The organism is Tsukamurella sp. 8F (assembly GCF_029167375.1).
Lineage (GTDB): Bacteria > Actinomycetota > Actinomycetes > Mycobacteriales > Mycobacteriaceae > Tsukamurella.
This window is the reverse complement of the sequence record NZ_JARFTP010000016.1, coordinates 1-99,739: the sequence shown is the minus strand read 5'-3', so window position 1 is coordinate 99,739 and position 99,739 is coordinate 1. Positions and strand designations below refer to the sequence as shown.

The 99,739-nt window shown below is 68.4% G+C and carries 91 protein-coding genes; 39 read left to right on the top strand and 52 right to left on the bottom strand.

Going from position 1 to position 99,739, the window contains the following annotated elements; all coding sequences use genetic code 11:
- Positions 1-107: 107 nt before the first annotated feature.
- The 7 genes from P0W64_RS13970 to P0W64_RS13940 are packed head-to-tail and all read right to left on the bottom strand — an operon-like array spanning position 108 to position 8,182.
- Positions 108-1,211, bottom strand: coding sequence for a glycosyltransferase family 4 protein (locus tag P0W64_RS13970; RefSeq protein ID WP_275480733.1), 1,104 nt, complete (start codon positions 1,209-1,211; stop codon positions 108-110).
- 2 nt (positions 1,212-1,213) lie between these two features.
- Positions 1,214-2,335 carry a hypothetical protein gene (locus P0W64_RS13965; RefSeq protein ID WP_275480732.1) on the bottom strand — a complete coding sequence of 374 codons (1,122 nt, stop codon included), beginning with the start codon at positions 2,333-2,335 and terminating at the stop codon, positions 1,214-1,216.
- A 5-nt stretch (positions 2,336-2,340) separates the two neighbouring features.
- On the bottom strand, positions 2,341-3,426 hold the full coding sequence (locus P0W64_RS13960; protein WP_275480731.1) for a glycosyltransferase: 1,086 nt from the start codon (positions 3,424-3,426) through the stop codon (positions 2,341-2,343).
- A complete protein-coding gene (locus tag P0W64_RS13955) occupies positions 3,404-4,699 on the bottom strand; it encodes an O-antigen ligase family protein (RefSeq protein ID WP_275480730.1) in 1,296 nt (431 codons plus the stop codon). The genes P0W64_RS13960 and P0W64_RS13955 overlap by 23 nt, the downstream gene beginning before the upstream one ends.
- The gene (locus P0W64_RS13950) at positions 4,696-5,808 is read right to left on the bottom strand and encodes a glycosyltransferase (protein WP_275480729.1); all 1,113 of its coding nucleotides are present in this window, start codon (positions 5,806-5,808) and stop codon (positions 4,696-4,698) included. Before P0W64_RS13950 ends, P0W64_RS13955 begins: the two co-directional genes overlap by 4 nt.
- Positions 5,805-7,256, bottom strand: a complete 1,452-nt coding sequence (locus tag P0W64_RS13945) for an oligosaccharide flippase family protein (protein ID WP_275480728.1) — start codon at positions 7,254-7,256, stop codon at positions 5,805-5,807. The genes P0W64_RS13950 and P0W64_RS13945 overlap by 4 nt, the downstream gene beginning before the upstream one ends.
- Entirely contained in the window at positions 7,253-8,182 is a 930-nt protein-coding gene (locus tag P0W64_RS13940) for a hypothetical protein (RefSeq protein ID WP_275480727.1), read from the bottom strand. The genes P0W64_RS13945 and P0W64_RS13940 overlap by 4 nt, the downstream gene beginning before the upstream one ends.
- Before the next feature lie 204 nt (positions 8,183-8,386).
- On the opposite strand from P0W64_RS13940, the gene P0W64_RS13935 reads away from it, so the two are divergent.
- Positions 8,387-8,950, top strand: a complete 564-nt coding sequence (locus tag P0W64_RS13935) for a YdcF family protein (RefSeq protein ID WP_343232861.1) — start codon at positions 8,387-8,389, stop codon at positions 8,948-8,950.
- A gap of 93 nt (positions 8,951-9,043) precedes the next feature.
- On the opposite strand, the gene P0W64_RS13930 is transcribed toward P0W64_RS13935, so the two are convergent.
- From P0W64_RS13930 to P0W64_RS13920, 3 genes are read right to left on the bottom strand one after another with little or no spacing between them, the layout of a single operon-like run.
- Entirely contained in the window at positions 9,044-9,427 is a 384-nt protein-coding gene (locus tag P0W64_RS13930) for a hypothetical protein (RefSeq protein WP_275480726.1), read from the bottom strand.
- Positions 9,424-9,798, bottom strand: coding sequence for a hypothetical protein (locus P0W64_RS13925; protein WP_275480725.1), 375 nt, complete (start codon positions 9,796-9,798; stop codon positions 9,424-9,426). The genes P0W64_RS13930 and P0W64_RS13925 overlap by 4 nt, the downstream gene beginning before the upstream one ends.
- The gene (locus P0W64_RS13920) at positions 9,795-11,246 is read right to left on the bottom strand and encodes a sugar transferase (protein WP_275480724.1); all 1,452 of its coding nucleotides are present in this window, start codon (positions 11,244-11,246) and stop codon (positions 9,795-9,797) included. The genes P0W64_RS13925 and P0W64_RS13920 overlap by 4 nt, the downstream gene beginning before the upstream one ends.
- 207 nt (positions 11,247-11,453) lie before the next feature.
- Here P0W64_RS13920 and P0W64_RS13915 point away from each other — a divergent pair, with 207 nt between their 5' ends.
- Genes P0W64_RS13915 through P0W64_RS13900 form a run of 4 tightly spaced genes read left to right on the top strand, consistent with a single transcriptional unit; the run spans position 11,454 to position 15,179 of the window.
- Positions 11,454-12,722 carry a class I SAM-dependent methyltransferase gene (locus P0W64_RS13915; protein ID WP_275480723.1) on the top strand — a complete coding sequence of 423 codons (1,269 nt, stop codon included), beginning with the start codon at positions 11,454-11,456 and terminating at the stop codon, positions 12,720-12,722.
- Positions 12,719-13,495, top strand: a complete 777-nt coding sequence (locus P0W64_RS13910) for a glucose-1-phosphate cytidylyltransferase (RefSeq protein WP_275480722.1) — start codon at positions 12,719-12,721, stop codon at positions 13,493-13,495. Before P0W64_RS13915 ends, P0W64_RS13910 begins: the two co-directional genes overlap by 4 nt.
- Complete coding sequence (locus P0W64_RS13905) at positions 13,492-14,166, top strand: PIG-L family deacetylase (RefSeq protein WP_275480740.1); 675 nt, start codon at positions 13,492-13,494, stop codon at positions 14,164-14,166. Before P0W64_RS13910 ends, P0W64_RS13905 begins: the two co-directional genes overlap by 4 nt.
- On the top strand, positions 14,163-15,179 hold the full coding sequence (locus tag P0W64_RS13900; protein WP_275480721.1) for an SDR family oxidoreductase: 1,017 nt from the start codon (positions 14,163-14,165) through the stop codon (positions 15,177-15,179). Before P0W64_RS13905 ends, P0W64_RS13900 begins: the two co-directional genes overlap by 4 nt.
- A 16-nt stretch (positions 15,180-15,195) precedes the next feature.
- Here the strand turns inward: P0W64_RS13900 and rfbC (P0W64_RS13895) are convergent, their stop codons facing one another.
- Positions 15,196-15,747, bottom strand: coding sequence for a dTDP-4-dehydrorhamnose 3,5-epimerase (gene rfbC / locus P0W64_RS13895; RefSeq protein ID WP_275480720.1), 552 nt, complete (start codon positions 15,745-15,747; stop codon positions 15,196-15,198).
- A gap of 14 nt (positions 15,748-15,761) precedes the next feature.
- Here rfbC (P0W64_RS13895) and P0W64_RS13890 point away from each other — a divergent pair, with 14 nt between their 5' ends.
- The 8 genes from P0W64_RS13890 to P0W64_RS13855 all read left to right on the top strand — a co-directional run bounded on the left by P0W64_RS13890 (position 15,762) and on the right by P0W64_RS13855 (position 27,068).
- Positions 15,762-16,934: a class I SAM-dependent methyltransferase gene (locus P0W64_RS13890; RefSeq protein ID WP_275480719.1), complete on the top strand. Its 1,173-nt coding sequence runs from the start codon at positions 15,762-15,764 to the stop codon at positions 16,932-16,934.
- A complete protein-coding gene (locus P0W64_RS13885; RefSeq protein WP_275480718.1) occupies positions 16,927-18,255 on the top strand; it encodes a glutamate-1-semialdehyde 2,1-aminomutase in 1,329 nt (442 codons plus the stop codon). The genes P0W64_RS13890 and P0W64_RS13885 overlap by 8 nt, the downstream gene beginning before the upstream one ends.
- Before the next feature lie 63 nt (positions 18,256-18,318).
- Positions 18,319-19,317 carry a dTDP-glucose 4,6-dehydratase gene (gene rfbB, locus P0W64_RS13880; protein ID WP_275480717.1) on the top strand — a complete coding sequence of 333 codons (999 nt, stop codon included), beginning with the start codon at positions 18,319-18,321 and terminating at the stop codon, positions 19,315-19,317.
- A gap of 7 nt (positions 19,318-19,324) precedes the next feature.
- A complete protein-coding gene (locus P0W64_RS13875) occupies positions 19,325-20,527 on the top strand; it encodes a putative glycoside hydrolase (RefSeq protein WP_275480716.1) in 1,203 nt (400 codons plus the stop codon).
- Between the two features lie 162 nt (positions 20,528-20,689).
- The gene (locus tag P0W64_RS13870; RefSeq protein WP_275480715.1) at positions 20,690-22,672 is read left to right on the top strand and encodes a carbohydrate-binding domain-containing protein; all 1,983 of its coding nucleotides are present in this window, start codon (positions 20,690-20,692) and stop codon (positions 22,670-22,672) included.
- A gap of 607 nt (positions 22,673-23,279) precedes the next feature.
- Positions 23,280-24,281: a hypothetical protein gene (locus tag P0W64_RS13865; RefSeq protein WP_275480714.1), complete on the top strand. Its 1,002-nt coding sequence runs from the start codon at positions 23,280-23,282 to the stop codon at positions 24,279-24,281.
- A 37-nt stretch (positions 24,282-24,318) separates the two neighbouring features.
- On the top strand, positions 24,319-25,710 hold the full coding sequence (locus P0W64_RS13860; protein ID WP_275480713.1) for a polysaccharide biosynthesis tyrosine autokinase: 1,392 nt from the start codon (positions 24,319-24,321) through the stop codon (positions 25,708-25,710).
- Positions 25,707-27,068: an O-antigen ligase family protein gene (locus P0W64_RS13855; protein ID WP_275480712.1), complete on the top strand. Its 1,362-nt coding sequence runs from the start codon at positions 25,707-25,709 to the stop codon at positions 27,066-27,068. The genes P0W64_RS13860 and P0W64_RS13855 overlap by 4 nt, the downstream gene beginning before the upstream one ends.
- Here the strand turns inward: P0W64_RS13855 and P0W64_RS13850 are convergent.
- The 5 genes from P0W64_RS13850 to P0W64_RS13830 all read right to left on the bottom strand — a co-directional run bounded on the left by P0W64_RS13850 (position 26,979) and on the right by P0W64_RS13830 (position 33,062).
- On the bottom strand, positions 26,979-27,953 hold the full coding sequence (locus P0W64_RS13850) for a hypothetical protein (protein WP_275480711.1): 975 nt from the start codon (positions 27,951-27,953) through the stop codon (positions 26,979-26,981). The two genes, P0W64_RS13855 and P0W64_RS13850, sit on opposite strands and share 90 nt — an antisense overlap.
- Positions 27,950-28,813, bottom strand: a complete 864-nt coding sequence (locus P0W64_RS13845) for a glycosyltransferase family 2 protein (protein WP_275480710.1) — start codon at positions 28,811-28,813, stop codon at positions 27,950-27,952. Before P0W64_RS13845 ends, P0W64_RS13850 begins: the two co-directional genes overlap by 4 nt.
- 16 nt (positions 28,814-28,829) lie before the next feature.
- On the bottom strand, positions 28,830-30,341 hold the full coding sequence (locus tag P0W64_RS13840; protein WP_275480709.1) for a hypothetical protein: 1,512 nt from the start codon (positions 30,339-30,341) through the stop codon (positions 28,830-28,832).
- A complete protein-coding gene (locus tag P0W64_RS13835) occupies positions 30,338-31,450 on the bottom strand; it encodes a DUF1972 domain-containing protein (protein WP_275480708.1) in 1,113 nt (370 codons plus the stop codon). Before P0W64_RS13835 ends, P0W64_RS13840 begins: the two co-directional genes overlap by 4 nt.
- Before the next feature lie 76 nt (positions 31,451-31,526).
- A complete protein-coding gene (locus P0W64_RS13830) occupies positions 31,527-33,062 on the bottom strand; it encodes an oligosaccharide flippase family protein (protein WP_275480707.1) in 1,536 nt (511 codons plus the stop codon).
- 109 nt (positions 33,063-33,171) lie between these two features.
- On the opposite strand from P0W64_RS13830, the gene P0W64_RS13825 reads away from it, so the two are divergent.
- The gene (locus P0W64_RS13825) at positions 33,172-34,107 is read left to right on the top strand and encodes a glycosyltransferase family 2 protein (RefSeq protein WP_275480706.1); all 936 of its coding nucleotides are present in this window, start codon (positions 33,172-33,174) and stop codon (positions 34,105-34,107) included.
- A 123-nt stretch (positions 34,108-34,230) separates the two neighbouring features.
- On the opposite strand, the gene rfbC (P0W64_RS13820) is transcribed toward P0W64_RS13825, so the two are convergent.
- Together rfbC (P0W64_RS13820) and rfbA are read right to left on the bottom strand one after the other, a co-directional pair.
- On the bottom strand, positions 34,231-34,809 hold the full coding sequence (rfbC, locus tag P0W64_RS13820; protein WP_275480739.1) for a dTDP-4-dehydrorhamnose 3,5-epimerase: 579 nt from the start codon (positions 34,807-34,809) through the stop codon (positions 34,231-34,233).
- Between the two features lie 2 nt (positions 34,810-34,811).
- Complete coding sequence (rfbA, locus tag P0W64_RS13815) at positions 34,812-35,687, bottom strand: glucose-1-phosphate thymidylyltransferase RfbA (protein WP_275480705.1); 876 nt, start codon at positions 35,685-35,687, stop codon at positions 34,812-34,814.
- A 668-nt stretch (positions 35,688-36,355) separates the two neighbouring features.
- Between rfbA and rfbD the strand changes: the two genes are divergently transcribed.
- A complete protein-coding gene (rfbD, locus tag P0W64_RS13810) occupies positions 36,356-37,213 on the top strand; it encodes a dTDP-4-dehydrorhamnose reductase (protein ID WP_275480704.1) in 858 nt (285 codons plus the stop codon).
- Between the two features lie 18 nt (positions 37,214-37,231).
- Here rfbD and P0W64_RS13805 read toward each other — a convergent pair whose 3' ends face one another.
- Positions 37,232-37,789, bottom strand: coding sequence for a hypothetical protein (locus P0W64_RS13805; RefSeq protein WP_275480703.1), 558 nt, complete (start codon positions 37,787-37,789; stop codon positions 37,232-37,234).
- Positions 37,786-39,255: an O-antigen ligase family protein gene (locus P0W64_RS13800; RefSeq protein WP_275480702.1), complete on the bottom strand. Its 1,470-nt coding sequence runs from the start codon at positions 39,253-39,255 to the stop codon at positions 37,786-37,788. The genes P0W64_RS13805 and P0W64_RS13800 overlap by 4 nt, the downstream gene beginning before the upstream one ends.
- A gap of 73 nt (positions 39,256-39,328) precedes the next feature.
- On the opposite strand from P0W64_RS13800, the gene P0W64_RS13795 reads away from it, so the two are divergent.
- Positions 39,329-40,654 (top strand): hypothetical protein, encoded by a 1,326-nt coding sequence (locus P0W64_RS13795; protein ID WP_275480701.1) that lies wholly within the window; start codon positions 39,329-39,331, stop codon positions 40,652-40,654.
- A 49-nt stretch (positions 40,655-40,703) separates the two neighbouring features.
- Here P0W64_RS13795 and P0W64_RS13790 read toward each other — a convergent pair whose 3' ends face one another.
- Genes P0W64_RS13790 through P0W64_RS13770 form a run of 5 tightly spaced genes read right to left on the bottom strand, consistent with a single transcriptional unit; the run spans position 40,704 to position 45,816 of the window.
- Positions 40,704-41,561 carry a glycosyltransferase gene (locus P0W64_RS13790; RefSeq protein ID WP_275480700.1) on the bottom strand — a complete coding sequence of 286 codons (858 nt, stop codon included), beginning with the start codon at positions 41,559-41,561 and terminating at the stop codon, positions 40,704-40,706.
- Between the two features lie 24 nt (positions 41,562-41,585).
- Positions 41,586-42,830 carry a Wzz/FepE/Etk N-terminal domain-containing protein gene (locus tag P0W64_RS13785; RefSeq protein ID WP_275480699.1) on the bottom strand — a complete coding sequence of 415 codons (1,245 nt, stop codon included), beginning with the start codon at positions 42,828-42,830 and terminating at the stop codon, positions 41,586-41,588.
- A gap of 31 nt (positions 42,831-42,861) precedes the next feature.
- Positions 42,862-44,145: a lipopolysaccharide biosynthesis protein gene (locus P0W64_RS13780; protein ID WP_275480698.1), complete on the bottom strand. Its 1,284-nt coding sequence runs from the start codon at positions 44,143-44,145 to the stop codon at positions 42,862-42,864.
- A 41-nt stretch (positions 44,146-44,186) separates the two neighbouring features.
- Positions 44,187-45,092, bottom strand: coding sequence for a glycosyltransferase (locus P0W64_RS13775; protein WP_275480697.1), 906 nt, complete (start codon positions 45,090-45,092; stop codon positions 44,187-44,189).
- A gap of 28 nt (positions 45,093-45,120) precedes the next feature.
- Positions 45,121-45,816, bottom strand: a complete 696-nt coding sequence (locus P0W64_RS13770) for a WecB/TagA/CpsF family glycosyltransferase (protein ID WP_275480696.1) — start codon at positions 45,814-45,816, stop codon at positions 45,121-45,123.
- Between the two features lie 302 nt (positions 45,817-46,118).
- Here P0W64_RS13770 and gmd point away from each other — a divergent pair, with 302 nt between their 5' ends.
- Genes gmd through P0W64_RS13755 form a run of 3 tightly spaced genes read left to right on the top strand, consistent with a single transcriptional unit; the run spans position 46,119 to position 48,957 of the window.
- Positions 46,119-47,156: a GDP-mannose 4,6-dehydratase gene (gene gmd, locus P0W64_RS13765; RefSeq protein WP_275480695.1), complete on the top strand. Its 1,038-nt coding sequence runs from the start codon at positions 46,119-46,121 to the stop codon at positions 47,154-47,156.
- Positions 47,153-48,109: a GDP-L-fucose synthase gene (locus P0W64_RS13760; protein WP_275480694.1), complete on the top strand. Its 957-nt coding sequence runs from the start codon at positions 47,153-47,155 to the stop codon at positions 48,107-48,109. The genes gmd and P0W64_RS13760 overlap by 4 nt, the downstream gene beginning before the upstream one ends.
- A gap of 56 nt (positions 48,110-48,165) precedes the next feature.
- A complete protein-coding gene (locus P0W64_RS13755) occupies positions 48,166-48,957 on the top strand; it encodes an AraC family transcriptional regulator (RefSeq protein WP_275480693.1) in 792 nt (263 codons plus the stop codon).
- Here P0W64_RS13755 and P0W64_RS13750 read toward each other — a convergent pair whose 3' ends face one another.
- The gene (locus P0W64_RS13750) at positions 48,958-50,133 is read right to left on the bottom strand and encodes an MFS transporter (protein WP_275480692.1); all 1,176 of its coding nucleotides are present in this window, start codon (positions 50,131-50,133) and stop codon (positions 48,958-48,960) included.
- Positions 50,134-50,352: 219 nt separating this feature from the next.
- Here P0W64_RS13750 and P0W64_RS13745 point away from each other — a divergent pair, with 219 nt between their 5' ends.
- Entirely contained in the window at positions 50,353-52,341 is a 1,989-nt protein-coding gene (locus P0W64_RS13745; protein WP_275480691.1) for a cytochrome c oxidase assembly protein, read from the top strand.
- Between the two features lie 37 nt (positions 52,342-52,378).
- Here the strand turns inward: P0W64_RS13745 and P0W64_RS13740 are convergent, their stop codons facing one another.
- From P0W64_RS13740 to P0W64_RS13720, 5 genes are all read right to left on the bottom strand, one after another.
- Positions 52,379-53,299 carry a diguanylate cyclase gene (locus P0W64_RS13740; protein WP_275480690.1) on the bottom strand — a complete coding sequence of 307 codons (921 nt, stop codon included), beginning with the start codon at positions 53,297-53,299 and terminating at the stop codon, positions 52,379-52,381.
- 167 nt (positions 53,300-53,466) lie between these two features.
- Entirely contained in the window at positions 53,467-55,713 is a 2,247-nt protein-coding gene (locus tag P0W64_RS13735; protein WP_275480689.1) for a cation-translocating P-type ATPase, read from the bottom strand.
- Complete coding sequence (locus P0W64_RS13730; protein WP_275480688.1) at positions 55,710-56,252, bottom strand: sigma-70 family RNA polymerase sigma factor; 543 nt, start codon at positions 56,250-56,252, stop codon at positions 55,710-55,712. The genes P0W64_RS13735 and P0W64_RS13730 overlap by 4 nt, the downstream gene beginning before the upstream one ends.
- Before the next feature lie 318 nt (positions 56,253-56,570).
- Positions 56,571-57,662 (bottom strand): alpha/beta hydrolase, encoded by a 1,092-nt coding sequence (locus P0W64_RS13725; RefSeq protein WP_275480687.1) that lies wholly within the window; start codon positions 57,660-57,662, stop codon positions 56,571-56,573.
- A gap of 40 nt (positions 57,663-57,702) precedes the next feature.
- Positions 57,703-58,335: an FMN-binding negative transcriptional regulator gene (locus tag P0W64_RS13720; RefSeq protein ID WP_275480686.1), complete on the bottom strand. Its 633-nt coding sequence runs from the start codon at positions 58,333-58,335 to the stop codon at positions 57,703-57,705.
- Between the two features lie 123 nt (positions 58,336-58,458).
- Here P0W64_RS13720 and P0W64_RS13715 point away from each other — a divergent pair, with 123 nt between their 5' ends.
- The 5 genes from P0W64_RS13715 to P0W64_RS13695 are packed head-to-tail and all read left to right on the top strand — an operon-like array spanning position 58,459 to position 62,268.
- Positions 58,459-59,064: a TetR/AcrR family transcriptional regulator gene (locus P0W64_RS13715; RefSeq protein WP_275480685.1), complete on the top strand. Its 606-nt coding sequence runs from the start codon at positions 58,459-58,461 to the stop codon at positions 59,062-59,064.
- A gap of 25 nt (positions 59,065-59,089) precedes the next feature.
- Entirely contained in the window at positions 59,090-59,584 is a 495-nt protein-coding gene (locus P0W64_RS13710) for a GNAT family N-acetyltransferase (protein WP_275480684.1), read from the top strand.
- Positions 59,584-60,219 (top strand): 5,6-dimethylbenzimidazole synthase, encoded by a 636-nt coding sequence (gene bluB / locus P0W64_RS13705; protein WP_275480738.1) that lies wholly within the window; start codon positions 59,584-59,586, stop codon positions 60,217-60,219. Before P0W64_RS13710 ends, bluB begins: the two co-directional genes overlap by 1 nt.
- 58 nt (positions 60,220-60,277) lie before the next feature.
- Complete coding sequence (locus P0W64_RS13700) at positions 60,278-61,522, top strand: Ig-like domain-containing protein (RefSeq protein ID WP_275480683.1); 1,245 nt, start codon at positions 60,278-60,280, stop codon at positions 61,520-61,522.
- 44 nt (positions 61,523-61,566) lie between these two features.
- Positions 61,567-62,268: a helix-turn-helix domain-containing protein gene (locus P0W64_RS13695; RefSeq protein ID WP_275480682.1), complete on the top strand. Its 702-nt coding sequence runs from the start codon at positions 61,567-61,569 to the stop codon at positions 62,266-62,268.
- Here the strand turns inward: P0W64_RS13695 and P0W64_RS13690 are convergent.
- On the bottom strand, positions 62,250-62,648 hold the full coding sequence (locus P0W64_RS13690; RefSeq protein ID WP_275480681.1) for a VOC family protein: 399 nt from the start codon (positions 62,646-62,648) through the stop codon (positions 62,250-62,252). The genes P0W64_RS13695 and P0W64_RS13690 overlap by 19 nt on opposite strands.
- Before the next feature lie 94 nt (positions 62,649-62,742).
- Positions 62,743-63,987, bottom strand: a complete 1,245-nt coding sequence (locus P0W64_RS13685) for an MFS transporter (protein WP_275480680.1) — start codon at positions 63,985-63,987, stop codon at positions 62,743-62,745.
- 81 nt (positions 63,988-64,068) lie between these two features.
- Between P0W64_RS13685 and P0W64_RS13680 the strand changes: the two genes are divergently transcribed.
- Complete coding sequence (locus tag P0W64_RS13680) at positions 64,069-64,380, top strand: helix-turn-helix domain-containing protein (protein WP_275480679.1); 312 nt, start codon at positions 64,069-64,071, stop codon at positions 64,378-64,380.
- A 51-nt stretch (positions 64,381-64,431) separates the two neighbouring features.
- The gene (locus P0W64_RS13675; RefSeq protein ID WP_275480678.1) at positions 64,432-65,265 is read left to right on the top strand and encodes an aspartate/glutamate racemase family protein; all 834 of its coding nucleotides are present in this window, start codon (positions 64,432-64,434) and stop codon (positions 65,263-65,265) included.
- A 114-nt stretch (positions 65,266-65,379) separates the two neighbouring features.
- Here P0W64_RS13675 and P0W64_RS13670 read toward each other — a convergent pair whose 3' ends face one another.
- From P0W64_RS13670 to P0W64_RS13660, 3 genes are read right to left on the bottom strand one after another with little or no spacing between them, the layout of a single operon-like run.
- Positions 65,380-66,129 (bottom strand): ankyrin repeat domain-containing protein, encoded by a 750-nt coding sequence (locus P0W64_RS13670; protein ID WP_275480677.1) that lies wholly within the window; start codon positions 66,127-66,129, stop codon positions 65,380-65,382.
- Between the two features lie 59 nt (positions 66,130-66,188).
- Positions 66,189-67,766 carry a hypothetical protein gene (locus P0W64_RS13665; protein WP_275480676.1) on the bottom strand — a complete coding sequence of 526 codons (1,578 nt, stop codon included), beginning with the start codon at positions 67,764-67,766 and terminating at the stop codon, positions 66,189-66,191.
- Positions 67,763-68,683, bottom strand: coding sequence for an ABC transporter ATP-binding protein (locus P0W64_RS13660; RefSeq protein ID WP_275480675.1), 921 nt, complete (start codon positions 68,681-68,683; stop codon positions 67,763-67,765). Before P0W64_RS13660 ends, P0W64_RS13665 begins: the two co-directional genes overlap by 4 nt.
- A 64-nt stretch (positions 68,684-68,747) precedes the next feature.
- Between P0W64_RS13660 and P0W64_RS13655 the strand changes: the two genes are divergently transcribed.
- Positions 68,748-69,209 carry a MarR family transcriptional regulator gene (locus P0W64_RS13655; protein WP_275480674.1) on the top strand — a complete coding sequence of 154 codons (462 nt, stop codon included), beginning with the start codon at positions 68,748-68,750 and terminating at the stop codon, positions 69,207-69,209.
- Here P0W64_RS13655 and P0W64_RS13650 read toward each other — a convergent pair.
- The 6 genes from P0W64_RS13650 to P0W64_RS13625 form a co-directional block, all read right to left on the bottom strand.
- On the bottom strand, positions 69,206-70,261 hold the full coding sequence (locus P0W64_RS13650; RefSeq protein ID WP_275480673.1) for an MlaD family protein: 1,056 nt from the start codon (positions 70,259-70,261) through the stop codon (positions 69,206-69,208). The genes P0W64_RS13655 and P0W64_RS13650 overlap by 4 nt on opposite strands.
- A 155-nt stretch (positions 70,262-70,416) precedes the next feature.
- Positions 70,417-71,403: a hypothetical protein gene (locus P0W64_RS13645; protein ID WP_275480672.1), complete on the bottom strand. Its 987-nt coding sequence runs from the start codon at positions 71,401-71,403 to the stop codon at positions 70,417-70,419.
- Positions 71,404-71,408: 5 nt separating this feature from the next.
- The gene (locus P0W64_RS13640) at positions 71,409-73,154 is read right to left on the bottom strand and encodes a sulfite reductase subunit alpha (RefSeq protein WP_275480671.1); all 1,746 of its coding nucleotides are present in this window, start codon (positions 73,152-73,154) and stop codon (positions 71,409-71,411) included.
- Entirely contained in the window at positions 73,151-78,754 is a 5,604-nt protein-coding gene (locus tag P0W64_RS13635) for a glutamate synthase-related protein (RefSeq protein WP_275480670.1), read from the bottom strand. Before P0W64_RS13635 ends, P0W64_RS13640 begins: the two co-directional genes overlap by 4 nt.
- 265 nt (positions 78,755-79,019) lie before the next feature.
- Complete coding sequence (locus tag P0W64_RS13630) at positions 79,020-80,213, bottom strand: sulfite reductase subunit alpha (RefSeq protein ID WP_275480737.1); 1,194 nt, start codon at positions 80,211-80,213, stop codon at positions 79,020-79,022.
- Between the two features lie 74 nt (positions 80,214-80,287).
- The gene (locus tag P0W64_RS13625) at positions 80,288-81,055 is read right to left on the bottom strand and encodes an ABC transporter permease (protein ID WP_275480669.1); all 768 of its coding nucleotides are present in this window, start codon (positions 81,053-81,055) and stop codon (positions 80,288-80,290) included.
- A gap of 202 nt (positions 81,056-81,257) precedes the next feature.
- On the opposite strand from P0W64_RS13625, the gene gltB reads away from it, so the two are divergent.
- Together gltB and P0W64_RS13615 are read left to right on the top strand one after the other, a co-directional pair.
- Positions 81,258-85,868 carry a glutamate synthase large subunit gene (gene gltB, locus P0W64_RS13620; protein ID WP_275480668.1) on the top strand — a complete coding sequence of 1,537 codons (4,611 nt, stop codon included), beginning with the start codon at positions 81,258-81,260 and terminating at the stop codon, positions 85,866-85,868.
- Positions 85,861-87,327 carry a glutamate synthase subunit beta gene (locus tag P0W64_RS13615; RefSeq protein ID WP_275480667.1) on the top strand — a complete coding sequence of 489 codons (1,467 nt, stop codon included), beginning with the start codon at positions 85,861-85,863 and terminating at the stop codon, positions 87,325-87,327. The genes gltB and P0W64_RS13615 overlap by 8 nt, the downstream gene beginning before the upstream one ends.
- A gap of 75 nt (positions 87,328-87,402) precedes the next feature.
- Here the strand turns inward: P0W64_RS13615 and P0W64_RS13610 are convergent, their stop codons facing one another.
- Both P0W64_RS13610 and P0W64_RS13605 read right to left on the bottom strand, forming a co-directional pair.
- On the bottom strand, positions 87,403-87,804 hold the full coding sequence (locus P0W64_RS13610; protein WP_275480666.1) for a PaaI family thioesterase: 402 nt from the start codon (positions 87,802-87,804) through the stop codon (positions 87,403-87,405).
- Entirely contained in the window at positions 87,801-88,166 is a 366-nt protein-coding gene (locus P0W64_RS13605; protein WP_275480665.1) for a nuclear transport factor 2 family protein, read from the bottom strand. The genes P0W64_RS13610 and P0W64_RS13605 overlap by 4 nt, the downstream gene beginning before the upstream one ends.
- 116 nt (positions 88,167-88,282) lie before the next feature.
- On the opposite strand from P0W64_RS13605, the gene P0W64_RS13600 reads away from it, so the two are divergent.
- The 3 genes from P0W64_RS13600 (at position 88,283) to P0W64_RS13590 (ending at position 89,729) form a co-directional block, all read left to right on the top strand.
- Positions 88,283-89,053, top strand: coding sequence for a helix-turn-helix transcriptional regulator (locus P0W64_RS13600; protein ID WP_275480664.1), 771 nt, complete (start codon positions 88,283-88,285; stop codon positions 89,051-89,053).
- A 207-nt stretch (positions 89,054-89,260) separates the two neighbouring features.
- Positions 89,261-89,407 carry a hypothetical protein gene (locus P0W64_RS13595; RefSeq protein ID WP_275480663.1) on the top strand — a complete coding sequence of 49 codons (147 nt, stop codon included), beginning with the start codon at positions 89,261-89,263 and terminating at the stop codon, positions 89,405-89,407.
- Positions 89,408-89,423: 16 nt separating this feature from the next.
- Positions 89,424-89,729: an RNA-binding S4 domain-containing protein gene (locus tag P0W64_RS13590; protein ID WP_343232860.1), complete on the top strand. Its 306-nt coding sequence runs from the start codon at positions 89,424-89,426 to the stop codon at positions 89,727-89,729.
- 29 nt (positions 89,730-89,758) lie between these two features.
- On the opposite strand, the gene rraA is transcribed toward P0W64_RS13590, so the two are convergent.
- Entirely contained in the window at positions 89,759-90,253 is a 495-nt protein-coding gene (gene rraA, locus P0W64_RS13585; protein WP_275480662.1) for a ribonuclease E activity regulator RraA, read from the bottom strand.
- Positions 90,254-90,313: 60 nt separating this feature from the next.
- Between rraA and P0W64_RS13580 the strand changes: the two genes are divergently transcribed.
- Positions 90,314-91,864, top strand: a complete 1,551-nt coding sequence (locus P0W64_RS13580) for a succinic semialdehyde dehydrogenase (RefSeq protein ID WP_275480661.1) — start codon at positions 90,314-90,316, stop codon at positions 91,862-91,864.
- A 24-nt stretch (positions 91,865-91,888) separates the two neighbouring features.
- Here the strand turns inward: P0W64_RS13580 and P0W64_RS13575 are convergent, their stop codons facing one another.
- Both P0W64_RS13575 and P0W64_RS13570 read right to left on the bottom strand, forming a co-directional pair.
- Entirely contained in the window at positions 91,889-92,182 is a 294-nt protein-coding gene (locus P0W64_RS13575) for a MerR family transcriptional regulator (protein WP_275480660.1), read from the bottom strand.
- A gap of 114 nt (positions 92,183-92,296) precedes the next feature.
- Positions 92,297-92,611 (bottom strand): hypothetical protein, encoded by a 315-nt coding sequence (locus P0W64_RS13570; protein WP_275480659.1) that lies wholly within the window; start codon positions 92,609-92,611, stop codon positions 92,297-92,299.
- Between the two features lie 300 nt (positions 92,612-92,911).
- On the opposite strand from P0W64_RS13570, the gene P0W64_RS13565 reads away from it, so the two are divergent.
- The 4 genes from P0W64_RS13565 to P0W64_RS13550 all read left to right on the top strand — a co-directional run bounded on the left by P0W64_RS13565 (position 92,912) and on the right by P0W64_RS13550 (position 94,560).
- Positions 92,912-93,067, top strand: coding sequence for a DUF6131 family protein (locus tag P0W64_RS13565; protein ID WP_275480658.1), 156 nt, complete (start codon positions 92,912-92,914; stop codon positions 93,065-93,067).
- A gap of 61 nt (positions 93,068-93,128) precedes the next feature.
- Positions 93,129-93,329 carry a hypothetical protein gene (locus tag P0W64_RS13560; RefSeq protein ID WP_275480735.1) on the top strand — a complete coding sequence of 67 codons (201 nt, stop codon included), beginning with the start codon at positions 93,129-93,131 and terminating at the stop codon, positions 93,327-93,329.
- Positions 93,330-93,440: 111 nt separating this feature from the next.
- Positions 93,441-93,653 (top strand): CsbD family protein, encoded by a 213-nt coding sequence (locus P0W64_RS13555; protein WP_275480657.1) that lies wholly within the window; start codon positions 93,441-93,443, stop codon positions 93,651-93,653.
- A gap of 130 nt (positions 93,654-93,783) precedes the next feature.
- Positions 93,784-94,560: a DoxX family membrane protein gene (locus P0W64_RS13550; RefSeq protein ID WP_275480656.1), complete on the top strand. Its 777-nt coding sequence runs from the start codon at positions 93,784-93,786 to the stop codon at positions 94,558-94,560.
- Positions 94,561-94,598: 38 nt separating this feature from the next.
- Here the strand turns inward: P0W64_RS13550 and P0W64_RS13545 are convergent, their stop codons facing one another.
- Genes P0W64_RS13545 through P0W64_RS13525 form a run of 5 tightly spaced genes read right to left on the bottom strand, consistent with a single transcriptional unit; the run spans position 94,599 to position 97,944 of the window.
- Positions 94,599-95,531 carry a CopD family protein gene (locus P0W64_RS13545; RefSeq protein ID WP_275480655.1) on the bottom strand — a complete coding sequence of 311 codons (933 nt, stop codon included), beginning with the start codon at positions 95,529-95,531 and terminating at the stop codon, positions 94,599-94,601.
- Positions 95,528-96,025: a copper resistance protein CopC gene (locus tag P0W64_RS13540; protein WP_275480654.1), complete on the bottom strand. Its 498-nt coding sequence runs from the start codon at positions 96,023-96,025 to the stop codon at positions 95,528-95,530. The genes P0W64_RS13545 and P0W64_RS13540 overlap by 4 nt, the downstream gene beginning before the upstream one ends.
- Complete coding sequence (locus P0W64_RS13535; RefSeq protein ID WP_275480653.1) at positions 96,022-96,639, bottom strand: YcnI family protein; 618 nt, start codon at positions 96,637-96,639, stop codon at positions 96,022-96,024. The genes P0W64_RS13540 and P0W64_RS13535 overlap by 4 nt, the downstream gene beginning before the upstream one ends.
- A gap of 43 nt (positions 96,640-96,682) precedes the next feature.
- The gene (locus P0W64_RS13530; RefSeq protein WP_275480652.1) at positions 96,683-97,153 is read right to left on the bottom strand and encodes a hypothetical protein; all 471 of its coding nucleotides are present in this window, start codon (positions 97,151-97,153) and stop codon (positions 96,683-96,685) included.
- Between the two features lie 2 nt (positions 97,154-97,155).
- Positions 97,156-97,944, bottom strand: a complete 789-nt coding sequence (locus P0W64_RS13525) for a DUF6474 family protein (protein WP_275480734.1) — start codon at positions 97,942-97,944, stop codon at positions 97,156-97,158.
- A gap of 68 nt (positions 97,945-98,012) precedes the next feature.
- Between P0W64_RS13525 and P0W64_RS13520 the strand changes: the two genes are divergently transcribed.
- Entirely contained in the window at positions 98,013-99,560 is a 1,548-nt protein-coding gene (locus P0W64_RS13520; protein ID WP_275480651.1) for a TM0106 family RecB-like putative nuclease, read from the top strand.
- Positions 99,561-99,739 lie beyond the last annotated feature (179 nt).

The window sequence follows — 99,739 nt, the reverse complement described above, 5'->3', positions numbered from 1 at the left end:
GGAGAGTAGGTCACCGCCGGACAAACATTTGAACAACCGACGAAGCCCCGCACAACCCGAACCACCGGGAGTGTGCGGGGCTTCCGGCACATCCGAGGGTCCCGGGGTCAGCGCAGGAGGCTGGAGTAGAGCGCGAGGTGGGCGTCTGCGCAGGCGTCGACTGAGTAGCGCCGCTCCGCACGTTCGCGGAGCGCGCGTCCCAGCGCCGCAGGGTCGGGATCGGCCTGCAGTCTCTCGAGGGCATCGCCCAGCGCGCCGGGGTCGCCCGGGGGGACCACATAGCTCGCCGCACCGGCAACGTTCAGCATCTCGGCGACGCCGCCGGTAGCGGTCGCGACCACGGGCTTCGCCGCCCCCATGGCCTCGGCCAGTGCCAGGGGCTGCTGCTCCATATGGGACGGCAGCACGAGAGCGTCGTGGGCTGCCAGCAGCGAAGGGATATCGGTGCGGAAACCCAGGAACTCCACGCGCCCGGCCAGTAGCCCGTGCGCAGCGCGCTCCTCGAGCGACGCGCGTTCGGGACCGTCGCCGGCCACCGTCAGCGTGGTGCCCTCGGCGAGCACGCCCGGGCGGGCGAGCGCATCCAACAGATCGGCGATCCCCTTGCGCGGCACCAGGAGCGCGACGCACAGCAGCTTGCGGACGGGCCCGGACGGCGGTGCGGGATCAGGTAGACGCACGCCGTTGTCGACCTGCGTGACCGTGGATGCGGGGACCCGTAGCCGGTCGCGCAGGAAGTCCCCCATCGACGCCGCCGGCACGATCGTGCGCGTGAGCGACCGTGCCACAAGGGAATCGGCTCCGAGTTTGACCTGTGTGTAGCGGGACGGGGGTGCCGCGTCGCGAACGCCGGCGAACCAGGCCTGCGAGACATCCTCGGGGACACCGTGATACGTGTGAACCACCGCGCGGGGGCCGCCGGGCCGCCACTGCATACCGGAGACGACCAGCCCGGACCTCCGGTCCTGCGCGTGGATGACGTCGGCGCCCCAGGCGCGTAGCGACTTCCGCATCGCCGCGATCGCCCGTAGGTCGTCCTTGCGGCCGACCTCCTGCGCGACGAGCATCCCGTCCACGAGCTCGGGGCCGCGCGCGGGCCGTGGCCCGAACAGCGCCACCGTATGGCCGCGATCGGATACCGCCGCGGCGAGCGGCACCGTGACGTCGACGGGACCGCCCTTCTCCTGTGTGAGGAGGTACGCGATGCGCACCGTCAGTTCTTCTCTGCGGCAGGATCATCCGTCGCTGCGGACGTCGACGCGGAGGTCGATGAGGATGTCGACTCGGTGGATCCGGTCGAGGTGGTTCGGCTGTCGTCGCCGTCGGACTCGATTGCGACCGGCACGCCCGCCGCTGCGGCGACTGCCGAGGCGGTCACTCCGGAGACACCACCGGTCGTGTTGTTGCGCGAAACGGTGGAGCGGGCCGAAGCGGAGGCCACGGGGGCATTGTCGGACACGACCACGGCGACGAGCGGCGCATCGTCGGGTAGGGCGCCCGTCGCCAGCGCGACCTCGCGCCCGGCGCCCGGCCGCGATACGGCCACGACCGCTCGCGCGCCCTCCCCGGCGGAGACGGGCACGGCGGCGGCGCTGAGCCGAGCCGCGAGTGCCTCGACGTCCACGTCCGGCTCGACGGCCAAGAGCTCGAGCGGGGCGCCGGCGGCAGACTGCACAACGCGGAGCCGGCCCACGATATCCGTCTCGGTCGAGTGCAGAACGGCCACCGGCCGCGTGGTGCCGGCGGAGCGGAGGGCGGAGCGGATGCGACGGTCACCGTCGGGGAGCAGGAGGCGCGCCGCGCCGAAACCGATCAGCCCCGCGGCCACGGCAGCCGCGAGGCCGAAGCCCGCGCCCAGGGTGAAGTCGGGGGCGACCTGTGTGACCGTCGGCTGCCCGAGTGAAGTGAGCTTGCCGGCCGGGGCGAGCAGGTCGGCATCGAGGGCCTGCTGCTGGAGGGCCAGGACGAGCTTGGTCGCGAGCTCGGGGGAGTCGGCCGTCACCGAGATCCGGGCGAGTCCGGAGGCAGGGACGATGCCGACACTGATCCGGTCCGCGAGGTCGGACGGTGCACCGTCGACCGAGTGGATCACCGTATCCGTCGCGGTGGGGCTCTTGACCAGGTCCGTGACACCCGGCAGCGTCAGGGCGACGACCGAGCCGAAGCTCTGGATAGCGGCGTCGGTCGTGCCCTTCGGGGTGGCGACGACGGCGACCCGCGCCTCGTATTGCTTGGGCCCGGCCGCGACGACGACGAACGTCACCACGAACGCGACGACCGCGAGCGCCGCGGCGATCGCGACCGAGAGGATGAGGGGACGGCGGAGTGTATTCATGGGGTTCACCTCGTGCAGATCCGACGGATCAGGTCGTCGTAGGAGCGCATCATCGCGCCGGGGTCGTATGCGGTGCGGATCGTCGCGAGGCCGGCCTCGGCCTCGGCGGCGCGGGCCGCGGGGTCGTCGAGCAGTTCGCCGAGCGCACGCGCCGCGGCATCGGGATCGCGAGGTGGGACCAGACGGCCGCCTCCCCCGCCCAGGACCTCGCGGAGCCCGTCGACGTCGGTGGCCACGACGGGCCGCCCGGCGGCGAGCGACTCGAGTACCGCGATCGGCAGACCCTCCCAGTCGCTGGTCAGCACGGTGACATCCGTGGCGGCCAGTAGCCGCGGCACGTCGGACCGCGCGCCCAGAAACCGGACCCGGTCGCCGAGCGGTGCCGCCCGGCGCTCGAGATCGGCGCGCAGGGGGCCGTCGCCCGCGAGCAGCAGGACGCCGTCGTCGCGGAGCTTCCACGCGTCGATGAGGATGTCGTGTCGTTTCTGCTCGGCCATGCGGGCGAGGCAGAGCGCGACGGGGCCGTCGCCCAGCTCGAGCTCCGCGCGAGCGGCGGCCCGGTCGACGGACTCCGGAACGGTTACCGCGTTGCGGATGACGGACGTACCCACGCCCCGCAACCCGGCGCCTGACAGGCGACGTCCGATCGCGTCGGCCACCACGACGACGTGGTCGGTGGTCAGGGTCAGCACGCGGGCGGCGCCCCGGTAGTCGGCCTCGCCGACCCCGTGGAAGACCGTAACGACCGGCACGCCGCGGCGGGGCAGCGGCACGAACGCGGGCAGCGCCGGTCGGGCAAGCCGTGCTACGGCGGTCGCCGACACGTTGTGCGCGATCACGACGTCGGGCCGGAACGCCGATACCGCGGCGGACGCCGCGGCGCGGGCACGCGCGAGGCCGGACACCGAACGCTCGGCGGGCGGCACGTCGAAGGTCTGGAATCCCTCGGCGGCCAGGAGGTCGGCCCGCAGGCCGCCGCCCGATGCGACGGCCGATTCCCAACCGACCTCGTGGCCGCGGCGGACCATCTCGAGGACCAGTGCCTCGGCGCCGCCGATGCCCATGACACTAGCGAGATGCAGGACGCGCACGCTCGCCTCCCTTCTCAGCCGTTACCCGGAAGCCCAGCGCGCATGCCACCGCGATCATCGACCACAGAGACATGTAGTACTCCTCGGACAGGAAATAGGACATGGCGGCGATGGCCAGCAGCGACGCCTGCACGGCGGTGACCGTCCGCGCGTCCGCCCCGGCGTGGCGGGCCCGCTCGGCCGACACGAACGCCAGCACGATCGTTCCTATGAACAGTGCGAGCCCGACGATGCCGAGATCCGCACCGACCTCCAGGTACATGTTGTGCGTGACCGGCGTCTGCTCGGCGATCTCGGCGAGATGGGAGCCCGCGACGTAGCCGCTGCGGACGCCGCCCGGGCCGGAGCCGAACAGCGGGTTCTCGGCGAGGATCCGGCCCGCACTCTGCCAACGCAACAGCCGGGAATCGATATTGTCGCCCGCGACGAACTTCTTCTCGTCGAGAGCCTCGGTCAGGAGCGGCATCGCGACCACGAGCGCGGCGCCGGCGCCGAGCGCCAGGACGCCGATGAGGGACGCCAGCGCCCCGGGCCGGATCGCGCGCCGCGCCACCAACCAGACCAGCACGACCACCGCACCGACGAGTCCGCCGCGCGAGAACGTCGCCGCAGTGGCGAGCAGGAGCAGGACGGCCAGGACGAGCAGGGGACCGCTCCGGCGCAGCCGCAGAGCCGCGGCCGCCTGCTCGGACACCAAGGCAGCGAGGAGGGGCAGCGCCGCGATGAGGACGTACGCGAGGTCGTTGGGGTCCTCGAGGGGTCCGGTCGCGCGGCGGTCGCCTTCGACCAGAACGCTGTAGACGGCACCGGCGGCGGCGGTGGACGCGCCCGCGGCGGCCGACCACAGGATCGCCGTCGGCTTGAGGTCGGTCGCGCACACATCGACGAGGACCGCCGCGACCAGCAGGAACGGCACCCACCGGATCAGGTACTCCATCGCGTACGGCGACGACAGGTGGTAGCACGTGGACGCGAGGACCGTGGCGAGCAGGAGGCCGAGGACCACGTGCACTGCGTGCAGGCGCGGCAGTCGGCGGTCGAGCGCAATGCCGAGTAGCCACGCTCCGACCAGCAGGATCGCCGGCACCTTGGCGGCCTGCGGGTGCAGCGCGCGGACATACTCGTCGAGCGGGGCGAGGGCCACCGTGAGACATGCCAGGACCGCGACCGCGCGGTGCACGGCAGCGCGCAACACCGTCGGGCGCCCGTCCACCCAGACACGCGGTCCGGAACCCCGGACCGCGGTCGCAGCGGAACTCAGGACGGTCGTCACGCGTGCACCTGTGCCCGGCTGCGGGAGGCCACCCGCTCGACGAGCTCCGCCACCTGCTGCGACGCGGCATTCTGGTCCAGCACCTCGACCGCGCGCGCCCGCCCGCGCCGGCCCTCGTCGGCGGCGAGCGTGCGGTCGGCGAGCCGGCGAGCGACCTCACGGGCCAGGCCGGGTACGTCTCCGATCTCGAGCACGGTGCCGGCGCAGTCGCCCACGGTGTGCCGCATGCCGCTCACCGCGTAGCCGACGACGGGCCGCCCCGACGCGAGCGCCTCGAGCGGCACCAGTGCCATGCCCTCTGCGCGAGATGGGACGACCACGACGTCGCAGGCCGCGAGGTAGGGCACAGGGTCCGAGGAGAAACCCTCCCAGCGGATGGACGGATGCGTGCCGCCCGGGAGGGCTGCGAGCTCGCCTGCCAGCGGCCCGTCGCCGACGAACATCAGGGTCGCGTCCGGCACCTGTGCGAGCACGTCGGGCCACGCCTGGAGCAGGAAGTCCTGGCCCTTGAGCGGCGCGAGGCGCGCGAGACACAGCGCTATCGGGCCGTCACCCAGACCGAGGGATGCGCGGGCGGCGGCGCGGTCGCCGGGCACGATCCGGCTGGTGTCGACACCGTTGAACACGACTTCTGCGGGGCCGGTTATGCCTGCGGCGCGACCCGCTGCGAGCTCGTCGTCGCTGACGCATAGGAACGAGTCGGTCCAGCGTGTCGCGAAGCGCTCCCACAGCAGGGCCGGCTTCGCGATGGCGCCTCCCTGGGCGTCGAACGACCAGAGATGCGGTTCGAAGATCGTGGGGATCCTGCCGCGCAGGAGCAGTCGTCCGACCATGCCGGCCTTGGAACTGTGCAGGTGGACGACGTCCGGGCGCACCTCGTCGATGATGCGGCGCAGGCGCGCCGTCTCTGCCGGCACCGAGATGCCGGGCGAGCGCGTCGCCTCCCACTGCCGGTACTCGACGCCGTCCCGCTGGACGAGCTGCGCGAGAACGGTTCCGGCCGGGCAGGCGACGACGGGATCCCAACCTCGCTCGGCTTGGTCGCGGACGAGGTCGGTGACCACCGAGGCGACGCCTCCGTCGGATTGGGTTACATGCAGGATCCTCATTCTGCTGCCTCCGAACGTTGCGAGCGCAGCTGGCCGATCAGCTCGCGGTTGGTGAGATATGCGACCGCGGCGAACACCGCGGTGACGAGTAGGCCCTCAGCGACGCCGCGGACGACGGATCCGTCGGCGCCGGCCAGCGGTGACAGCCGGTACGCCGCGGACACGGCTGCGGCCGCAGCGCTGGGCACCGCGAGTCCCCATAGCGCCCGGCCGAAATCGGCCGGCGACGGTGCCGCGCCGGAGCGTGCCATGCCCAGCCACGCGAAGGGCACGAGTACAGCTGCTGCCGCCAGCTGTGCGACCGCGGCCCATACGACCCCGAAGCGGGTCAGCGCGAGCAGGCCGCCCGCGAGTAGGACCAGTCGGACGAGTTCGAGCACCAGGTACCAGCGCGCCTGGCCCGCGGCCATCGCCGTCTCGTACCAGGTGTGCAGCAGGCTGATCGCGATGCCGTAGCCGCACAGCACCAGAAGCACGGGCTCGGCGTCGACCCAGCGCGGGTTCAGCACCACGACGCGGTGTGCGAGCAGAGCGATGAGCACGTACATGCCGCATACGCCGACGATCACGGCACGCGTGAACATGGCCGAGGCTCCGGGCAGTTCGTCGCGGCGTCCGTCGCGGATCATGTGCGTGTAGACGGGGAACGCGACGGCGCCGAGCACGACGGCACCCATGATGTACGGGATCCACGCGATGCGGAACGCGAGGGAGTACACGCCGAGTGCGTCGGCGCCGAGGACGTGGGCGACCGTCGGGTAGTCGATGTTGACGAGCAGGATCCCCGCGACTGCGGCTGGCCCGACGACGCGCACCCAGCGCAGCGCCTCGCCCGCGGCGGCGGGGTCCCAGGCGGGCACGATGCGCACGCCGACGAACATGCCGAGGATCGGTTGCAGTACCGCGGTCGTGAGCAGGCCCAGGGCCAGCGAGTAGGGCCCGGCACCGGTCACCGCGAGCACGACGGTGACGATCCCGCCGATGATGGCGCTACCCGCGTCCGGCAGTACTCGGCGGCGGAAGTCGAGGGTGCGGTGCATCACGGCCATCTGCACGCCGCCGACCGCGGTGAACGGCAGGCTGAGCGCGGTCAGTGCGACGAGCCCCGCGGCGTCGGGGGCGCCGAGCAGCGAGGCGACTCGGTGCGAGAAGACCACCGCGACGAACGCGACCAGTGCGCCGACGGCGACCGAGATCGACATCACCGTCCCGGCCATCCGCTTCGGGTCGCGGTCGGTGCGGGCCAGCACGTCGAAGACGCCCATGGACTGGATCACCTGGCTCACGTTGACCAGGGCTACGGCGACGGTGACCCGGCCGAGATCCGCCTGGGTCAGCGTGGCCGCGAGCACGACTGTGACCACCATCTGCATACCTTTGCTGCAGACGTTGGTCAGGCCGAGCCAGAGCGCGCCGCTCGCTGCGCGCTTGGTGAGGGTCTCGCTCATGAAGCTTGTACTCGGCGCAGGACGACGGCGGCGACGGCCGCACGGTCGGCGGTGGGCAGGGCTGCGAGTCCGCCGGCGAGCTCGTCGGACGTGAGCTCGGGTGAAGCGACCAGAACGAGCGGCGCTCCCTCCTCGCTGCGCGGCGCGACCTTCAGGCCGGACGACGCCAGGGCACCCCCATCGGCGCCGTCGCCGGCGTCTAGGGCGACGACCCGCGCAGGCCGGTCCAGCAGCCGCGCGAGGTCGCGGACCCGCTCGGGGAAGCCGGTGCGCTCGGCCTCGAGCAGCAGTACCGGCTGCGCCAGCCCGGCGTCGCCGAGCGCTCGCCTCAGCCGGATGGTGGGCGTCGGCCGCCAGAGGTGCAGCGCGACGAGGGCCGCGGCGGCCGCCGCGAGCGCGGCGGCGATGGACAGGGCGCCCACCATTGCCGGCGACGGACGCAGATCGGTGACCGACGGCGTGGTGTCCAGCGGAGCGAGCGTCGCGACGGGTGCGAGCAGATCGGCCCGCACGATCTCGGTGACGAGCGCGGACGTCAGCGCGCGGGCCAGGTGGGCGTTCTGGGCCGTCACCGAGACGGTGGCGACGGCCGAGTTCGGGTCGTAGCCGACGGTGATCGCCGCGCTCAGATCCTCTGCCGATGTCGACGGTGTCACCTGTCGGCGGACGTTCTCCAGTGCACTGGGCGCATGGGCGAACTCGACGAGCGCGGGCATCGCGAGGGTGACGGCGCCCTGGAAGGTCTCTCCTGTCGGGGACGCCTGGGTGACCGGCCGCGCGAGGAGCGCGGACTCGCCCCGGTACTCGGAGGGGCGGGCCCAGGTCGCAGCGAACGTCGCGATTCCGACGAGGACAGCTACGAGCACAGCGGCCGCGAGGCGCGCACGGGTCCCGGCCAGGGGCGCATGGCGAGTGGGTCGGGACACGGACGTGCATCCTCTCGGCGCACAGGCAGCTCTATGCGCAATCATCAATCTGCGGTGTAGGAAGGAAAAATACTCTGAGCGAGGCTACCTGATGGCGGGGCCGGGATCCCATATAAATGAATCAGGTGTGATGCGACGAACGGCTGGTCGGCGGGTGTCGCCTCGCGCGCGGCCGGGCACCGACGAACCCGATACGCTGCCGGGGTGCGAGCGGTGCGGAGGCTGACGGGAGCGCTGATCGCGATACTCGTCGCCGCCCTGCTCGTCATCGGGGTGGGCGGCTACGTGGCATTCGGCGGCGACAACCAGGACGCACTCCGTAGAGCAGACGCGATAGTCGTGCTCGGCGGAGACCACGACGGGCGCGAGCAGTACGGTATCGATCTCGCGCGCGCGGGGTACGCCCGTCACGTTCTGATCTCCGATCCGTACACGTCGGACGATCCCGTGATGCCCGGGGTCTGCGGTCAGGGCGACGCCGAGATCACGGTCGAGTGTGTGCCTCCGGTACCCGCCACGACCCGCGGCGAGGCTCTGTTCACCAAGCGGATCGCCGAAGAGCGGGGCTGGCGCTCCGTGATCGTGGTCAGCTGGGGATACCACCTGCCGCGCGCACGCTATATCTTCTCGAAGTGCTATGGCGGCACGACGATCATGCGCGCGGTGCCGCGGACGTACCGGTACAACATCTCCGACTGGGAGCTCACGTACCTCTATCAGACGGTCGGATTCGCGAAGGCCGTCGTCCAGGGCGGCTGCGCCGGCTAGGCGTCCTCGGATTCGCCCGCGCCGAGCGCGCTCGGTGGATTCGGTACCGGAGCCCCGGCCGCCTCGCAGCGTGGTCCCGAATCCGCACAGACATCAGTCGATACCGGGAATCTTCTTCAGGGAGATCCAGCCGACCTCCAGCGCTATGTACCCGCCTACCGCGGCCGCGGCCGCCACCAGCGCGAGCGCGGCCGCCCTGCGGAGCACCGTCCGCGGCTCGCCCTCGGAGGCCAGGGATCCAAGTCCCGCAAGGGATACCGTCGCCGTGCACAGGGCGACTGCGGCCGCGCGGGTGGCCCGTTCGGTCACCGTGGAGGGCGGGCCGAGGTATGCCGCGGCCCCCAGCACGAACGAGCACGCCACGGTCGCCAGCAGGACGGCGGTATCACGCCACGCCGCGCTCACGCGCCTGGTGAGCGCGTGCCCGGCGGCAGCGCCGACCGCCCCGCCGAGCGCGGCTGAGAGCAGGCCGATCACGTGCGGGCCCCGGTTCTCGGCCGCGCCACCAGGAACCCGATCGTGAGAGCGGTCCCCGCCGCGACCGCGCCGACCACGAGGAAGAGCAGGCCGGCGGCGGGAGGCCGCGTCGTCGCGCCCAGTGCGGCCCACGTCCCGACACCCGTGAACGCGGTCAGGAAGCCCAGCGCGAACGCGCCGCGCCGCAGTCGCACCAGCACACCGACCGCCAGGCCGCCCGCGCACAGCAGCGCGAGTTCCAGCCAGGGGAAACCGCTCACGTGGCGGTGCGCCCCGGAGTCGATCGCGTACCGGACGGCCGCGCCCGCGGCGCCGCCGAGCGCGACGAGGCGCAGAGACAAGGCGGCGAGGGGCGCCGACGGTGCGCTCAATAGGCACCGTCGGATCCGGTCACGGCGCGGACCGTCCGCGCCACGATCGCGATATCCCTACCGAGCGACCAGTTCTCGACGTAGCCGATGTCGAGGCGGATCGACTCGTTCCAGCTGAGGTCGGAACGGCCTGAGACCTGCCAGGCGCCGGTGACGCCGGGCTTCACCAGCAGTCGGCGCCGCATGACGGGCGGGTATTGGGAGACCTCGCGGGCGAGCGCGGGTCGCGGCCCGACCACCGACATGTCGCCCTTGAGCACGTTGATGAACTGCGGCAACTCGTCGATGGACAGGCGGCGGAGGATTCTTCCGGCGCGCGTCACGCGCGGATCGTCTTTCATCTTGAAAAGGACGCCGTTGCCGTCGCTGGCCTCCTCGAGGGCTTCGACGCGCTTGTCGGCGTCGACGTACATGCTGCGGAACTTGTGCATCGTGAAGGGCTCGCCGTCCTCGCCGATGCGCTCGGCGTTGTAGAAGACCGGACCCGGGCTGGTTAGTTTCACCGCGATCGCCGCGACCAGTAGCACGGGGGACGCGCCGATCAACGCGGCCGCCGAGAACGCGATGTCGAAGGCGCGCTTTGCAGCCGAGTCCGCGCGGGCGTGCTGCGGTTGGGCTATGTGCAGCATCGGCATGTCGCCGACGGTCTCGAACACGATGCGGTGACCGGCGATGTCGACGACACCCGGCGTGACGACCAGCTCGACCTCGCGCTCCTCCAGCTCCCAGATGAGGCGACGGAGATCGCCCGGCCCGAGATCGTCTGTGGCGGTGAGGGCGACGGCGCGCGCCCCCGTCGCGTCGAGTGCCTGGAGGATCTCCCGGTCGGTGCCGACGATCGGGATCTCGCGGCCCTCGGCCTCGACGACAGTGTGCTCGCCTGCATCGCCCGCGGGTACGCAGACGCCGACTACGCAGGTGCCCGTCTCAGGCGCCCGTAGGAGCGCGCCGCAGGTGGCACGAGCCGAGTAGTAGCCGCCGACGACCAGGGTGGGCACCCGGCGCGCCTCCTGCCGGCGCAGCCACCGGCGCCAGCCGATGCGAGAGGCGAGTACGCCCACCAGGGCGAGGGGACCGGACACCTGGACGAGGCGGCCGAGGGCGGGCTGGTCGTAGAAGCAGTACAGGACCGCGGCGCCGCCGAAGACGACGAAGGTCACGGCGATCACGTGCCGGAACTCCTCGGTCCCGAGACGCAGCAGCGGCACGGCGAGGGCCTTGGACCAGGCCAGCTGCACGAGCCACAGGAGGAGCGCGACGAACCCGAGCACGATGCTCGACGGCGTGTGGGCGTGATCGTGGCCGATGGCGACCACGACTCCCGCGGAGACGGCGACCACTCCCACGACGGTATCGGTCGCGACGACCCGGCCGAGCGGCAGCGTGCGGTCGCGGGATCCCTCCCGGCGGCGCGGTGCTCGAGCCACGGGTTTCCGGTCAATCGTCATGTGTCGCCTTCTCCGACCGTTGCGTCGGGATGCTAATTTTCCTGGTCAGGGTCCACTTTCGGGTGAGCCGCCCTGATATTATTCTCGATTCGACATCAGCGCTACATGCTCCTGTAGGTTTGTGAGCTGATGGACAGGCACCTTTGGATCGTAAATAATTCGTCAAGGCGCCCTCGAGTGAACTGCAAAGAGAAGGATGGTTACCGGATGGAATGCCGTCTGTGTGGATCGAGGAGCCTGCGCAGTGTCGTGGATCTCGGCGCGACCCCGCCCTGCGAGAAGTTCCTCGCCGCGGACGAACTCGACCTCCCGGAGCCCACCTACCCCCTTCACCTGCGGGTGTGCGAAGAATGCCTGCTGCTCCAGATCCCGGCGCTGATCCTGCCCGAGGAGACGTTCACCGAGTACGCGTACTTCTCGTCGTTCTCGGACAGTTGGGTCGCCCACGCCGGGCGCTTCGTCGCAGAGGCGAAGGAGAAGACCGGACTGGGCGACGGTTCGTTCGTCGTCGAGGTCGCGAGCAACGACGGGTACCTGCTGCAGCACGCCGTCGCCGCCGGGATCGACTGCCTGGGCATCGAACCGTCGGTCAACGTCGGTGCCGCGGCGCGCGAGAAGGGCGTGCCGACGCTCACGGCGTTCCTCGACGAGGAGACCGCGGCCGCCGTCGTCGCCGAGCACCGACCCGCGGATCTCGTGGTGGCCAACAACGTCTACGCGCACATACCCGACCTGCTCGGGTTCACGCGTTCGCTGCGCGCGCTCATGGCGGACGACGGCTGGCTGTCCATCGAGGTGCACCATGCGCTGAATCTAGTCGAGTTGGGGCAGTTCGACACGATCTACCACGAGCACTTCCAGTACTACACCGTGCTCACGGCGCAGCGCGCGCTCGCCACGGCGGGGCTCACCGTCGTGGACGTCGAGCTGATCGAGACGCACGGCGGGTCGATCCGCGTGTGGGCGCGCCCCGACGCCGTCGCCGGCGCGCCGAGTCCGCGCGTCGCCGAGGCGCTCGCCGCCGAGGCCGAGGCCGGGCTGCACACGCTCACCGGGCACTTGACGCTGGCCGAGCGGAGCGAACGGGTGCGGCAGGAACTGCTGCGATTCCTGTTGGACGCCAAGGCCTCCGGGCGTCGTGTCGTCGGATACGGCGCGCCCGGCAAGGGCAACACCCTGCTCAACTACTGCGGTATCCGGCCAGACCTGCTGGAGTACACCGTCGACCGCAACCCCTACAAGCACGGCCGGTTCACACCCGGCACCCGAATCCCGATCCACGCCACCGAGCGCATAGCCGAGGACCGGCCCGACGTCGTGCTCGTGCTGCCGTGGAACCTGGAGAAGGAGATCACCGAGCAGCTGGCGTACGTCGCCGAGTGGGGCGGCGAGATCGTCTACCCGCTTCCGACGCTGCACACCGCCATATCTGGTATACCCGAATCCCCGGCTGTCCAAGGAAAGGCACTGGCATGAAGGTCGTTCTGTTCTGCGGCGGTTACGGCATGCGGATGCGGGGGGCCGCCGACGATGCCGTGCCCAAGCCCATGCAGATGGTCGGCCCCCGCCCCCTGATCTGGCACGTCATGCGCTACTACGCCCACTTCGGGCACACGGATTTCGTGCTCTGCCTGGGGTATGGCGCGTCCTTCATCAAGGACTACTTCCTGAACTACCAGGAGACGGCTTCCAACGACTTCGTCATCGCCAAGGGCGGGCAGGTGGAGCTGCTGTCCACGGATATGAGCGAGTGGACGATCACCTTCGTCGACACGGGGCTCGAATCGCCGATCGGTGAGCGCCTGCGTCGCGTGCGTCCCTATCTGGACGGCGAGGAGTACTTCCTGGCCAATTACGCCGACGTCCTATCGGACGCCCCGATGAACAAGATCATCGAGAAGTTCTCGGCGTCGGGCGCCGGTGCGTCGATGCTGATCGTGCCACCGCAGTCGTCGTTCCACTGCGTCGACGTGGACGATTCCGGGTCGGTCACGTCGATCACGGCCGTCTCCAAGCTGCCGATCTGGGAGAACGGCGGCTACTTCGTGCTCACTCAGGAGGTCTTCGACCTGCTCCCCGAGAACGGCGACCTGGTCGAGGATGCGTGTGGCGCGTTGGCGGAGCAGGGTCGCCTGTTCGGGTACAAGCACGGCGGCTTCTGGAAGCCCGCGGACACGTTCAAGGAGCGCGCCGAGCTCGATGCGGCGTACAGCCGCGGCAACCGGCCGTGGATGGTGTGGGAGCATTGATCTCGCTGCAGCCGCAGGGTATTCACGAGATCGCCGTTCTGGGCGCGCACTGCGACGACATCGCGATCGGGATGGGTGGCACTCTGCTGACGCTTGCCCGCGCTCTCCCCGGTCTGCGGGTGCACGCGTTCGTCGCGAGCGGCGGCGAGACGGCGCGCGAGGACGAGGAGCGTTCGGCGCTGGCGGCTTTCACCCCCGGCTGCCCGCTCGAGGTGACCGTGGAGTCCTTCCCCGACGGACGTGCGCCCGAACACTGGAATGCGGTGAAGGAGGCGCTGGCGCGCTTCCGCCGTTCCTGCGCACCGGAGCTCGTGTTCGCACCGCAGCGCGGCGACGCGCACCAGGATCACCGGTTGCTGGCAGAGCTGGTACCTACCGAGTTCCGGGACCACTTGATCCTGGGGTACGAGATCCTCAAGTGGGAGACCGACACCCCGCAGCCGACGGTGTTCTCGCCGCTCGCGGACTCGGTGGCGCGGGAGAAGAGCGAGCTGCTGCACCGGCACTACCCGTCGCAGGTGGACCACGACTGGTTCGACCCCGAATCGTTCCTGGGCCTCGCCAGGCTCCGCGGTGTGCAGTGCCGCAGCCGGTACGCCGAGGGCTTTCTACTGGAGAAGGCTGTGCTGCAGCTGGATTCGTTCGCACAAAGCTCAGGAGGAGCGCAGTGAAGGTTCTGGTCACCGGGCATCAAGGATATCTCGGCACCGTGATGGTGCCGCTGTTGGTCGCGGAGGGGCACGATGTCGTCGGCCTCGATTCCGGGCTGTTCGCCGAGTGCGTGCTCGGCGAGAAGCCTCCGGAGCCTCCGGCCCTCGCCGTCGACCTGCGGGACGTCACCCGCGAGCAACTCGAGGGCTTCGATGCCGTGATCCACCTCGCGGCGCTGTCGAACGACCCGCTCGGCGCCCTCGCACCGGAGATCACGTACGACATCAACCATCACGCGTCCTCGCGACTGGCGCGGTTCGCGAAGGAGGCGGGGGTCTCCCGCTTCCTCTACGCGTCGACGTGCTCGGTGTACGGCGCTGCGGGGGACGGACTGGTCGGTGAGGACGCACCGCTGCGGCCCGTCACGCCGTACGCCGAGAGCAAGGTCCGGGTCGAGGACGATGCTGCGGCGCTGGCCGGTTCCGACTTCGTCCCGGTGTTCCTGCGCAACGCCACCGCGTTCGGGTTCTCGCCGCGGCTGCGCGCCGACATCGTCCTGAACAACCTGGTGGGTTACGCGGTGCTCACAGGCGAGGTGAAGGTGCTCTCCGACGGCACGCCCTGGCGCCCGCTGGTGCACGCCGAGGACATCGCCCGGGCGTTCGCCGCATGCCTCACCGCCCCGGCCGACGTCGTCAGCGCGCGGGCGTACAACGTCGGCACGGAGGCCAACAACCTCACCGTGGCCGAGATCGCGGAGTGCGTGGTGAACACCGTGCCCGGTTCGGTACTCGACATCACGGGTGAGGCCGGCGCGGACCCGCGCTCGTATCGCGTCGATTTCTCGCGCGCCCGAGACGAACTAGGCTACGAGGCGAAGTGGACGGTGCCGGACGGGGCCGCCGAGCTGTACAAGGAGTACACGGCGCGCGGCCTCACCTCCGATGCGTTCTTCCGGGATTTCACCCGGCTCGCGCACCTCGAGCGCCTGCAGGAGGCGGGCGAGCTGGATGCGACCATGCGCCGCGTCTAGATGCGGCGTGAGTAGGTCACTGGAGCCGCGACCGCAGGTCCTGCCAGCTGCCGGCGGTGCGGTCGCGTTCCGAGACGACGGTGGCCTCGATCGGCCACGCGATGTTCAGGTCCGGATCGTCGAACGCGACGCCCAGGTCCTCGGCGGGATCGTGCGGTCGGTCGATGCGGTAGCAGACGTCCGCGACCTCGGTGAGGGCCTGGAAGCCGTGCAGGAAACCCGGCGGCACGTACAGGTGATGGAAGTCGTTGTCGTCCAAGAGGAAGGACTGGCTGCGGCCGAACGTCGCGGAGTCGGGTCGGAGGTCGACGAGGACGTCCAGCACCGCGCCGTGTGCGCAGCGCACGAGCTTCGCCTCGCCGCGTCCCGAACGGCCGTGCATGCCGCGGATCACCCCGCGCACCGAACGGGACTGCGAATCCTGCACGAACGTTGCGGCCGCCGGCCGGCCGAGATGGGCGTCGAACTCCTCGGCGTCGAATGTACGGGTGAACAGACCACGGTCGTCGCGGAACGGCTCGGGCTTCAGGACCAGGGCGTCGGCCAGCTCGGCCGTCTCGATACGCATGGGGTCATGCTGCCATGAGTTCCGCCGACCAGGGGAGTGTCTGTCGCGCTTGTGGTTCGGGCGATCTGCACCGCGTACTGGATCTAGGCCGCCAACCGGCCGCGGACCACTTCCCGCTTGCGTCCTCGCGTGTCACCGAGGCAGAGTCGGGACACCCGCTGGCCATGGATCTCTGCGGGACGTGTGGGCTCGCGCAGCTCGCGGAGGACGACACCGTTGCCGACGAGCCACGGGGAGTCGAGCCGCAGGCGCTGAAGGACCAGGCCGCCGACGCGGTGTCACGCGTGGACGCGGCGGGCCTGCTGGGAGGTGAAGCGCGGGGCGGGCGTACCGTCCGCGAGTTCCCGAGTCCCCACGGTGGGACGTGGATTCCGCTGCTCGCGGCGCGGGGATACGTGGAGGTCGCGGGTCCGGCGGACGTCGTGATCGACTCGATGGGGATCATGCACGAGCCCGATCAGCGGTCCGCATTCGCAGAGCGGGCGGCGGTGCTGGCCGACGGCGGCCTACTCCTGCTGCAATACCACTCGTTGGCCGCGATCCTGCGGCAAGGTCAGTGGAATGCGCTGCGGCACGGGCACTTCGCGTACTACTCGCTGCACTCGCTGCTGCGTCTGCTGGAGAGCGCCGGGTTGCGCGCCGTGCAGGCTTGGGAGTTCGAGTTGTACGGCGGGTCGGTGTTGGTCGCGGCCAGGCACGTCGGTTCGGCCACGGCCACGGCTGCGGATGGCGGCCCGGCCGTGGCGGCGCATCTATGCGGGCCCGGTATCGAGGACGTCCTGGCGGCCGAGTCGGCGGCGGGCGTGACGGATCCCGCCGCTCTCGGGGAGCTGGGCCGCCACGCGCGCGATCAGGCGATCGCTCTGCGCAGTTGGGCTGCCGCGAACACGGCTGCGGGATACGGCGTCTACGCGTACGGAGCCGCATCGCGAGCGGTGCCGCTGTTCGCGCTGGCCGGCCTCGACCGCGCTACGTTACGGGCGGTCGCCGACGCCTCACCGGCCAAGCTGGGGCTGCGTATGCCGGGCACCGATATCCCGATCGTGTCGCCGGAGGCCCTCGTGGGCATGCGACCCGACCGGGTCCTGCTGACCGTGCCAGACCTTTATGATGAAGTGCTGCAACGCTACCCGTCATTGGAGGGCGCTCTGACCATCGATCCGGAGAAGGGTGTGAGACATGCGTGACTACACGGAGTCGGCGAGGTTGCAGGCGCGCCTACACGCTATGGTGCCCGGCGGTGCACACACCTATGCCCGCGGCTCGGATCAGTACCCCGAGGATATGACGCCGGTCCTCGTGCGCGGCAGCGGTTCTCACGTCTGGGATGCAGACGGTAACGAGTACGTCGAGTACGGCATCGGCCTGCGCTCGGTGACCCTGGGTCACGGGTACGCACCCGTCGTGGATGCGGTCGTACGCGCGGTCGCGGACGGGGTGAACTTCTCTCGGCCGACGCTGATGGAAGTTGCTGCAGCAGAGGATTTCCTACGTCTGGTTCCGACCGCCGACATGGTGAAGTTCGCAAAGAACGGATCCGACGTCACGACCGCCGCGCTGCGGCTCGCCCGCGCTTACACCGGTAGAACGCGGGTCGCGATATGCGATCACCCCTTCTTCTCGGTGGACGACTGGTTCATCGGCACCACGGAGATGAGCGCCGGGATCCCGGTGGAGACCGTCGCGCAGACGGTGCGGTTCGCGTACAACGACCTCGACTCGCTCGCAGCCCAGTTCGCCGCGTACCCCGGCGAGATCGCCTGTGTCCTCCTCGAAGCCGCGACCGCGATGGCCGAGCCGGCGCCCGGCTTCCTCGAGGGTGTGCGGGCGTTGTGTGACGACAACGGTGCGCTGCTCGTATTCGACGAGATGATCACGGGCTTCCGTTGGTCGCCGCATGGCGCTCAGGCCGTGTACGGCGTGACGCCGGACCTGTCGTGCTGGGGCAAGGCGATGGGCAACGGCTTCCCGCTCTCGGCGCTCGCCGGGCGTCGTGAGGTGATGGAGCTCGGTGGTCTGAACACCGATCGCGACCGCGTGTTCCTGCTGTCCACGACGCACGGTCCGGAGACGGCGTCTCTCGCGGCGTTCCGTGCCGTGGTGGCAGCGTACGAGAGCGGAGACCCGGTGGGGCGCATGGAGTCGGTGGGCCGGCGGCTCGCCGACGGAGTGAATGCCGCAGCCGCCGCGGCGGGCCTCGCCGACTTCGTCTCGGTGCAGGGCCGGCCGTCGTGTGAGGTGTTCCTGACGCGCGATGCCGACGGTGCGCCCTCTCAGGCATACCGCACCCTCCTCCTGCAGGAGCTGCTCGACCGTGGGGTGCTCGGGCAGTCGTTCGTCGTCTCCGCCGCACACACCGACGTCGATGTGGACGTCACCGTCGGGGCCGTGACCGATGCGCTCGCGGTGTATGGCCGGGCGATCGAGGCGGGTACTGTCGACGGCCTGCTCCGCGGGCGCCCCGTCGCCCCCGCGCTGCGTCGACGCGCGGAGCCCCGACGGTTGTAGCCTGGGCGAACGGCTGTGTCCGGACTTTCAGATTGTCACCAGGGTTGCGGGTAGTATCACGCCGTGCACATTCTGGTCACCGGCGGTTCCGGGTTCATCGGAGCCAACTTCGTCCGACTCACCGCGGCCGAGCGTCCCGAGGTCGAGATCACGGTCCTCGACGCCCTCACGTATGCGGGCAACCGCGAGTCCTTGGACGGGCTCGACGTGGAGTTCGTCCACGGTGACATCTGCGACCGCGACATCGTGGAGCCGCTCGTCCGCAGCGCAGACGCGGTGGTGCACTTCGCCGCCGAATCGCACAACGACAACTCCCTCAACGACCCGACGCCGTTCGTGCAGACCAATGTGGTCGGCACGTTCACGCTGCTCGAGGCCGTGCGTCGGCACGACGTGCGATACCACCATGTGTCCACCGACGAGGTCTACGGCGATCTCCAGCTGGACGATCCGCAGCGTTTCACCGAGGCCACGCCGTACAACCCGTCGAGCCCGTACTCGTCCACGAAGGCGTCCAGCGACCTGTTGGTGCGTGCGTGGGTGCGATCGTTCGGGGTGCGGGCCACGATATCCAACTGCTCCAACAACTATGGGCCCTATCAGCACGTGGAGAAGTTCATCCCGCGCCAGATCACGAACCTGATCGACGGTGCGCGGCCCCGTCTGTACGGGGCCGGCACCAACGTGCGCGACTGGATCCATGTCGACGACCACAATCGTGCGGTGTGGGCTGTCCTCGACCGGGGCGAGATCGGTCGCACGTACCTGATCGGAGCCGACGGCGAGCTGGACAACCGCGCGGTCGTGGGCCTGCTACTGGAGCAGTTCGGTCGTGCGGCAGACGATTTCGATCAGGTGACGGACCGCGCCGGGCACGATGTGCGCTATGCCATCGACCCGACGCCCCTGCGCACGGAGCTGGGGTGGGAGCCCAGGTATGGGGACTTCCGGGACGGTCTTGCGCAGACGGTGGCCTGGTATCAGGCACACGAGGACTGGTGGCGGCCCGCGAAGGAGGCCACGGAACGCGGGTATGTCGAGCAGGGCGAGAAGCTGGTCTAGGCGCACCATGGCGCGGGGGAGGATCGCCGTCGCGTGGATGCTGGTAGCGGCGTTGGTGGGCGTCAGTGGCTGCGGTGCCGCTGATGGGGTGTCCGCTCCGTCGATGACGTCGGTCGCTCCCGCGCTCCCCGAGTTCAGACTGTGCGGGTTCTGGTACGCGATCGGGCGGACCCCGACCGATTCCGAGATCGACAGTCTGGGACCGAGGATGTCGGTCGTGGTGCTGAACCCCTGGGAGATGGACGCGAAAGCCCGTCTGCGCAAGGTCAATCCGCAGATCCGCGTGCTGATGTACAAGGACCTGGCGAGCACGCGCAACTACCCGGGTACGGTGGACGACGGTGCCGACGCCCGGCTCCTGCCGTCAGGCGTGGGGTACATGCAGGCGCAGCGTCACCACCCGCAGTGGTTCGCGACCGACACTGTCGGGCAGCGCATCGAGTGGGGCCAGTTCTCGCGCCACTGGCAGATGGCGGTGTGGGACCCCACCTATCAGCGTGCTTGGACGAACGCTGTGACCGCCGAGGCGGTGCGCGACAACTGGGACGGGGTGCTCGCCGACAACGACCTCACGCGCCTCGGTGTCTACTACCGCGGGATTTTCGCCGGGAGGGACTCCGTGGCCGATTCCGACGCGATGCTGCGGGACGGCCTGGATCGGCTGGTCACCATGGCGGGAAACAGTCTTGCGGCTCAAGGGAAGATCTTCGTCCCCAACATCGCCGATTCCGTCCCCGGTGACGCGCGATGGGAACGGCACGACCGCTTCGGAGGCGGGCTGGACGAGTTCTACGCGAACGTCGTGGATCCGGCCACCTTCCGGTATCTGCGCGCGCACCAGATCACGAACGACGGCGGTTCTCCCGATCGCCCATACACCCTGCTGATGACTCAGGCCCGCGACACCGATATGAGGACAACGGGTTTCGCGATGGCCTCGCTCTTCTCGACCCCACACACCTGCTGGAGCTGGGCGAACCCCGGCGACTACAAGAGCACCCCGGACACCGATCTCCTCGATACGCCGCTCGGCGCACCCCGCGGCGGGCCGGTGCAGGGCGCGGACGGCATCTGGCAGCGCACGTTCATGCACGGCTGGGTGGCCGTCAACCCGACCGACGGGCCGCTCCGGGTCACACCGCCCCCGGGGGTCGAGGGTGGTCCCCAAACCTTGGGTGCGCGCAGGGCGGTCGTACTGACGCGGGGGTGATCGGCGGCTCAGCGGCGTTTCATCCACGAAAGCCGAAAAATGTCGCATAAGCTGTGCTCGTCCTGACTGGCGAGGAAGTGTCGCGATTCATACGAATGGCTGAGGTCTTGTCGGTTGCACGAGGGAGACGAAACGATGTCGAGACTGCGCATTGTACTGGTGATGATCGTCGTAGCCATCACGATTCTTGTTCCCGGTAGAGCGATCGCGCAGACGACTCTCGGTACCGTGATTCCGTATAGTGCCACGGAGATCGTGAACCCCCTACGTGGCCAGCACGAGAATCTCAAGGCTCCGTTGCTGCCACAGCAGAACCCTGCACAGAGTGCGTATGCCGCCTGGCCTGGAACCGACGATCGGTCGATGCGGTATGACTGGAGCCAACTGCAACCTGTCGATCCCCGGACCTTGCCCAGCGATGCGTCCGATGACCAGAAGTACGACTTCTCGGCGATCGATGCCGATATTGCGAGCGCGGCGGCGCAAGGGCGGCGATTCGGGTTCCGGGTCGCCATGTTCAACTCATGCTGTGACGCGAGCTATCCCAATAATACCGACATCTCCGTGCCAGCGTGGGTGACCACCGTTCCCGGCGCAACCTCGACGTATGTCCACGATGGCATCTCGTACGTTATCCCGAATTGGAACGACGCCGGCTACCTGAAGCACGTGTCGGATCTTCTGGCAGCGCTGGGCCGGCACTATGATGGTGACGAGCGGCTGGCTTGGTTCGAGTACTCCGGCTACGGTGATTTCAGTGAGAATCACAATGCGTTCATGCGCGATACCCTAGGTATCCCAGGTCCATCTCGTGATAACAGTATCAATGAGCTCGGTTACAATTCCCCGTACGAGGACCAATACATCACCAAGGCGTCGGTCATCACTCTTACGGATGCGAATCTCGCTGCTTTCCCTCGCACGCGTCTGGTTACGGCTCCCGGCAACGCGGAGATCGTGAAGCAGGCGTTCAGGGACAGCGCGCAGCTGGCCGGCCGCACGACGGATGTCGGGATCCGGTCGGACTGCTTGGGTACCTATGACGTCATTCCCAGCTGGGCCACGGACGTATGGGCTTACTATGTGCAAACCAATGATCCCATTATCGAGGTGATCAAGAACCGATGGAAGAGTGCGCCTATTATAACGGAGTGGTGCAATTTCACGACCGAGACCGAGGCGCAATACTACGATCGGGCACTGACCGACACGGTGAACCGTCATGTGTCGATACTCGCCAGCACGGGAAATTCGTTCGAACGTGCTACCACCACGTTCCCGCAGGATCTGTATGAAAAGTGGTCGCGAGCGAATAAATACAGTGGATATCGATATGCGGTAACGGCGGCGGATGTTCCGGACCAGGCGTTGGTGGGTGTCCCGCTCGCCATGAATGTGACTTGGACGAACTTCGGCGTGGCGCCAGCCTACGAGGATTGGAGACCTCAGTACGAGGTGCGAAATGCTGCAGGGCAGGTGGTCGCTTCGATTGACGCGGGAGTCGACCTGCATGCGCTCGCGGCCGAGCAGAACTATACTTCGACTGCGGCCGACCCGATACCTGCAACGACCGTCGATAACGTCCACATTCCGACGGTGGGATTAACGCCCGGCCAGTACACCGTGGTTGCGCGGGTGCCGTGGAACGAGCATAAGAGCAACGGAAGTAATACCGTTTCCTACCAGCCGATGGCACTGGCGGAGACCGGTCGAGACGTCTCTGGAGCGTACCCCGTCGGAGCCTTTACATTGAAGGCCCCGAAGGACACGATCGAGGCCGAATCGATGACGCGGACCGTCGATTCCTCCGGTGGGACGTTCGCACTTTCGGGCGCGTCGAACGGGTGGGTGCACATGCTGTGGGCTGACGGGGCGTTGCAGATTACCGGAAATACCTCGCAGGTCGGTCAAGTCACTGTTGTCGCGAAGGGGGAGGCGTGTAACGGTGACCCGGTGATGAGCGTTGAGATAGACGGATCGGTGGACGGCACCGCGACAGTCTCGAGCCAGGGCCTACGTGGTTACTCGTTCGATCTCCCATCGCCGATCAGTGGGAACCACACCCTCACGATCCGGTACGGCAACGACTACGCAGACGGCGCCTGCGATAGGAACCTTATCGTTGACGCCGTCATGCTTGATTGAGCGGAGTGTGCTCGACTTGTGGGCACATTCTATGGGCCGCCTGGTTCATCGGTACCCCAGGGCTGATTGCGGGAGGGACGTGGAAGCTGCGCCCAGGGAGGTGACGCTCCGCGCGGGGAGGGAGACTCGACGCCGGTAATGTGGTCATGTGGGCAACTCTGGCGCTCCGGCTCGACGCGGTGGGCGGGCCGTCGGGCGTCGCGCAGTGTTACGTGGAGTTGTGGGCGGAGCGGCTGGTGTCGGAGCTGTGGCGTTGCTTGGTGGTGACCGCGGTAGGCGCGACCGGTCCAAATACTATGTCGCTGCGGACGGCGACGATCGAGCCGAGGGCACGTCTAGGGCGCGGCCATGGCATACGATTGCGCGAGTCGAGGCCGGTTTGGCCGCTGGTTTGGTGCGGCCCGGCGATGAGGTCTACTTCCGGCGTGGTGACGAGTTCTTTGGGAACCTGGGTGCTGCGCGCGGGTGGGGGCCCCCTCCTTACGATCGGCGGCTGGTCGTAGGAGCTTACGGAGCCGGTCCGCGGCCGCGACTCTCGTCGTACAAGATTCCCGCTTCTCCGACGAGCTGGACTCCGGTCGGGTCCGGAGTCTGGAGGCTCGACCTGTTGGATCCGAACGTGTTGCTAGGTAACGTTTACAATCGCTCTGCCAACACAGGGTTCCTTCGTATCGACGGCACGGTGCACGGTTCCAAGAAATGGCGGGCCGAAGAGCTATCCGGCCAGTGGGACTTCTATAACGATCCGCGGTATCTGTATGTGCGATCGAAGGCGAACCCTTCGGCGAGCACGAGCGACTTCCGCGTCGCGGTGGATGGCAACGTCATTACTGGCGGCGACAGCCTGGTCGTTGCCGGGCTCGAGCTGGTGGGAGCGGGGGGTCACGGCTATCGCCAGGCCGCGGCCGCTGCGACGGAGGTGGTCGACTGTGAGATCCACGAGATCGGTGGAGCAGAGCTCGCCAATGGAGTGCGATACGGGAATGGTGTCGAGGCATGGATGGGGTCTCATGGAATCACCGTGAGCCACAACGAAATCCACGATGTGTACGATACAGCTTGTACGATCCAGGGTGCGCAGACCGCCGACGCGCGCGCGATCGTCGGGGCGGACTTCCACGACAATGTGATCTACGACTGTATGCAGGCCTTCGAGTACTGGGGCACGGGACCTTACACGACTACGGACGATGGTTTCAGGGATTGCTCGTTCGTCTCGAACGTTTGTGTAGGGGCGGGGCGTTCGTGGTCTAGAGGTGTACGTCCCGACGGCGATGGTCTCGGGGTGTTCCTGCTTGCCTACAGTCAGGACCTCCCCGTGGACATCAGTGTCCGCGACAATGTGTTTGTGGATGCGGTGGATGGCTACGCCTACGTGAACACGAACGGCGGACGCTTCCGGACTGGGTACAGCAGCGACTGCAACACGATCGCCTTGAGAGCCGCCCTACAGATCCAACGCCAGTTCCCGTATCGCACTAGCCAGGCAGCGGAGTGGACAGCCCACGTCGCCGCAGATCGACACAGTCGCTGGCTCACGCTCCCCGCCGGGACCATGTCGACTGCGGCGGGACTGCAGTTCGCACGGCGCCTGCGGGCTGGTGACTGAGGGTTCGCTGGGCCCGTGACGACTACGCCAAGACAACTTGGCCAACTGTCGGATTGCCCGCAGGCACTGTAGTTTACTATATCGAAACTCGGTTCTTTCAGTAGAAGGCGAATATCAGGTGGGATCTCTCGGGTTCATCCGATCGCTGCGCGCCCGATGGGTGATCGCGGCGACAGTCCTTGCGCTCGCGGTCCTGGCGGCGGCCGCGTATGTCGCAACCGCGCCACGCACGTACGAGGCCAAGACCAGAGTATTCATTTCCGCTCCGTCATCGTCGCAGGTCACGGACGTGTACCAGGGCGGGATGTACACGACTCAACAGATGCAGTCGTATGTCCGCTTGATCGCTGGCCGGGAGCTCGCGCAGCGGACAGTGAACGCTCTGGGGCTGGACATGACGCCCGACGAGGTCGCAAGCGAGGTTACCGCCACTCTCGTTCCCGAGACTGTACTCATTGATGTCACGGTTGCGGATCATGATGCCGCACGGTCGGCGCACATCGCCAACGGGCTGACCGCGCAGCTCGGTAGCCTGCTCGTCGACGTTCGTAATGCGTCGGACGGTCATCCGCCGGCAACCGCGGTCGTCGTCGACCGACCTGCGACGATTCCGAGCTCCCCCGCGTCCCCGCAGCCGTTACGTACGCTGGCGATGGCGGCGTTGTTGGGACTCATCCTCGGTGTCTGGGCTGCGGTCGGATACGATCGTTGGTCGCATGTGGTTCGCCATCCGGGCGATGCGGGCAAGGCCGCCGACACAGCCGAGCTGGGAGAGGTGCCTGCTGGTGGCGGAGCCCCAGATTTCGGCAGCAGCGCGTGCGAAGAGGCAGAGGCATACCGCCGGATCGCTTCGAAGCTCTTGGCAGGCGAAAGTGGTAATGACGAAGTACCTACCATCCTCTCGGTGACCGGAGTGGCGGGTGCTCCACCCACAGCGGCCATCACGCTCAGCCTCGCGCGCGCTCTCGCCGAAGCAGGCAGATCTGTCGTGATCGTCGACGCCGACCTCAGATCCCGGGCGGTGAGCTCGTTTGTCGGCGCGGAGGATGCAGAGGGCCTCACCCAGGTACTCGATGCGAGCGCCGGACAGAAGATGGTCGACTTCGAATCGGTGATCCGTTCGTCGGACGAGGCTGGCGTGCGAGTGCTTCCAGCAGGACAAGTTTCCCGTCAGCCCAGCGCTGTTCTTGCTGCGCCAGAACTGGACCGACTACTCAATGACTTACGAAGTCGCACCGACTACGTATTGGTAGACACTGCGCCCGTCGACGACAGTGCCGAGACCAGTCGCATGTGCGGGCATACTCAGGCGACTCTGCTCGTTGCCCGTGTCGGGCGCTCGAAGACACCCGCACTGCGTCGTACCGCTACCACTCTGCGTGACTCCGGGGTTCACATCCTTGGGGTGCTGCCGGTAGCTGCGAGATGAAGCGTGCATTCCTGGTACTTCCGGTCGCGATCTTTGTAGCGTTCGCGGCGCTGCCGGCAGCGATACCGCAACAGTTCGAGGTCGGCGGCTTCTCAGTAAAGCTGATAGAGCCGTGCCTGGCTGCAGCGGCCGTGTGGGCGGTGTGTCAGCCACGCAGAGCACGGGTCGCCCGCTATGCTGTTCCGTTCGCTGCGGTGGTTGCAGGCTTGACTCTGTGGTCCCTGCAAGCTGGTTTAGACCTCAACAAGGCCGGCTCCGATGCTCGGTTACCTTTCTACGGAGCTGTGGCCACTCTTGTCGCCGGCTCAGTGACCACCCGTAGCCAGCAGCGTGCGTGTCTCGCGGGTGCGCTTTGTACACTCTGGTTTTCGGCTGCCATGGTCCTGGTGTCTCTCGCCACGGGAATGGAGTTGGGCGGGCGCTCAGAAGCTGCATCGTTAGACCTGGCAGATACAGGCGCGGCGACCCGTTTTCTTACGCCCACAGATTTCTTAGCGGTGGCGACGATCGCAATCTGCTTGGTGCTGGTAATCAGTGGTGCGCGTCGTGACTACCGACTCTGGTACTGGGTGCTTCCGGCTGGATGTCTGATGGTGCTGTCGTTCTCGCGTAACCACTTGATCGGGCTTGCGGTAGCGGTGGCGTTCGCACTCGTGTGTCTACGCAGTTCCGCATCTCTTTTCGGCCTGGCCAAAGTCGCTTGCTGCGCGGTGGCGATCGTCCTTGCCTTCGGACTGGGCCTGGGTACGCTACTCGACCCCATCCCAGGGGCCGGGTTCGTCGCGCAACAGGCGAATAGCTACGGCGGTCGGGTGTTGGACGGATTGGGGTCTCAAGCGCGGTCGACCGATGGGTCCACCCAGTGGCGTGACCAGGAGAACGCCCGAATGTTGTACGAGATCCCGGACGCGATTTGGATCGGCCACGGTTTTGGATATGCCTACAAGTCACCGGAAGGCGCTCCAGGTACGTTCCAGAACGACTCTGCGCCCTACTACGCTCACAACTTCTACCTTTGGCTTGTGCTCAAAGCCGGCCTCCTGGGACTCGTGGCCTTTGCGTGGTTCGCCTTAGGTCCTCTGGTGACAGTGGTACGTCGACCGCGGTCTCCGGTCCAGGTCGCTCTGGGCGCTGCCGCTGCCGGGCTACTCGCGATCAGTGTCGTTGCGCCGGTTCCGAACGGGGCGCCCGAGACGACGTTGCTTGGTGGGTTGCTGGGCATCGTGGTCGTTCTTGGGCAGCGTGGCCTCGACCGGAGCGGCTATGGATCAGCGATCGAGGGCTCCGGCCCAGGCGGTGCGTACGAGGACGCGCACCGCGGAGCGTCGAGCTTCAGTGTGTGCCGGATCGAGAGCTAGAACGCGGCGAATGGCTCCACTCCAGTCGTCATCATCCACCAGCCCCGGCCAGTCGTGCCCATACAATTCGGCGATGTGCTCATGGCGGGGGCCGACAACCGGCACCCCGGCCTCTAGGCAGCGGACAGCTACGCCGCTCTGATAGAACTCGTCGTAGGGGATGACGATGCAAGCAGCTTCTCGTACGATTTGATCGAATCGGTCCTCAGGAATAAATCTGTCTGATACATTCCAGCCGTCCATGTCTGGCCAGCCGCGTCCGTGAATATCCAGGACGGCCTCGTCGCGTAGATCGTTGGCGATCCGAGTAAGTGCACTTAGAGACCGAGTTCGCTTGTTTTGCCCGACAACCCGAACGATCGGCGGTGTGGTGCGGTTGGTGCCGATCGACTCGGGGCCGTCTTGACGGATCGGGTGCGGCAGGACGAGCCCGTTTACGCCCGTCGCCTTCACGCCCGCCGCTCGTGCGGTCTCCGTATGGTAGATGATCTCTGTTCGCGTACGTCTAACCGTAGCAGCGAAGGCTCTTCGTGCCCAGGGAGAGTAGCCGTAAGATTCTCGGAGCGGTGTGGGATCGTGAACGATTGTGAAGACGCGATTACGACGGGTGAGTAGCGCGGTGGTGAGTATATCGAAATAGCCGAAGATCGGCCACACCACGAGGACCGTCTTGTTAGTCGTAGTCCATGCGAGCCGAAGGCGGTGCGCAACTGTTCGAGCCGCTACCGCAAGTTTCGACCAGGTATTATTGCGGCCTTCGGCTTGGGGCCCTCGATCCCATTCGACGTCGTGATAGCCGGCCGCAGCGAGACTCTCCATCAGCTCGGTCTCGAAATGTCGGAGAGTGTCGTCCAGTGGATTTATCAAGACAATCCGCACGCTCATATCATTGTCTCCCTGAGCATTCGATTACGGTTGGTAGATAAATTACCCGTGAATCCATCGAGTAATGCGCGCAGGCGGACGAAGGCGTATAGGTGGCGACCATGTCCCAGATCGATGGCGACCTTCGCAAATGCCTTCGCCGATGACGCTGCTAGAAACCAGTGCCGCCGATGCTTACGCCAACACAGGATCTGATTCCGCGTTCGGAAATAGATGGGCGCGGTGGCCGTGTCTTGATATGCTACGGCGTCGGGCACGCATCCTATCGCCCCCACTCGAGCGAAGCGCAGAGACAGGTCTACGTCCTCCCAGTACAGGAAATAGTCTGTGTCGAAACCACCTACGCTGGTCAGCTGGTGGCGACGCGCGAGTAGGCACGCTCCGTCGAGCCATTCTGCTTGCTGGGCTCCGGCGTCGGTGATGTGGCGGACCTCACCGAATCGGTCGACGATTCCGCCGTACGACCAAGCTTGATCTGTACCGTGCAGCTTCAGCGCCGGACCCACCATGCCGAGCGTGGGATCGGTGTCGAAAGCCGCAAGCAGGTTTCTGACGCACTCGGGTCTCATGAGGACCTCGTGAGTGAGGAACAAAACGTTCGCCGGCGCGAGATCGAGGGCGTCCGCCCCCGCGTTCATCGCCGCCGAGTAGCCGATGTTCTCCTGTAGGGTGACTAGGCGAGCAGATGGAAAGCGGGCCGGCAGCTCGTCCAGCACGCCGTCACCGGACGCGTTGTCCACAACGACGACCTGTGCGGGTACCGATGTTTGTCGCGACAGAGCCTCGAGAGTGTCGAACACTCGGTCGCCCAGGCGGTAGTACAGCACGACGACGCCGTAGTCATGGGTTGGTTTGCTCATGGTCATCTCTCGGTCATCACATGGGTAGATCCAGTAGGCGGCGCGCTTTCTCGACGACGTTTCGACCGCCGGGGCTGAGCATCACGGCGATCGCGCCGATGGCGTACCCCACCCAGCCGAACCATGCCGGTGGCCAGTGCATGCCGACAGCTGCCGCGGCCGTCGCCAGAGCAGCTGCGCTCCCCGCGGCGGCGACTGTCGCCGGGAGAGCAAGACACGCGAACATCTGCGCAGGTGGAGGACCGACAGCGCGAGCGAGGGCGTAAGCACACCAGGGCTGCGTGATCCACAGGGCCGCAGCAACTGCCACGCCTGCCCCGATGATGCCGCATGAGTGAGTCAGCCAGACTCCCAGAACAACCTGGAGCACAGCCGCACCGAGTGTTGCTGGGAACGAGAGCCCGGGGCGGCCGAATGAATCTCCGCTCAGTACAACTGGGAGCTGTACGGCTCTGGCCAGCAGGGCCACGAGCGTGAGTACTGTCGTCGCGACCATGCCCAGCGCCAGCCCGTCGTCCGGCACCCAGAGCGGAATCCAGGCGGGAGTGGCCCACGCCAACGGGGCGATGGTCAAGACACCGACGGTGGCCACCACGGTGAGTAGATCCCCACTGAGCGTGACGGCGGTGGGCCGATCGAGTTGCGACAGGCGGCTGAAAGCAGGTCGGATCGGGGCGGTCGCCCAGTTGAGTACCTGGCCAGCGCCGTTGAACACGCGCATCGCCATGGCGAAGTATGCCGCTGACGCGGGACCACGTGTCAGGCCGACGATGACCGTGCCGGCCTGTAGGGTTCCGACTAGCAAGGCGTCGACCATGAAAGATTTTGCGCTGTAAGAGAACAGGGTGCGGATATTCGCTCGAGTTATTTCTGATCGCCTGGGGCGGGCCATCCGATGGCGGAGCACGTACGCCGTAGCCAGAACCGGAGGCAAGATCATCCCGGTAGCTTCGGCTGCCGCAACCTGCGTAACGGTCAGCCCGAACGGCAGCATCGCCAAGACCGTCACGACACGGATCGCGGTCCCAACGACCTGATTCATCCGGTCGCGGACTACATGCCCAGACCCGATGAGCACCGACTCGAACGGGCGGAAGACGATCGACGCCACGACGGAAGCGCCCAGAACGGCGACTGTTACCTGTGTTCCGGTCGTCAGATGTGTGCCATGGGTGTGCGCGTACGCGAAGGCGATTGTGAAGAACGCGGGTACCGCGATGGGAGCTATGCAGCCGATCCACGCGAGCCCGTTGGATATGAGTGCGTCGCTGGTGAACCGCCGGTCTCCGCCGCGCGCACTGGCGCCGAAGTATACGATCGCAGTGCCGATTCCGATATCGGTATAGAAGAAGTACGAGGCCACGGCCAGCATGAATAGCCAGATGCCATAGTCGTCGGCACCGATCTGAGACACCACGACCGGGAACATGGCGATGTTCGCGATAATGTTCAGCGATCCGGCGAAGATGCTGAGTGCGACGCCGCGGCGGGTGCTACCGGAGCGCGTGCCGCCTGTCACAGTGTTCACCCGCCCCGCCTGATCGCATCGACGAGGGTGTTCTCGTAGGCTGCGCAGATATTCTCCCACGCGTACGATTCCGCTGCCCGCCGCTGCGCGCCGTCCGCCAATGTTCTTGCACGCGCCGGCGATTCGATCAGTTCACTCATGGCTGACGCGATCGCCCCCGCTTCAGGTGCCACGAACACAGCCGCCTCCCCTAGAACCTCTCGGTTGAAGAGTGTGTCGCGTGCGACGGTCGGCGCCGCACAGGCCATTGCTTGTACAAGCGCCGGATTAGTGCCCCCGACGCTGTGTCCGTGGAAGTACGCGCCGGCATGCTGCCAGAGAGCGAACAGCTTCGCGTCATCCGACACGTGGCCCAGCCACCGAACGTCGCCATTCCCGGCGCACAGCGCGGTCACCCGTTCTTCGAGAGGCCCGCCGTGCCCCGAGGACCCGACAATAACCACAGGATGGCGTTCCGCGATGAGCGCCGCCGCATCGAGGAACTCGGGTATAGAGTTTTCGGGGACGAACCTGGCCACGGCCAGTGCATACGAACGCGACGCGAGCCCTTCGGGTGCGGGTAGAGGTGCCGGGACATCGCCGCCGTACGGGATGAACACCGAGTCGCGCCGGAAATTGTGTTTCCAGTAGCCGCCGATCTCGACCGAATCGCTGACGAGGATGTCGGCGAACCGTGCAGTCAGTAGCGCACCAGTACGGAAGACCCTCTTTCCAAGTGCACTCCATTTGTCGCGTTCCCACTCGATTCCGTCGACGTTGACCACTGTCGGGATCCGTCGCATGCGGAGGCCAGGGAGATAGTAGCCGTTCGCCACGTTCAGGACGAGTGCGACGTCGGGTTTGCGACGCGTCATCGAGTGCAGGACGGACGTCGCGCCGAAGCTGAGTGTGCTGAGCGACTTGGACTCGATCCCGCGGGTGGTGACCGATGTCACGCCAGGGTGGTCGAACTCGGGGCGAGACACCGTCGCACCTGGGCGGCCATACACTGCCACGTCCCAGCCGGTGTCAGCCAGGTGGGGCGCAAGCCGGCGCACCAGGGTCTCGAAGCCCCCGTAGAAGCTCGGGTACCCGCGCGATCCGATGATCGCGACTGATCTGCCGGCCATGCTACCTCTGTTCCGATGTGTGAAAGTCAGGCGCTATTCGAGATCAAAAAATAGCCTGTTATCGGTCAAAAGTCATCTAGAGTCGCGGCGCATCGTTGGTGTCGCTCCCAGCGCCGGGACTCCGACTGGCGTGGCCGAACCGGGGGAGGTACCCGCGGTACCACGAGATCCCGAGGTAGACGGCTGTGAACAAGCAGGTGGTGATGACGCATGGCAGCAGTGCGGCCCCTCGGTCTGCCGGAATGGCAGACGTCCACACGACGAGCGAGCACAAGACCGCGGTGCCGCCGGCACAGGCCGGGCCGGCGACGGCCCGCAGGTACCACGAGAATGGGATGCCAAGTCCCCGTTGCAGGTATGCCACGGAGAGCACGTTGCCGACTGCGATCACGAGTGCGAGCCCGGCAACGATGCCGGGGAACCCGAACGCCAGACCAGCGGGCACCGCGGCGGCAAGCGCCGCGATTGCTTCGCAGGACGCGGCGATCGCGATCGCCGAGGTGCGTCCCGCGGCGAAAGCGGCGGCGCTGCACACGCCCGTCGACACGTTAACGGCGATCGCAAGCCCGAGTGCACAGACGACCGCTGTCGTTGTCGGCATCGACTGTCCGAGCCACAGGGGGACGATGAAGGGGCCGGTCGCCACGAGCAGTAGCGGGAGGAACATCGCGGTGGCGGCGTTGCGTGTCGTGAGGCGTCGATAATCGGCGCGAATGCCCGCGAGCCCGCTGGCGGCGAAAGCATGAGTCAGGTGTGTGTTCATGGCGACGGCAGCGGCGCCGCCGAACGCTTGAGCTCCCAGCGCGAGCCGACTGCCGAGCTCGTACGCGCCAGCGGCAGTAGGGCCAGCCGTGAGACCGGCGAGGATCTTGCCCGACTGCATGGTTATTACGTCGGCCGCGCCCGACACCTGGCCGCGGATGCCGAATGCGAGAATCTCTCGTGCGGGGATGCGGACGGGGTTCCCGATCGGGATCGTCCGTTCGTCGAGGAGTAGGGCACCCACAACCGCGACCGAGCCGACGAGCGCCCCGGATGCCGTCCCGATGGCAAAGCGCTCGAGCCCGCCCTGTCCGGTGGTCAGGCCGACGATCCCACCGCCGATCTGGAGCAAGCTCATGGCCGCCAACCCGACATTGCCCGCAACCTGGCGGCCACGACCGAAAGCGGCACCGACTAGGGCGCGCGAGATCAAGCCGACTACCAGCACGACCGCGGCCGCGACGGCTACGTCTCGGGCGAGGTGGTGGTCGGGTGTATGCAGTGCGCTGGCTATCACGTCCGACGCGACGAGCGGTATCAGGACGATGATCGTGCCGACGAGCCCGAGTATTCCGAGGCTCAAGCCGAGCACCGACGCCTCTAGGTCACGGCGACCTTGCGCGTGGTAGAGGGCGACGTATCGAGTGTTCGCGCGGGAGACGCCGAGATCGAACAGGCCCGCGTACTGGGCGATCGCGCCGGTCACTGCCCAGATGCCGAAGTCGTGGAGCCCGAGTTGCGACACGAAGAACGGAGTGGCCAGAAGGTTCGCTCCGTAACCAGTCGCGAGCGGCAGGATCTGCGCGAGAGCCCCGACGCGGAGGCTCTGGATCCGGCCGGGCCCTGCCATCGTGTCTCCCGTCGGTTGCGTATCCGCAGGATACGGACATATGGTACGTTATCGCACGATTTATCGCACACGCATTGGTGCTCGCGGTGTCGAATGTGAGGGGGAGCGCATGCGGCTGACTGTCTGCGTTCCCACGTATAATCGTGAGCAGTCAGTGGCACAGGCAGTCGAGAGCATCCTTCACCGACAGTGCTTCGATGACTTCGAACTCCTAGTCATCGACAACTGCTCGACCGACGACACGCTCGAAGTCATCCGTGGGTTCGACGACAGTAGGATCCGGATAGTTCGGAACGAGAAAAACCTTGGTTGGCTTGTCAGTCACAATAAGGCCATGACTCTCGCTCGTGGACAGCTGATCCAGTTCGTCCACAGCGACGACTGGCTACTCCCCGGCTGTCTCGGTTCCTTAGTGCCGTGTTTCGATGACAGGCGCGTCGGGTTAGCGTTCGCGCGCAGGAAGATTCAGACCGAGTTCGGCGACTGGGCGCGAAAATACTCGACTATCCACGAGCCGCTCGAGCCGCTCGAGGCTGTCAACGATGGCCAAGAGATTATTCGCCGATACGTGCTGCACAAGGCGAACGGTAACTGGATCGGGGAGCCGACATCAGTGATGTTCCGGCGTGACACCGCGCTGGCAGTCGGTGGGTTCAATCCGCTGATCAAACATTGGACTGAGATGGACCTGTGGCTGCGTATCCTCGCGCGGACGGACGCCGCTTGGGTCGACCGAGAGCTGACTGCGCGATGGCATCATGCCGGCACGTTGACGGTGACCGGTTACGAGGAGGCATTGCATCCCGCTTGGCTGGACAGGTCGTCGGTGATCGCAGGGATTGCCCGTGACCGATGTGTAGCCACAACCACGCGACGCGGGGCGGCGGCATTGTGGTGCGAAGTTCAACTTCGAAATCTCGGTCGCGTGCTTCTGAAAGGCGAGGACCGTCGTTGCCAGCTCGGCGAACTTGCGCGTCAGACACGCATAGTCACAAGTGGCAGAATATCTCTAGCCCCACTTCCCGATGCGATCGACGAGGAGTAGACACCCGGTCGCGGGCATAGGGCGAACCAACCGTGAGTCTGTGGGCCTCGGGTGTGAACTCCGCTCACCTATTGCCTTCGAACTGGCCGTAGCCGTGTATACCGAGAACAGGTGGAAGAGGACTCATTGCGGAGGTCCATCGGTCCCGAACGCGTCAGCAAAGGCAGGCGCCGCCGAGTCCTTACTCGACCGGACATAGCTTAGAGCGGAGCCGTCCCGTGAGGTCGTCGGCCACTCGATAGCCAGGGTGGGATCGAATGCGTCGAGATCGCGATCCAGCTCCGGCGAGTATTCGAGCGAGCACAGGTACATGACCGTCGAATCGTCCTCTAGAGAGAGGATCGCATGCCCGAGCCCTGCAGATAGATAGACGGCGCGTCGATCGACGTCGTCCAATAGCACGCTGTCCCATCGGCCGAATGTGGGTGAGGACGGGCGGAGGTCTACGACCACGTCCAGGAAGGCGCCCCGGACACAAGTGACGTACTTTGCTTGCCCAGGCGGGTCTTCGGTGTAGTGGATTCCGCGGAGCACGCCTGCGGCAGATACTGAACAGTTGGCCTGGAGCAAGGTTAATGGCGTGCCGACGGCATCCTCGAATTCTGAGGCTTTGAACCACTCGAGGAACCTGCCACGTGCGTCTCCGAACTGCTTCGGCGTGAACTCCCATGCTCCGGCGATCGCGAGTTCTCTTGTTTGCATATTCATGCACGTCCCTCCCGCTCTAGAAGGCCTAATAGATACGCTCCGTACCCTGATTTCAGTAATGGTGCGGCGCGCCGCTGCAACTCGTCGTCGCTGATGAAGCCCTGGCGCCAAGCGACTTCTTCGGGTATGCCGATGCGTAGGCCTTGACGCTGTTCGATCGTCCGTACGTAGGTGCCGGCGTCCAGTAGAGAGTCGACAGTTCCGGTGTCGAGCCATGCCGTCCCACGCGGGAGCACTTCTACTTGTAGGCGCCCCTGTTCAAGGTACGTCCGATTGACATCGGTTATCTCGAGTTCGCCTCGCGCGGACGGCTTCAGGTCGGCAGCTATCTCGAGGACGTCATTGTCATAGAAGTACAGTCCTGGGACAGCGTAATTCGAAGATGGATCGGTCGGCTTCTCGACGAGGCTCGTCGCTTTGCCGGAGCCGTCGAAGTCTACGACGCCGTAGCGCTCGGGGTCTGATACCCAATAGGCGAACACCGCGCCCCCGTCGATGCGATCGAATCGGTTGAGTTGAGAGCCGAGGCCAGGACCGTAGAAGATGTTGTCACCGAGAATCAGGGAGACACTGTCGCCACCGATGTGTTCGCGGCCGATGCGGAACGCATCTGCAAGCCCGTTCGGCGAGCGTTGCACTGCGTAGTCGAGCGATACTCCGAACTGCGATCCGTCCCCCAGTAGGCGCTCAAAGGCGTCTCGGTCCTGCGGCGTCGTGATGATCAGGATATCGCGAATGCCCGCGAGGATCAGTGTCGACAGCGGGTAGTAGATCATCGGCTTGTCGTACACAGGGACGAGTTGCTTGCTGACCCCGAGTGTGATCGGGTGCAGACGGGAGCCGGTGCCTCCGGCAAGGATGATTCCGCGCACGGGTTCAGCCTCTCAGATCGGACGTCTGGCTGCCGACAGGCAGCGTGTACAGCCGACCATCCGTCCTGGCTGACGCATCTGACGCAGTAGTGGGACGAGTGTCCAGTCTGAACCCAGCAGCGAGGAGAGTCTTGGCGAGCATGTTTTCGGCATCTGATGTCCACTGGCTGACATGGCGGAGTGCGGGGTGTGCTCGGGTCAGTCGGTGGACGAGGGCGATCTGTGCGGACGTAATCGTGACCGCGGAGCCGATCGGCCACATGACGGCTACGGAGGTTGCTCGGTTGATCCGGACTAGAGTGGCGTTCTCCGACACATCGCCGGAGGCGTCGGGCGAAGACACCGTCCAGTACCCGACGAGATCGCCCGACTCGGCGAGTTCGCGTGCTGTTCTACGCGCTATCCCGGCTGCTGCCGCTGCTTTCACGACGGCTCCACGTGCGAGTTCGCCGACATGAATGGTGGCGTCGCCGGTGCGAATGGTCTCGTGGCGTCCGGGTGGGCGGCGCCGTAGAGCGAAGTGCACAAGGACTCCTCGTCGAAGTGTCGCAATCTGGCAATCCAGACAATATGTCATCGCTCCGTTGCAGAGAGAACGTGGGGGTGGTCACAGTGTGACTGTGGCACGGGCACGCGGCTGGGTGCGTCCCTGCGGTAGGTTGCCCGATATGCGAGTCTTCGTCACCGGTGCGGGCGGTCAGGTGGGGTCGTGGCTGGTGGAGCACGGTCGATCGCGCCCGCACGAGATCGTTCCCCTGACGCGGGCCGACGCGGATGTGACGTGCCCGAAGCAGGTCGAGGAGCTGGCGTTCGGGCCGGACGACGTCGTGATCAACTGCGCCGCGTACACCGCCGTGGACGCTGCCGAGACCGATGCCGAGGGCGCAGAAGTACTGAACGCGCGCGCTCCGGAGCTGCTCGCGCTGCGCTGTCTGCGCTCGGGTGCGCGCCTGGTGCAGTTGTCCACCGACTACGTCTTCGGATCTGTGGCCGCCGACCCCCGACCCTGGCGCGTCGACGACGAATGCGTTCCCGAAACCGTTTATGGCAGAACCAAACGCGACGGCGAACGGCGGGCCCTGGCCGCCGATCCGCGCACCGTTGTCGTGCGCACGGCGTGGGTGTATTCGGGTCGGGAGGGTGACTTCGTCGGGACCATGCGGCGGCTCGCGGCCGATGGCGTCGATCCGCGTGTCGTCGATGACCAGCTCGGTTCGCCGACGTATGCCTCAGACCTCGCCGCGGGGCTGCTGGATCTCGCGGAGCGACTCGCCGCCGAACAAGCCCGTCCGGGCGCCATCCTGCATGCGGCGGGTACGGGTCAGGCGACCTGGTACGAACTAGCGCGCGAGGTCTTCGCCGGTGTGGGCGCCGACCCCGAGCGCGTGAGCCCCTGCACCACAGAGGAGTTCCCAAGGCCCGCTCGCCGGCCGGCGTACTCGGTCCTCTCGCCGGAGGCGTGGGAGTCATGGGGCCTCGAGCCCCTTCCCGAATGGCACGACGGGCTGCGTCGGGCCCTGGTCTAGAGCCGCGAGGTGCTCGGGTCAGCAGCCCCGCTGTACCAGGGCGCGCGCGTACCCCGCGGTCTGGTACACGTATTGCCATGCCGTTTCGACGAATCCGATGTGTTGTGGATTCGCGGAGACTCGCACGTCGCCGGAGTAACAGCGGTCGAGTAGGTACCGCGTACGGGAGACGTGCGGGGTGAACGTGACGAGGTCGATGGTCCGCCACTGTTCCGAGTGCGCGAGCTTGTTGAGTTCCTTGATCTCGCCCTTCGTGGTCGGCGGGTCCGGCCGGAAGCAGGTGACGGTGTAGCCGCGCCGGCTCGGTTGTGCGCACACGGGGCCCACGATCTGATGGGATGCCCAATCGGGGTCGGAGATCACCAGCCGGGGCGCGAGGCCGCGCTCGGCCAGCTCGATCCCGTAGGTGTAGCGCTCGGCACCCGGTCCGCCGATCACGACGACCGCATCAGCGCGCGTGGGCGCGTCGGTGCGCGGGGCGACATAGACCGGGTAGCCGGCGGCGGTCACCGCCACGACCGCGATGACCGCGGAGCCGACTCCGCGGGCCAGCCACCTGCGGAAGCGCGCGTTCACCCGATGTCTGGGCTTCGAGCAGGCTCCTTCGGGGAGACTTCGGCAGGCTGTGGTGGCGAATCGTCCGATTCGGATCTGCTCGCCGGATGGCTGATGAGCAGGCCCAGCATCATGAATACGAGGATCGGATACTGGGGCGTCGACAGGGTGTTGTCGGTGTACGAGTAGAAGGCGGTTCCGATCCCGAGCACGATGACCAGCCACCGTGCCGTCCCGGTCTGGGACCGGGCGGCGGCCACGAATACAGCCGCGAAGCAGCCGAGAACCGCAGTGGCGAACAGGATGCCGCCGTCGACGTAGAAGTGGATGTACTCGTTATGGGGTGCGATGAACGCGGTCTGCACGCCAACGGGTTTCAGCAGCTCGACCGCAAGGGGCGAGAAGCCTAGCCCCCGCCCCGTGAGAGGGCTGGCAGAGCCGACATCGAGAAAGAAGTTCCATGCCTGGTCACGGCCCGAGGTGTTGAACTTCCCCTCGTAACTGTTGCCCTGGCTGCGCAGGATCAACTCGGGAACGGTCGCGATGAGGGCCACCGCCGCGGCGCCGACGATCGCCATGGCACCACGTCTGGCGCGGCCGCCGAGGTCCGATCGCGCCCAGGCGGCACGAACGACGAAGACGGCGAGGACCGCGGCGCCGACGGCGATGGGGCTGCGCGTCGACGTGCCGAGGAGGACTACCAGGTCGATGATCACCAGGGCGAAGGCCGGAACCCGGTGCACCAGCGGCGCCCCCTTCGCCGGACCGGTGCGGTCGAGGGTCAGCTCGAACAGGGCCGCTGTCATCCCTACGAGCGCGATCATCGCGAGGTGGGCGGGAATCGCGGTGTCCTGCAGCCGGAGTGCGCCGTCTTGTTCGCGACTGAGCATCGGGGATATGCCGAGCAGTTGGAGGACCACACCGCCGGCGAGACTGACGATCGGCAGGTAGGCGATGAACCGCAGCCCGCGTCTCAGGTCCAGCTTCCGCCAATCGACCATCAGGAAGCACCAGGGAAGGGCGAATCCGATTGCGGCGCGGAGCACGGGCGAGGGCCCCACCTCGATCATTCCGCCGATCTTCAGCAGGGCGAGTAATGAACTCAAGCCAAGCGCGGTCAACGCCGTTCCGCCGATCCAGGACCACCGTGCCCCGAGCGTCACCAGGAGGCAGATCAGCCCCAGTATCAGGACGGCCTTCTGGGCTGCGTCGCTATTGGGGATCGGGTGATTGTCGTCGGGTGCGAATACCTGGGGGGATACGACGATGGCGGCCAATGCGAGGAATCGCCACGCCGAGTCGGGGAAGGCCAGGGTGCCTACCACGAGCAGGATCACGAGCAGGCCGGCGATGGCGAACGGCGTGATCGTCGCCGCCGCGCCGGCGGCGATGCACGCCACGCACAACAGAATCGCCCAGAACGCGCCGTGCAAGAGGCTGCGCGTGGAACCCCCCATGCGGGGCGGATCGAATCGCCTGGTCGTCATCCGTCCCCACTGTCTGCACTGTCCGGTTGCGCTGTCTATTCTCGACTGCACGACAACAAGGCGAGTCTACAAGATGGAGCATGCCGTGGAGGACGAGAGCAGGCGGAGGTTCCTCCGCTCGGCGGGACTCGGTTTGGGCACGGCCGCAGGGCTCTCCGTCGTCGCATCGTGTAGCCCCGATCCTGTTGCGACACCGGTTGATCTGCGCGCGCGTGCGGTCTTGGCCGACCTGTCGTCCTCGAGTTCTGCGGACGACAATTCGGCGCGGATCACAGCCGCCCTCGAGCAGGGTGCCAGGAGTGGCGCGGAGGTGGTCGTGCCCGGAGGAGTCTTCGACCATTCGGGCTTCACCCTTCCGAACGACGGCCAGGTGTCGATGCGTGGCATGGGGCGCAGTGCGACGCGGCTCCGGAATCGTTCTGTGGCCGCATCGATCACGGCGCACGGAAAGCCCGGGGGACCGTATTGTCCGGGATGGTCGATATCGGGGCTCACCCTCGATGCGGCGACCGACGCAAGAACGGTGGGTCTCGATGTCGCACTGAGTACGAGGTTCAGCGCCCGGGATATCGATATCCGCGGCCATGGCGTGGGAGTCGCGCACATGTCGTCGTGGGCGTGCCAGTATTCGGACGTAAGTGTTTTCGACTGCGAAACCGGCTGGCGGTTCCCGACGACCCGGTTCACTCCTTCGTCGCCGGTCACCCTGACGAACTGCAACTCCTTCGATAATGAGACCGCCGTGCAGGTCGACGACGCCGTCGAGAGTCTCCTATGGGATGGTGGCGACTGGTCCGGATGCACGAACGGTATTCGGATTCTCGGTAACGAGGTGCGGACGGTGCGGTTCGGCGGTATCAACTTCGAGCGCATCAAGAACGAGGACGTGGTCGTCGGGACCGATACCACGGGTCCCGCGGGCGTGACGTTCAGTGCGTGCCGCTTCTTCCGGACCACGCCCGGAAAGGTGTCTATCCGCTACGAGCGGGGCGAAGGGCTGAACCTGACCGGCTGTCGGTGGACGAACTATTCGACCGCGGTCGAGCAGCAGGACTCAGCGGGAACGCTGCTCATGTCGGGCAACTCGACGTCTCGCGTGCGCGGCCTGCTGGATCGTGCTGGACAGACCATTGACGAAGGCGCCTTCGTATCTTCGGCGGGCAACGATCTCGCCCAGGTCTCCCTGACCGGTACCTCGCTGTTCCACTCGGTCTCCGCGAGCGAAGGGGTGCAGACGAAGTTCGTGTCCGGGCCCGGACGGACGACCGTGTCTGATGCGGACTTCCGGACCCGGCCGGCGCCAGGATGGACCGCCGTCGTCGAGAACACGGACGACGGGACGCTCCGACACGCGGTCCGGGGGTCCAAGGGTTGGCGTACGTCGGCCGCGTATACCTGACCGGGCAGACGGAGCTCGGCCGCGACGAGACCCCTACGGCGACAGGCGTTCAGCGCCGCGCCCGGCGGCGCGCGTCTCGATACAGCAGGTTTCGTCGCAATTGCATGGACTGTGCGTTCACCGCCGCTATGCAGCGATCACCGACGGTGATACGCCATCGCGGATCGCGCACGAGACCGTGTGTGACGGCGCGCTGCTGGGTGTATTGCGCGTGCGCGCTGGTGCCGCTCGTCTGTGACGACGCGCTCACACGAAACGACGCCAGCGTCGCGTCGATGCCGACGAAGGAGCCGCGCGTCAATAAGCGTGTCCACAGCTCGAGCTCCATCGGAAAGTAGAACCGGCCGTCGAACCCGCCCACGGTGTCGAAATCGTTGCGGCGGAACATGACCGCGGCTGTCGGGCCGATCGGGTTCCCGCCACTGCGCACGACTCGCCTGATCACCTCGCGCGCCGTGCGTGGTCCCGTGATACCGCTCAGTCCGCGATCGTTCCGCAGGGGTAGGCCGACTTCGTCCACGAAGTCCGTGCGGCAGGACACCAGCGCCACATCGTCACGCCCGCTCAATACCGCGACCTGCGTGGCGATGCAGTCCGGCGTGATGAGATCGTCCGCGCACAGCACCTTGATCAGGTCGCCTTTCGCGTGTTCCACCAGGCGGTTCCAATTGTCCGGAAGCTGCAGCGTCTGCGAGTTGCTCTCGACTCGTAACCGTGGATCGCGGACTGCCGAGAGGATCGCGGGTGTGCTGTCGGTGCTGTTGTTGTTCAGCACCACGATTTCGAGGTTCGGATATGTCTGCGCCAGCGCACAGGCGAGCGTGGCGCCGAGGAAGCGCTCCGCCTGATACGCCGGAATCAGCAGCGAGACCAGCGGCCCGTTCTCCAACATCCCCTCGCTCCCCACATCCAGATCCGCTCGAAATCGCGACTAGCGAGCCAGGGCGATACCCAGCACCCGGCTCCCCAGCGACTCGAGGCGCTTGACCGCGGACACCAGATCGCCCTTGCGCGTGAGGCGTTCGCGTGCCACGACGATCGTCCCGTCGGCATGCGTGGAGAAGACATCGGCCGCGGCGCCGTCGAGCGCGTTACCGACGTCGACGACGACGTGGTCGAACCGCCCCCGCATGGCCTCGACGACCTTTCGCACTGCGGTCGGTGCGAAGAGGACACCCGGGTCCGTCGTCGAGGATCCGTGGGGTAGCTCGGAATACGCGGCGCCTTCATGTGCGGTCGTCTCGAGGTCGTCCGCCGTCGCCGTACCCGCCAGGAGGTCCGTCAGGCCGGCAGGAGCGTCCTTCGCCTGCGGTTCGTCGGCGGTGCCCGGCGTAGCGGCGTTCACGAAGAGCACCTTCGGCGACGTCTCGCCGAGGGCGCGAGCGAGCGCGCGCGCCGTCGTCGCGCTCGCGCGGTCCTCGACCCCGGCCACGGCGAGTACTTTTGCGTCGTCACCGGACAGCCCGGCGAGGACCTCCGCGCGCAGTCGACGTGCCGAGTCTCGCGAGTCGGTGTCGGAGACGCCGGTCAGAACCGGAACCGATACCCGCTCCGCGAGGTCGTCGCGCGAGTTGACGCTGGCGTCGGAGCGTTCGCGGATGAAGGCTGCGATGAGCCCGACCACGAGACCGGCAACGAGCCCGAAGGCCACATTCGGCAGCATGCCGGAGCCGGTCGTGGTGGGTGCCGATGCGGTGTCGATGACCGTCACGTCGGTGAACGGGTTGCCGCCCTTGTCCGACCTCTCGACCTCCCGGATCAAGGGGCCGGTCTGCTTGGCTGCAGAGTTGGCGATCGATTGGGCGCGGCCGCCGTCGGTGTCCGTCGCGGTGATGTCGAGGACGACCGAATCCGGCTCCGCCTTGACGCTCAGGCGTGAGAGAAGGTCCTGCGAGGACATGTTCAGGTGCAGGTCGCCGATCACCCTGCCTGCGAGCATGTCGCTGTCTACCAGCGACACATAGGAACTGGTCCGCTGCTGTGCGTACATGCCGCACTGGTACGACTGGTCGATCGACCCCTCGCCACAGGTTCCGATGAGGACCCGGGCGGTGGACTCGTGCTTGGGAGTCATCAACAGGGTTGCTCCGATGGCGCCGATGATCCCGAGGAGGATCCCCGCGACGACGATGCGCCACCGAGCGCGGATCACCTTCCACACGCTGGTCAGTTCCATCTGATGCTCCTGTTTCTCGAGTGGTGGGCGATCATGACTCGTGTCGCGTTCCGCCGTCGCCGTCGTCCTGGATCGTGGCAGGTGGCGAATCGATCGTACGGTGGGGCGATCCGACCGCTTCGACTTCCGGTCGGTTCGGTCCGTGGGGGCCGTGCCCCATGCGATTCGCCCGTATCCCGAGTGGGATGCACTTACACACCGCGGTCAACGCGCTGCCGATCGCGGCGCCGACGGAGCCGTACCAGAGCGCGCCACCGGATACCGCGGCTATGAAGATCAACGCGAAGACGAGCCCGGTCTTCGCGACGAATCTATCCTCACCCTGAGCTTGCAGCACCGCCGCCACCGCGGCCGCGAGAATGGCGAACGGTATGCCCTGCAACATGATCGCCAGCGTGAGCGCGGCATCCCGGTACGCCTCGCCGTAGAGGAGGACGCAGACCGGCCGCGCGAGCAGGAAACCACCGGGAATCGATATCAGGAGCACGGGAGGGACGAGCGCCATCAGCTTCAGCGCGATGGATCGCGCCTGGCGAGGGGTAGCTCGCGCGGCGGGCGGAAGGACGGCCGAGGCGAGCGTACCCGGGATAAGCACGAGTGGGCTGGTGACGCGCATCGCGGCCGCGTACAGACCCGCCTGCTTGGCGCCGGAGCAGGCTGATACGAGGAAGGTGTCGAGCAGCTGGATCTGTGTCGTCACGTTGCTGACGAAGTAGTGGAACGACTCGCGGAGGATCGCGAACGGTGACTTGAAGTCATGCCCCGCGTAGTGGACCGAGCGTCGCAGGAAGAACCGACTCTGGGCGTAACCCGCGAGGGCACCGAGGAGCTGGGCCAGCGAGTACGCGAGCAGCGGGGTCACGGACATCGGGATCAGGATCAGGAAGATCGCGAACTGGATGAACCGCCGCAGGAGGATCGAGCTCGCCGGGATACTCAGCGAATCCTCCGCTATGGGGACGCCCAGGCGGAACTCGACGCATCGATCGATAGCCACCGACAGCACCAAGGGCGTCAGCGTCAGCGGGATGACTCCTGCGCCCGACAATCCCACCGAGCCGGCAAGCGCGAGCAGCCCGAAGAACCACGTGGTGAAGGTCGTGACGCGGAGCGCCGATGCGACCGCGCGCTCCTCTCGCTGCGCATGGGCCTTCATGGTGTACGTGGAGACACCGAGGTCGGTGACCGTGAACAGGACCATGCAGACGCCGATGATCGCGGACGTCACGCCGATCTCGCTCGGATTGACCGACCGAGCCAGGACGATCACGTTGACCGCTTGCAGAAGGTTCGCTGTGATGCGTGAGCCCAGCATGGTGGCGAACTGTGCGCGAATCTTGGAGGACGCCAATGTGATCAGCCTTCGCGTTGGGTGATGCGGCGCCACGCGAAGGGGGGCCATGCCGCTGCCGCGCATGCCAGCAGCGCCCTGCTCTGCACACCGTGGCCGGCCAGCGACGCGCGGTACAGGCTCAGGCTGCGCGATTCGGCCGCGATCCGAAAACGGCGGCCGGGCGTGAGCGCAGCACGGAACTGCGCGCCGGTGTACTCCTCGAGGCCTGCCTGACGACGCCGGTGATTCTCAACGGCGAGTGCGATGTTCGTCCGTACCGTACGCATACTGTCGGCGTTGATGCCACTGCCGTGATAGCGGTAGTCGAGCACCGTGTCGCGGAGGTTCGCCAGCCGGCCGTGCTCGGCGAGCTTGAGGTACAGGTCCCAGTCCTCGGCGAGGCCCTCGTTCCAGTAGCCGCCGACCTCCAGTACGGCATCCTTCCGGAACGCGACGGTGGGGTGTGAGATCGCATGCTGTCCCTGCAGGAGCGCCGAGACGATTCTCTCGTGGTCGACAGGGAAGGACGACTTCGTCGTTCGCTCGTCGCCGACGAGCCGCACCATCTGGCCACCGAGCAGAACGACGTCGGGGTTCTCGCGTAGGTATTGGACCTGATGCTCGAGGCGGCCGGGGAGGCTGACGTCGTCCGCATCCATGCGGGCGATCAGATCAGCCCGCGCCTGTTCGACGCCGATATTGAGCGATGCGGAAAGCCCCTTGTTCGGATGCGAGATCAGGCGGACGCGTGGGTCGGATGCGTACCGTGCGGCGATCTCCGGCGAGCCGTCGGAGCTGCCGTCGTCGATGAGCACCAACTCGAACGGGACGCCGCGCTGTTCCAACACGCTCTCGATGGCCTGAGACAGCGTGGCGGCGGCGTTATAGAAGGGGAGCACGACGCTGATGTCGAGGCTGTTCTCGGCCATGATTCCAATTCTTGCAGGACGGCGGTGATCAGGAGGTGTGGCGCGGTGCCGTGGCGACCGACCAGAGGAACTGGGTGTTGCCGATGAGGTAGCGGCGCCACAGCCGCCGTGGCTCGCTCACCAGCCTGTACAGCCACTCGAAGCCGGATCGCTGGACCCACAGGGGAGCCTCGGGAACCACGCCGGCCACGAAGTCGAAGGCGGCGCCGACGCCGAGGAACGGCAGCGGCACGCGGCGTGCCAGCTCGGCGGCTGCGAAGTCCTGTTTCGGGGTGCCCAGGCCGACCCACACGACATCGGCGCCCGATTCCTCGATGCGCGCGATCGACTCCGTGTAGAACGACTCGTCGAGCGGGCCGAACGGGGGCGAGTAGGTCCCCGCGACCTCGGCGCCCGGATAGCGATTTCCGATCGACTCCACCAGGCGGTCGAGAGTGTCCTGCGTGGCGCCGAGCATGAAGTGACGCAGGCCTGCCGACCGGCCCCGGTCGAGCACCGCCGCGAACAGCGACGGGCCGCGCACGCGCTCCGACGGGGACTTCCGGTTCTGCCGCCGCATGAAGTAGGCGACCGGGGCACCGTCAGGAAAGTTCCAGCCCGGCCCGGCCAGGACTGCTCGGTACTCGGGGTCCTGGTTCGCGAGAGCTACGCAGTAGGCGTTGGACAACCGTACGGGCGTTCCCGCGGCGCCGTGGGTCCGGCCGAGCTCGATCACTCGGTTCACAGCGTTGTCGAAGGTTGTGCAGATGAAAGGTATTCCCGCAACGTCTGTTTCGTTATAAGGCGGATGTGCGCCCGCGAACTCTGACACGCGACTCCTGACTTCCCGACGACGGTGGCGCTCGGAGTATCGGGTTTTATGTCCGGTCCTCACGTTGCTTGACTGTGCATATAGTATCGGGACCGTCGTAACTGTCAAACGGTGTGGTGGATTCGCCCAAAAGGGCTGCGGCAGTTGCCGACCACAGCCTCGTGCGCAGTATGGTGCGGCTTTCGCCGCCTGGCATCTGTATCGGAGAACCATCTATGTCGAAGCGCGCACTCATCACCGGGATCACCGGTCAGGACGGGTCTTACCTCGCTGAGCTATTGCTCGCCAAGGGGTACGAAGTCCATGGCCTGATACGTCGAGCATCGACGTTCAACACGTCCCGGATCGACCACATCTACATCGACCCACACGATGACAACGCTCGGTTGTTCCTCCACTACGGCGACCTCAGCGACGGTGCCCGCCTCGTGACCCTGCTCGGCACGATCCGGCCGGACGAGGTCTACAACCTCGGCGCCCAGTCGCATGTGCGCGTGAGCTTCGACGAGCCCGAGCACACGGGAGACACCACGGGCACCGGAGCGACGCGCCTGCTAGAGGCGGTCCGGCTGGCCGGACTCGACTGCCGTTACTACCAGGCGTCGAGCTCGGAGATGTTCGGCGCCACGCCTCCCCCGCAGAACGAGGAGACCGCCTTCTATCCCCGGTCGCCTTACGGTGCCGCGAAGGTGTACGCGTACTGGATGACACGCAACTATCGCGAGGCCTACGGCCTGTTCGCGGTCAACGGCATCCTGTTCAACCACGAGTCGCCTCGCCGCGGCGAGACGTTCGTGACCAGGAAGATCACTCGGGCTGTGGCGCGGATCAAGGCCGGACTCGACCAGTACGTGTACATGGGCAACTTGGACGCCGTCCGCGACTGGGGGTACGCGCCGGAGTATGTGGAGGGCATGTGGCGGATGCTGCAAGCGGACGAGCCCGACGACTACTGCCTTGCGACGGGCGCCGCGTACTCGGTGCGGGACTTCCTGACGACGGCTTTCGAGCACGCCGGACTGAACTGGGAGGACCACGTCCGCATCGACGAGCGCTACCTCCGACCCACTGAGGTCGATTCGCTGATCGGCGACCCGGGCAAGGCGCATCGGCAGCTCGGATGGAAGGCCTCGGTCATGCCGGATCAGCTGGCCAGGATCATGGTGGACGCCGATGTCGAGGCACTGGAGCATCAAGGCCGGCCATGGATCGACCGGCCTGTGCTGGCCGGCTGGGAGGGGCTGTCTCGATGAGTGTCACGCCGGTCGACCGCGCGTCGCGGGTATACGTCGCCGGGCACCGGGGTTTGGTGGGTTCCGCCGTATACCGCCACCTGCAGCAGGAGGGTTTCGCCGATCTCGTCGGACGGACTTCGTCGGACCTCGACCTGCGAGACCGCGACGCAGTCATGGCGTTCTTCGCGGAGAACGACTTCGACGTCGTGGTGCTCGCGGCAGCGAAGGTCGGGGGCATCCTGGCCAACAGCGAAGCGCCCGTCGACTTCCTCAGCGAGAACCTGCGTATCCAGGTGAACGTCATGGATGCGGCCCTGACGCACGGCGTCGAGAGACTGCTGTTCCTGGGGTCGTCGTGCATCTATCCGAAGCTGGCCGCTCAGCCGATCAAGGAGGAGTACCTGCTCACGGGGCACCTCGAACCGACCAACGACGCCTACGCGATCGCCAAGATCGCCGGGATCCTGCAGGTTCAGGCCGTGCGCAAACAGTACGGGCTGCCATGGATCTCGGCCATGCCGACCAACCTCTACGGCCCGGGGGACAACTTCTCCGAGACGACCTCGCATGTGCTTCCGGCGATGATCCGCCGGTACGACGAGGCGCGCGCCGCTGGCGCCGAAGCGGTGGAGAACTGGGGCAGCGGTGCGCCTAGACGCGAGTTCCTACACGTCGACGACATGGCCTCGGCGTGCCTGCATCTGCTCGACAACTACGACGGCGCGGAGCAGGTGAACGTCGGGACCGGCGAGGACCATTCGATCGCGGAGATCGCCGAGATGGTGGCCGCGGCCACCGGTTTCGAGGGTGCGACCACCTGGGACACGAGTCGGCCGGACGGGACGCCCCGCAAACTCCTGGACGTGTCGCGGCTGCATGCGATGGGGTGGAAGCCTCGGATCGATCTGCGAGAGGGGATCGGCCGGACCGTCGACTGGTACCGGTCGACGGCCGTCCACCGCGGTGACTGACCACCCTGTCGAGCCTGAGTCACTCAGCTCGTCCCCCGGCGCGTCGATCGCGGGGAATGCCCGCAGCGGCACGGGGCGTTGTCACGCTCATGGACACCGGGGTGCCCGCGGGCGAGGCACAGTGGAGCATGAGCGGATCCACATCGTGTGAGCTTTCAGCCGGGCGGGAGCTCGAGGCGATCGGGCCGTCGACGTGGCTGCTGGTGCGGTCCGGGACCGTCGAGGTGCGCTCTGTCGGCGAGCGCATCCGGCTGGACCCGGGGGATGCGGCCCTGCTGCGCCAGGCGGCCGCGTACACCATCGCCGCCGTCGATGCCGCCCGCGTCGTCGTTGCGGACCTCCGGCCCGGCCGGGACGTGCCGACGCCGGGCATCGTCGTCTCTCGGGGCTTCGCCGAGCGGCACTCGGGGGTCGCGGCGCTGCTGGGCGAGTGCCCGCTCACGGCCGCGCACCAGCGCACCTACTTCGGCTCGGGATATGCGCACCTGGTCGGCGGGGCGATGCTGAGTGCGCTCGAGGACCGGGCACCCGGGGATCCCGGTGTGCGGCGCGCAGTGGACGCGATAGCGGAAGACCCCGCGCGCGAATGGAATCTGTGCGTACTCGCGCGCATCGCGTACGTGGGTAGGTCGAGCCTCGTGGAGCGGTTCCGGGCCGAGACCGGCATGAGCCCCATGCAGTACGTGCGTCGTACCCGTATAGCTGAGGCGCGACGCCTGTTGAGGCATTCGGACGCATCCGTCGGGGATGTGGGTTCGGCCGTCGGATACGGCTCGAGCGCTGCGTTCGTGCGCGCCTTCACCGCTGACGTCGGCGTCCCGCCCGGTCGGTGGCGCTGCCTGGCCTGATCACGCACGGACGCGGATCGACGCGAAGCCTGCGGCCGCCAGTAGCCCGGCGGCGGATCCGGTGAGGAACGCGGCGCCGAGTCCGACGTGATCGACCAGCAGGCCGCCTGTCACGGCGCCCGCGGTGATCGCCGTCTGGAAGGCCGTGACCTGGAGCGCCACTGCGGATTCCGCGGTGTCGTGGCCCACGGTCGTCACCCACAGCTGGGTGGTTACGGGGATGAGGTTGAAGCCGATGCCCCACGCAGCGATCGCGAGGAACAGGACCGGCACCGACGTCGTCAGTGTCGCCGCGAGGGCGATCGACACGATCAGCGGGCCCAGTGCGACCGCCCACCGCAGCCACCGGGACAGCACGCCTGCGAGCAGGTTCCCGGCCAGACCCCCCACGCCCCACACCAGCAGCAGCACGGCGGCGCCGCCGGCCACATTCGACCCGCTCCCGGCGCCCGCGTCGACTCGCTCGATCGCGAGGCGGATGAACGGGTACGCGATGAAGTTGCCCAGCACGGCTAGCGCCACGAGGGCGGCGCCGATGACGAGCCGCCGGTTGCGGAGCGCACGGCGCATCATCTCCGTCCCCGCCGACGGATGCGCGGGGACCGGCGTGAGGACGCGGTACAGGACCACGGTCGCGAGCGCCGTCAGTGCCGTGGCCAGCCAGAACACCGTCCGCCATCCGACGGTGTCGCCGAGCAGTGACGCGAGCGGCACGCCGATGATGGTCGCGACGGATGTGCCCGACGCGAGCGAGGTGGATACGAGTGCGCTCCTGCCCTGCGCGACGTGGACACCTGCCCCGAATGCGAACGACCAGTACCCGGCGATCGCGACCCCCAGGATCAGCCGGCCCGCCAGCAGGACGGCGATGTGCGGTGCGAGGGCCACGACGGCGTCGGAGATCGTCGCGAGCGCGAGTAGGCCGACGAGCACCGTCCGCCGGTCCATGCGCGGAACGATGGACGCGATGGTCGGGGCGGTCAGCGCGCCCGCCAGTGCGGTCGCCGCGACCGCGAGCCCGACGGTGCCCGGGGACACGCTGAGATCCCTTGCGACGGCGGGCAGTACGCCCGCCGGAAGGAACTCGCCGGCCACCAGCATCGTGATGCCGAACGTAAGCGCGAGGACGGCGGGCAGGGGGCGGGCCGGTGCGGCTTCGCGGGTCGTCGTGGTCATGAACCCAGCGTCGCCGCCCGGCGGGCGCGGCGGTTGATCCTGCGTCCGGGCCGGTTGATCGTCCGGCCGCAGGTTCAGCCGGGCGAAACCCCGCGCTCGCGCGGCGTAGTGGATGTCATGTCCGCAACGCCGCCTGACGGAGGGGTTTCAGCGCGAACCGCCGCAGTGTCGTCGGTCACAGCCGGGAACCGAACCGGCCGCCGGCACGACTAACACCGTATGCAGTGCTCCGACGCCCGGGAGGGCATCTCCAGCCGCCTCGACGGGGAGGTGCCGCCCCCCGGCGACCTCGACGCACATCTCGCGGGATGCTCCGACTGCCGGGAGTGGGCCGACGACGCGGCACGCCTGCGCAGGGTGCCGGCCACTCTCGCCGGGGAGGTCGATCGGCCCGCACCTGTCACGCCGGTGGCCCCGCCACGGGGAGGCACCCTCGGGCTCGGGCTGGGCGCATTCGCGGCGCTGGCGGTGGTGGTCGCCGTGCTCGCAACGCAGGGCGCATCGCGCTACACCATAAACGGTGATACGTATCCGGGTGCACTCACGTCGTACGGCGCCGGAGCCGGGCGCCTGATCGCGACCCTCGCGGCGGCGGTCACGCTGGGCGCCATAGCCTTCGGTGTCTTCCGAACCGCCGTACAGGATACCGGCGATGTGGGGCTGCGGGGCTATCTCGCGCACCGGCTCGCGCACCGTGCGACGCGCGTGTGGGCCGTCGTCTCGATCCTGATGGTGCCGTTGTCGGCGGCGGACACGTCGGGCCAGAATCTGGTCGACGTGTGGCGGTACGGCGGCCTGTGGGCGACCATCGGGGCGTCCGAGACGGCCAAGGGCTGGTTCGTCTCGTTCGTTGCCGCGGTGGTGGTCCTCGTGGGGCTCGGTAACGCGTTGAGCTGGATGGCCCACTTGTGGCTGCTCCTGCCCGCAGGGCTGGGCGTGCTCGCCGCCGTCGTGACCGCCAACGAGGCGCAAGGCCCGCGGCACGACTACACGACCGCTGCGCTCATGGCGCTCGCCCTGACCACCGCCGTGTGGCTCGGCGGTCTGTGGGCGCAGGCGGTGGTGCCGTGGCGCGACGAGAGGCGCTGGACGGGAGTGGTGTTCGCCGTGATCGCGCTCGGGTACGGGGCGGTGATAGCGGTGGTCATGGCGCCCGGTTCGGACCTCACGGAGACTCTGTACGGACGGTTGGTATCGGCCGCGGGCGTGCTGGTCGCGCTGGCAGGGCTACTGCAGTGGCTACGTCGGACGGTTCCCGCCACGGTCGTCCTCACGGTCGCCGCCGGTGTCGCGATCGCAGCGTCGGAGCTCACGCCGCCGTCGTTCCTCGTGCGGCGCTTCACGATCGGCGAGGTGATGCTGGGCTACGACGTCCTCGATCCGCCGAGCGTCGGCAGGTTCCTCACCCTGTGGCGGTGGGACCTGAACCTGGTGCCGCTCGCGGTGCTGCTGGCCGGGGGTTACGTGTGGCTCGTGCGGCGAGCGGGGCGACGGGGAGTCGATACGATCCAATGGCCGTGGTACCGGACCGCGTGCTTCCTGTTCGGCTGCGCGGCACTGGTGGTGCTCAGTAGTTCGGGTGTGAACACCTATGCGACAGTGGCTTTCAGTGTGCACATGGTGACACACATGCTGATGACGTCGCTGGTACCCGTCTTCCTGCTGCTGGGAGCGCCCGTCACGCTGCTGCGGACCACGCTTGCCCCGCAGTGGCTGGAGCGCGTGCTCGACTCGCGATCGTTCGCCGTGTTGATGCGGCCCGCAGTGCAGATCCTGTTGTTCGCGCTGACCCTCTACGGGCTCTATCTGACGCCGCTGTACGACCGCATCGGCCGCTATCACTGGGGGCATACGGGGATCTACCTCGCGGTGCTCGTGACCGGATTCCTGTTCTACTGGCGTGTGTTCCAGATCGACCCGGTCCCCCATCGGCTGCCCTTCATCGGGCGCGTGGGCATGTTGCTGGCGATGATGCCCATCTCCATGTTCTTCGCGATCATCGTGATGACCATGAACGGTCTCATCGGGCCGCGGCTGTACCAGTATCTCGACGTGCCGTGGATGACGGATCTCGCGCACGACCAGTTCGTGGGCGGTGTGGTCGCATGGGCCTGCGACGAGGCGGCCATCGCGCTCGTCACCGTCGGGCTGGTGCTGCACTGGGCGTGGCAGTCGGCCCGCGAGGAGGAATCCGACGACCTGGTCTGACCCTGCGCGCCAACGGGGTTCAGCTTCGCGGGCTACTTCAGCGCAGGGGTCCCGCGGCGCGCAGGCGCCACGCACGTGCGGCTGCGGCGCACGGTTTGGGGATGCCGCGGTGGGTCCGCTTCGCCTCGTACATGCGGGTGTCCGCCTCGGCGAGCAGCTCGCCCGCATTGGTGCCGGTGGCGAGGACCGCGCCGACGGTGCCCGTCACTCGCACCGGTACGCCACGGACCGCGACGGGGTCGGCAAGCGCGTTCGCCATCGCGGTCGTGGTCGCGGTGAGCGAGTCGTCGGTGGCCTGCGGCAGCAGGGCGACGAACTCGTCGCCGCCCATTCGCGCCACGATCAGTCCGGGGCGCGCGTCGGCGACGGCCCGCAGCCTGCGCCCCACGGCCACCAGCACATCGTCTCCGCCGCGGTGCCCGAAGCGGTCGTTGACGGCCTTGAAGTCGTCGAGGTCCAAGTAGCACAGCCCGATCGGGCCGGCGTGGCCGAGCGCCGAGTCGATGGCGTCGGCCAGCCGGCGGCGGTTCGGCAGGCCGGTGAGCTCGTCGTGTTGGGCCTGGTAACGCAGTGCCTGCTCGGTGCGTCGGTGCATGGTGACGTCGTGGCCGACGGCGACGACGTACGGGTCGTCGCCCGGTGCGCGGGTCACGGACCAGTGCACGACGCCGACGGTGCCGTCGGCGCGGCGGAAGCGCGTGGTCAGCGCCGCGGGGCCGGCGCCGGGGGCGCGCAGCGACTCGAGCACCTGCTCGGTGGCGCGGCGCTCGTCGGGTGCCTGGCCGACTAGGACGGACGTACCGATCATTCGGTCGGCGGGTATGCCGATCAGCTCGACGGCGGCATCGTTGGCCTCGAGCACGTTGCCGTCCAGGTCGGCGATTCCGATCGGTACGGCCGCGTGCCAGAACGCGCCCGCGATGCGGGAGTCCACGTCCGTGCCCACGTCGATCGTCACGTTGCGCCCCGTTTCCTCTGTTCGCCGACGACATTTGATAGCGCAAACCTATCCTGGCAATCAGCTGAACTTCCAGCTAGGCGAGCGTGACGCCGGTGACACTGCGCATGCGTCGGTGTGGAGCCGGCGCGGCCACGCATGTCTGCGGCGCCGCGGCGGCCGGCCGGTCAGGGGCGGCCGGCTCCGAAACGGCGGAGCCGCAGGCTGTTCCACACCACGAAGAACGAGCTGAACGCCATCGCACCGGCGGCGACGAGCGGGTTGAGGAGGCCGAGGGCTGCAACGGGGATGGCCGCGACGTTGTAGCCGAAGGCCCACAGGAGGTTCGCCTTGATCGTGCCTACCGTGGCGCGAGACAGGCCAAGGGCGTCGGGGACTGCGACGAGCTCGTCTCGCATAAGGACGACGTCGGCGGCGGCGCGTGCGACGTCGGTGCCGGTGCCCACCGCCAGGCCCAGGTCGGCGGTTGCGAGAGCAGGGCCGTCGTTCACGCCGTCGCCCACCATTGCGACGGTGTGGCCCTCGGCACGCAGTGTCTCGATCGCCGCGACCTTGCCGTCCGGCAGCACCTCGGCGCGCACGTCTTCGATGCCGACGGCGGCGGCGACCTTCTCCGCGGCCGCACGGTTGTCGCCGGTCAGCAGCACGGTCCGCACGCTGGCGGAGCGGAGGCGCCGGATAGCTTCTGCAGCATCGGGTTTGACGTCGTCCGCCACGGCGACGACGGCCGCCACCTCGCCGTCGACCTCCACCACTGCGACGGTGGCGCCGACGGACTCCGCCTCGTCGACCGCGGGAGCGAGAGCCCTCGGGGGCACGAACCGCGCACTGCCCACCCGCACGGCGTGGCCGTCGACGGTCCCACTCGCGCCCATGCCGGGCACGGCGCGGAAGTCCTCCGGAATGCCGAATCCGGTGTCGCCGGCGTATGCGACGATCGCCCGCGCCACCGCATGCTCGGACGCGGCCTCGACGGCGGCGGCGCGGCGCACGGCCTCGTCGGTGGCGATACCCGCGCCGGGGGCGGCGCCCGTGACCGACGTGACGCGCAGGTCGCCGGTCGTGACGGTTCCGGTCTTGTCGAACACGACGGTGTCGACGGCCTCGGTCGCCTCCAGGACCTGGTGCCCGCGCAGGTAGATGCCCAGCTGTGCGCCGCGGCCCGACGCCACCATGAATGCGACCGGCGTGGCCAGGCCGAGGGCGCATGGGCACGCGATGACCAGCACGGCGATCGCTGCGGTCACGGCCTCGTCGGCGCTGCCGCCTGCGAGCAACCACCCGCCGAGCGTGAGCACGGCGATCGCGAAGACGCACGGCACGAAAACGGCCGATACGCGGTCCGCGAGCCGTTGCATCCGCGCCTTCGTGGCCTGCGCGTCTTCGACCATGCGACGCATCGCGGCGAGTGCGGTGGCCTCGCCGACCGCGGTCGCGCGCACCGTGAGGCGCCCGTCCTGGCACACCGTTCCGCCCAACACTTCGGCTCCGGGTTCGACGGGAACCGGACGGGTCTCGCCCGTCATCGCGCTCGCGTCGACGAAAGCGGAACCGGCCTCGACGGTCCCGTCGGTGGGCACGGTCTCGCCCGGGAGGACGACGATGCGCTGCCCTGCTTTGAGCTCGGCTGCGGGTATGCGCAGCTCCGAGCCGTCCTTCAGGAGGACCGTCGCGTCGCGGGCTCCGCGCTGTGCCAGCTCGCGGATCGCGCTCACCGCCTTGCTGCGCGCGGCGGCCTCGAAGTAGCGGCCCGCGAGCACGAAGACGGTGACCCCCATCGCGACCTCGAGATAGATGGGGTCGGAGTGCGTGATCGCCTGCCACACGCCGTGCGGGTCCGGCCGTACGCGTCCGGGTGTGAGCACGGTGACCACGGACCACAGCGTGGCGGCGATGATCCCCGTCGACACCAGCGTGTCCATCGACGCCGCCCCGTGCCGCGCACCCGCTGCGGCCTTGCGGTGCAGCGGCCACGCGCCCCACGTCACCACGGGCAGGCTCAGCGCGAGTAGCACCCACTGCCAGCCGGGGAATCGCGTCGACGGGACGGTGGCCAGGACCACCGACAGGTCCGCCGCGGGTACGAACAGCACCAGCGACACGATGAGGCGGCGCAGCAGGTCGCGGCGTTCGCGCTCCTCGGCGACCACGGCGCGGCGGGGGTTGCCGGACTTCTCGGTGGCCGAGTAGCCGGCCGCTGCGACGGTCTCGCAGAGTTCGCCCACGCCCATGCCGGACGGTGCCTCGACCGTCGCCGTGCGCGTCGCGTAGTTCACCGATGCGCGGACGCCGTCGACTTTGTTCAGCTTGCGCTCCACGCGGTTCGCGCATGCCGCGCATGTCATGCCACCGACGTCGAGGGCGATGCGGTGGGTATCGGCCTCGGTCGCGGTCTGGTGCTCGAGCGTTGTCATGCCGTCGCTTCCTGGGACGCCGAATGCTGCTGCGCGACGAGTTGTTCCCGTGCACGGGCCACGCGCGAGCGGATGGTGCCGACCGGGCAGCCGCACACGTCGGCCGCCTCGGCGTAGGTCAGCCCGAACGCCTGCGTCAGGACGAGTGCCTCGCGGCGCTCGCGATCGAGGGATTCGAGCAGCAGCCGCGCCTCGACCAGGGGCGCGGGCCCGGTGACAGTGCGGCGCTCGTCGAGCGCCGCGCGCCAGTCCGCCGCGGCGAGCCGGGGACGGGCGGCGGCCGCGCGCAGATGGTCGGCGACGGTGCGCCGCGCGATCGCCAACAGCCAGGTGCGCGCCGACGAGCCGCGGCGGAACGACGGGAGCGCCGTGATCGCGCGCAGGTAGGTCTCCTGCGCGAGATCCTCGGCGTGCGTGGGGTCGGAGAGATGCGCGCAGAACCGGCGTACTTCGTGCTGGGTCGCGGCGATGAAAGCGGTCAGTGCCCGGTTGTCTCCGCGCTGCGCGGAGACCGCGAGCTCGGTGACCTGGTCCTGCATGCCGTCCAGGGTATGCCACCGGCGGACCACGGCGGGAATCGCCGCTGGTCGGCGATGCCGATCCAACTGCTGCGGGTCCGGTGTCCCGAATACGGCGCGGCCGACCGGAGTCGCCTGTATAGAGCCGCTCAGGACCCTAGAAAGAGAAAGGCCTTGATATCGGTTCCCGAAATGGGGGGAGGAGGGGGAACCGATATCAAGGCTCAATCAAATGCGGCCACCGACGTGGGGGGAGACGTCATATGGCGGCTCGCATCACCCACCATAGGACGCGTACGCGTACGTGCGCCACTTTTCGGCGGAACTAATCTGAGCGTGTCACTTGCGGGCCGCATTGCCGAGCGCCGCGCGCAGTACCTCGACGGCCTCGTCGACTGCCGCACGTGCGGTTTCACTGACGCCGAGCATGCTGATGAAGCCGTGGATTGCGCCCGATTCGGTGGTGGAAGTCACGTCCACACCCGCTTGACTGAGCCGTTCCGCAAAGCGGAGGCCCTCGTCGCGGAGCGGATCGAAGCCTGCCACGACGACGTGTGTGCGCGGCATTCCTGCGAGACCGTCCGCGTGCAGAAGATCGGTGCGGGGATCGTCGCGCGTCTCGAGATCCGGTGTGTATTGGTCGGCGAAAGAATCGATGTCGCGCCGTGTGAGGAAGAAGCCGTCGGCGAACGTGTCCCGGCTCGCGAGTTCGGGGTCGTATCCGGTCACCGGATAGAACAGCAGCGCCGCCGCGGGCCGCGGCGCGTCCGCGAGGGACAGCTCGCGAGCGGCGACTCCGGCCAGGTTCCCGCCCGCGCTGTCGCCGCACACGGCAACGGCGGCCGGATCGGCGCCGAGCCTATCTGCATTCGCGAGCGCCCACGCGGTCGCGGCCACGGCGTCGTCGGCGGCGGCCGGGAAGGGGTGCTCGGGCGCAAGCCGGTAGTCGACGGCCAGCACTCGTGCGCCAGCGTTGGCTGCGATGTAGCGGCACGGTGCGTCGTGCGAGTCGAGATCGCCGAGCACGAACCCGCCGCCGTGGAAGAAGACTATGAGCGGTGACTTCTGCGCCGCTGCCGACGGGGTGTACAGCCGCGCGGGCAGCGGCCCGTCCGCACCGTCCACGGTCATCGCCCGCGTCGTGACACCGGGTGTATGCCCGCCGACGGAGGCCGACAGCCGCACCATCGATTCCCGCTGCTGCGCGAGCGAACCCGGTCCGATCAGTCCGTCCACGCCCTGCAGCCGCAGGAGGAACAGGACGAGCTGGGAGTCCAGGTTCAGCTCGTGACCGTCGATGCGACGCCGCGTTCCGAGCCGGCGTCTGACCGGCTCGGGCAGCGCGAACACCGCCTGCGCGGCGCGGGCGAGGACCGGTGCGGGCACCTTCGTGCCGACTGCATGGAGGAGTCTCGCGAGAGGGAGGGCCATGGCGCGATAGTAGTGGCGCGCTGTCGATCACATGGCCCCGTCACCGCTCGTTCGCCCGGCGCATCTCCGCGAGCGCGGCGGGCGAGCCGTCAGCGGCCAGACCGTCGAGTACACCGTCGACATCGGCCCCGGACCGGCTCTGGCTCCACTTCGCCTTCGCGCGCACGTCCGTGATCGCGATCCGCACGCCGACGATGGCGCGCAGCTGCTGTTCGATGTACGGCTCCGGGGCGTCGTCGACGCGCCACGGATCGGCGCGCGGTGTCTCATGCCGCCCCGTCAGCCGCTCCACGACGTCTCGCACGGCCTCCTTCCCGTCGACGACGGTGGCGCGTCCGCGCAGTTGCACCTCGCTGTAGTTCCATGTGGGGACCACGCGCCCGTGCTCGCGCTTCGAGGGGTAGTAGGACGGCGACACGTACCCGTCCGGGCCCGTCACGACCAGCAGGCATGCGCTCGCGTCCAGAGTCCGGACCTGTGGGTTCGCACGCGCGAGATGGAGCAGGACCTCGTCGCCGTCCCACAGGACGGGGACGGTGCTGGCGTACAGGGCGAGTGGGTCCGCGGGGTCCGGTGCGGTGAACAAGGTCCCGATCGCCGCGGCCGCGACGAGCTCGCGCGCGTGAGAGTCGGTCGTGCGGTTCGGTGCGGGTACGTACATCGGGCCGGGCATGATCGGACCCTAGGTAGCCGTGGGCCCTATCGCAACGCGATTCGCGCGCGGACACGCGGCGGCGAATCGGGTTCGCGCCGCTTGTGGGGGATTCGGGCGCGCGGAAGACTAAACTCCGGTGGCGTGAGTCCGGCCAAGAACGATCAGACGTCGCAGAGCATCCTCTCCGCGGCGGTTTCGAGCATCGGCAGCGTCGGAATCGCCCGCACGACTATGGAGCAGGTCGCGTCTGTTGCGGGCATCGGCGTCGCGACGGTCTACCGGCGGTTCAACCGCAAGGACAACCTGGTCCAGCAGGCGATCCGGTACGAGGCCGAGCAGCTACTGAGGGTCATCGAGCAGCAGATCGTGGGCCTGCCCACGGTCGAGGAGGCGCTCACCGAGGGCTTCGTCGCGTTCCTGCGGGAGGCCAACCAGAGGCCCCTGATCCGCGGCATCGGCGACGGTAACGTCGTGGTCGGCCTACCGATGATCGCGCAGGGCGGCGCGTTGCTGATCGAGATCGGCCGCACGTTCGCGGCGAACATCATCGTGCGTTTCCAGGACTCGGGGCAGCTCCCGCAGTTCGATCCCAAGCCGGTCGCCGAGATCTTTGCGCGAATAGGCCATTCGGTGTGCCTCGCGCCCGACGGCCTCATCACCCCCGACGATCCCTACACCGCCCGTGTCGTCGTCCGTGACTGCCTGATGCCCGCCATCACGGCCCACAGCCAGCCGACGTCCGAGTAGCGCGGCGCTCGCATACGCTGACCGGGTGATCCGCGCCGCCGCCGAAGCCGACGTCCCCGAGATGCTCGCGATGATCCGCGAACTCGCCGAGTACGAGAGGGAACCGGACGCCGCGCAGGCCACCGCCGAGCAGTTGCGCGCTGCGCTGTTCGGGGAGCACCCCGCGGTGTTCGCGCACGTGGCAGTAGACGAGGGCGGGGACGTCGTCGGGATGGCCCTGTGGTTCCGCAGCTTCTCTACATGGACCGGTACGCACGGTGTCTACCTAGAGGACCTCTACGTGCGCCCGCACGCCCGTGCGGCGGGGCACGGGAAGGCGCTGCTCGCCACGCTCGCCGCGGTGTGCGTCGAGAACGGCTACAGCCGCTGCGAGTGGTCGGTGCTCGACTGGAACTCGCCGGCGATCGGGTTCTACCGGTCGATCGGCGCCGTGGGGATGGACGAGTGGACCGCGCAGCGGCTGACCGGTGACGCCCTCGCCGCGCTCGCCGGGCAGGCGCCCAACGGGGCTGCGCGATGATGGGCGTGTTCGCGGCGATCGCCGCGCGCCGGGACGTCCGGAACGAGTTCAGCGGCGAGATGATCGACGACCAGACCCTCACGCGGCTGCTCGGTGCCGCCCACAGCGCGCCCAGCGTCGGCAATACGCAGCCGTGGGACTTCGTCGTAGTGCAGGACCCCGCCACGTTGGAGGCGTTCGCCGACCACGTCGAGCGGTGCCGCACCGACTTCGCCGACTCGCTCCCCCCGGAACGGCGCGAGAAGTTCGAACCGATCAACGTGCAGGGCATCGAGAGCTCGGGCACCGGCGTGGTCGTCACGTACGACCCGACCCGCGGTGGCCCGAACATCCTGGGTCGCCACACGGTCGACGAGACGGGGCACCTGTCCGTCGCGCTCGCGATACAGAACCTGTGGTTGGCCGCGACGTCCGAGCGGATCGGCGTCGGCTGGGTGTCCTTCTACCACGAGGACGCCGTCAAGGAGCTGGTCGGACTGCCCGCACACATGCACGTGGTGGCCTGGCTGTGCGTCGGGCCGGTGACCGAGTTCCAGCGGGTGCCCGATCTCGAGCGGTTCGGCTGGCGGGACAGGCGGCCGCTTGCCGATGCCGTCCACCGCGAGCGCTACCGAGCGTCGGAACAGCCGAATTGAGCAGTGCTTAGTAGACTGCGACCACGGTTTCTTCGACCGCGGATGGAACGAGAGGTACATGGCACAGAGGGTGCACCGCCGCAGCGTCTTGCTCGGCATAGCCGCCGCGATCCCGCTCACGGCCTGCACGATCGGGGGCTCCGAGAAGGCAGGTAGGTCCGGTAGTCCGGCGACGACCACGACCGAGCCGCCGGACCCGGCAGTCGTCACGTTCAAGCCCGCCGACGCGGCCGTGGAGATCAATCCGCTCTCGTCGATCTCGATCGGCATCGCGAAGGCTACGTTCGACACCGTCACGGTGGCGGACCCGCAGGGCGCACCGCTCGAGGGTGAGATCTCGTCGGACCGGCTGTCGTGGAAGTCCAACGGCCCGCTCAAGTACTCCACGCAGTACACGGCGACGGTGAAGTACCAGACCCTGGGCAAGGACCGCACCAAGACCGCCACGTTCACCACGGTCAAGCCGCCCAATATGACGTTGCCGTACTTCGAGAACACATCCGGCAACTCGCTCAACGACGGCGCGACGTACGGCGTCGGGCAGGTCGTCGTACTGCACTGGGACGAGTCGATCTCGGACCGCGCCGCGGCGCAGAAGCTCGTCACAGTCGAGACCACGCCGCATGTGACCGGCGCCTGGTACTGGGCCAGCGATTCGACTATGCACTGGCGGCCGCAGGAGTACTACCGACCGGGCACGCAGATCAGCATCACCGCGAAGGTGTTCGGCAAGGAGGTCAGCCCCGGCCTGTGGGGGCAGGAGGACCAGTCGATCTCGTTCCGCATCGGCGAATCGCACGTCTCGATCGCCGACGACAACACCAAGCAGGTGCAGGTGTACGTCAACGGGGCACTGGTGCGCACCATGCCGACGTCGATGGGCCGCGGCGGCACCGAGACCGTCAACGGCCAGACACTGACCTTCTGGACGCAGCGCGGTATCTACACGGTTCTCGACAAGGCGAACCCCGTGATCATGGATTCCTCGACCTACGGACTACCTATCAATTCGCGCCTCGGGTACAAGGAGGCGATCAACTGGGCCACCCGCATCAGTAACGACGGGATCTACCTGCACGCCCTCGAGTCGACCGTGTGGGCGCAGGGCAACACGGACACCTCGCACGGGTGCCTCAATCTGAGTCCCGCCAACGCACAGTGGTTCTACGGGATAAGCGTGCCCGGCGACATCGTCGAGGTACGCAACACCGGCGGCGCGCCGCTGCAGCTGTACCAGAACGGCGACTGGTCGGTGCCATGGTCGACGTGGGTCGCCGGGAGCGCGCTCCCGGTCGAGAACTGAGCGAGCGCCCTACCGGTCGAGAACCGGACGCGTAATCTGCGGGCGTGACCGATGTTCCGTCCGCGGTGCTGCCGGCGACCTGCTGGGAGCGGCGGGTCGTGGGAGTCCCGGTCGGCGTCATCCCGGACGGGTGCATGGATCTCATCTGGGACGGCGACGCGGTGCTGCTCGCGGGCCCCGATACTCGGCCACATTCTGTGACCGTCGGCGGGGACGACGTGGTGCGCGGGATCCGGTTCGACCCGGGCGTCCTACCCGGGGTACTCCAGGTCTCTGCGCGCGAACTGACCGATCAGCGTGTGCCGCTTGCCGATGTACGGCCCGAGCTGGCGCGCGCGGTCCGTGAATCGGTCCTCGCCGGCGCCGCCCTCGATGATGCCGTTGCCGCGGCGGCGGGCGAGGTGGCGCCGCCCGCGTGGGTGGCGCCCACGGTGCGCGCACTCGTCGCGGGCGTACCGGCCGAGCGGATCGCGGCCACCCTCGGCCTCGGCGAACGCCAGTTGCATCGCCGTGCCACCGGCGTCTTCGGCTACGGGCCCAAGCGGCTCGCGGTCGTGCTCCGCGCCACCCGCGCGCTCGACGAGCTGCGCGCGGGTACCGAGCTCAGTGACACCGCCGCGTGCGTGGGCTACGCCGACTACTCGCATATGTATCGCGACATCCGGCGGCTGACGGGACGGTCGCCGGCGGACTTCCGGCCCGCGGCCGCGCCGCCGGCGGGGCCCGATCAGGAGAGCGGCGCGTAGAAGTCGACCTGATTGCCGTCGGGGTCGAGGACGCTTGCGTAGCGATGGCCCCAGAACGCGTCCCACGGCTCGTGCAGCACGCGGTGGCCCGCTCGCGCGAGAGCCGCCACGACCGCGTCGACATCCCGGGGTGCGCCGCAGTCGAAGGCGAGCGCGAAGGGTGACGAGCCTCCCGCGGCACGGGTCCAGCCGGGGTCGAACGAGTGCACCGTGGTGAGCGCGTCGAACATCAGGCGCACACCACCGGGCAGGGCGACGTCGACGTGGGGTGCGGCGTCGGCCTCGGCGGGGATGTCGAGGCCGCAGGACCGATAGAAGGCGAGGCTGGCGGGCAGATCGTCTGCGACGATCCCGATGGCGTTGAGTCGTGGTGTGGGCATGGGCTCGACGCTAGGCGCTGACACGGCCCGGGGTCATGAACGAATCGGACGCTGTCGTCGCACGTCCGTCGGCCTGCGTCACAGGACAGCGGACCTAACGCGGCCGAGACGCGGAGTCTGCGCCCGTGCGCGTCAGGCTGCGCGCGCCGAGCAGCCCGGCGACCAGGCAGCCGATGCCTACGGCGGCGGCGAACCAGGGGAAGACCGCGGCGGTGGAGAACGTCGTCGACAGGTAACCGGCGATCACCGTGGGGATGCCCATGGCGAGGTATCCGAGCAGGTAGAAGGCGCTCATCACCTGACCGCGCGCGTCGTCGGGCGCCACAGAGGTCAGGTGCCGCAGGGATCCGCCGAACGCGAGCCCGAAGGTCACCCCGAGCAGTGCGGCGTCGGCGATCACGAATGCGGCCGACCCCACGTGCACGGCCACGACCGCGAGGGCGAGGCTGACGATCATCCCTGCGTCACCGACGATCGCGGTGGGCAACGGTGAGTACCGGCCGCCGATCCACTGCGCCAGCGCGGCTGAGCCGGCCATGGTGGCGACGACCGCGCCCGTGAACATCGCCGAGTCGACGCCGGTCGCGTGCTCGGCGAGCGCGGGGTACAGGCTCAGGAACACGCCGAGTACCGACCATGCCGCGAGGATGCCGATACCGGAGAACCAGAAGTCGCGGCTGATGACGCGGGGGACCGTCGGCGGTCGGAACCGCACGCGGCCGCCGGTGCGCCCGGTGTGCGGCTCGACCAGGACCAGCACGGCCGCCAGGATCGCCAGCACCACCAGCTCGACGGCGGCGAACGGTGTGCGCAGCGGCGCGGGCGCCCACTGCGCCGCCGCCGCAGCGCCCAGCACCGTGACGGCGATGCCGACGTTGAGTGCAACGCCGGCGCGCATGCCGTTGGCGGGACCGTCGTGCGGTCGAACGTCCAGCAGAGCGGCCCCGGCGACCACGGTGATGGAGCCGATCGCCGCGCCGTGCAGGAAGCGGGCGATCAGGAGCTGCCACTCTGTGGTCGCACCCAGGAACACCGCCATCCCGACGGTGATCGCCAGGACCGCGGCGATCAGCACGGGCTTGCGGCCGACGGCGTCGGAAACAGGTCCGACGGTGAGCGCGGCACCGAGCGCACCGATCGCGTAGACCGCGAACACGACGGTGGTCGTGAGCGGCGTCAGCCCCCATTCGGCCTGGTATATCGGGTAGAGCGGGGAGGGGAGCGCCGATACGCCCAGCGCGAGGCCGAGCAGGACGAGCAGCAGGCCGTACGCCCAGCGCTGCGGGTGCGCGCCGGGCAGGGAGGTGCCGTCGGCGGCCGTGGTCTCGCTGGTGCTCATAGCGTCCTCGGAGTAGGTTAGATGTTGATCGAACCCTGACAGTACGCTGCGGTTCGACGAACATCAAACCCGAGGAAGACGATGACCACACCCGCCGAGGCCGACTCCGTGGCCCCCATCCAGACCGTGCTGGCGGCCCTAGCGGATCCCGTCCGGCTCGAGATGGTGCGCCGGCTCGCGGCCGTCGGCGGCGAGGTACCCGTCGCGTGCTGCGACCTCTACGAGGGCGTCACGAAGGCGACTGCGAGTCATCACTTCAAGATCTTGCGGACCGCCGGAATCACGCGCCGGGAGACGGTGGCCGGAGCGATCCACCAGGTCCTCCGTCGGGACGATGTCGAATCGGCATACCCGGGTCTGCTGGACGCCGTCGTGGGCGCTACCCGGCGCTAGGGCCGCGCGGCCGGGGCGGGGCGTCAGGCGTGCGGCGTTAATATCGACACCGTGCGTGTGGCGGTGATCGATTCTGGCTTCGGGATGGTCGACTACGCGTATGCGCTCACGCGGATCCGGCCGGATGTCGAGCTGATCCTCGCGCGCGACCCGGACTTCATGCCCTATGGGCTACTCGAACCGGCGCAGATCGCCGAGCGCATCGTCAGCGTCGCCTCCGCATGCGCCAGGCACGACCCAGACGCGATCGTCATCGCCTGCAACACCGGCTCGATGTATGCGCTGGAGTCGGCGCGCGCGCGGTTCGAGCCGGACACCCCCATCGTCGGTGTGGTGCCGGCGATCCGCCCGGCGGGAGCGACGGGCCGCCCGTTCGCGGTGTGGGCTACCGCTGCCGCTACCGTCAGTGACTATCAGACCGGCCTCATCTCGCGGTTCGCCTCTCCGGACCGTGCGCACCGCATCGCCTGCTACGGACTCGCCGAGGCCATCGACTCGGGCGACCCCGGGCTGGTCGACGCCGCGATCGCGCGGGCCGCGCTCGCGACGCCCGTCGACATCGAGTCGGTGGTGCTCGGCTGCACCCACTACGGGTTGGTGGCCGACCGCATCGTCGCGGCCCTCACCGAGCGCACCGGGCGCCGCCCGGCCGTCTTCGACTCTCCGGAACCGGTTGCGCGGCAGGTGCTTCGGCGCCTGGATATCCCGCCCGGGGGTTCCGGGCCCGACGGAGCAGTGGTCGCCGTCGTCGAGTCGGGGAGGCCCGGCGTGCTGCCCGAGCGGCTGGGGATCTATCCCGCCGGCCGCGAGCTTCTGAACCGCTGTCGCCCAGGCCTGAGAGCCGCCCTGCGGAATGACCGAGATCCAGCTGAGAAAAAACCGTGACCCGTTGAGTTGAATGTTGTAATAGAGCTGTTATTCTGATGATGCACTGACCGCAGCAGACCCCCGTCGCTGCGGTCAGTAGTCATTTCAGGACACGGTCCGACTCCGGTGTGATCACCGGCCGGTCTCCACCGGGAACCCGCGGCGGCGCAGCTCGTTCACGAGCCTGGACCGCCGCCGTGTGAAGTCGGCGGTGAGGATCCCGTCGTCGTTGACGAACAGCGGGTGGAGGAATGTACCGCCGTGCACATCGCGCAGGCTCGCGTCGGCACCGGCACGCAGGAGCGTCATACAGATGTCGATCCGGCGGAGAGTCGCCGCGCCGAACAGCGGCGTCTCCCGGCTGACGGTCGCGCGGGTGTTCACGTCGACGCCTCGGCCGAGCAGCAGGTCGATCGCCTGCCGGTTCCCGTGCAGGACGGCCGTATGGAGGACGTTGCCGCCGAGTCGGTCCGGCGACTCGACCAGTTCCGGGTCGAAATCGAGCAGTGCGCGCAGCGACCGCGGCTTCTCACGGAGGATCGCGTACGCGGCAGCGTTGTACCCGCCTTCGCTCTGCTGCAGCGGGTCGGCGCCGGCGCGCAGCATCGTCGTGACGGCCTTCGGCCCTGTGAACTCGACGGCGAAGAGGAGAAGGGGAAGCTCCGAGCGCCGGGAATCGTGGGTATTGGACACCCCGCCCAGATCGACGCCGGCCGCCGCGAGCCGCCGCACGCCGTCGAGGTCGCCGCGCTCGGCGGCCGTCAGGACCTCGACCTGGCGCGGGTCGTCGTAGTACCTGCCGGGGGCGCTCCCGCCGACCGCAGGGCACGCCCGGAGTGCGACCGATACCGCGCCGGCCGCCCGCCGCCCGATCCACCCCATGAGAGAAAGCTACGCGCACGGGCGCGGTGGCGCGGCTCGGTCGCCGTCCTCCGGCGGGGTCAGGAGGCGAGGTCCCTACGGGACACCACGGCGACCGACCCGACCAGGCCTGCGCCGGCGAGCAGGACGAGTACGACGGCGCCGGTCGTCGCGATGCTCGTGCCCGGCTGGGTCACTACATGCGTGAACGGGGACAGCCGGTTCACGGCCGCGGGCAGCCGCAGTACGTCGCCCACGAGTACCAGCACGCACAGCGTGAGGGCGACCCACGCCACCGCCGTCCACCTGCTCGAGAGCGCGCCGGCGAGGGCGCCGACGGCGGTCAGGATCCACACCGCCGGGAGCACGCCCAGCGCCGCGGGGACGAGTTCGCGGCTCGCGACCAGCGACGCCCCGATGCCTGCCGCGAGCATGACCGACGCCGACCCGGCGAGCGCGATCACCAGCTGCGCGGCGAACCACGTCGTGCGGCGCACCGGCGCCGCGAGTAGGTACTCTGCGCGGCCGGCACGCTCCTCCGCTGCGGGCCCGATCGCCAGGGAGATGGCGAGTACCGCGGCCACCATGCCCATGATCGAGAACTCGGCACCGAAGAAGGAGTCGACGATGTCGGCGGCACCGCCGCCGAGCCGCCGGACCATATCGGCCGCGTTCTGCGAGTCGAGGAGGCCCTCGACCGCGGAGGCCATGCCGCCGAATGCGATACCGACCGCGAGGAACGCGACGGTCCACATGCCGATCGCGGACCGGTGCAGGCGCCAGGCCAGCGCGGGTGCCGAACGCAATGACGCTGCGGCCGTGGCTCTCCCGCCACCGACGGCGATGACACCCGCGCCCAGGTCGCGGCGCTCGGCGATCCATAGCCCGATCGCGGCGAGGACGACGGCCCCGACCACGAGCAGGGCCGCCGGCCACCAGCGGTCCCCGGCGTAGGGGCGCATCTGCTGCGCCCAGCCCAGGGGCGAGACCCAGCTCCACGCGGCAGGATTCACGTTCCCGCCCTGTAGGTCGCCGAGCGCACGCAGCAGATAGGCGACAGCGAGTACCGCGGCGAACAGGCCGCGGGCGGCGCGGGCGCCTTCGGCGAGCTGTGCGCACACGAGAGCCGCTGCGGCGAAGACGATCCCGGTCAGCGCCCATACGGTGCCGAACGTCACCGCACCGCCGACCGGCGCCCCGAGGGCGGCCGTGCCGATCGCGGTCACTACGCCGATCGCGACCGACAGTGCGGTGGCCTCGATCATGGCCCCGACGGGTGCCGCGATCCGGGATATCGCTGCGGCGCCGAGCAACTCGCGCCGACCGGATTCCTCGTCGGCGCGTGTGTGCCGGATGACCAGCAGGCCGGTGAGCAGGGCCAGGCACGCGCCCATCATCACCGTCATCTTGACCATGGCGACGGCACCCGGCTCGGGCGCGTAGATCGGACCGAACATCGCAACGAGTGAGGGGTTCCCATTAGCGGAATCGGCTGCGCTACGTAGCAGTTCGTGTGTTCCGTAGAGCCCTTTGGCCGACACGATCGACGATATCGGCATCGCGACGAAGATATAGAACCAGACCGGCAGCAGGATCCGGTCCCGCCGCAGGATCAGCTTGAGGCTCGGGGCGAGGCCCGCGACCGGTGAGCCGGTCATCGTCGTGCCCCCGCGGGGGCCTGCTGCTCGTAGTGTTTGAGGAACAACTCCTCGAGCGTGGGCGGGCGACTGGTCAGCGACGTCGGCCCGGCGGCGGCCAGGAGGCCGAGCACCTCGGCGAGGTGTGCTCCGTCGACGGTGAGCGACACGTCGTCACCGTTTGCGGCGAGGTCGGTGATGCCGGGCCGGCCGGCCAGGTCCACGGGACGTGTGAGCGTCGCCTCGACGCGCGTCCCCGAGAGGTGCTGCATCCCTGCGAGGGAACCGGACTCGACGGTTCGGCCGTCCTTGATGATGGTCACCGTGTCGGCCACCGCCTCCACCTCGGACAGGATATGGCTGGAGAGCAGGATCGACGTCCCGCGCACCTTCTCCTCGCGCAGGCACTGCGTGAACACCTCCTCCATGAGTGGGTCCAGGCCCGACGTCGGTTCATCGAGGATGAGCAGCTCTGCCGGGGCTGCGAACGCTGCTACCAGGGCCACCTTCTGGCGGTTGCCCTTGCTGTACGTGCGGCACTTCTTGGCCGGGTCGAGGGCGAAGCGCTCGAGCAACTCTGCGCGCCGTTCGCGGTATGCGTCGCCCACAGCGTCGGGGTTACGCAGGCGGCACATGAGGTCGATGGTCTCGCCGCCGGAGAGGTTGGGCCACAGGGTCACGTCGCCGGGAACGTAGGCTACTCGGCGGTGTAGTCCCGGCGCGTCGCTCCACGGGTCGCCGCCGAGCAGACGGACGGTCCCGGACGTCTTGCGGAGCATGCCGAGCAGGATGCGGATGGTGGTGGACTTGCCTGCGCCGTTCGGCCCCAGGAAGGCGTGCACCTCTCCAGGCGTCACGTGCAGGTCCAAGCCCGTGAGTGCGTGTACCTTGCCGAAGCTCTTGGTGAGACCTTCGGCAAGGACGACTTCATTGGTCATGCGGTCGACGGTAACCCCATTTCATAACTTTGTGAAGTATCTGAATTACGTTACCCTGTCGGGCATGGACGCGCCGATCTTCGTGGAGAGTATGGCCGCGGCGCTCGTGGACGCGGGTATGCAGCGCATGGCGGCGCGGGTGTTCTCGGCCGTGATGGCATCCCCTGAGGCCGAGCTGACGCCGGGGCAGATCGGCGAGCAACTGCAGGTCTCGGCGGGGGCTGTTTCGGGGGCGGTCGGGTACCTGCTGCAGGCGGGAATGGTCCGTCGGCGGCACGTGCCGGGTAGCCGGCACAGCATCATCGAGCTCGCGGACGATGTCTGGTACGAGTCCCTGGCCTCGCGCAACGAGATCCTCGAGCGGTGGCTGGCTGTCATCTCCGACGGACTGGACGAGCTACCCGACGGCGGCCCTGCGGCACAGCGGGTCGAGGTGATGCGCGACTTCATCGCGTTCATCATGGGCGAGCTGCCCGACATGCTGGAGCGCTGGCGAGTGCACCGTGTGGAGCGGCACGGCTTCTAGCGCCCCGGCTGCGCCTGCGGTCTCGCGCCGGCGATCGGCAGGCCCTGCGACCGGGTGTCTGGTTGATCGAAGCGCACCGATACGTTGAGTACCGGCCCGGCACCGACGTTCGGCATCGCCGCGCGGATGTTCTCGATCAGCTGGTGGATCGAGATGCCGGCGGACCCTGCGCCGTTCGGGAACATCTTCAGAACGGGGTCGAGTAGCGCGGTCAGCGCGGGGGACGCATCGCGCAGTCCCGCTACCGATCTCGGGTTGAGGATCCGTTCGGCAGCTGCGATGACACCGTCCTGGCGATCGGTGATCGAATGCTCTGTCCGGTACACGAGGTCCGTGCGCGTCTTGTCGCGGGTCCACGTGATCGCCGCCTGGTCCTCTACGGCGCTCAGGATCGCCTTGGTGCCGGCGCCCGCCGCGGTGAGCGTCGCGGTGACCTGCGGAAAGGTCTTGGACGTCGGCAGCTTCTGGGTGTCGTGAACCTGTTGTGCGAGCGATCCGATGGTGGTGAGCCACGACATGAGCGACTGAGTCGTGGCGTCGACGTTCTCCAGGATCGCGCCGGCGTGCGGGCGGATCGCGTCGCTGTTGATGTCGCCGAGCGTCGTGATCATGTTGGCCACCGAATTGTCGGTGACGCGCGGCGTGATCATCGCGCCGTCGCGAAGCGGACTGCCGCCGGAGTGCGGGGTCAGCTCCACCTCGGTCACGCCGAACAGGTTCCCCGCCGAGTAGTCGACACCGACGTCGTCGGTGAGCCGCGGCAGCCGTGTCTCCTCGACGGACAGGCGCACGGCCTGGCGGCCGCCTCCGAGCGATTCCACCGAGTCGACGGTGCCGATCTGGATGCCCAGCGACTTCACCGGTGAACCCGGCACTATCCCCGCCGCGACGGACGGGCTGAGCAGCGTCAGAGCCGACTGGTGGGTGGGCTTGATCGTCTGGTAGCCGTATACGGCGAGGCCGATCAGCAGAATGACCGCTACGCCCACCAGGCCGCGCCGGCGGAGGGTCTGTTGGTCGAACCTGAAGCCGGGGACATCCTCGAACTCCAACGCGCGCCTCCTTCAACGTGCTCGGGCGCGCAGAACCTCTACTGATAGACGCCGCCAGATAACCTATCTGTTCGGCTAGCGAATACAACGTGATGTTCGTCTCCTAGCGTGCGAAACCGCCATGCGGGAGCCGAGGTCGTGTAACGGTGCTCCGCTCAGCGGGCGGCGGTGCGGAGGGAGGTGCACATGGCCTCCCAGTCGGCGTGCACGCCCGCGTCGACGAGGCCGAACTGGGTGAGCAGCGCAGCACACCGGCCCGCGGCGTCATACAGCTCGATAGATGTCGTGGGCCCGTGTACGCCGTGGCTACGTACCAGCCCGCAGCCGTCGACGAGCGCCAGGTCGATCTCCAGAGCGGCGTCCGCGTACCCGGCGAGCAGCTGGTCGCCCTCGCGCAACGCGGTGTGCAGCGGCCCGGCGCAGACCTGCGCGACGCCGCCGTGGAATACCGCCACGCCGACGGGAGTGGCCGAGCCACATAGGAACTCGAATACCTGCGGCAGTAGGTCGACAGGTATGGCGTGCAACTCGTCGGAAGCCACCAGTTCGTGGTAACGGTCCTTGCCGTCGTCGGCGAGGATCGCGTCGATCTGGGCAGGCAGGTCGCCGTCGCGCCAGGGCGCGGGCTCGGGCGGGGTGGGCATGGTCGATAAGAGCCCTGCCGCCTCCGCGCCCGAGGTGCCCCAGGCGTCGCGGTGGTCGAACGATTCGACGATGAGCCGGTCGGCCCCGTCGCGCACCCACGTCCGGTGTACCGGCGCGCCGCGGTCGTCGAGCAGGGCGATCATGGTGGCCTCGAGGTGCTCGTCGGGGTTGTCTGCGAGGACGGCGCCGACGACACGCTCGGGTGCGATTCGCAGCGCCACGCGCCCGGGCGTCACCTGAAGTGCCCCGCCCCGCAACGACGGTGCGCGGTACTCGCCGTCATGCACCAGGGTCGCGACCATCGACTCCGTCACCGCCACGGTGGAGGTCAGCAGGGTGAACGAGCCTGCGACATCGGCCGCGAGGGCGTCGAGCACGCGGTCGCCGGCCCGGGCGGCAGCCTGTAGCCGTCGGCATGCGGAGGGGTGGCGGCCGCAGGTGGAGCAGTCGGGCACGCGCCCGGTCTCGTCGGGCTCCGGCGTGGGGTGGTCGGGCATCATCTCTAGTACACGTCCCTCACGTATCGTTTCTCGCGCTTGAGCGTTGCGACGTACTCGTCGGCGTCGTCGGACCCGCGCCCGCGCGCGTCCGCGACGATCCGGCGCAGCGCGTCGTCGACGTCCTTCGCCATGCGCGATGCGTCGCCGCACACGTAGAAGTGCCCGCCGTCCTCGAGCCACGCGTAGAGCTCGGCGCCGTGCTCCTCCATCTTGGTCTGCACGTACACCTTCTCGGTCTGGTCCCGCGAGAACGCGAGGTCCATGCGGTGCAGCAGACCGCGATCGGCGAACTCGGTGAGCTCGTCGGAGTAGATGAAGTCGCTTGCGCGATGCTGATCGCCGAAGAACAGCCAGTTCCTACCCGTCGCGCCGCGGCCGGCGCGTTCGTGCAGGAAGGCCCGGAACGGCGCGATACCGGTGCCCGGCCCGACCATGATCATGGGCCGGTCGTCGTCGGCGGGCACGCGGAAGGAGGCGTTGGGCTGCAGGAAGATCCCGACCTCCGTGGCCTCCGATGCGCGGTCGGCGAGGAAGGTCGAGGCGACGCCTCCGTGCTCACGTGGCTCGCCGTGCCGGACCGCCGCCACCGTCAGGTGGATGCGGTCGGGGCTGGCGAGCGGCGACGACGAGATCGAGTATGCGCGGGGCTGTAGGGGGCGCAACAATCCGGTGAATTCGGCTGCCGTGAAACCGCACCCGGGGCTCGCCTGGAGCAGGTCCAGCACGTCCCGCCCGTACAGCCAGTGGTCCAGGGGCTCGCGCTCACCGCGCGCCAGCACGGCCGCGAGATTCGATGCCGGATCGCGTTCGGCGATGGCGTGCAACAGGTCCTTAGCCGGCGTCGAGATCTCGAGCGCTGTGCTGAGCCGTTCGCGCAGCGCGCCGCCGTCGACCTCCTCGGTGCCCTCGAGGCCGAGCGCCTCCAGAACCCCGTCGACCAGCGCGGGTGAGTTGACAGGCAACACGCCGAGCGCGTCGCCTGCCGCGTACTCGATGCCGCTGTCGCCGAGGTCGAGCTCGAAGTGCCTGATCTCCTTGGCGCTGTCCGCGCCGGACAGCAGCCGGTTCACCACCAGCCGGGACGGATACGGCGACTTGCGGTTCCACTTGGCCCGCTTGGGTTTCGGGGCCGCGACCGACGGCGCCGCGGTGCCCGGCACCCCGGGGACCTCGGGGGCTTCGGCGGCGAGCCGCTCCGTGACATCGGTGATCCAGGCCGAGGCCGGATCCTCGAAATCGACATCGCAGTCCACGCGAGGCGCCAGCCGGACGGCGCCCAGCTGCTCGAGCCGCGTGTCCAGCAGGCGACCCGCCTGGCAGAACCCTTCGTAGCCGCTGTCGCCGAGGGCGAGCACCGCGAAGCGCAGGGACTCCAGCCGCGGGGCGCCGTCCGAGGACAACGCCTCCCAGAACAGTTCGGCGTTGTCGGGCATCTCGCCCTCGCCGTACGTCGACGTGACGATCAGGACGTGCGACGACGCCGCGAGTTGGTCCGGCGTCGCGTCGTCCAGGGCTGCGACGGTGCCGCCGAGTCCCTGTGCGCGGAGCGCGGTGAGCAGTCGGTCTGCCAGGTCCTCGCTGTTGCCCGTCTGAGTCCCGTACAGCACCGTGGCGGTGAGAGTAGCTGCCCCGGATGAATTCTCGTCGTCGCGCTGGGCTGCCGCGAGCCCTGCCAGGAAACCCGACAGCCACGACTGCTGGTCGCTCGTGAACGGGACCGCCAACTCGGGTGGGAAGACCGCGGTCATGCGGACACCGCCTTGACGAATCGGGCCATATCCTTGACGGCCGCGTCCACCAGCATGGAGTCCATGGCGCGGTGGTCCAGGACCGAGGCGTTCTTGGTGCGCTGGTGCAGGATCCAGCCGTAGGTGCCGGGTGCATCGATTCCGAGCACGTTGCGCTCGGTGAGCGAGGTCGTGTAGTCCTCCAGCCTCTTGGCCGCGATCTGTGCGGCGAGCTCGCGATCGTCGTACCGCTCCAACTGCGGCCGCAAGTACTTCAGCAGCCGGGCCCGCACCGCGAAATCCTCGGTGAGCAGCAGATTCTGAGCGATGCCGATAAGACGGGGGTCGTTCGGCCCGATGGCTCCCGGCACGCGCTCGGCGGCTACCTCGCGGGACAGCGCCAGCACCGTGAACGACGACAGCAGTGCGAACGCGTGGTCTGATGTGGTGTCCCCGAGCGCGGGTGTGACTCCGTCGGCGATCGGGAGCCCGTCGCGCAGCGCGGTCTTGAACTCGTGCAGTCGGTGGCCCGCCACGGCGGTGGCCAGTTCATCGAGCAGATCCTTGCGGGGCTTGGCCGCGAGGATGGCGTCCGCGTCCTGGTACAACAGCATGGCCCGCGGCATGCCTACCACGATGTGTTCGCGAGCGGTGGCCCAGTCGTCGAGAAGCGCTGCGCCCAGCGGTGATCCGGAGGCCTCGACGTGCCAGCGCAGCATGGTCTGCGCGGCCTCCTCGTGGAACGCCGGCACGTCCTCACCCACGAGCGGGTGCACCAGCAGCGCGTCGGATGCGGTCTGCGCGAGCCGCTGTTCCGGGTCGTACTGGTACACGAATCCGCCGCTCATGCCGTTGCCCAGGCCCTTGCCGTAGCGGCCGAGGTTGAGCACTGCGCCGCCCGTCATGTATTCGCAGCAGTACTCGCCGACACCCTCGACGACCGCCGTGGCGCCCGAATTACGCACGGCGAAGCGGTCTCCGGCCTCACCCTGTACGAAGGTTCGGCCACCAGTGGCACCGAACAACGCGAAGTTGCCGATCAGGACGTTGCCACCGGGCACCACGGCGCGGCCGCCCGCGCCCGTGGCACCTCCGCCGGGGGAGCGCACGATCACGCGCCCGCCGCTCTGGGATTTGGAGACACCGTCGTTGGCGGTCCCGGTGTGCACCAGCTCGACTCCGTCGCCCGTGAAGACACCGAACGACTGTCCGGCCGTGCCGTGCGATTCGACGCGCACGGCACCCTCGGAGAGGAACCGCCGGCCACGCCCGTCGGCGAGCACTGCCGGGTGATCCTCCGGCACGCAGCCGGCGGGGAACGCGCCGCGCGTGTCCGCGTCGGGATGGTTCAACAGACGCTCGATGTCGATGGACAGCTGTCCGCCGACCGACTTGTTCGGATTGGAGAGCGCCACACCGGAGATCGTCACGGAGGGAGCTCCGGCGACGAACAGCTCGTCGCGCACCCGCGCCAGGAGCCCATCGTCGACGGAGTAGTCCTTCTCGAGGTAGACGGGGTCTGCGATGGTGCGGCCCGGCACCCGGGCCAGCATGCCGCGCACGTCCAGATGCCCGACGGCGGAGGGATGTTCGAGCAGCTGAAGCAGGTCGGTGCGGCCGCGTGCGTCGCGCAGCGAGCGCAACCCCAGCCGCGCCAGGATCTGCCGTACGTGGTGTGCGACATTCATCAGGTACTGCGCCAGCGCGCGCGGATCACCGTCGAACACCTCGGGATTGGTGGTGAGGCCGGCGGGGCACTTGATGTTGCAGTTCTTGGCCATGACGCACTTGAGCATCATCAACGCGGTGGTGCCGAATTCGAAGCTGTCTCCGCCCAGTAGCGCCGAGACGACGACGTCGCCGCCGGTCTGGTGGGCACCGGAGCAGCGCAGGATCACCTTGTCCCGCAGGCCGTTCGCGACGAGGGCCTGGTGCACCTCGGCGATGCCGATCTCGGCGGAGCGGCCCGCGTACTTGAGCGACGTCACCGCCGCCGCACCCGTGCCGCCCGTATTGCCGGCCACGTTGATGACATCGGCGCCGGCCTTTGCGACGCCGACGGCGATGGTGCCGATGCCCTCGGACGACACCAGTTTCACGATGACGCGGACGCGCGCGGCCTTGCAGTCGTGGATCAGCTGCGCCAGGTCCTCGATCGAGTACGTGTCGTGATGCGGTGGTGGAGAGATCAGCTCGATGCCGGGTGTACCGCCGCGCGCGGCCGCTATATCGACCGTGACCTTGGGCGCGGGCAGCTGCCCGCCCTCGCCGGGCTTGGCACCCTGGCCGATCTTGATCTCGAGCTCCTCGAGCATGGGGTCGGCGAGGTAGCCGGCCCAGATCCCGAAGCGTCCTGAAGCGAACTGTTTGATGCGCGAGCCGCGGATCGTGCCGTAGCGGCTCCGGTGCTCGCCTCCCTCGCCACAGTTCGACATGCCGCCGACCATGTTGGTGCCGTGCGCCACCGCTTCGTGTGCGGATGCGACGAGCGCACCGTGGCTCATCGCCCCGGATGCCAGGGCGCGCGTGATCTCGTGCGCGGGCTGCACCTCGTCGAGGGGCAGCGACGGTGGCGCGGTGTCCAGAAGTCCCAGGTAGCCGCGGGCGCGGCCGTGCGCCGTCACCGTGAGTCCCTCTCCCAGGAAGTGCTCCGTCTCGCCGGGGAAAGCTGCTTCAAGGAACGCGGCGAAGCCGGAGTACGCCTCGTCCTCGAGCGCGGGATCCTCGGGAGCCTCGGTCAGCCGGACACGGAATCGGTTGTCGGAGAGTCGCTCCACGAGCAGGCCGCGAGCCATGAGGCTGCCGTTGCCGTCGAGCGAGAACCGGCCCAGCTCTCTGGCGAACTCCTCCTCGGTGCTCAGCATCGTGACATCCGCCGGCGGCACCAGGACGTCGCGCAGCGCCGACGGGCGGCGTGACCGTTCCAGCGTCGTGGCGGCGAGGAACTCGCGGTAACCGGCCGTCATCTCGAACGAGTCGATCTGCTCGGCGGTGAGGGCACCGAATCCGTTGTGCCGGTAGGCGTCGTCCGTGATGCCGAACGAGTCCTCCAGCCGCGACAGCGTGAGCAGTCGCAGAGCATCGCCCTCGGCGGCGGGTGCTGTGGCCGGGGTTATCGCAGTCGGCTCCTCTGTCATACCGGCGAATCCTCGTACGGCACTGATGCCGTACGAGTGTCCGGCGCCGTCGGATCGTTCCTTGAACAGGCCCAGCAGGGGGATCTGGTTCTCGTTCTCGACGGTGGCGGCACGGGCGTGCCACTCGGTGGCGGCCTGCGCGATACGTGCGAAGCCGACGCCGCCGACGGGCGCGTCGAGGTGCGGGAAGCACCTGGCCAGCACGGGATCCCGAGTGTCCAGATAGTTGGGCTCGAAGAACTGCCCGCCGATGTAGCTCTCGACGGTGCACAGACCCACCCGGCCCATCGTCTTGGCGAGCGACTTCTCGGCGGCTTTGCGGAACCTGTCGAACGCGCGGTCCGTGTCCGTGTACTCGCCCGCGGGCGCCGCGGGGCTGGGGTACTTCTCCTCCGCGCGCAGCCGCGCCGACAGCGAATACACCGCGGAGGCGCCGAACCCCAGCGCCGACGCGATGTGGTGTGACGACGGCAGCTGGCCGCTCTCCGCGACGATCGACACACGCAGCCGCACGCCGGCGGAGATGAGCCTCTGGTCCACCGCGGCGATAGCCAACAGGAGTGGCACGGGGGCCTCGTCGGTGGCGACGGGCCGGTCGGTGAGGACCGCGATGCCGCCCTGCCGTCGCGCGAACGCCTCGACCTCGTCGCACAACCGATCCACGGCGGCCAGTACGGCTTCGGCGTTGGCGGCGGCATCGTCGGGTACGGGCGTGTAGAGCAGTTCGAAGTGGCGCAGCGGCGTGATCGTCTGGCGGCGCAGCTTGATCATGTCCAGGTGGCCCAGGATGGGGGACTCCAACACGATCTGCTTGCTGAGTCCGCCTGCCTCGGACTTGCCGAGAGATCCGTCGGAGGTCTTGGCGCCCAACGCGACCCGCATCGACATCGCATCGGCCTCGCGGATGGAGTCGAGTGGCGGATTGGTCACCTGCGCGAAACGCTGCGAGAAGTATTTGGCCATGCCGCCCTCCTGATCGGAGAGCGCGTTGATGGCGTTGCCGTAGCCCATCGCGGAGATGCGCTCGGAACCGTCGGCGAGCATGGGGTCGAGCAGGAAACGGAAGCTCTCCTGATTCAGGGAGTACGACACGTATCGGCCGTGCAGAGTGAGATCGCCCGGGTAGCCGAGGGTGTCGACGCCACGCAGGATCTCGGGCGGCGAGAGGTCGGCGAGCCGGACTCGCGCGAATTCCAGGAGGCCCGCGTAGTCGCGCTGTGCCGCGAGTTTCTCGAGCGCCTCGCGCGTGCGGTAGACGCGGCCGTCGCCCGTGCGGTGGTCGAGGTACAGCATGCCGCCGGCCTCGATGCGGCCGCGGTGGGTGACCTCATCGTCGGGGAACGCCACCTGCCCGGCCTCGGACGCCACCACGAGGTACTCGTCGGTCTCGACGCTACGCAGCGGCCGTAGGCCGAGGCGGTCCAGCCGCGCGCCTACGACGTCGCCGTCGCTGAAGATCAGGGCCGCCGGGCCGTCGTTCTTCTCCTCGTACAGCGAGAAGAACTCGAGCATGTCGCGCACCGGTTGCGGCAGGGATGCGTCGTTCTCCCACGCAGGCGGCATGAGCGAGACGACCGCCTCGACGAGGCCGAGGCCGTCGTCGAACACGCGGCTCTGCAGCGTCTGGTCCAGGCGAGAGGAGTCCGACTGCCCGGGCGGCCGGACGATGGTGCGCGACCGCGAGCGGGCCAGCGCGTCGTCCGACAGGCGGTTCTTGCGGTCGGTGTTGAGTTCGCCGTTGTGCGCCATCATGCGGAACGGCTGAGCCATCGTGGGATGCGGTTCGGTGTTGGTGGAGAACCGCGTGTGGAAGTACATCGTGGCCACGGAGTGCCGCGGATCACTCAGGTCCGTGAAGTACCGCACGACCTCGCCCGCGTTCAGGCGCCCCTTGAGCACCATCGTGCGCGCGCTCAGCGACAGCGGATACAGGCCCGACAGCGCCGGATTCCCGTATGCCTCGCGCTCGATGTCGAGCAGTGCGGCGTTCGCGGCGCGGTCCACGGCGGTTCGGTCACCCGCCTCCCCGCTGGCGTCCGGCGCGGCTGCGAACACCCACTGCACGATGGGCAGCTGGTACTCGGCGGCTGCGGGGCGGATGGCAGTGGGGTCGACGGGCACGTCGCGTTCGACCAGGACTTCGAAACCGTGCTCGGCCAGGACCAGGCGTACCAGCTCGCGCGCCGCGAGGCCCTGGCCTGGATCGGTCGGGAGGAACAGGTTGGCGACGCCGAACCGCCCCCGCTCCAGGTCGCGGCCGGCCAGGTGGGAGAAGAATTCGACCGAGAGATCGACGCTTACGCCGGCGCCGTCGCCCACACCCTCGGCGGACATGCCGCCGCGGTGGGGGATCGCGCATAGCGCTTCCTCGCCGCGCAGGATCACGTCGTGGTGCTGGGTGCCGTCCTTGCGCGTGATGAAGCCGACGCCGCACGCGCTCGACTCCCGAGCGGGGTCGTACAGGCCGAGTCGGTCTTCGTTCACGGGGCGGCTCCAGTCGTTCAGGGGTCAGCGTCAACCGTTGGAATGGTAAGGCTAACCTCAGCATGCGCAAATTCTAGGGCTGCGTCACTGGAGCTCGACCAACGATACGGCGGTGTGCGGCCCGTTGCCGCATGAGATATCCCACGTGACGGTCGCGCGCCCCAGCGCGCGGCCCCGACCAGCCACGATCACGGGAACAGCCACGGTCGCCCGCTCGCGCTGTCCGCGGGTGGACGATCGCAGGGGAAGCCGTGGGGAGTGCGACTCACCACACGTCGCGCACGTACCTCTTGGCCTTCTTCAGATCCTTGATGTAGGTGGCAGCGGCGTCGGCGTCGAGCCCGCCCTGCTTGGCGACGATGTGGTGCAGCGCAGCGTCGACGTCGCGGGCCATGCGCTGGCCGTCGCCACAGACGTAGACGTGGGCGCCGTCCTGGAGCCAGGCCCAGAGCTCGGCGGCGCGGGCGAACATGCGGTCCTGGACGTAGATCTTCTCCGTCTGGTCACGCGAGAAGGCGAGATCGAGCTCGGTGAGAACGCCGTCGGCCTCGAACTGCGCGATCTCGTCGGCGTAGAGATAGTCGAAGGCGCGGTGCTGGTCCCCGAAGAACAACCAGTTGCCGCCCCGCGCACCGCGTTCGGCCCGTTCGTGCAGGAAACCGCGGAACGGCGCCAGCCCCGTGCCCGGGCCGATCATGATGGCGGCCGCATCGTCGCCGGGCAGGCGGAACGACTTGTTGGGCTGCGGGAACACGCCGATCGTCTCGGTGACGCCTGCGGCCTCGCCGTAGCGCGCAGGCGCCACGCCGGCGCGGTCCGCGAGGAACGTGGAGCAGACGCCGCCGTGCACCCGGTTGCCGCCGTGCCCCGTGTAGCGCACGGCGGCGACGGTGAGGTGCGCGCGCCCCGGATGCCGCAGTGGGCTCGACGAGATGGAGTAAGCGCGCGGCTGCAACGGTCGGAACACCTTCGCCAGCTCGACGGGGGTGAAGCGGACGGTGGGGCTCGCGTGGAGGAGGTCGAGAACGTCACGGCCCCAAAGAAAATGATGCAGCGCATCCTTGTCGCCGCGGTCCGTGACGTGGGCCAGCTCGGAGTCCGGGTCGCGCTCCGCCAGCGCCTTCATGAGCGAGCGGTGCGGCGTGGCGATCTCCCAGTCCCGAAGTAGCCGCTCGCGCAAGGGGACGCCGTCGACGTCGGTGTCCGGGTCCAGCTCTAGTGCGTCCAGGAGCGCCTGCACCAGCGCCGGCGGGTTGACCGGCAGCACCGCGAGCGCGTCGCCCGGCTGGTACTCGATTCCGCTGTCGCCGAGATCCAGCTCGAAGTGGTGGATCTCCTTCGAGCTGCCGGCCAGCGACAGCCGCCGGTTGACCAGAACCCGGGCCTGATAGGGCGAGCGCTTGCTCCAGCGGGGCGGCGCGGGCCGGTCGGGAGTGCTGTCGGTCGAGCTGGTCGGCATGGACACGATGTGTGGGACCTCCTCGTTCTTCGCCGGTCCAGACTATGCCTCGCCTGCCCTTTGCTCGTGGAGGCCTACGACGCGTCGTACCACCCGCGTGCCACGAACTGCGTGACGGCGACCAGTGCGATCGGGGAGTTCGCCAACAGCGCTATCAGGACGAAGAGCTGCATGAACCCTGCGTGTAGTGGCGATGCCCCGCCCAGGACCATGCCGACGAAGGCGCCGGGGATGGTCACGAGCCCGACGGTGCGCGTCTGATCCAGTGCGGGGATCAACGCGGTCGCGGCGCCCGAGCGGCACACCTCGAGCCGGATGAAGACGCCGTCGAGGCCCAGCGCGAGCCCCGCCTCCACCTCGCCGTGCCGTACCCGGAGCTCGTGCCGCGCGCGCTGACCCGCTAGTGCGGCGGTCGTCATCGCGCCGCCCATGACGATGCCCACGGTCGGGATGATCGCGATGCCGCGCGCGGGCACGACACCCGCCAGGGTGAGGGCGACGACGAGGGCGTTCGCGGGTACGGCGACGGCGAGGAGCGTCAGCCCCAGCGCCCGCGGGCCCGGCCGCCCGGCGGTGATCCGCGAGGCCGCGGTCCACGTCGCGGCGCACGACATGAGAGTGAGGAATGCGGCCGTCAGCCACAGGCTGCCGACGATGTAGCTGAGCACCGTCCCGAGGACCGTCAGCTGCACGGTCGCCCGGACGGACGCCCACGCGAGTTGCCGGGCGTGGCCCGTTTGCCCGAGCCACGCAACGCATGTGCCCGCCGCGACGAGCAGCACGAGGGCCACCACGAGGGGCGGGCCGAGCTCGAGCAGCTCCGAGGAGGACGCATCGGTCACGTGCGGAAGACTATCGGCCGCCCCGGGCGCTCGGCGTATCATTGCTGGTCACGGCGTTATTAGGCTGCCCTGAATTTTGCAAGGACGCTGGGTGATCTTTATCGTTCACAACACAGCCGACGACGCCTGCGGTGGCTCACCCATGCCACCAGGCACCTTGAAGACGTACCGCCGTGAGGCCCGCTGCGAAGGCAGGTTCGACATGACCAGTCGATTCACCCCACCAGGACCGCAAGGTCTGTACCACCCCGCGAACGAGCACGATTCGTGTGGTGTCGCCTTCGTCGTGGACATGCACGGCCGCAAGACCCGAGACATAGTGGACAAGGCGATCGCCGCCCTCGTCAACCTCGAGCATCGCGGTGCCGCGGGTGCGGAGCCCAACACGGGCGACGGCGCGGGCATCCTGATCCAGGTGCCGGACGCGTTCTTCCGCGCCGTCGTCGACTTCGAGCTCCCCACCGAGGGCGAGTACGCCACCGGCATCGCTTTCCTGCCGCAGGCCGCCGCGGAGGCGCAGGCCGCTTCGGAGGGCGTCGAGCGCATCGTCGCCGAGGAGGGCATGCGGGTGCTCGGCTGGCGCGAGACGCCCACCGATGAGACCTCGCTGGGCGCGCTCGCGCGCGATGCGCTGCCGACGATGCGCCAGGTCTTCATCACCGGCGACGATTCGACCGGCGAGGCGCTCACCGGTCTCGAGCTCGAGCGCCGCTGCTTCGTGATCCGCAAGCGCGTCGAGCGGGAGCTGGGCACCGACGGCGCCGGCGCAGGGGCCGAGGGCTCCGAGACCGTGTACTTCCCGTCGCTGAGCGGCGCGACGTTCGTCTACAAGGGCATGCTCACGACGCCGCAGCTGCGCGGCTTCTTCCTCGACCTGCAGGACGAGCGCGTCACGTCCGCGCTCGGTCTCGTGCACTCGCGGTTCTCCACCAACACGTTCCCGTCGTGGCCGCTGGCGCACCCATACCGGCGCGTCGCCCACAACGGCGAGATCAACACGGTGAACGGCAACGAGAACTGGATGCGGGCCCGCGAGGCGCTCATCGACGCCTCGATGTTCGGCGAGGGCGCCGAGGAGAAGATCTTCCCGGTCTGCACTGAGGGCGGCTCCGACACCGCGCGTTTCGACGAGGTGCTCGAACTGCTGCACCTCGGCGGCCGGCCGCTGCCGCATGCGGTCCTGATGATGATCCCGGAGGCGTGGGAGCGCCATCAGGATATGGACCCGGCGCGGCGCGCGTTCTACGAGTACCACTCGTCGCTCATGGAGCCCTGGGACGGTCCGGCGTCGGTGTGTTTCACCGACGGCACCGTCATCGGCGCGGTCCTCGACCGCAACGGCCTCCGTCCGTCGCGCATCTGGGTGACGAAGGACGGCATCGTCGTGCTCGGCTCCGAGGTGGGTGTGCTCGACGTGCCGCACAGTGACGTCGTGTTCAAGTCGCGGTTGCAGCCGGGACGGATGTTCCTGGTGGACACGTCGCAGGGCCGCATCGTGTCCGACAAGGAGATCAAGGACGAGCTCGCGGCCGCCGAGCCGTATCGCGAGTGGCTCGACGAGGGCCTGCTGCATCTGGACGAGCTGCCGGATCGCCCGCACCCCGTGATGCCGCACGATCGGGTCACCCAGCGGCAGCAGATGTTCGGGTTCACCACCGAGGAGGTGAACCTGCTCCTCACGCCGATGGCGAAGACCGGTGCCGAGGCTATCGGCTCGATGGGCACCGACACCCCCATCGCGGTCCTGTCGCTGCGCCCGCGACTGATGTTCGACTACTTCTCGCAGCTCTTCGCTCAGGTCACCAACCCGCCGCTGGACGCCATTCGGGAGGAGATCGTCACAGCGCTGGGCGGCACCGTCGGGTCCGAGTCGGATCTGCTGCACCCCTCGGCGGTGAGCTGTCGCCAGATCCTGCTGCCGCAGCCGATCCTCGACAACGACGATCTGATCAAGCTCGTCAAGGTCAACGACGACGGCAACCTGCCGGAGTTCCGCTCCGTCGTCATCCCCGGCCTGTACCCGGTCGCGGAGGGCGGGCAGGGCCTGCGTGAGGCGATCGAGACGGTCCGTACGCAGGTCTCCGAGGCCATCGCGGGCGGCGCGCGGCTGATCATCCTGTCCGACCGCAACTCGGACCGGCTGCTCGCGCCTATCCCGTCACTGCTGCTCACCTCGGCCGTGCACCAGCACCTGGTGCGCGAGAAGACCCGCACGCAGGTCGGCCTGATCGTCGAGGCCGGCGATGCTCGCGAGGTGCACCACATGGCCGCGCTGATCGGCTTCGGCGCCGCGGCGGTCAATCCGTACATGGCGTTCGCCACCATCGAGGACATGATCCGCGGCGGCGAACTGCCCGGTCTCTCGCAGGAGAAGGCCGTCGCGAACTACGTGAAGGCCGCCGGTAAGGGCGTGCTGAAGGTGATGTCCAAGATGGGCATCTCCACGCTCGCGTCGTACACGGGCGCGCAGTTGTTCCAGGTGATCGGCCTGTCGCAGGAGGTCTGCGACGAGTACTTCACGGGAATGCAGTCCCAGCTCGACGGTGTCGGGCTCGACGAGATCGCCGCGGATGTGGCGGCCCGGCACAAGCGCGCCATGGGCGACCGCCCGGAGGAGCTGGCCCACCGTGAGCTCGAGGTGGGCGGTGAGTACCAGTGGCGCCGCGAGGGCGAGTACCACCTGTTCAACCCGGAGACGGTGTTCAAGCTGCAGCACTCGACCCGCACCGGCCAGTACTCCGTCTTCAGGGAGTACACGACGCTGGTCAACGATCAGAGCAAGCGCATGGCCTCGCTGCGCGGCCTGTTCGAGTTCCGCTCGGATCGCCGACCCGTGCCACTCGAGGAGGTCGAACCCGCCACCGAGATCGTCAAGCGGTTCTCGACCGGCGCGATGAGCTTCGGCTCGATCTCGGCCGAGGCGCACGAGACCCTCGCGATCGCGATGAACCGCCTCGGCGGCCGCTCCAACTCCGGTGAGGGCGGGGAGGATCCCGCGCGGTTCACGCCCGACGAGAACGGCGACCTGCGCCGGTCCGCGATCAAGCAGGTGGCCTCGGGCCGGTTCGGCGTCACGTCGCACTACCTGAGCAACTGCACCGACATCCAGATCAAGATGGCGCAGGGTGCCAAGCCCGGTGAGGGTGGGCAGCTGCCGCCGCACAAGGTGTACCCGTGGGTCGCCGAGGTTCGCGGTTCGACGCCGGGCGTCGGCCTCATCTCGCCGCCGCCGCACCACGACATCTACTCGATCGAGGATCTGGCGCAGCTGATCCACGACCTGAAGAACGCCAACCCCCAGGCTCGGGTCCACGTCAAGCTCGTCTCCGAGCTGGGCGTCGGCACCGTCGCCGCAGGTGTGTCCAAGGCGCACGCGGATGTCGTGCTCATCTCGGGGCACGACGGTGGCACGGGCGCGACCCCGCTCACCTCGATGAAGCACGCGGGAGCGCCGTGGGAGATCGGCCTCGCCGAGACGCAGCAGACGCTGCTGCTCAACGGCCTTCGCGACCGCATCGTCGTCCAGGTGGACGGACAGCTCAAGACCGGCCGGGACGTGGTGGTCGCCGCGCTGCTGGGCGGCGAGGAGTTCGGCTTCGCCACGGCGCCGCTCGTGGTGTCGGGCTGCATCATGATGCGGGTCTGCCACCTCGACACCTGCCCCGTGGGCGTCGCGACCCAGAACCCGGTGCTGCGTCGCCGCTTCAACGGCAAGCCCGAGTTCGTCGAGAACTTCATGCTGTTCATCGCCGAGGAGGTGCGCGAACTGCTCGCCGAGCTGGGTTTCCGCAGCCTGCAGGAGGCCGTCGGCCAGTCGCAGCTGTTGAACACCGAGAAGGCGCTCGAGCACTGGAAGGACGCGAAGGCCGGCACGCTGGACCTCGCCCCGATCCTCGCGCAGGTGGAGTCACCCTTCATGAACCAGGATCTGTACTGCTCCGGCAAGCAGGACCACTCCCTGGACAAGGCGCTGGACCAGCAGCTCATCGCGCAGGCGCGCGAGGCGCTCGACAAGGGCGTCGCGGTCGCCTTCGACTCGGAGATCTCCAACGTCAACCGCACCGTCGGCACGATGCTGGGCCACGAGGTCACCAAGGCGTACGGCTTCGAGGGGCTGCCCGACGACACCATCTCGATCACGTTCCGCGGTAGCGCCGGCAACAGCTTCGGCGCGTTCGTGCCCACCGGCATGACGCTCCGGCTGTTCGGCGACGCCAACGACTTCGTGGGCAAGGGCTTGTCCGGCGGCCGAATCATCGTCCGCCCGGCCGAGGACGCCCCCGAGGGCTTCGTGGCCGAGGACAACATCATCGCGGGCAACGTGATCCTGTTCGGCGCCACCAGGGGCGAGCTCTTCCTGCGCGGAGTCGCGGGCGAGCGCTTCGCAGTCCGCAACTCGGGCGCGACCGCCGTCGTCGAGGGCGTGGGCGACCACGGTTGCGAGTACATGACGGGTGGCCGCGTGCTGGTGCTCGGCAAGACCGGCCGCAACTTCGGTGCCGGCATGTCGGGTGGCATCGCGTACGTGTACAACCCGGGCGAGACCTTCGCGCGGGACCTGAACACCGAGCTCGTAGATCTCGAGTCACTCGACGAGGCCGACAAGGAGTTCGTGCATAAGCTGGTGCAGAAGCACTACGACCACACCGGCTCGGAGGTCGCGCAGCGGATCCTGGCCGGCTGGAGCCGGGAGAAGCGCCTGTTCGCGAAGGTGATGCCGCGCGATTACAAGCGCGTTCTGACGGCAATCGCGCGTGCCGAGCTCGACGGCCGCAACGTCGACGATGCAGTGATGGAGGCCGCTCGTGGCTGATTACCAGGGATTTCTCAAGCACACCTCGCGTGAGCTGCCGGTGCGTCGGCCGGTCCCGCTGCGCCTGCTGGACTGGAAGGAGGTGTACAAGCCGTTCGAGCGGCAGACCCTGCAGAAGCAGGCTTCGCGCTGCATGGACTGCGGCATCCCGTTCTGCCACAACGGATGTCCGCTCGGAAACCTGATTCCGGAGTGGAACGACCTGGTCTACAAGGATCGGTGGCGCGACGGGATCGAGCGTCTGCACGCGACCAACAACTTCCCGGAGTTCACCGGGCGGCTGTGTCCCGCCCCCTGCGAGTCGTCCTGCGTCCTCGGCATCAACCAGGACCCGGTCACCATCAAGCAGGTCGAGGTCGAGCTGATCGACCGCGCCTTCGACGAGGGCTGGGTCTCTCCGCAGCACCCGACCACGCTGACCGGTAAGAAGGTGGCCGTCGTCGGGTCCGGTCCGGCCGGGCTCGCCGCCGCGCAGCAGCTGACGCGCGGGGGCCACACGGTGACGGTGTACGAGCGTGCAGACCGCATCGGCGGCCTGCTGCGTTACGGCATACCCGAGTTCAAGATGGAGAAGCGGCATATCGATCGTCGCCTCGCCCAGATGAACGCCGAGGGCACCGTGTTCAAGGCCGGCGTCAACGTGGGTGTCGACGTGACTGCCTCGGAGCTGCGCTCGGACTTCGACGCGATCGTTCTGGCCAACGGCTCGACCACGGGACGGGACCTGCCTATCCCGGGTCGCGAGCTGGACGGCATCCACCAGGCCATGGAGTACCTCCCGTGGGCGAACAGGGTGCAGCACGGTGACGACGTCGTCGACGAGGACGGCCTGCCGCCGATCCACGCGAAGGGCAAGAAGGTCATCATCATCGGCGGCGGTGACACCGGTGCCGACTGCCTGGGGACCGCGTTGCGGCAGGACGCCGAGAGCGTGCACCAGTTCGAGATCATGCCCATGCCGCCGCGCTCGCGCGCCGAGTCGACGCCGTGGCCGCTGTACCCGCTGATGTACCGCGTCTCGTCCGCCCACGAGGAGGGTGGCGAGCGCGTCTACTCGGTCAACACCGAGGCGTTCGCGGGCGAGGACGGTCACGTCACCGGCCTGCGTGCGCACGAGGTCGAGATGAAGTCCGGGAAGTTCGAGAAGGTCGAGGGCTCCGACTTCGAGCTCGAGGCCGACCTCGTGCTGCTGGCGATGGGCTTCACCGGTCCGGAGCGCGGCGACCTGCTGGACGAGCTGGGCGTCGAGTACACCGACCGCGGCAACGTCAAGCGCGACGAGGACTTCCAGACCACGGTGCCCGGCGTCTTCGTGGCCGGCGACGCGGGGCGCGGCCAGTCGCTCATCGTGTGGGCCATCGCCGAGGGCCGCAGCGCCGCGGCAGCGGTAGACCAGTTTCTGATGGGCTCGACCGCGTTGCCCGCGCCGATCGAGCCGACGACGGCGCCGCAGCGCTAGCTGGACCCGTTCCCGTAACGCCGCCGCCCCACCTGCTCAGGCATGCGGGGCGGCGGCGTCACGACTATGCCGGTGTCAACGGACCGTGAGCACCTGCTGGGTGGCGAGGGTCGTCGTCAGAGGTCTCCCGGCATCGTCGGCGATGGTCGTCTGGACGACGATGACCTGCCGCCCGATCTTGATCGGCGTGGCGGTCGCGGTGAGCGTGCCTGCCGTCGCGGCGCTCAGGAAACTCGTGGTCGACGACGTGGTGGCCGTCCCGGTACCTTTCGGCAGATTGAGGAACGCGAGCACCGCGCCCGCGCAGTCGGCGAGCGTCATCAGCGCGCCGCCGTGCACAGCGCCGCCCGCCGTGGTGAGTTCGGGCCGATACGCGAGACTGCACACGACGCGCCTCGGGGTCGCCTCCGTTGCGGCGATGCCTAGCGTGGCGGCGAAGGGCATCAGCGCCGCGACCTCGATCGAGCCGTCGTTCATGCAGGCACCCTGTCGAGGAATCCTGCGACGCTGGTGATCCGGTCGGCGTCGTCGACCGTGATCACGTCGAAGCCCACGACCGGCGGCTCGGCTCCCGCGGGCCCGAGTGCCCACTGGAAGCGGACGTGGCGGTGGTGCGCATCCGGCTCGCCGACGAGCGAGAAGACGAAGCCCGGGAACTGCTCGTGCACGCCGCCGACGAGGGCGCCGATCTCGTCGGGTCCGGCGACGTCGGCGAGTGGGTCCGTGTAGGTCGCATCGGGGGCCCAGTGGTCGGCGAGGAGGGCGGCGCGGGTCTGGGGGTCGGTGGCGTTCCAGGTATCGAGGTAGGCCCCGACGATGGTGTGCGCGATGGCGTTCATGGTTTCTCCCGGTGTCTCGTGGATCGGTCGGGTCGATTGTGCGGTGGCGGCGTGACCACGCGCGATTACGCCCGACGTAATGGCCGCATGTACCCGCACGCGGCTACTGTCGGGCGATGACGACGACAGAGGTGGGCGGGCTGCTGCGCGCGTGGCGGCAGCGTCGGCGGCTGAGCCAGCTCGAACTGTCGTCCCGTGCAGAGGTCAGCGGGCGGCACCTCAGCTTCGTCGAGACGGGCCGGTCACGGCCGAGCCCCGACATGATCCTGCGCCTCGCGGAGCATCTCGACGTGCCCCTGCGCGAGCGGGACGCCCTGCTGCTCGCGGGCGGTTATGCTCCCAGGTTCGCCTCGAGCGCAGCACCGGACGGCGCCGTGCTCGCATCGTTCCGCGCGCTGCTCGACGCCCACATGCCGTATCCGGCCGTGCTGCTCGACCGGTACTGGGACCTGGTCGATGCGAATCCGGGGGTCGCGCCGTTCCTCGCTGGATGCGCGGCGCATCTGCTGGAGCCGCCGGTCAACGTGGTGCGCCTGAGCCTGCACCCCGAGGGGCTGGCACCGCGGATCGTCGGTGCGGCGGCGTGGCGCGCGCAGTTGCTGCAGCAGGTGGCGGCGCGGGCGGATCGGACGGCGGATCCGCGGCTGTTCGCGCTGCTCGAGGAGTGCCGCGGCTACGCGATAGCGGACGGCGATGCGCCGGCGCCGCCCTCCGGGCCTGTGCTCGAGCTGGTCGTCCGTGCCGACGACGGTGCGCCGTTGCGCCTGTTCACCGTGGCGAGCGAGGTGCTGACGCCGAACGACGTCACCGTCGACGAGCTGCACCTCGAGACGTTCCTCCCGGCAGACGACGAGACGCGTCGGCGGCTCGCCGAGGCGGGCACGTGATCTTCGTCGCGAAACCCCTCGTCGGGTAACGCATCGGCGCGCCTAACCGATGAAAGAGGTGTGAAGCGCGATACTCATGTGACAGCAGTGACGCGTCGGATGTGTGCTCTGTCACGAGAGGTCATGACCTGTAGACGGAGCCGGTCCAGCCAAGTACATTTGTGATACTGAACTCGCCGCCAGAACCGTTAAATCTCGGAGCCAGCCGTGAAACTGACCGCACCCGGACGTACCGACCACCGCACCGCGAATCTTCCGCTGACCCGGCTGCGCACGCGCAAGCTGGTCCGCACCCTCGCCGAGGACTCCGAACGGCTCGTGACCCCCGCCGAGATCCGCGCACTTCGTACCTAGAGGGATAATCGATGGCGTGACGAACCCCATCGATGTGTCCATTCGGGACGAGGCCATCCAGCTCGGCCAGTTCCTCAAGCTGTCCGGCCTGGTCGACTCGGGTTCGGACGCCAAATTCCTGATCGCCGACGAGCGGGTCCGCGTCAACGATGCGATGGAGACCCGGCGCGGTCGGCGGCTCGTCCCCGGCGACGTCGTATCCCTGCTGGGCCGCGAGGCGCGTGTGGTCCAGTCCGATGACGGTGCCGTGCCCGAGGCCGACGACGACGTCACCCCCGTCCCGCCCGCGCCCGAGAAGAAGAAGCGCCGCTGGCGCCGCTAGGGCGCCACGGCACCTCCCCGGTGCGAGCGTTACCGCGCTAGCAGGACGATCCCGTCGTCGTCGCTGTACAGGTCGTCACCGGGAGTGAACGTGACTCCACCGAACGTGACGGGCACGTCCCGCTCGCCGAGGCCCGATTTCGACGACTTGCGCGGATTCGTACCCAGCGCCTTCACACCGAACTCCATCGTGCCGATCACCGCGGAGTCCCGGATCGCGCCGAACACGATCACGCCGGCCCAGCCGTTGGACCGCCCGAGTTCCGCGATGAGATCGCCGACCAGCGCGGTGTGCAGGGAGGGCTCGCCCTCGGCGCTACCGTCGATCACCAGCACGCGGCCCTCACCGGGTTCGCCCAGCACGGACTTCAGCAGCGCGTTGTCCTGCCAGCACTTGACCGTCGCCACCGGACCGGCGAACTGCCTCCGGCCCCCGAACTGACGAAACTGCGTATCGCAGCTGCGCACGTCGGGGCCGATCTCGTCGACCAGGTCTGCGGTAGGGGTGAATTCGACTGCGGTCATGCCCTGGATCGTAGACCGAGCGCTATTGAGTGACCGTCAACAGGCGGGTACTCTGGCCACATGCCAGCACCGACACAGGCCACGTTCGACCGCCTGCGAGCCCTCGCCGCCATCGACACCCCCGAGTCCCGGGAGTCTCGCGACATCCTCGAGGCGTTCACTGGCGAGACCATCGCCACGGTTCCCATCGGCACCGAGAAGGACGTCGAGGTCGCATTCACCCGTGCCCGTGCGGCGCAGAAGGACTGGGCCGAGCGCCCCGCCAGGGAGCGGGCGAAGGTGTTGGTGCGCTTCGCCGATCTGGTCAACTCCCGTCGCGACGAGCTCGTCGACATGATCCAGGCCGAGACCGGCAAGGCCCGCCAGTACGCCCAGGAGGAGACGCTCGACGTCGCCATGACCGCGCGCTGGTACGGCAAGAACGCCCCGCGGCTGCTCGACGAGAAGTCGGTATCCGGCATGCTTCCCGTTTTCACGACGACGCGGGTGCGGTACCAGCCCAAGGGCGTCATCGGCGTCATCTCGCCGTGGAACTACCCGCTCACCCTGGCGGTGTCGGATGCGGTCGCGGCGCTGGCAGGCGGCAACGCCGTCGTCCTCAAGCCGGACAGCCAGACCCCGTTCTGTGCGCTCGCCGCCGCCGAGCTGCTCTACCAGGCAGGGCTGCCCCGCGACCTGTTCGCGGTCGTCCCCGGCCCGGGCGGCAAGGTCGGCACCGCGATCGTGGAAGCCTGCGACTACCTGATGTTCACGGGTTCGTCCGCTACCGGCGCGACGCTGGCCGAGCAGTGCGGCCGCCGACTGATCGGCTTCTCGGCGGAGCTCGGCGGAAAGAACCCCATGATCGTCACCGCCGACGCGCCCGTCGAGCACACCGCCGACGGGGCCGCGCGCGCCTGCTTCTCCAACTCCGGGCAGCTGTGCATCTCGATCGAGCGCATCTACGTGGAGCGTCCCGTGGCCGAGGCGTTCACGCGTGCCTTCGCGGATCGGGTGGCGCGGCTCCCGGTCGGCCCCGGATACGACTTCGCCAACGAGATGGGTTCCCTCGCGTCCCAGGCGCAGATCGATACCGTCGCCGCGCATGTCGACGACGCCGTCGCCAAGGGCGCGACGGTCGTCGCCGGCGGCAAGGCACGCCCGGACCTCGGCCCGTTCTTCTACGAGCCGACGGTGCTGGCGGACGTCACGGACGACATGACCTGCTACGCCACGGAGACCTTCGGCCCGCTCGTCTCCATCTATCCCGTCGACTCGGTCGATGAGGCCGTCGAGCGCGCCAACGACACCGAATACGGTTTGAATGCAAGCGTTTTCGCGGGTAGTGCGAAGCAGGCGCAGGCGATCGCGGAGCGCGTCGACGCCGGGACGGTGAACATCAACGAGGGGTACGCCGCGGCCTGGGGCTCCACCGCAGCGCCGATGGGCGGCATGGGCATCAGCGGCGTCGGCCGCAGGCACGGCGCCGAGGGCATCCTGAAGTACATGGAGGCGAAGACCATCGCGCGTCAGCGGGTCATCGGCCTGGGCGGCGTGAAATACGTGCCGCGCAACCTCTTCCTCAACCTGGTGCCGGAGATCGTCAAGAACCTCAAGTACATCGGGCGCTAGTTCCCGCTCGTTGCACTGTTCGTCCTACGGGCGGCGTTCCCTGTGGAGCCGTCTCCGCAGGGCGGCACACTCCTCCTCGAGCGCCAGGATCCGCTCTACGCCGGGCAGGTTGACGCCGTCGTCGACGAGCGCTGCGATGCGCCGGATGCGCTCTATATCGCGGTCGCTGTAGCGGCGCGTGCCGCCCGCGGAGCGCGCCGGCAGGATCAGGTTCCGCCGCTCGTAGAGGCGAAGTGTCTGCGGCCCCACATCCGTCAGCTCGGACGCGACAGAGATGCTGTACAGGCCTCGCTCGCGGACCACGCCGGTCGTCGACATCGTCGGCCTCCGTCCTCGGCTGCGTCGCTCACGGTCATCGGCCCGGCGACCGCGCCGCGGGCCGAACCGATGGTACGTCACCGCCTCCGTCCACGAGGTGCGCCGCGTCACCTGTCAGGGCAGGTCCGCCATGGCCGCGTCGTAGGCGTCGATGAGCCAGCTCGCCGTCCGGGCGGCGAGCAGCCGGGGAGCCGCACCGCCGGGCGTGTGCTCGAAGACCTGGACCCGCCAGGACTCGACAGCATCGGCGTCGGGCGGATCACCGGGTTCGTTCGTCCGTATCGCGGTGAGGTAGCGATCGGGCCCGATGTCGACGCGTAAAGCGCTGCGGCCGTTGATGTCTGTGAAGCGCGGGACGAGCAGGGTGGCCATGGTGAGCGCCCGGACGGCGTCCGCGTAGGCCTCGGTGTGATCAGGCGTGGGCTGCACGGCGGATTCTCGATTCTGCTCGGCGACGATCGCAGGTCGCGGCCGTGGTCTCAGCCCTGCTCGCCAGGATACGGGAGGGTCTCGGCTATTGACATGAATCGATACTCGCGACTAGCGTAAATCTATAGTGACAACCATAGATTTTCGGACCAGGAGTCGACATGGCGCGTTCCATGGACAGGGGATCCGAGTTCGATGACGCTCCTCCGCTTCTGTTGCATCCACGAAGCGGGATGGTGATTCTGATGTTGCTTCTCGTGTTGTCGCCTCCGATGTTCGTTCTTCTATAGGAGGTCGGCGATGATTATTCTCGGCGCGCTTCTCATGCTTGCAGGATTCCTGCTCCAGATTCCGGTGCTGTGGTCGATCGGGATCGTTCTTCTTGTGATCGGGGTGATTCTCTTCATCCTCGGGTCGATCGGCCGCTCGGTCGGCGGCAGGCGCCATTACTACTGAACGGCGGGGCCGAACGCCTACAGCGGTGTACCGATGGGAGTCGAGGATGGTCAGAGGCGGAGTGCGGTGGCTTACCGTGATCGTTGTGATCTGGCTGGTGATCGGCGCGATCGCGGCCGTCCAGCGCGGGTACTTCACGAGCAGCGCACAGAACTGCGCCGGCGCGGCCACGATCGCAGTGACCGTGGTCGCGGGGCCGCTCAACTACGTGGGTCTCAATCCCAAGGTGACCTCGTGCAACGTCCCCAAGCCGAGTCCCTGAGGCCGGTGGGTGGGTGGCGTCGCGAGATTCCGGTGGGTAAGGTCGATCGCGATCCCTAAGACGGCGGGGGTCGACAGATATCACGTACTCGACGCGAGGAGATGATGTCCTGTGGGAATCGCCGATGATGCCCAGAACAAGGCCGAGGATCTGAAGGGGCGCGTCAAGGAGGCGGCAGGGGCCGCCACTGACGACCGGGATCTGAAGGCAGAGGGCCAGGGAGATCAAGCGAATGCCTCTGTGAAGCAGAAGGTGACGGACGCCGCCGATAAGGTGAAGGACGGCGTCGATTCGGTGAAGGATAAGTTCACCGGCAACAACTGATCCGATTCGGCGGCGGGAGAATCGCATTCTCCCGCCGCCGAGCCGCATTCTTTTGCGTACTCGTGTGTACGTGTGCTTTTGTATGTCCGAAATCGCCGGTAATCCTCTCGATCCTCAGGAGTGAATTCTTATGATTCGTCGTATCGCCAGGCCGCTACTGGGCTCGTACTTCGTCTACAACGGGGTCACGGGACTGACCCGCGGGCCGGAACGTGCCGCGGAGGCGGCACGGCCGCTCGTCGAGAAGGCGACCGCGAGCCTTCCCGACTCCGAGCTCGTCCCGGAGGACCCCCGAGTGTGGGTTCGGGTCAATTCGGGTGTGCAGCTCGGCGGCGGGTTGCTGCTCGCGACGGGGCGCTTCCCGCGCGTCGCATCGCTCGCGCTGGCGGCCTCGCTGGTGCCGACCACCGCGGTCGAGAACCAGTTCTGGAACGAGGACGACCCCACCGCAGCACGTGAGCAGCAGGTCCGGCTACTCAAGGATCTGTCCCTGCTGGGTGGCCTGCTCATCGCCGGCTTCGACACCGAGGGCCGTCCCGGCGTCGCATGGCGGACCCGGCGCGCAGCCGACCGGGCGAGGTCGCGCGTCGCCGGCGCAGTCGAGTCCGTCAAGGGCGGCTCCGACGACCAGCCCGGCTGGGCCGAGCGCGCTGGCGCCCGGCTCTCGGAGGTCGCCGAGCAGACCGCGCCGGTGGTCTCGGATGCAGCGGCAGCCGGTGCGGAGCGGATATCCGAGCTGACGTCGGCCGGTGCCGAGACGGCACGACGTCAGGCGCCCGTCGTCGCCGAGCGCGCACGTCGGCTCCGGGACAGCGCTGAGCGCGTGGGGCGGGACGTTGCTGCGCAGGCGTCCGACGTAGCCGCCCAGGCCTCCGAGCGCGCGAGGGCGGCCGCTGCCGACCGGTGATCCGCCGTTGCGGGCTGCGCGCCGCCGCGGGCTGACCCTCAGGCGGTGAGCGAGAGGCTCGCCGCGAGGCCGAACGCGACGGTGATCGCGCCGACCTCCAGTATCGCGCGGAGCATCGACGCCTTCTCATCGATGCCCCACGCCTTCTCATCGATGCCCCGCCGTGATGCTGCGGCCAGCCACGTGCGGCGTTGGTGCCATCCGAGGCCCACGAGCAATACGAGCACGAGGAGTTTCGCGATCGCCACGCGTAGGTAGGCGGCGCCGAAGTCGGTGCTGTGCAGCAGTGCCGACGTCACGCCGGTCGCACCGACCAGAGCGACCGCCCACAGCGCGAGCGATGAGAAGCGCGGCAGTGCCTGCGCCCATTGCCCGCGTCCGCGCAATACCAGCGCCATCGCCGCCAGGGTGCCGCACCACCATGCGGCGGCGGCGACGTGTGCGCTCACGAGGATCGATCCGACGTCGGTGAGCGACAGGTGCCCCGTCGCGGGCCCGGCTATGAGCCCCAGTACGGCGAGGGGCACCGCAACGGTCGGCGCGGGTGCAGACGATCCGCGCAGCAGTACCACGGCCGCCCAGAGTGCCAGGACCAGCGCGACGACCGTCGACAGCACCACGCCCGCGCCGGAGCGCACGACGTCGGCGAGGGCGCCGACGTCGACCCGCAGCACAGACACCCCGACCCGCTGTGCGGCGGACACAGCTGTCTGAGCCGCGCCTCCCGCGGCCCACAGACCGGCGACGACGGCCAGTGGCGCGAGGCATCGGTCACCCGTCGTCGCCCGGTCCTCCGTGAGCAGCGGTAGCGCGGCGAGCCCCAGCGTCAGCATCCCTGCCAGGTCCGCGACGAGGCGCACCCACACCGCGATGTCGTGCGCGCCGCCGAGCGCCGCGGCGAGCAGCACGCCCGTGATTCCGAGAGCGCCCGCCGCAGCGGCGAGCGCCGCCGGGGCCGACGGGGATCTCACCTACCGCCCCGCGCGCGACGTACCGCGAACACGACGACGCACACGAGTACCACCACAGCGCCGGCGGCGAAGGGCCACACCGGGATCCCGTGGTGTTCCGCCGCGCGGGCGACAGGCCTGCCGCCCGCGTCGCGCGTCAGCGTGAACTGCGAGCTGCCGGTCACCACATGCCCGTCGGCGGAGGTGACCCTGTACCGCATCGTGTAGACGCCGGCACCGCCCAACTGGGCGATCGGTGTCGACAGGATCGCCCCGTGAATGGTCGCCGACCCCGTGTTCCATTGTGACGCAACAGCACCCGGGCCGGTGACCGTCAGGGCCTCGCCGCCCTCGGTGAGGCCTTCGTTGAAGGTGATGGACACCTGGTGGGGCGGGAGGTCCACCTTCGCGCCCTTGGCCGGCGAGAACGAGACCGGGATCGAATGCGCCTGCGCCGTGGGCGCGGACAGGACACACAGGAGGGCGGCCACTACGACGGCCAGTGCGGACCTCATGCCGCGCGGCGCAGCGCGAGGGCGCCGAGCGCGAGTCCGATGAGGCCCGCGACCAGTCCGGCGGCGCCTAGCCACCGCGCCGTCGCATCCGAATTCCCTTTCGCTGCAGTCGATCCGGCGGCGCCGAGCACGACCGACGGGGCGGGATGCTCCGGCTCGGTAGCGCCGGGGGCCTGCTTCTGGTCCCAGGCCACGACGGTGCCGTCCGCATACTTCTGCGTAGCAGGGAAATCCACCGACGCGGCCGAGGGCAGCGGCCCGACTCGCAGCACGAACATGCCGAACTGGTCCCTGCCGATCCCCGGACTGCCGGGGTCGACGGTCCATGTGACCGAGGTGGGTACACCGTCGGCGCTGCGGGTGAGGACCGAGTGCCACCCCGCGACGGGCGCGGTCATGGCCGACTTGACGGGGGGTAGCTTGACCGTGAGTTCGGTTGTGGGGCTGCCCGTCTCCGACTCATTGGGAACCTTGAACGTGAGCAGGGCGGTCTTGCCCGGTGTGGTCGTCGACGAGTCGACTGTGACGTGCGCCGAGGCCGTGGGGGCGACGACGAGCAGGACGGCTCCGGCGAGCGCGCTCGCCGACGCCGCCCGAGTGATCAGGCGATGCATTGTGAGGGTTCTTTCTCGGGTTCGTGTGAAGGACGGAGGGATCTCACACGAACGGGGGAGCGCGGCTCGACACCGGGCGGGCGCGCCGGGTTCGTACCGGGCCCGAGGCGGACACCACCGGGATGAGCGGAGGTGCGAGGGAGGGTCGAAGGCCCCCGAGCAGGGCCGCGACCACGGCGAGGTGGGCCGCGGCCGACGTGCCGAAGCGGTCCGCGAGTGTGATGACGGTAACGGTGACGAGCCCGGCTGCGGAGTGCAGCACAGCCATCCGCAACGGGTCGCCCATGTGGCCGCCGCATGTTGCGAGCAGTAGGTGTACCGCCAGCTGGCCGGCGCCGAAGACGCCGGTGAGCCCCCACACCGACCGCACCCGCGCGGCGACTGCGCCCACGAGCACGGCGACCACAGCGACCATCGGGATACGCCCGTCAGGAACGGGCATCCCCGCGGCAGCGGCGTGCGCGGTCACGGCCAGGGCCGCGGTCCCGGCGCCCGCGGCCGCGCCACGCAGCATCGTCAGGGAGTGACGCCGAGGCGGTTCAGCAGATCCGCCTCGATACCGTCGAGCTCGCGCGCGACTGCGGAGTGTGCTGTGCGGCGGCGTGCGGTCGGCATCGATTCGGAGGTGCTGACCGCGGCGGTCAGGTCGTCGAGCCGCTTGGAGACGGAGTCTGTGAAGGCCTTGGTCTCAGCGTCGGGATGCGTGGCGGTGAGCTTGTCCAGCGATCCGCGGGCGGCCGTGACGCGCGCGGCGAGGGTGCCGCCGTGGCCCGAGTACTGCGCGACCTCGGCGACCGGCACGCCCAGACGGCTCGCCCGCTTGGCGTCCAGCTGGGTGCGCGCCACCGTCGCCGCCCGGTACGCCATGGGCACGACGACCGGGGCGAGCAGGCGACCCGTCGAGATGTAGCGCTTGATCCGCGCCTCCGACAGGAGCTTTCCGTCGACCGCAGCCTTCGCGTTGGTCTCAGCGATCTTCAGCTCGTTCTTATCGGACTTGTCCTGCATCTTCGCGATGATCTTGGCGCGCGTCAGATCCGTCTTGGCCAGCGACTTGTCCTTCTTGGTGACGGACTTGTCCTTCTTCGACAGGCTCTTCGCCGCGGACTTGTTCTGCTTGGCTGCCGCCTTCGCCGCGGACTTCTCCTGCTTGGCGGCGGCCTTCGCTGCAGCCCTGTACTGCTTCGCCTCGTTCTTCGCTGCGAGCCGGGCTTCGAGCTTGGCCTTGGCCTTGAGCGCGTCGGCCTCGGCGCGACGCTGCGCGCGACTGCTCTTCGGCTTCTTCTTGCTGCGGAACAATCCCATCGGGTACACGTCCTTCGCGAGAGGTCTCGGTGCTGGGTACAGCATCGCATATCCGATAATGGCCTCTAGTGGATACCTCAGCAGCGAAGTCGGTCTCGGCCCGCGCGCTCACCGGGTGCCGGCACCGGCTGGCGCTCGAGGCGCGGGCCGACCCAGCGGCCCTCACCCCCGATCCGGGTGCGGTCCTGCGCCAGGAGGCCGCCGCCGCGCACCGCGCAGCGGTACGGGATCGGCTCGCCGCATCGGCTCCTTTGGCCGTCATCGCGCCCGGCCCCGACGCTCTCGCCCGCACCCGCGCCGCGATCGCCGACCGCGTGCCGCGCATCTGGGGAGCGGCCCTTCCCCGCGTGAACGGGCGCTCGGGTCACGTCGAGCTGCTGCAATGGGTCGGCGACGGCTATGTGCCAGTTCTCGTGGTGGGCCACAAGGTGCTCGACCGCGGCTCAGGGGCGCTGATCTCGGCGATCGACCGCTGGGATCCCGCTCCCGACGATGCCGTCAAGCCCCGCGGCCATCGGGGCGACGCGATGCGCCTCGCACACCTCACACGCATGCTCCAGGACACAGGCGCGGCCTCGTCATCGCTACTCGGCGGCGTGATCGGTGTCGACGGCGAGAGGCTCCTCGTCCAGGACGTCGAGCCGTTGCTGCAGGGCTACGACGAGCGCTTCGCCGACCGGCTCGCGATCCTGCGCGGTGAGGTGGCGACCGCGCCGTCGCGCATCGCGGAGTGCCGTCGCTGCCCGTGGTGGCCGCAGTGCGAGGCAGAGCTCTCCGCGAAGCGGGACGTCGGCCTGGTCGCCGATCAGACGTCCGCCCGCGCGCTCGCAGGGGTGGGTGTGGTCACCGTCGACGGTCTGGCCGCCTACGACGGACCTGCCCCCGAGGACCTTCTCGTCCCCCTCCGCGACCTGCAGGCCCTGGCCCGCGCGTGGATCGCGGGGGTGACGCTGGTGCGGCGCATCCCCGAGGTGCGCGTGCGCCGCGCCGACGTCGAGGTCGACGTGGACATGGAGAGCTTCGGTGAGGACGGCGCCTACCTGTGGGGTACCTGGCTTCGGCGAGACGGCCTCGATCTGGGCTACCTGTCCTTCGTCACGTGGGATCCGGTACCCACCCGTGACGAGGCACGGTCGTTCGGGGCGTTCTGGAGCTGGCTCATGGACCGCCGCGCGGAGGCGCACGCATCGGGCCGCACGTTCGCCGCGTACTGCTACTCGCAGCAGGCGGAGAACAAGTGGCTGCTGGCGTCGGCGGACCGGTTCGCGGGTGAGCCCGGCGTTCCGACGCGGCGTGCGGTGGAGGAGTTCATCGCGTCGCCCGAATGGGTCGACATGTTCGTGGCCGTGGGCGACTCGTTCCTGTCGCTCGTGGGCCGCGGGCTCAAGAAGGTCGCTCCCGCAGCAGGTTTCGCGTGGCGCGATCCTGAGGCCGGGGGCGAGGCGTCCATGGCGTGGTACCTGATCGCGTCCGGACGAGAGCCCGGGCACGACGATGCCGAGCGGGCCGGTCAGCGCGAGCGCATCCTGCAGTACAACGAGGACGACGTGCGCGCAACGCGGACGCTGCGCGAGTGGATGTGCAGCGCCGCGATGGACGCGCTACCCGTCGTCTGACCGCCGTCAGCTGCTGCGCGCCTCGGCCGCCTTGCGCATCGCGTCGATGAACGACGCGCTGCCCAGGAGGGCCACGGCGCCGAACATGGCGATGATCGCGGGCGCGAGGTCGGTGGCCGTCGACAGCACTTGGCGCGCCGCGACGAGGGCGCCGCCCTCGGCTTCGGCCGGCGTGCCGC

What these genes read in the sequence shown, in the direction of transcription:
- P0W64_RS13915 (WP_275480723.1), top strand. Translation starts at nt 11,454, where the DNA reads ATGGAATGCCGTCTGTGTGGATCGAGGAGCCTGCGCAGTGTCGTGGAT.
- P0W64_RS13750 (WP_275480692.1), bottom strand. Translation starts at nt 50,133, where the DNA reads ATGACCACGACGACCCGCGAAGCCGCACCGGCCCGCCCCCTGCCCGCC.
- P0W64_RS13855 (WP_275480712.1), top strand. Translation starts at nt 25,707, where the DNA reads ATGAAGCGTGCATTCCTGGTACTTCCGGTCGCGATCTTTGTAGCGTTC.
- bluB (WP_275480738.1), top strand. Translation starts at nt 59,584, where the DNA reads ATGGGCGTGTTCGCGGCGATCGCCGCGCGCCGGGACGTCCGGAACGAG.
- P0W64_RS13725 (WP_275480687.1), bottom strand. Translation starts at nt 57,662, where the DNA reads ATGGCCCTCCCTCTCGCGAGACTCCTCCATGCAGTCGGCACGAAGGTG.
- P0W64_RS13640 (WP_275480671.1), bottom strand. Translation starts at nt 73,154, where the DNA reads ATGACCGCGGTCTTCCCACCCGAGTTGGCGGTCCCGTTCACGAGCGAC.
- P0W64_RS13835 (WP_275480708.1), bottom strand. Translation starts at nt 31,450, where the DNA reads ATGGCCGGCAGATCAGTCGCGATCATCGGATCGCGCGGGTACCCGAGC.
- P0W64_RS13965 (WP_275480732.1), bottom strand. Translation starts at nt 2,335, where the DNA reads ATGAATACACTCCGCCGTCCCCTCATCCTCTCGGTCGCGATCGCCGCG.
- P0W64_RS13565 (WP_275480658.1), top strand. Translation starts at nt 92,912, where the DNA reads ATGATTATTCTCGGCGCGCTTCTCATGCTTGCAGGATTCCTGCTCCAG.
- P0W64_RS13525 (WP_275480734.1), bottom strand. Translation starts at nt 97,944, where the DNA reads ATGGGATTGTTCCGCAGCAAGAAGAAGCCGAAGAGCAGTCGCGCGCAG.
- P0W64_RS13920 (WP_275480724.1), bottom strand. Translation starts at nt 11,246, where the DNA reads ATGACGATTGACCGGAAACCCGTGGCTCGAGCACCGCGCCGCCGGGAG.
- gmd (WP_275480695.1), top strand. Translation starts at nt 46,119, where the DNA reads ATGTCGAAGCGCGCACTCATCACCGGGATCACCGGTCAGGACGGGTCT.
- P0W64_RS13780 (WP_275480698.1), bottom strand. Translation starts at nt 44,145, where the DNA reads ATGCTGGGCTCACGCATCACAGCGAACCTTCTGCAAGCGGTCAACGTG.
- P0W64_RS13670 (WP_275480677.1), bottom strand. Translation starts at nt 66,129, where the DNA reads ATGGGGTGGATCGGGCGGCGGGCGGCCGGCGCGGTATCGGTCGCACTC.
- P0W64_RS13720 (WP_275480686.1), bottom strand. Translation starts at nt 58,335, where the DNA reads ATGCCCGGCCCGATGTACGTACCCGCACCGAACCGCACGACCGACTCT.
- P0W64_RS13530 (WP_275480652.1), bottom strand. Translation starts at nt 97,153, where the DNA reads ATGCTGCGTGGCGCGGCCGCGGGCGCCGGGACCGCGGCCCTGGCCGTG.
- P0W64_RS13950 (WP_275480729.1), bottom strand. Translation starts at nt 5,808, where the DNA reads ATGAGGATCCTGCATGTAACCCAATCCGACGGAGGCGTCGCCTCGGTG.
- P0W64_RS13745 (WP_275480691.1), top strand. Translation starts at nt 50,353, where the DNA reads ATGCAGTGCTCCGACGCCCGGGAGGGCATCTCCAGCCGCCTCGACGGG.
- P0W64_RS13580 (WP_275480661.1), top strand. Translation starts at nt 90,314, where the DNA reads ATGCCAGCACCGACACAGGCCACGTTCGACCGCCTGCGAGCCCTCGCC.
- P0W64_RS13795 (WP_275480701.1), top strand. Translation starts at nt 39,329, where the DNA reads ATGGAGCATGCCGTGGAGGACGAGAGCAGGCGGAGGTTCCTCCGCTCG.
- P0W64_RS13605 (WP_275480665.1), bottom strand. Translation starts at nt 88,166, where the DNA reads ATGAACGCCATCGCGCACACCATCGTCGGGGCCTACCTCGATACCTGG.
- P0W64_RS13690 (WP_275480681.1), bottom strand. Translation starts at nt 62,648, where the DNA reads ATGCCCACACCACGACTCAACGCCATCGGGATCGTCGCAGACGATCTG.
- P0W64_RS13760 (WP_275480694.1), top strand. Translation starts at nt 47,153, where the DNA reads ATGAGTGTCACGCCGGTCGACCGCGCGTCGCGGGTATACGTCGCCGGG.
- P0W64_RS13550 (WP_275480656.1), top strand. Translation starts at nt 93,784, where the DNA reads ATGATTCGTCGTATCGCCAGGCCGCTACTGGGCTCGTACTTCGTCTAC.
- P0W64_RS13660 (WP_275480675.1), bottom strand. Translation starts at nt 68,683, where the DNA reads ATGACCAATGAAGTCGTCCTTGCCGAAGGTCTCACCAAGAGCTTCGGC.
- P0W64_RS13800 (WP_275480702.1), bottom strand. Translation starts at nt 39,255, where the DNA reads ATGACGACCAGGCGATTCGATCCGCCCCGCATGGGGGGTTCCACGCGC.
- P0W64_RS13825 (WP_275480706.1), top strand. Translation starts at nt 33,172, where the DNA reads ATGCGGCTGACTGTCTGCGTTCCCACGTATAATCGTGAGCAGTCAGTG.
- P0W64_RS13680 (WP_275480679.1), top strand. Translation starts at nt 64,069, where the DNA reads ATGACCACACCCGCCGAGGCCGACTCCGTGGCCCCCATCCAGACCGTG.
- P0W64_RS13870 (WP_275480715.1), top strand. Translation starts at nt 20,690, where the DNA reads ATGATCGTCGTAGCCATCACGATTCTTGTTCCCGGTAGAGCGATCGCG.
- P0W64_RS13630 (WP_275480737.1), bottom strand. Translation starts at nt 80,213, where the DNA reads ATGCCGACCAGCTCGACCGACAGCACTCCCGACCGGCCCGCGCCGCCC.
- P0W64_RS13655 (WP_275480674.1), top strand. Translation starts at nt 68,748, where the DNA reads ATGGACGCGCCGATCTTCGTGGAGAGTATGGCCGCGGCGCTCGTGGAC.
- P0W64_RS13785 (WP_275480699.1), bottom strand. Translation starts at nt 42,830, where the DNA reads ATGGAACTGACCAGCGTGTGGAAGGTGATCCGCGCTCGGTGGCGCATC.
- P0W64_RS13575 (WP_275480660.1), bottom strand. Translation starts at nt 92,182, where the DNA reads ATGTCGACGACCGGCGTGGTCCGCGAGCGAGGCCTGTACAGCATCTCT.
- P0W64_RS13600 (WP_275480664.1), top strand. Translation starts at nt 88,283, where the DNA reads ATGACGACGACAGAGGTGGGCGGGCTGCTGCGCGCGTGGCGGCAGCGT.
- P0W64_RS13665 (WP_275480676.1), bottom strand. Translation starts at nt 67,766, where the DNA reads ATGACCGGCTCACCGGTCGCGGGCCTCGCCCCGAGCCTCAAGCTGATC.
- P0W64_RS13535 (WP_275480653.1), bottom strand. Translation starts at nt 96,639, where the DNA reads ATGCATCGCCTGATCACTCGGGCGGCGTCGGCGAGCGCGCTCGCCGGA.
- P0W64_RS13845 (WP_275480710.1), bottom strand. Translation starts at nt 28,813, where the DNA reads ATGAGCAAACCAACCCATGACTACGGCGTCGTCGTGCTGTACTACCGC.
- gltB (WP_275480668.1), top strand. Translation starts at nt 81,258, where the DNA reads ATGACCAGTCGATTCACCCCACCAGGACCGCAAGGTCTGTACCACCCC.
- P0W64_RS13890 (WP_275480719.1), top strand. Translation starts at nt 15,762, where the DNA reads ATGAGTTCCGCCGACCAGGGGAGTGTCTGTCGCGCTTGTGGTTCGGGC.
- P0W64_RS13730 (WP_275480688.1), bottom strand. Translation starts at nt 56,252, where the DNA reads ATGCAGGACCAGGTCACCGAGCTCGCGGTCTCCGCGCAGCGCGGAGAC.
- rfbC (WP_275480739.1), bottom strand. Translation starts at nt 34,809, where the DNA reads ATGCAAACAAGAGAACTCGCGATCGCCGGAGCATGGGAGTTCACGCCG.
- P0W64_RS13775 (WP_275480697.1), bottom strand. Translation starts at nt 45,092, where the DNA reads ATGGCCGAGAACAGCCTCGACATCAGCGTCGTGCTCCCCTTCTATAAC.
- P0W64_RS13685 (WP_275480680.1), bottom strand. Translation starts at nt 63,987, where the DNA reads ATGAGCACCAGCGAGACCACGGCCGCCGACGGCACCTCCCTGCCCGGC.
- rraA (WP_275480662.1), bottom strand. Translation starts at nt 90,253, where the DNA reads ATGACCGCAGTCGAATTCACCCCTACCGCAGACCTGGTCGACGAGATC.
- rfbD (WP_275480704.1), top strand. Translation starts at nt 36,356, where the DNA reads ATGCGAGTCTTCGTCACCGGTGCGGGCGGTCAGGTGGGGTCGTGGCTG.
- P0W64_RS13610 (WP_275480666.1), bottom strand. Translation starts at nt 87,804, where the DNA reads ATGAACGACGGCTCGATCGAGGTCGCGGCGCTGATGCCCTTCGCCGCC.
- P0W64_RS13910 (WP_275480722.1), top strand. Translation starts at nt 12,719, where the DNA reads ATGAAGGTCGTTCTGTTCTGCGGCGGTTACGGCATGCGGATGCGGGGG.
- P0W64_RS13735 (WP_275480689.1), bottom strand. Translation starts at nt 55,713, where the DNA reads ATGACAACGCTCGAGCACCAGACCGCGACCGAGGCCGATACCCACCGC.
- P0W64_RS13830 (WP_275480707.1), bottom strand. Translation starts at nt 33,062, where the DNA reads ATGGCAGGGCCCGGCCGGATCCAGAGCCTCCGCGTCGGGGCTCTCGCG.
- P0W64_RS13885 (WP_275480718.1), top strand. Translation starts at nt 16,927, where the DNA reads ATGCGTGACTACACGGAGTCGGCGAGGTTGCAGGCGCGCCTACACGCT.
- P0W64_RS13875 (WP_275480716.1), top strand. Translation starts at nt 19,325, where the DNA reads ATGGCGCGGGGGAGGATCGCCGTCGCGTGGATGCTGGTAGCGGCGTTG.
- rfbC (WP_275480720.1), bottom strand. Translation starts at nt 15,747, where the DNA reads ATGCGTATCGAGACGGCCGAGCTGGCCGACGCCCTGGTCCTGAAGCCC.
- P0W64_RS13945 (WP_275480728.1), bottom strand. Translation starts at nt 7,256, where the DNA reads ATGAGCGAGACCCTCACCAAGCGCGCAGCGAGCGGCGCGCTCTGGCTC.
- P0W64_RS13645 (WP_275480672.1), bottom strand. Translation starts at nt 71,403, where the DNA reads ATGCCCGACCACCCCACGCCGGAGCCCGACGAGACCGGGCGCGTGCCC.
- P0W64_RS13540 (WP_275480654.1), bottom strand. Translation starts at nt 96,025, where the DNA reads ATGAGGTCCGCACTGGCCGTCGTAGTGGCCGCCCTCCTGTGTGTCCTG.
- P0W64_RS13755 (WP_275480693.1), top strand. Translation starts at nt 48,166, where the DNA reads ATGCCCGCAGCGGCACGGGGCGTTGTCACGCTCATGGACACCGGGGTG.
- P0W64_RS13700 (WP_275480683.1), top strand. Translation starts at nt 60,278, where the DNA reads ATGGCACAGAGGGTGCACCGCCGCAGCGTCTTGCTCGGCATAGCCGCC.
- P0W64_RS13850 (WP_275480711.1), bottom strand. Translation starts at nt 27,953, where the DNA reads ATGAGCGTGCGGATTGTCTTGATAAATCCACTGGACGACACTCTCCGA.